The sequence below is a fragment of the Haloactinospora alba genome (genome assembly GCF_006717075.1).
Taxonomy (GTDB): Bacteria; Actinomycetota; Actinomycetes; order Streptosporangiales; family Streptosporangiaceae; genus Haloactinospora; species Haloactinospora alba.
Map to the genome: position 1 here is coordinate 1287501 of NZ_VFQC01000001.1, position 115343 is coordinate 1402843.

Below are 115343 nucleotides of genomic sequence, written 5' to 3' on the forward strand. Positions count from 1 at the left end.
CGCGTGTCAAGGCGGCAGCTGTTGCGTGTGTGGGGTTGTGGGATGTGCCTGTGGGAGTCTGCCGGCTTCCGCTGGGGCCAGTGTGGTGAGTCGAATCCGGTGGGATCCGGAACCAAAGAGGGTGAGAGTCCCGTAGGTGGAGTTGCGCTGGTTGCGGTGGGCATGGTCCCGAGTAGCGCGGAGCCCGTGAAATTCCGTGTGAATCTGGCAGGACCACCTGTCAAGCCTAAATACGTCCTGGTGACCGATAGTGGACGAGTACCGTGAGGGAAAGGTGAAAAGTGCCCCGGTGAGGGGTGGTGAAAGAGGTCTTGAAACCGTGTGCTGTCAAGCCGTCAGAGCTGCCTTGTTGGGGTGGTGATGGCGTGCCTATTGAAGAATGAGCCTGCGAGTTGTGGTGTGTGGCGAGGTTAACCCGTGTGGGGGAGCCGTAGCGAAAGCGAGTTCTAATGGGGCGTGAGTCGCATGCTGCAGACCCGAAGCGGAGTGAGCTACCCATGGCCAGGGTGAAGCGTCGGTAAGACGTCGTGGAGGCCCGCACCCACCAGGGTTGAAAACCTGGGGGATGAGCTGTGGGTAGGGGTGAAAGGCCAATCAAACTCTGTGATAGCTGGTTCTCCCCGAAATGCATTTAGGTGCAGCGTTGCATGGTGCGTGGCGGAGGTAGAGCGACTGGTTGGTCGATGGGCCGTATTGGTTACTGAGATCAGCTAAACTCCGAATGCCGTCACGTGGGAGTGCAGCAGTGAGACTGCGGGGGACAAGCTCCGTGGTCGAGAGGGAAACAGCCCAGATCGCCAGCTAAGGCCCCTAAGCGTGTGCTGAGTGGGAAAGGTTGTGTAGTTGCTGAGACAACCAGGAGGTTGGCTTAGAAGCAGCCATCCTTGAAAGAGTGCGTAATAGCTCACTGGTCAAGTGATTATGCGCCGATAATGTAGCGGGGCTGAAGCACACCGCCGAAGCTGTGGAGCCCCACCGTTGGTGGGGTTGGTAGGGGAGCGTCGCTGCCTGCGGTGAAGTCTTCGGGTGACCGGGGGTGGAGCGGTAGCGAGTGCGAATGCAGGCATGAGTAGCGAGACCAGGGTGAGAAACCCTGGCGCCGAGTGACTCAGGGTTCCTGGGGCAGGTTAATCCGCCCAGGGTGAGTCGGGACCTAAGGCGAGGCCGACAGGCGTAGTCGATGGATAACGGGTTGATATTCCCGTACCCGTGCGTATGCGTCCGGACCGGCATGTGGGTATGCTAACCACCACCATGATGCTGTCGCACCTGCGGGTGTGGTGGTGTTGTGGCGTGGGATCCGACCATGTGTGGGTCAGCGATGGGGTGACGCAGAGGGGGAGCTCTACCGGGCGGTGGTTGTCCCGGGATAAGCGTGTAGCCCGCAGTATAGGCAAATCCGTGCTGCAGTGGGGTGAGGCGTGATGTCGAGCCGGTGTGGCGAAGTGAGTGGCCCCGTGCTGTCGAGAAAAGCCTCTAGTGAGTGTGCGTGCGGCCCGTACCCGAAACCGACGCAGGTGGTCAGGTAGAGAATACCGAGGCGGTCGGGTGAACCATGGTTAAGGAACTCGGCAAATTGTCCCCGTAACTTTGGGAGAAGGGGAGCCCGGTGTGGTGAACACCCGTGCGGTGGGAGCTGCGCTGGGTCGCAGATACCAGGGGGAAGCGACTGTTTATTAAAAACACAGGTCCGTGCGAAGTCGTAAGACGCGGTATACGGACTGACGCCTGCCCGGTGCCGGAACGTTAAGAGGACTGGTGAGCCCTGCGGGGTGAGGCTGGGAATCTAAGCGCCGGTAAACGGCGGTGGTAACTATAACCATCCTAAGGTAGCGAAATTCCTTGTCGGGTAAGTTCCGACCTGCACGAATGGCGTAACGACTTCCCCGCTGTCTCAACCATGGGCCCGGTGAAATTGCACTACGAGTAAAGATGCTCGTTTCGCGCAGCAGGACGGAAAGACCCCGGGACCTTCACTACAGCTTGACATTGGTGTGTGGGATGGTTTGTGTAGGATAGGTGGGAGCCTGGGAAGCTGACACGCCAGTGTTGGTGGAGGCGTTGGTGAAATACCACTCTGATCATGTCGTACACCTCAACCCGCGCCCGTGATCCGGGTGGGGGACCGTGTCTGGTGGGTAGTTTAACTGGGGCGGTTGCCTCCTAAAAGGTAACGGAGGCGCCCAATGGTTCCCTCGGCCTGGTTGGTAATCAGGTGGTGAGTGTAAGTGCACAAGGGAGCTTGACTGCGAGACGGACGTGTCGAGCAGGTGCGAAAGCAGGGACTAGTGATCCGGCACCACCGTGTGGAAGGGGTGTCGCTCAACGGCTAAAAGGTACCCCGGGGATAACAGGCTCATCTTCCCCGAGAGTTCGTATCGACGGGATGGTTTGGCACCTCGATGTCGGCTCGTCGCATCCTGGGGCTGGAGTTGGTCCCAAGGGTTGGGCTGTTCGCCCATTAAAGCGGCACGCGAGCTGGGTTTAGAACGTCGTGAGACAGTTCGGTCCCTATCCGCTGCGCGCGTTGGAGACTTGGCAAGGGCTGTCCCTAGTACGAGAGGACCGGGACGGACGAACCTCTGGTGTGCCAGTTGTTCCGCCAGGAGCATGGCTGGTTGGCTACGTTCGGGAGAGATAACCGCTGAAAGCATCTAAGTGGGAAGCTTGCTTGGAGATGAGGTCTCCCGCCCCTGTGTGGGGGTAAGGCCGCCCAGAGATGATGGGGTTGATAGGCCGGAGGTGGAAGCTCTGTGAGGGGTGGAGCTGACCGGTACTAATGGGCCGAGGGCTTGTCCACCATGGATACATGGTTGTTCGCGCACACTATTTCACGGATTGCTGCTGCCTGTGGGTGGTGGTTGGTCCCTCATGAGTGTCCCCCCACGCGCGCGTGTGCGTGTGTGGGTGTGGGTTACGGCGGTGAGAGCGGAAGGGAAACACCCGGTGCCATTCCGAACCCGGTCGTTAAGCTTTCTTGCGCCGATGGTACTGCCCCTATGGTGCGGGGTGGGAGAGTAGGTCACCGCCGGACATTCGTTGTGGGGTGTGGGTGTGGGGTGGAGACCCGGGTGGGTTTCCCTCACATCCACACCCCACTTTTTATGCTGTCAAAGAGATTGTGTCGACAACAGGGCTGGTTCGTGAGGAACCAAACAGCCGTGTGCCCTCTCGCCAGGGAAGACATACAATCGTATTCGTAACGGATGTAACCGAGCCACCAGGGTACAGGCGCGCGTTTGAGCACAGCCTGACGCGCCCGTACCAGGAAACACCTCGTCCGGACCCTAGATGTTGGGTAGGAGAATGCTCTAACGTCGCGTTCCGCTCCTGGACGCTCCTGGCTCTCCGCGTGCCACGGAACCCTGTCGGATGGCTTGCTCCGCAAAGCTCCGGGCGGGAAGAGCGTCCCTCGCGTTGCCGGAAACGGGGCGGGTGTGTGTCCGCTTGTCGTGACATGTTGGTGAGCCGCCTATCTTCCCGGAAAGGAGGAGGGGCGTTCCATCCCTTTGGATGGCTCAGAGACGGAGGCCCGGAAAACGATGACTGATGAAAGCCGGCCGAAGGGACCACAGGGTTCTGGCAACCGTGGGCAAGGCGGCAGCGGTAAGAATGACCGTGCGAGGTCGGGCCAGAGCCGAGACGGGGGCAAACGCGGTGACCGAAAAAGTTCCGGTCAAAACGGACGCTCATCCGGCTCTGGCGACCGGCGTTCGGACAGCAAAGCCGGTGGCTCCGACAAGCGAAACCGTGATCCCCGCCAGGGGGACAAGGGGAAACCCGCCCAGCGGGGAGGGAAAACTGCTGGCAGCCGTCCCGCCGCACAGACGGGGGAGTCCGCCCCGAAACTGCCGGACAGGATCACCGCGGATCAGCTCGATCGTGAGGTGCGCCGAGAGCTGGAAACCCTGCCACGTTCGCTGGCCGAAACCGTCGCTCGCCATCTTGTGATGGCCGGTGAACTTCTCGATGAGGATCCCGAAACCGCCTACGAGCACGCTACTTACGCGCGCCGTAAAGCATCCCGGGTCAGTGCCGTACGGGAAGCCTCAGGAGTAGCCGCTTACCGGGCCGGAAAATGGCAGGAGGCTCTGTCGGACCTGCGTGCCGCGCGAAGGATGAGCGGCCAGAACAGTTTCCTGGCTCTTCTGGCTGACTGTGAACGCGGACTCGGGCGCCCGGAGCGTGCCCTCGAGTTCTGCGCCGACCCCCAGGCGCAACAGCTTGATGTAGCGGACAGGGTTGAGCTGCGGATCGTTGCTGCTGGAGCACGTACTGACCTCGGACAGTCGGAGGCAGCGCTCATAGAACTCCAGATCCCGGAACTCAAGGAGAGAAGAGCTCGCCCCTGGGTCGCGCGGTTGTTCTATGCTTACGCGGACGCTCTCCTGGCCGTCGGGCGGAATAAGGACGCTCGTGATTATTTCGCGCACGCTTCTGCTGTCGATCGTGAAGGCGTAACGGACGCCGACGAACGCTTGGCGGCGTTGGAAGGCCTCGAACTCGTTGACTCGGGAGACGGCTTGCTGTGGAGCGACGCGGAAGAGGACCCCGAAACCGGTGATTCGGATTCCGGGGAGGACGAAGCGTCGCCAGATGAGCGTTCCTGACGCTGCGCACGAAAAAAGGGGCGGCTTCCCGGTTCAAGGGGAAGCCGCCCCTTTCTATGTGTGTAACCTAGCTGTTTTCTGTCTCGTGTTCTGCCGTGGGCACACCGTGCCGCCGATAGTGTGCGCTTCGTTGCAGCAGGATGATGGTCGCCAGAATGGTTGCGGTGAACGACGCCAGAAGCACTCCGCCTTTCGCGTGCTCCAGCGTGGTGACCGCGTCACTGTAAGCCAACTCGGTGATCAGCAGAGATACGGTGAATCCGATTCCGGCGAGCATCGACATTCCACCGATGTCGACCCAACTGAGAGTCGGGTTGAGTTCCGCGCGGGTAAGTTTGGTGGTGAGCCACGCCCCGCCGAGGATTCCCACGAGTTTACCGACGACCAAGCCCACCATCACGCCCAGGGCGACGCTATCCGCGAACATCGAACCGATACCGGAGAACACGACACCGGCCGACATCAGGGCGAAGATCGGCAGAGCGAGCGCGGAGGACCAGGGGCGCAGCATGTGTTCCGCGTGGTGGAGGGGGGACTCGTACTCGCCCTCGTTGATGTTGCTTCGCATGAGCATGCCCATGGCAACCCCCGCGATGGTGGCGTGAACCCCGCTCTCGTGCACAAGGACCCAGATAGCAACCGCGAGCGGTACGTAAACGACCCAGTTGGGGAGGGGAGAACGGTCCAGCGCCGCAGCGATCCCTCGTCCCTGTTGCAGGTAACCGAACACTCCCAACAGAACCAGGGCGATGAACAGCGGAAGGAACGACAGGTCCGCGGTGTAGAAGACCGCGATCACCAGAATCGCACCGAGATCATCCACGATCGCCAGGGTCAGCAGGAAAGTGCGGAGGGCCGGCGGGAGGTGCCGGCCGACAAGAGCGAGAATGGCCAACGCGAAGGCGATGTCGGTGGCCATGGGAATGCCCCACCCGCTGAGTGCCTCGGGGCGGGCGGTGTTCAGACTGACGAAGAGTAGGGCAGGTACCACCATTCCACCGATCGCGGCGACGATCGGAAGCATGGCACGCCGGGGATTACGTAGTTCCCCGTGTACGAACTCCTGTTTGAGCTCCGCACCGATGATGAAGAAGAAAACGGCGAGAAGTCCGTCGGCGGCCCACGTTTCGAGCGAGAGATCGAGGTGGAGGGAGGAAGGACCCACGGTGAAGTCACGGAGACTCTCGTAGATTCCGGACAGTGGTGAGTTCGCCCAGAGGAGCGCGACAACGGCCGCCCCGATGAGGAGGAAACCGCTAACAGCGTCCTTGCGTAGCGTGTCGGCGATCGCATGCACACCAGTTTTTTTGACCATGCACCAGCTCCCGAGTCGTCCTTGGGGTTGTGTCACATCGCCGACCAGACTTCCCGGCACACCTAGCGGATTGTCGCAACACCGCCCCACCTACCCTGCCCGACACCACGCACACTGTCCAAATTGTTCCGGGCCGTCCGGTGTGGCGGAGCTCCGCCCAACAGCGGACTCCCTGATCGTAGGAGACGCTAATCACACCTCGGAGGGCAGGGGGTGGGGTTATCACCTGAGCGTTCGTGGCGATCCGGGGAAGGCCTTCCGGTGTGTCCCCGACGGGGTAGGTGCGGCACTCTGCCGGGTCCCTCGGGAGCGTCGGGGCACGAGGGGTCACCATCCTTGCCGGGGAACTCCCCGAAGCGAGCGGGCGGGGATAGTGGCGCGGCCTCTCACTATCCACCGAAGACAACCTTCCCCGGGGTGGTGGTAGCAGGTGACGAAACAGCTGCCGGAGAGCGAGGACCGGGGCCGTAGGGCCGAAAACAGGGTTTCTGTTTCCATTCCGTTCCCCCGGAAGTCCGGAGTTCCGCGTGTCAGTGTTTCTGGCTGCGGGAAACAGGTTGCTGCGATCTACGTTTCGCCCTGTTCTTTCCTCTGTTCCGCGGCCACCTGGTCCAGCCAGTGCCCGATTCCCGCCACATTGCTTTCCACCCCGCTGAGAACCTCCATGACCTCTGCTGCTTCGGTCGAAGCTTCTGGTGGGAGAGGACGGTAACGGGTGAGTACCTGGTCGCGGACCATTGCTATCGCATGGTCCAGGTCACCGGTGCTCGCGTGCGCGCTTTGTACTGTTTCAACCCAAAGGCGCAGTTCCTCTTCGGCGCGGTCAATGGTGTCATCCACAGTGGGAACAGCGCCGAAATGCGAGAACATGAGGCGTTGTGGTCCGATGTCGCGGAACAGTTGCAGGGAGGACAGAGCCGCGTCCAGATTGAAATCCGGGGGAGGGGTCGCGGGCCGGACGTCTTCCGTATGAGGGTTGTAGACACCCAGGGCATCACCCACATAGAGGTCGCCTGTACCGGAGTCCAGCAGTCCGACATGGTGTTTCGCGTGTCCCGGCGTGTAGTGGGACACGAGCTCGCGGCCGTTGCCCAGCTCGATCCGGCCCGTTTGGGAGACGGAACGGATCCGGGTGCTGTCGGTGGGCCGCATCTCACCGAACAGGACATCCAACCGGTCCCCCCAAACCTGGCGTGCACTGTGCATCAACCGTGTCGGATCGGCCAGGTGCCGGGCCCCGCGTTCGTGCACCACGACCTCGGCGTTGGGGAACATCCGCGCCACTTCTCCGACACCGCCAGCGTGGTCGAGATGAATGTGTGTGACGACGATGGTGGCGAGGTCACGCGCGTCCACGCCGAGAGCAGCCAGCCTGTCCCGGAGCACCGGTGCTGAACCCGCGGTGCCGACCTCGACCACGCAGGGGTGTTCGGTCCGGATCAGGTAGCTGGAAGTGATCCCGGGATAGCCGGCCATCCGGGTATCGATAGCGAAGACCTCGGCCCCCAACGGGACCACTCCTTCGGGGAACCCAGCCGAATCTGCCACGTCTTGCACGGTGTTCTCTCCTTTGCCTGCGGCTCCCGGCCGGTGCCAAATCTAGTGCACGGCGCTGGTTCCGGCCATGGGCCGGGCTGACGGCGTGCCCGAGAAGAACGAAAGGCCGCCTACGGGCCCCCGACGACTACGGTCAGTACCCCAGTCGGTGTAGCGCGGCGATAGTCTTGGGGCTGCCCACCCCTTCGCGCGCGGCCTCCCATACTGCCCCGCACAGAGCGCGGAGGGCATCCAGCCGTTCTCCGTTGCCGGTGAGTTCCACCTCGCCGCCCCGTACCGCGGCTGTCCAGCCACCACAGCGCATCCCGCCATCACCGTCGGGATACGTCGGGGGATGGGGCGTGTTGAGGCCGGTGAGGTCCGAAGCGAGGTAGGACGGCCGCGCGTGTTGTGGAGCATGGACCACGTCGGAGGGAGAGGTCACCCCGGAAAGCACGAGCAGACTCGCGGCTCCTCGCGCGTGTGCTCCCTCGATATCGGTGTCGAGGCGGTCTCCGACAACGATGGGGGAGACCGCTCCGGTCCGTTGCACCCCTTCCTCGTGGAGGGGAGGTTCCGGTTTTCCGGCGACGATGGGTTCCTTTCCCGTGGCGTGGGCGATGACTCGCGCCAATGAGCCGTTACCGGGCATGGCGCCCTCCGCGCCCGGAGCCGTCGCGTCGTTGTTGCTCGTCACGAAGAGAGCGCCGCGCGAGACGGCCCGCATCCCCTCACCGAGCAGGTCCGTACTCATGCGCGGGGAGTAGCCCTGTACGACTGCCACAGGGTGTTCGGCCGCGGCGGAGACCGGACGCAGCCCCTGGACGCGCAACGCGACCCGCACTCCGGTATCGCCGACGACCAGGACGGGAGAGCCGGCGGGGAACCGCTTGGCTACCAGCCGGGACGCGGCTTCGGCTGACGTCACCACCTCGTCGGCGACAGCTTCGATCCCCATGGCTGTGAGACGTTCGGCCGTCGCGGCGGGGGTCCGGGACGCGTTGTTCGTCACGAAAGCTATACGCATCCCGGCCCCACGCGCCGTGCGGACGGCTTCCGGCGCTTCGGGAACCGGCCGGGAACCGAGGTAAACCACCCCGTCGAGGTCGAGTAGAGCAGCGTCGTACGTGCTGTTGAGGGGGCGGTCGGAAGAGAGAAGAGCCATGACTGTTCAGTAACGGTAGGCGGGAGTGAGAGGGTCGGGACCGGAACGGCACCGGAGCGTGGCTGTGGGTGGCGGAAGCCGAGATCCGGGAGACGGGTGTCTCGTTCGGCAGTGGTCCCTCGGGTACTCGGCGGCTCGGTGTTCTCAGATTAGCTTGCGCATCCGCATCAGGTCGGTGAAGCTGGCGTCGAGTCTCACACGCCCGGTGAGGACCGCCTTACGCGGGTCCAGCCTCTCCTCGGAAAGAGCGACCAGATCGGTACTGGAGACAGTGATGCGGACCTGTGCGGGCGGGGAGGAAACCTCTGCGTCACGCGTGGTTGCCTCTGATATCCCTTGGCTGGTGAGCCGCATGTCGAAAACAACCTCCAGGTCGGGGACCGCGACGCTGATACTGCGTTCCACCAGATGTTTGCGGCGGCTGTGTTCGTCGAGTTCCGCCACTCTGCTGGAGAGGTTGCGGATCGCCGCCTCACACTCTTCGATGCTGGTCATAATGCCTATCATGCCTGATTCTGGTTCTCGTGGCAGGGCAAGGGCGACGTACCAGCCCGGTGGCTGACCGGTTTCCGCCGCAGGACCGTCCCGACACCGGTAGCGTTGGCACCGCTACCTGACTCGCAGTGACAGTGGTTGTTCGGCAAGGAGAATATAACGATGGTCGTTGACGCGGTGCGCGCCTATGTTGATGCTGCCAGTGGTCTCACGGAGCTGACCCGCAAGCGCGCTGTGGCGGCGGCCAAAACACTGTTGAAGGAGAGGGAGAGCCACGGCACCGGTGGGACGGACGCCGCTGCCTCCGAGGGGGAGCATCCGCCTTCTCCCCCCGGTGTGGGGCAGAGTATCCAGACCCTGGCCAACGATCTGCTCGAGACCAGCAAAGCCAACCGGGACGCCCTGCTCCGTGTGGTGGAAGCCGAGGTCAACCGGGCTCTGTCCCGGGCTGACCTTGTGCGTCGCAGCGATTACGACCGTTTGGCACGCAGGGTGGCCGAGCTGGAGCGTCGGATGGCTACCCAGCGGTTCCACCAACGGAGCGGTGAGGCTCCCGGAGCCGAACCCGGTGCTGACCCGAACACCGCCTCTGTCGAACAGCCGGAGCAGACGTCACCAGAAACACCCGTTCCCGAGCTGGGAAGCTCCTCGGAAACGGCCCGGCAAACCTCGGAGCCGCGGGAGGACGTTTCCGAAGAAGAAACGACGACAGAGCACGCACAGGGAACCCCCGAGGCAGGAACGGACGGAGAGCGCCGTGCGCCGGAGGAAACACTGGAGGAGAAACCCAGTGAGAACGGTGATCCGGCCTCCTCGGGGATAACGGACGCCGATACCGGGAAGAAGCCTTCCAACAGCCAAGCGGGAAACAAGGCCAAAACCGGCGGAGCCGCAGGGTCGCGGTCTGCGTCCAAAGCGGGAAACAAGCGGTCCGGAGGACGCGGAAAGAACGCTGGCTCGGTCTCGACCGCTGCCAACACCCCCGCGGGGAACGTCACGGAGCCGGAGACGGCGCGGGGCAATGGTGCGCGGAGCGAGGGAAGGTCCGGTACGAACAAGCGGAAGTAGGCACCGTCGTTCCGGAAAGGTGCGTGCAGAGGTGACGAACGCGGAAAACGGCGACGCGGATGCGCCCGGATTGGCCGAGCGGACGTTGCGCAGTGCGCGGGAACGGTTGGCGGCACTTGACGAGCTGCCGACAAGCGACCACGTTGCCGTATTCGACGAACTCCATCGTGAACTCTCCGGCGTTCTCGGGGTGCTGGACCGAGACGCCGACACCGGTACGGCACCTCCCGCTGGCTCCGGTGGTGTGAGCGGAAACGACAACGGCGGTTGAGAGCGCGTCCCGCACGAACCTCCGCTGCTGGGAGACGCGCCCGTCGTGGTGCGGGAAGGACCCCCGGAGGGAAGGGGAGCAGCCGGAAGGCCCCGGCAGTGTGACAAGGCGGGCCAGGAGTGTCTCCTCCGCGCGTTCACACCATCCGAACCACAGCCGACGCTGTGCACGCGTGCGCGCCGCGCTGTCGTGGCGATGGAACCGGACACGGCCCGGACAACACCCGATGGCCGGGGCCAACCGTACGGAGCTGGTACTCAGCGGGCAGAGGGACGAACCGGCTCCGTCATCCGTCGCTCCCTCCCCGAGGCAGGAACCGGGCGCGCTCCTTCCGGGGAGGGTTGCTGACGCCGTCGGGGCCACGAGGCCGTACCGTGGTCCAGGACGGATGGTGTCACGCACCCGGACGGGACCGTGCTAACCGGCCGTAGGGGGAACGCACCGTTCACGCCGAGGGTGCGGAAGAGCCGTGCTGACGGCCGGTGGTCCCAGTGGCTCGTTGGCGACTCCTGCGTCCGGTGGGCAGTACACCAGGGATCCAACCCCCTCAGAGCGAAGACCAACGTCAGATAGGCGCATTCAGTCGACCATGGCCAAACGAAGCCGGCTCGATGCCGAACTCGTCCGTCGGGGGTACGCCCGATCCCGCGCGCACGCCGCTGAACTGATCGACAGCGGTCAGGTTCAGGTGGGAGCGATGCTGGCGGTGAAACCTGCCACCCAGGTGGGCACCGACCAGCCGATCGTGGTGCGCGTTCCGGACGAGGAACCGCCCTACGTGTCGCGCGGTGCGCACAAACTCCTCGGAGCGCTCGGGGCTTTCGGGATCGACCCGGAGGGAAGGCCGTGCCTCGACGCGGGAGCCTCCACCGGCGGATTCACCGACGTCCTGCTTCGGAGAGGCGCGGCGCACGTCATCGCGGTCGACGTCGGTTACGGACAGCTGGCATGGCAGCTGCGCAATGATGACCGCGTTGCGGTGGTGGAACGGTGCAACATACGTGAACTCACCCCGGAACGGGTCGGGACCGTGGTCCCTGACCTGGTGGTGGCGGACCTGTCCTTCATCTCGTTGACCCTGGTGCTTCCGCCGCTGGTGGAGTGCGCCACCGCGGACGCCGATTTCGTGCTGATGGTGAAGCCGCAGTTCGAGGTAGGCAAGGACCGGGTCGGTGCCGGGGGTGTGGTCCGTAGTACGGAGCTTCGCGGTCAAGCTGTTCGTTCGGTCGCGGGGAAAGCAGGGACCCTGGGGCTGGGGGTGGCCGACGCTGCGGCCAGCCCGCTTCCGGGTCCGTCGGGCAACGTCGAGTACTTCCTGTGGCTGCGTCGCGGGGCCGGTCCACTGGACGAGTCGCGTCTGCGGTCCACTCTCGGCGAGGGGCCCCAGTGACACGGCGGCGGCCGGGGGCCGCCAGTTCCCGAAGAACCCCCCGGAAGCCCGGCACACTGTATGTGAACGAGGCGAGGGGCTTCGGGAGGGCGGCGGCGGCGATAACGTCGAAACGAGGCACCGTGTGCGCGGGTGGGTGGCCCGGACCGCAGAACAACGGTGCCTTCGGGACCGCCACGAGCGCGAGGAGTTTACTGCCATGACCAGCGCGGGTCGGGATGACGGAACAACCACGTTCAGCAGCCCCAGTGACAGGAGCGTGCTGTTGCTGGTGCACACCGGTCGGCCCGCGGCCATGCGCAGTGCTGAGCTGGTTCACCACAGTCTGACCGAGGCCGGGCTGGTGGTGCGGATGCTGGCCAGCGAGGCGGACGAGCTCAAACGTGCCGGGTGCGCGTTGGAGCCGGTGGAGCTGGTGCGGGACCACGAGGCCGCGGACGGCGCTGAGGTGGTCATGGTGTTGGGGGGCGACGGTACGCTGCTGCGGGCGGCGGAGATCGCTCGGCCCGCAGGCGCCCCGCTTCTGGGAGTCAACCTGGGGCACGTCGGTTTTCTCGCCGAAGCCGAACGCGAGGATCTTTCCGCGACCGTGCACAGTGTCGTCGCGCGCGAGTACGAGGTCGAGGAGCGGATGACACTGGATATCGCCGTCTACAACGGCGGGCGTGACAGTGGTGTCCCCCCAGTGCGGACCTGGGCTCTGAACGAGGCCACGCTGGAGAAGGCGAGCGCACGCCGCATGCTGGACGCGGTGCTGGAAATCGACGGGCGCCCCCTGTCCCGGTGGGGATGCGACGGAGTGGTGTGTGCCACCCCCACCGGTTCCACCGCGCACGCCTTCTCCGCTGGCGGCCCCATCGTGTGGCCGGAGGTGGAGGCGCTCATGGTCGTACCGATCAGTGCGCACTCGTTGTTCGCCAGGCCCATTGTCGTTTCTCCCGAGGCGAGTATCGCGCTTGAGGTGGTCCCGGAGACCACGGAGGGTGTGCTCTGGTGCGACGGGCGTCGTATGGTCGAGTTGCCCGCGGGAGCACGCGTCGAGGTGAAGCGCGCGGAGACACCGGTGCGTCTGGCTCGCCTGCAGCAGGCACCGTTCACTGACCGGCTTGTCGCCAAGTTCGGTCTTCCCGTTCTGGGATGGCGCGGACGCGCCGAACGTGACCAGGAGTGAGCCGGGACGGATTTCCGGTCCGCGGGCGGCCGGCCCCACGCGGGAGAGGCCGGTACCGGTGTGTGACACGCGCTGCGGAGAGGGAGGCGCTCCGTGGTGCGGCCGCGGTACGGCTCCCCTACCGGAGCGCCCGTGAGAGCCCTCCGGTGTTTCGGAGGGCATCGGATCCGGTTCGTGCGCGGCTGGCGACAAGGGTCCACGACGCTTCCTGGGAAACGTTCCGCCGGTTACTGTCGGAAAAGTGCGGTTGGTGGGGGCACGCCCCCGTGGCCACACGGCCCGTGGGTTCCACCAGCCAGAGGTGGCGCACGCGCGGCTACGGCGACGGGACCGCACCGTGGCCCGCAGGTACCTGGCGGTGCCCACGCGACGTGGCCCACGGCAGGGGTGCGAATGCCGCTGCTAATATCCTCGCCGCTGGGCGGGCGGAGAGGCGAAACGCTTGCGGATGCGGTGCGGGCCGCGGGGCGGCCGCCGCAGAAGCAGGAAGCAGCGGGAACCCGAAAGGAAGTACCGTCCTCCCGGCGGCAGGAACCGTGGGAAGGATCTTCGCCGTTCGCGGCGGAGAGCACGTCGACTGTAAGTGAACAGTGGCGTTCACTGCCGACAGGCACACGCCGAGGACGAAGCGGCAATCACCGGTGGAAGCGGGAGAGAGTTCGGTGCTCGAAGAAGTCCGTATCAAGGGTCTCGGGGTCATCGACGACGCCATGCTGGAGCTGTCGCCGGGGCTGACGGTTGTTACCGGTGAAACCGGTGCGGGGAAGACCATGGTGGTGACAGGGCTGGGACTGCTGTTCGGCGGCCGTGCTGATCCGCAACGAGTGCGCCCCGGTGCGGAACGCGCCCTCGTCGAGGGGCGTATCACACTCCCGGAGGAGAGCCGGGTCACGGAGCGCGTTTCCGAGGCCGGGGGGGAGCTCGACGAGGGAGCACTGATCCTCACCCGTTCGGTGTCGGCGGAGGGCCGTTCCCGGGCCTCCGCGGGCGGGCGCTCCGCCCCCGTGAGCCTGCTCGCCAGCCTCGCGGACGACCTCGTCGCCACACACGGCCAGTCCGACCAGCACCGTCTGCTGCGCACGGAGCGGCAGCGCGCTGCTCTCGACCGCTACGCCGGAGAGGCGCTCACCAGGACACTCAACTCCTACGCCGCTGCCTACCGTCGGCACCGTGAGGTCTCCGAGGAACTGGAGGAGCTGACCAGCCGCGCGCGCGACCGCGAGCAGGAGGCCGACATGCTGCGGTTCGGTGTCGAGGAGATCGCTGACGCCGAGATCACCCCGGGCGAGGACGCGGAGCTGCTCGCGGAGGAGAACAGGCTCGCCCATGCCGACTCCCTGCGTGTCGCCGCTACCACCGCCAACCGGGCACTCACCGGGGACCCGGACGCCGATATGCAGGCCGACGCTGTGGGGCTGCTCGCTTCGGCACGCCATGCGTTGGCGGCGGTACGGGACCATGACACGTCATTGGCATCGGTGACCGACCGGCTGGACGAGGCCAGCCACGTCCTCGGTGACATCGCCACCGAGCTGGCCTCCTACGCCGACTCGATCGAGGCCGACCCCGCTCGGTTGGCTGCCGTCCAGGAGCGCAGGGCCCACCTTGCCCAACTGTCCCGTAAATACGGGGAGAGCAGTGACGATGTCCTCGCCTGGGCCGAGGACGCCGCCAAACGGCTCGCGGAGCTCGAGGGGGACGACGAGCGCATCGACGAGCTGCGCGATGAAGAGGAGGAGCTGCGTTCCAAACTGCTCGAGTTGGCTGACGAGCTGACCCGGATCCGCACCGAGACCGCCGAGACGTTCTCCGCCGCTGTCACCGAGGAACTCACCGCGTTGGCCATGCCCCACGCCCAGGTCAGTGTTCGGGTGACAGCCGGGGATGATTTCGGTCCCCACGGCCGGGACGAGGTCGAGATCCTGCTTGTCGCCCATCCCGGAGCTCCGCCGCTCCCGTTGCACAAAGGGGCCTCGGGGGGCGAGCTTTCCCGGGTGATGCTCGCGATCGAGGTCGTGTTCGCCGGTGCCGACCCCGTGCCCACCTTCGTCTTCGATGAGGTGGATGCCGGAGTCGGGGGGAAGGCGGCGGTCGAGGTCGGTCGTAGGCTCGCCCGTCTCGCCAGAGCGGCACAGGTGGTGGTCGTGACCCACCTTCCCCAGGTGGCCGCGTTCGCCGACGCTCACCTGGTCGTGGAGAAATCCGGGGCGGGAACCGTGACGGAGAGCGGCGTCACGCGTCTGGACCGGGCCGGCCGTACTCGGGAACTGTCCCGGATGCTGGCCGGGTTGGAGGACTCGGAGCTCGGCCAGGCCCACGCTGAGGAACTCCTGACGATCGCCGACACCGCTCGGGCGTCCTGACGGCGGTCCCCGTCGGGACGTGTCTCGCATGTGTGGTTCCATGGCATGATAGAAGAGTGTCACGAAGCTGCGACTGCGTGGACGCTGCGTGGCTCGTGAACGCATGGTGAGGGGAGTATCCCTTACACGGCGGTGTCGTCATCACGGATCGCGATAAGGCGAACCCGGTGCCGCCGGTCCATGGACGGTGCCGTGGCTGAGCCGTGGTGCTTCCGGGACGGGAGAGACCTCCGGTGCGAGACATGTCCGTTTGCGCATTACGGGCACGGCAACCGGAGGAGTGTATCCATGAACGTCCCGATGTGGGTGTGGCTTGTCACGGTCGGCGGGATGCTCGCCGTACTGATCGCCGATCTCGCCATCGTCGACCATCCGTGGAGCAAGAAGAGCGGGCCGCGTGAGTTCGGCATGCGTCAGGCCGCATGGTGGGCGGCCTTCTACATGGGGATAGCCCTGCTCTTCGGAGTCGGCCTGTGGTACGTGGGCGGCGGGACAGTGGCAGGGGAGTACTTCGCCGGCTTCATCACGGAGAAGAGCCTCAGCGTCGACAACCTCTTCGTGTTCTACCTGATCATGGGTAGTTTCGCCGTCCCGAAGAAGTACCAGCACGAGGTGCTGCTGGTGGGGATCGTGATCGCCCTGGTCATGCGCGGTGCCTTCATCGCCGTGGGAGCGCAGGCGATCAACGCCTGGAGCGAGATCTTCTACCTGTTCGGCGCGTTCCTCATATACACGGCGGTCAAGATCGTCCGCGACCACGTCTCGCGTGACTCCGACGAGGACTACTCGGACAGCTTCGCCGTGCGCATGGTACGGAAGGTCTGGCCGGTCACCGAGGAGTACCACGGCCCGCGCCTCACGGTGCGCCAGGGGGGGCGGCGCTACGTGACCCCGATGCTCATGGTCATCGTGGCGATCGGTGTCACCGACCTCGTCTTCGCCATCGACTCCATCCCGGCCATCTTCGGACTGACGCAGAACGCCTACATCGTCTTCACCGCCAACGCGTTCGCCCTGCTGGGGCTGCGCCAGCTGTACTTCCTGCTGGCAGGGCTGATGGACCGGCTGGCCTACATCAGTTGGGGCCTGGCCGCCATCATGGTCTTCATCGGGATCAAGATGATCCTGCACGCCCTGCACGAGAACGGTGTCGAGGTCGTGGAGGTCACGACCTCCCTCTCCCTCTCGGTCATCATCGGCGTGATGACTGTCACCGTGGTGGCCAGTCTGCTGACCTCCCGTCCGACACCGCGCGCGGAAGCTGTTCCCCAGGAGCGGGAAGAGTCCGGAGAGTAGCCCGGTATCGAACGAGTGTTCGTATATAGTGGTGGCATCCGCGGGGGTCTCGCGGATGGGCGCGCGCTGGAAGATTCCGCGTCCGTGAGTGGTTATCGTCAGAGGGTTGACGCCGCGCGACGACCGGTGTCCGAACAGTGTTTCGATCCGCCCTGGGTGCGGCGGCCGTATTTCCGCGCGGCAAGCAGATAAGAGTCCTGGTGCGTCTGTTGCGCGCCGGTGCCGAAGGGGCTGATGGCACGTATGGCCGAGGAACTGGTGATCCGGGGGGCCCGGGAACACAACCTCAAGGACGTTTCGTTGGACCTGCCGCGCAACGCGATGATCGTGTTCACGGGGTTGTCCGGGTCGGGGAAGTCCTCCCTGGCGTTCGACACCATCTTCGCCGAGGGGCAGCGGCGTTATGTCGAGTCGCTCTCCGCCTACGCCCGACAGTTCCTCGGTCAGATGGACAAACCGGACGTGGACTTCATCGAAGGGCTGTCCCCCGCGGTCTCCATCGACCAGAAGTCGACCAGCCGCAACCCCCGGTCGACGGTCGGCACCATCACCGAGGTGTACGACTACCTGCGCCTGCTGTGGTCGCGTATCGGAGTGCCGCACTGCCCCGACTGCGGACGGGAGATCGCTCGACAGACACCCCAGCAGATCGTCGACCGTGTACTGGAGTTCGCCGAGGGGACCCGCTTCCAGGTGCTCGCCCCGGTCGTACGGGGGCGTAAGGGCGAGTACGCCGAACTGTTCAAGGACCTGCAGACCAAGGGCTACACCCGAGCCGTCGTTGACGGTTCCCAGGTGCGGTTGGAGGAGGCCCCCGTTCTCAGGAAGTACGAGAAGCACGACATCTCCGTGGTCGTGGACCGGCTCACGGTCAAGGAGTCGGCGCAGAAACGCCTCACCGACTCCGTGGAGACGGCACTGGGCCTGTCCTCCGGAACCATCGTGCTGGACTTCGTCGACCTTCCCGAGGAGGATCCGGGCAGGCAGAAGGTCTTCTCCGAACACCTGTACTGCCCCTACGACGACCTCTCCTTCGAGGAGCTCGAACCGCGGTCGTTCTCGTTCAACTCGCCCTACGGCGCCTGTCCCGACTGCGCCGGCCTGGGCACCCGGATGGAGGTCGACCCCGAACTCGTCGTTCCGGACCCGGAGAAGACGCTGGCGGACGGCGCGATCGCGCCGTGGTCCTCGGGGCACGGCAGGGAGTACTTCGGCCGGCTGATGCAGGCGGTCGGGGACGCCATCGGGTTCGACCTGGACACGCCGTGGGAGCGTCTCCCCAAAGCGGGACGGAAGGCGATCCTCGACGGTCACGACACGCAGGTGCACGTGCGCTACCGGAACCGTTTCGGGCGCACCCGCGCCTACTACACGAGCTTCGAAGGCGTGATCCCCTGGGTCAAACGGCGCTACGCCGAGAGTGAGAGCGACACCAGCAGGGAGCGGTTGGAAGGGTACATGCGTACCGTGCCGTGCCCCGGCTGCGCGGGACGCCGCCTCAAGCCGGTCGTGCTCGCCGTCACGGTGGGAGGCGCCTCGATCGCCGACGTCTGCTCGCTGCCGCTGGACGAGTGCGCCCAGTTCCTGCGCGACCTGCAACTCAGCGATCGGGACCGGATGATCGCCTCCCAGGTGCTCAAGGAGATCAACGCCCGTCTGGGATTCCTCCTGGACGTGGGGTTGCACTATCTCAACCTGGAGCGGCCGGCCGGGTCGCTCTCCGGCGGAGAGGCGCAACGTATCCGGTTGGCGACCCAGATCGGTTCGGGACTGGTCGGAGTCCTCTACGTGTTGGACGAACCGTCGATCGGACTGCACCAGCGGGACAACATCCGCCTGCTCGACACGCTGCGCCGGTTGCGTGACCTCGGGAACACGCTGATCGTGGTGGAACACGACGAGGAGACCATCCGGTCCTCCGACTGGGCGGTGGACATCGGTCCCGGAGCGGGGGAACACGGTGGAGACGTCGTCGTGTCCGGGCCGGTGGACGAGCTGCTCTCCGACAGCACCTCCCTCACCGGCCAGTACCTCACAGGCAAGCGGGAGATCGAGGTTCCCTCCTCCCGGCGTCCCACGGCCAAGGGCAAGGAACTCGTCGTGAAGGGCGCGCGGGAGAACAACCTGCACGACATCGACGTCGCGTTCCCCCTCGGAGTCCTGACCGCCATCACCGGTGTCTCCGGTTCCGGCAAGTCCACTCTCGTCAACGAGATCCTGTACAAGGCCCTCGCGAAGGAGCTACAGGGGGCGGGCTCGGTCCCGGGGCGGCACACCAGGGTGAACGGGGTGAACCAGATCGACAAGATCGTGCATGTCGACCAGAGCCCGATCGGCCGTACCCCGCGGTCCAACCCGGCCACGTACTGCGGTGTCTTCGACCACATCCGCAAGCTGTTCGCGCAGACCAACGAAGCGAAGGTACGCGGTTACCAGCCCGGCCGGTTCTCCTTCAACATCAAGGGAGGACGGTGCGAGGCGTGCGCGGGCGACGGCACGATCCGGATCGAGATGCAGTTCCTACCGGACGTCCACGTTCCCTGTGAGGTCTGCAACGGTGCCCGGTACAACCGAGAGACCCTCGACGTGCACTACAAGGGCAAGAACATCGCGGATGTGCTGAACATGCCCGTCGAGGAGGCACTGGAGTTCTTCGAGCCCATATCGGCGGTGCGTAGGCACCTGCAGACCCTCTATGACGTCGGTCTGGGATACGTACGGCTCGGCCAGCCGGCGACCACCCTCTCCGGCGGTGAGGCGCAGCGGGTGAAACTCGCCTCGGAGCTGCAGCGCCGCTCCACCGGACGTACCGTCTACGTGCTGGACGAACCGACCACGGGACTGCACTTCGAGGACATACGCAAGTTGCTCGGGGTGCTGGACCGGTTGGCGGACGGTGGCAACACAGTGATGGTCATCGAGCACAACCTCGACGTCATCAAGACCGCCGACCACATCATAGACATGGGACCCGAGGGCGGGAAGGCCGGCGGTTCCGTCGTGGCCTCCGGAACCCCGGAAGAGGTGGCCAGGGTCGCCGAGTCCTACACGGGGCAGTTCCTGGCCCCGATGCTGTGAGGCGGCTGCTGGTCCGCCGCGTGGCAGGGAGGGGAGCACCGTGGGGTCCCCGGCACGGGCGCCAGCGGGTACCCCACGGGAAACAGGACGGAATACCCTCGTGTCAGAACCGTCGCGGGATCGCGCGGGGTCCCCGGTTCCGACAACGGCGACGTCCCAAGGACGGGGTGGTATGAACGCAGCAGACCAGCGGGGTGGCAGTCCTCCGCAGCCGCAGACCGCTCTGCTCCGGCGCGTCCTGGCGCGTTTCGTCGATCTGGTGATCTTCGCCGGCCTGGCCGCGCTGGTCAACGCGGTCATCGCACGCACGGTCCCCGGCGGGGACAGCGTCGACGCGACGGGGATGATGGAGCTCCCGGCGAGCCTCGTCCAGTCGTTGGTGGTGTTCACGCTCTACGTGGCCTACGAGGCCCTGTTCACCAGCGTGTACGGTGCGACCGTGGGCAAGCTCCTGGCCGGGGTGCGCGTTGTCGGCGCCACTGGCGGCCACCCCTCCCCACCGCCCATGCTCTCCCTGGTGAAACGGTCAGCCGTGCTGTTCCTCTCGGTACTACTGAACTTTGTCAGTGTCCTCAGCCTCCTGGGAGCGGGAGTGTCGATCTACGCTGTGGTCTCCGCGCTCATAGACCAGCCGCGGCACCGGGGGTTGCACGACAAGCTCGCGGACACCGCTGTGATCCGTTGGGAGAGGAACGCGGTACCGTCGTAGCCCGCTTCGGCCCGTGACATCCGTACAGCACCGCCGAACGGGTCTTCCCACGAGTTTCCCGACGCGCCAGGAGCACAGGAACGTGTCCTTCGAGAACCCCGATCCCAGGTCCGGTACCGCGGAAGGAGCGGCCGCTTCCCCCGGGACCCCTCACACCGGCGCGGACGCCGCCTGGCAGCCCGCCGCCGGCGCTGAGCAGTGGCAGGCCTCCGGCCAGCGGCAGCGGTTGGCATCGTGGCCGCAACGGGTGGCGGCGCGGTTGATCGACGGCGTGGTATTGGCCCTGCCGACGGTCCTGGTGGTCCTGCTCACGATGTTCCTGGTCTCCACGGCGCGGTGGATCGCGGGAGACGGTTTCTCATCGGGCGAGGGAGCCTCGATCCTGACCGGTGTCGTACTCTTCCTCGTTCTGACCGTCTACGACACGGTGTGTGTCCGCAAGTGGCGCCGGACCCTGGGGAAGCACCTGCTGGGGATCGAGGTGGCGCCGCTCGCCGGGGCGGGATGGCAGGGGCCGATCCCGGTCGCGTCGATGCTGGCTCGGGCGGCGCTGCTGCACCTCTGGGCGCTGCTCTGCTACAGCCTTCCCTTCGCCCTCGCCGTCCTGGTCGCGGCCGCGGCTGCGGTGTTCCTCGCACTGTGGCCGACGTGGGACCGTCCCAACCGTCAGGGGTGGCACGACAAGCTCGGCGGCACTGTCGTCGTACGTACGAGCTGATCGTTCCCCGGCCCCGCGTGTCGGGGGCGGTGGAGCAGGGCCTGACACGCACCGCGGCGGGCGCCACCGCAGCGGCCCGACAGGGCGCCGCCCGCCCCCGGGCGGACTACAGGCGGACGGTGGTGCTTCGCACGATCTCGAAGACCGGGTGGGCCGCGGCCTCGTCCTCGAACCGGTCGACGGGTGCGTCCGGGGAGGCGGAGAAATAGGGGCCGACGACCGCGGACCGCGGATGGTCCAGGTATTCCCTGAGAACCGGGGCTGCCCGGCCCGGCCCCACCTCGACCACGCTGATCAGCTCGATCCAGCCACCGTGACGCAGCGTGGCGAATCCGTCCTGGCGTATGTTGTGTACCCAGCCCACCGGGCCGTAGGGAGCGACGAGGAAACGTCCCCGGTCGTTCTCGAGCAGACTGATCGGAGTTGTGTGGAGAAAACCCGACCTGCTGCCGCGCGTGGTGAGCAGCCGTAGGTCCGGGGTGCCGATGCCGTACTTGACGAACCCCGCAATGATGGCGTTCGTGGTACGCCAGAACTTCGTCGTGGGGAAACGCGACGTGTCGTTGGCCATCGGGTATCTCCTCAGGGTCGCCCCGCGGTCGCGGAGTTCTCAGGATCGAGCCTACCCACTCTGCCGGGAACGTGGAGCAGGCTGCGCACCGGGGACTCAGCGGAAGGCGGAGACGCCTGTCACAGCCTGTCCCAGGCTGAGCGCATGGATCTCCTCAGTGCCCTCGTACGTGGCGACCGTTTCCAGGTTCGCCATATGCCGCATGACCGGGTACTCCAGGGTGATGCCGTTCGCGCCGTGCACGGAGCGCGCGAGGCGCGCCACCCGCTGCGCCGCGGCGACACAGGAGAACTTGCCGAAGCTCACATGGTTGTGGTGGCACGCACCCTGGTCCTTGAGCCGCCCGATCTGCAGGGCGGTGAGTCCGGCCTGGTTGACGTCGACGAGCATGTCGGCGAGCTTGCGTTGGGTGAGCTGGAACCCGGCGATCGGCCCGCCGAACTGCTCCCGCGTCGTGGCGTAGTCCAGAGCGGCCCGGTAGCACGCACGCGCGGCGCCCGCGGCTCCCCACACGATCCCGTAGCGCGCCTCGTTGAGGCAGGAGAGCGGAGCCCCCAGCCCCGACGCCCCGGGCAGTAGCGCCTCCTCGGGCAGCCGCACGTCCTCCAGCACCAGTTCCGACGTGATCGACGCCCGCAGGGAGAGTTTCCGGTGCACCGTGTTGGCGGTGAAACCAGGAGTGTCGGTGGGAACGAGGAAACCACGTATGCCGTCCTCGGTGCCGGCCCACACGATGGCGACGTCGGCTATGGAGCCGTTCGTGATCCACATCTTCGTGCCGTTGAGCACCCAGCCGTCACCGTCGCGGCGGGCGCTGGTACGCATCGACCCCGGGTCACTGCCGGAATCCGGTTCGGTCAGGCCGAAGCAGCCGATCACGTCCCCCGCCGCCATACGCGGCAGCCACGTCTCCTTCTGCTCCTCCGAACCGAACTTGTGGATCGCTGTCATGGCCAGGGACCCCTGGACGGAGACGAAGCTCCGCAACCCGGAGTCGACCGCCTCCAGCTCACGGCACGCCAGCCCGTAGGCCACGGCACTCGCCCCCGCACAACCGTAACCGTGCAGGTGCATGCCGAAGACGCCGAGTTCTCCGAGCGATTTCGCTAGGGCGCGCGGTTCCGGGATGGTCCCGGCGTCGAACCACTGCGCGACGTGGGGAAGCAACTCCCGCGACCCGAACCCGCGGACGGTGTCGCGGATGTCGCGTTCCTCACCGGACAGCGACCCGTCGACCGCGAGGAAGTCGTCCGGGTCCGGCGGTGAGGCTTTGCGCTGGTCAGTCATGACAGTCCTATCTACTCGCCGTTACTCGCCACCCGTACCGCACCGCGTTCGATCATCTCCGAGATGCGGTCGGCGCTCAGCCCCACCTCGGTGAGGATCTGTCTGGAGTGCTGCCCGAGCAGGGGAGGCGGATCCGACCCTCCATCCCTCCTCCCCTCGGCGGTTCCCAACCGGAACCCCGCGCGCAGGAGCTCCAAGCTCCCCGCTGTGGGGTGGTGCACGGTGCGGGTCACGTCGTCGCCGGCCGCGTCGGCGGTACGGATCGCGTCCAGCACGCCGCGCACCTTGCCGACCGGCACCCCGGCCTCCAACAGCGACTCCGTCCACTCGTGCGCTGGCCGGGTGCGCAGCTCGGCCTGGATCTCCTCCACAAGCTCCGCGCGGTGAGCGACCCGGTCGGGATTGGTGGTGTATCGGGGGTCACTGCTGAGGTCGTCCCGCCCGAGTACGGCGCACAGCTTGCGGAAGAGCGCGTCGTTGCCGGCGGCGACCATGATGTCGGCGTCGGCGGTGCCGAACACCTGGTAGGGCACGATCGCCGGGTGGGCGTTCCCGTACCGCTGAGGCTCCGTTTCCGTAGCCAGCGCCCCCTGCGCGACGTTCACGAGGCCGGACAGCGCGGAGTTCACCAACGACGCCGAGATGTGCTCACCCTGACCCGTGACGCGCGCGCGCAACAGGGCCCCGAGGATGGCGACCGCGGCGTTGAGGCCGGTAAGCACATCGGTGATAGCCACTCCCACTTTGCTGGCCTGGTCACCAGCCCCGGTCACGGCCATGAGCCCGCTCTCGGCCTGCATGACGGCGTCGAAACCGGGACGGTCGGCGGGATCGTGCTCGGGGCCGAACCCGCTGATGGAGCAGTAGACCACAGCGGGGTTCCGTTCCCGGACCGAGGCGTAGTCGAGCCCGAGCCTGTCGATGACGCCGGGGCGGAAGTTCTGGATCAGCACGTCGCAACCGGCGCAGATCTCACGCACAGCGGCCGCCCCGTCCGGGTCCTTGAGGTCGACGGCCAGACTGCGCTTTCCCCGGTTCACGGAGAGGAAGTAAGCGGATTCGCCCGATTCCCACGGCGGCCCCCAGGCACGGGTGTCGTCGCCCTCGCCTGGGTGTTCGACCTTGACGACCTCGGCACCCATGTCCGAGAGGAGCATGGTCGCGTAGGGACCCGCAAGCACACGTGAGAGGTCAGCAACCCTGACACCCGCCAGGGGCTGGTCCGAACCGGAATCGCTGTTGGGCATGTACGCACCACTCCTCATCGTCCTCGATGGGCGCGCCCCGATGTCATCACCATGCCATGGCGCCGGGGCGTCGTCGTCGAGCGGGGGGCGATTGCGCACAATCCGCCATGGTGCGCTAAAGTTCCCAAACAGGTCATGAGTGCCAGTGTTAAGCCCCGGCTAACTGGCCGGCAACCCTCCTTCCGCGGTGGGGTGCCCCGGGTGAGGACCAGGTCGAGACACGACCGAACGCAACCGTGTCAGGCAAGCGCGGACCCCGCGGGAAGCAGGCGACGACGGCGCCGCCGCATCTCCAGGGGTCCCTAACGGCCCCGTGGAGGTGCCTTGATGACGACTGTCGCCACTGACCCGCTGTCCTCCTGTGCCGCAGGGAACGAACCCGCGGACACGAGCCTCGTCGGATCCGAGGTTCCCGTCCCGCTGGTGACGGGAGAACGGGTCGACTACGCCAACTTCGACTACGCCGCGAGCGCCCCGTGCCTCAGCACGGTGCAGGAGGCGTTGCACGCCGCACTGCCCTACTACGCGAGCGTGCACCGCGGCGCCGGTTTCCACTCCCAACTCAGTACCAGGGCCTACGAGCGTGCGCGGCTTTCGGCGGCGGAGTTCGTCGACGCGCGCGACAACGACACCGTGCTGTTCGTCCGGGGAACCACCGACGCGCTCAACCTGCTGGCCCGTGCCGTTCCCGACGGTTGTTCGGTGGTGGTCTTCTCCACGGAACACCACGCGAACCTGTTGCCGTGGCAACACCGCGGCAGCCGCGTCGGCCACCTGAGCCAGCTCCCGCTGCCCTCCGACCCCCAGGAGGCGGTGGCGGCGGCCCGGGCGGCGCTTCGCGCCGCTCCCGAGGGGCCGCGCCTGCTCTGTGTCACGGCCGCGTCCAACGTCACCGGGGAGGTGTGGCCGGTGGAGGAGCTGGCGGACGTGGCCCACGCGGAAGGCGCGCGTATCGTCGTCGACGCCGCCCAACTCGTCCCGCACTGCGCCTTCAGCCTGGCCGAGACCGGAGCCGACTACGTGGCCTTCTCCGGACACAAGCTCTACGCGCCCTTCGGCTCGGGTGTGCTGGCGGGCCGCACCGACTGGTTGCGGGCCGCGGACCCCTACCTTGCCGGCGGAGGCGCCACCCGTCTCGTGTCCGAGGACGGCGTACGGTGGAACGACCTGCCCGCCCGCCACGAGGCGGGCACCCCCAACCTGTTGGGCGCCGTGGCGCTCGGAACCGCCTGTGACACGCTCCGGGCCGCTGGTCAGGACCGGCTGCACGAACGGGAGCAGGAGTTGCTGACCCGGTTGCGGGAGGGGATAGCAACCGTCGGAAAGGTGCACGACCTCGGTCTGTGGCACAGGAACCATCCCCGTGTGGGAATCGTGTCGTTCGTGGTCGACGGTCTGCCCAGCGATCTGGTGGGAGCGGCCCTGGCAGCGGAGTACGGGATCGGAGTGCGGGACGGACTGTTCTGCGCCCACCCCCTCACCCGCGGGCTGCTTCCGGACGGTCACGGGCAGGCCGTACGCGCCAGTCTGGGCCTGGGAACGACCCCCGAGCACGTCGACAGGCTGGTCGCGGCGCTGTCCGAACTCGCCGACCACGGTCCGCGCTGGGAGTACCGGGACGACGGGGGGCACCTCGTGCCCGTGCCCGACCCGCGCTGGTGACAGCAACCTGTCGCACAGGAGTGTTGCGTATGGGTGAATAACGTCACCGGCACCGGGTAACATCGAACCCCAACGAAGGGGTGGGTGCGGCAGGCGGACACAATCCGTTCTGGTCCGGCCCCGGAACCGGCCGACGGCGCTGGGAGTGCGATCGTGACTGACGAGCGGCGGGCACTGCACACGGATCCGGAGAGGCCCGCCGCTGAGATTCCCAGCCCGCGCGTGATCGACATGGAGACCCACCGTCCCCGGCCCGGCGCCGGCGCGGAGCCGGTCGGGAACGCGGAAGAGAAGCGGGGTTTCCTCCGGCGGGTCGTGGCCTACCTCGCCGCTGACGCTGGGGTGCGGCAGTTCATCGACATGGGCTCGCGGCTTCCGGTCCGGGAGGTGGTCCAACAGGTCGCTGACGCCCACGTCGCGACGGCGCGGATCGTCTATGTGGATCCGGAGGGAACGGTCCCGCTGCGTGGCAGGGCGCACGCGCGCGGTGAGGCCGTGTCCGTGGTGGCTGCGGGGTCGGGCCCCCACGAGCTCGCCGAGCGGCTCCAACAACGGGGACTGGTGGACTTCCGGCTTCCGGCCGCGGCCCTGTTGGTGGACAGCGGGTGTTTCCCGGAGAGCGTGATGAGGGGTGGCGACCTGGTGCCGGCACTGTACGAGGTGATGCCCTCCGGCAGCTACCTGGCGATGGCACGGGAGCCGGACAGCGCTGACACGGCCCGGACCACTCTGACAGCCGCCGTGTTCTCCCCCTTCACACTGCTCGCCCCCGGCGTGGCCGACCTCGCGTGGTGGCCGTACCCGGACCATGAGGTGGCCAGCGCCGGAACGGGGATACCGGCGGGAGTGGGGCGCAAGGAGTGAACGGTCCCTTTCCGCTCCCATAGCCCTAGACGACTTCCAGCGGATCCATCCGTACACGCGCCAGATGCTCGTCCTTGCGGGCGCTACGGGCAGCCGTCGCCGTTTTGAGAGCCCTGGCCAGCTCCAGAACGTCCCCGCGTGGCACCCGCAACAGTGCGCGTTCGGTGCTGTCGCTGTCCTCGTTGGAAACAGGGACCGGTCCCAGTACCTCGGCGGACTCCGGGAGGGTGACGTCGGCGAGAAGTTCGCGCACGTGTTCCGGTTCTCCCGTTACCGACGCCATGGCCACCGCGGGCGGAAACCCGAGCTCCCGGCGTTCGGCGAGTTCCCGTTCGGCGAAGCCGGCCGGGTCCCACCGGACGAGCGCCTGGGTCGCGGACAGCCCGGCTTCGGCCACGACGGCGACCCGTCCACCGTCGTCGGCGGGGCGTACCAGGCTCGCAGCGTTGTACCACCGCCGAAGCGCCTCCTCCGCCGCTCGCAGGTCGGCACGGTCGAGCAGAGCCCACCCGTCCAGCAACAGCGCGGCCGTGTAACCGGACGGGGCGCTCGGTTCGGCCCCGGGGGTGGCCACCACGAGAGCGGGACGGTCCGACACGGCGGTGAGGACCTCGTCCCGTCCGGAGGTGTGCACGGGCAGGGAGGGAAACGCCCGTCCCAGCTCCTCGGCGGTCCTCCGCGTTCCCACGACGCCGGCGCGGAGGCGCGAACCGCCGCAGGTGGGACAGCTCCAGGCTCCGGCGAGGTGTCCGCACCACCGGCAGTAGGGCATGGCGTGAGCGCTGCGGACCGCCAACGGCCCCTGGCAGGAGGCGCACCGGGCTGATCCCCGGCACCCCTGGCACAGCAGGGACGCGAGGTAGCCCCGTCGCGGTACCTGGATGAGTACCGGGCCCGTCTGGGAGGACTCGCGTGCCATCCGCAGCGCCCGGAGCGGAAGGCGGGCGCTGCGCGCGGCGTCGTCGCGGGCGAGTTCGCTGTCGTCGCCGGAGGCGTGCACCCGTGGGGCATGGGAACGCAGGGTGGTGCGGTCGGCGGTCAACGGATGCGCCCACCCGGACTCGATGAGCTGCGCGGCGTCGGCGGTGCGCGCGAATCCCCCGACAAGCGCGGCGGTTCCCAGGTGGTGGGCGCGCATGGTCAGCACGGTACGCGCGTGGGGATAGGGGGCGTGCGGATCGCAGTGGACGTCGTCACCGTCGTCCCACAGGACCACCAACCCCAGCTCGTGGACGGGAGCGAACATGGCGGCACGCGTTCCCACGACCACGCGCACGTGTCCCCGCAGCACAGAGAGCCAGCGACGGTAGCGTTCGGCGGGACCGAGGTCGGCGGTGAGCGCCACGTGGCGCCCGCTTCCCAGCCGCTCGCGCATCGCGGTGTCGAGAGCCTCCACATCCCGACCGTCCGGGAGGACCGCGACCGTCCCCTGGCCGGACCAGAGCGCGGTGGCCGCCGCGATGGCGACCGTGTCGGCCCAGTCGGACCCGGGTAGCGCGTTCCAGACCGCGCGGGGGCAACGTTGCGAACGCAGCGCGGCCAGGAAGGACGGCCCGTGCGGGTAGTTCTCCCACGGTCCGTGGGGAGGAAGCTCCGCGGGAGCGGGTTGGGGCGGTTCCGGTTGTTCCCGCTCCACCCGCGCGTGTCGCGGCGGTATCGCCAGCCGCAGCACGTCACTGAGCGTTCCGGCGTAGCGGTCGGCGACGGCACGGGAGAGCCGGCGCACCTCCGGGGTGAGGACGGGTTCCGAGGAGACGACCTGGTGCAGGTAGGACAGCTGGCCGTCGAAGTCGGAGGAGGACGCCCGTTCAAGGAGGAACCCGCTGCGGACCTGGCCACCGAACCGCACCCGCACCCGGCACCCCGGTACGGCGGTGGTGTGCATGCTCTCGGGCACGCGGTAGTCGAACGGTCGGTCGAGGTGCGGGAGCGGAGTGTCCACCGCGACACGGGCGATCGGTTCCTCGGGGGCGGGAGCGCGCTTTTTCGGACCGGACGCCGCGGCGGTGGCGGCTCGTGGCGTGTCGAAGAGAGTCCCTTCCCCGGGGGTGGGCTGCGCAGTCATCGAGTTCCGGTTTACCAGAGCGCTACGACGTATTCCGGGAGCCGGTCGCGTTGGCGGCGGTTCCGGCATCCGGAGCGGTGCCGTGTCCGTTGTCCGCCGGCCGTCTCCCGCCACGGCGGGCTCGTGTGTCCGCTGACCGCTGGTTCCCCTGGTAAACAAGGACACGATCGCCCGACGGTGAGTGAGGAGAGACGCCTTGAAGCTGGTCTTCGCTGGAACGCCCCAGGTAGCGGTGCCGTCGTTGCACGCGCTGCTGTCGTCCGGGCACGAGGTGGCAGCGGTCGTCACCAGGCCGGACGCCGCCGCGGGGCGCGGCCGCAAGGTAACGGCCAGTCCGGTGGCCGAGACCGCCGTAGCCGCTGGTGTGGAAGTACTCAAACCGGAGAAGGCGGACGATCCGGATTTCCTGCAGCGGTTGCGGGAGATCGCGCCGGACTGCTGCCCCACCGTGGCCTACGGTGCGATGCTGCGTCGTGAGACGTTGGACGTCCCCGAGCACGGTTGGGTCAACCTGCACTTCTCGCTGTTGCCGGCGTGGCGCGGCGCCGCGCCCGTACAACACGCGGTGCTGCACGGGGACGACGTCACGGGAGCCGCCACCTTCCAGATCGAGCCCGACCTCGACTCCGGACCGGTCTACGGCGTGGTCACCGAACCGGTCGGTCCACGCGACACCAGCGGAGAGCTCCTCACACGCCTCGCGTACGCCGGCGCCGGCCTGTTGGTGCGAACGGTGGACGGCATCGAGTCGGGTGACGTCGTGGCCCGCCCGCAGGACGGCGACGCGTCCTACGCGCCGAAGCTCACCCCGGCCGACGCGGAGGTGGACTTCGGGACCCCCGCGATGCGGGTGGACCGCCTCGTGCGCGCCTGTACACCCGCGCCTGGGGCGTGGACCACGTTCCGCGGCAGTCGGTTGAAGCTCGGGCCGGTCCGTCCCCGCACCGACGCGGAACGGTTGGAAGCCGGACGTGTCTCGGCGGACAAGCACCGTGTGCTCGTGGGAACAGCCACTCACCCCGTTGAACTGGGCGACGTGCAACCCCAGGGGAAACGCTCCATGACAGCGGTGGACTGGGCACGGGGGGTGCGGCCCTCGGAGACGGAACGCCTCGGTGCCTCCCAGGACGGGTAAGGCGCCGTTCTCGGGTGGCGTACCCTCGGTTTGTGCCAACCGCGTTCCCGGTCGACACTGAGACGGATTCCAGAAGTGACACAGCGTTCCGGTTCCCCGAAGCGTTCCCCTCGTAGCGGGACCCACGGAGGTGCGTCCGGGGGTGCCGCACCCACCTCAGCCGGTGGTGGCGACCCCGCTCGTCGGGCCGCCTACGACGTCCTGTGCGCGGTGCTCCGACGGGACGCCTACGCGAACCTGCTGTTGCCCTCCGTGCTGCGTGACCGAGGCGTGTCGGGAAGGGACGCCGCTCTGGCGACCGAACTCACCTACGGTACGTTGCGCGGCCAGGGGAGCTATGACGCGGTGCTGGACGTGTGCATCGACCGCTCGTTGGCGTCGGTGGACGCCGAGGTCGTACCGCTGCTGCGACTGGGCGCCCACCAGCTGCTGGCGACGAAGATCCCGCCGCACGCTGCCGTGAGCGCGACGGTCCAACTGTCGCGGACCGTCGTGGGACGCCACCGCTCCCGGTTCGTCAACGCGGTGCTGCGCAAGGTCGCCGCCCGCGATCTGGAACAGTGGCTCGCGGTCGTTTCCCCACCGCGGTCGGAGGACCCGCTGGGCAGTCTCGCGGTGCGCCACAGCCACCCGCGTTGGATCGTCGCGGCCCTGGCCGAAGCGCTGGGAGAGGCGCCTGACGGCGAGCTGCGGGAGACCGAGCAGCTGCTGACGACACACAACGAACGCCCTCTGGTCCCTCTGGTGGCGAAGCCGGGGCGGGCCACGGTGGAAGAGCTGTCGCACAGTGGCGCGGTACCCGCGGCCTATTCCCCCTACGCCGCTTACCTGCCGGAGGGCGACCCGGCAGCGCTGCCCGAGGTTCACCAGCGTCGTGCCGCCGTGCAGGACGAGGCCAGCCAGTTGGCGGCGCTGGCCGTGCTCCGTACCCCGATCGAGGGAAGGGACGCCCACTGGCTGGACGCGTGCGCGGGACCGGGCGGGAAGGCCGGCCTGCTCGCCGGCATCGCTGGCGAGCGCGGGGCGCGGTTGCTCGCTGCCGAGATGCGTCCCGCCCGGGCGGGACTGCTCGCCGGCGCGGTCGAGGGTTCCGCCGGTGAGGCGCAGGTGGTCGTCGCCGATTCCACCCGTCCGGCGTGGCGGAACGACACGTTCGACCGGGTGCTCGTGGACGTTCCGTGCAGCGGGTTGGGCGCGTTGCGCAGACGCCCGGAGTCGCGGTGGCGGCGCACGGAGGCGACCGTGACCGAGCTGGTGCCGCTGCAGCGTGAGCTGCTCGAACGCGCGCTGGACGCGGTTCGCCCCGGCGGGGTGGTGGGGTACGCCACGTGCTCGCCGCATCTGGGGGAGACCCGGGGCGTCGTCGACGCGGTCCGCGGCGAACGCGACGACGTCACCGCCGTGCGCGCCGCTGACCAGCTCACCGGTGTCGCGGACGTGGCGGCGGGCGAGTACGCGCAGTTCTGGCCGCACCGGCACGGTACCGACGCGATCTTCGTGGCGCTGCTGCGCAAACACTGAGGTGGTGGTCCGGGAACGGAAGCGGCCGGTGCCGTTCCCGCCTCCCACGAGGGGACTCGTTAGACTGCCGGATGTGGCAATCCAGATCTCTCCCAGCATCCTGTCCGCTGACTTCACTCATCTCGCGGACGAGGCGGCGGCGGTGGCGAACTCGGCCGACTGGCTGCACGTCGACGTCATGGACAACCATTTCGTACCCAACCTGACGTTGGGGCTTCCCGTTGTGGAGTCGTTACACCGCGTGGCGGACCTTCCGCTGGACTGTCATCTGATGATCGAGGACCCGGACCGGTGGGCTCCGTCCTACGCCGAGGCCGGAGCCGGCGGGGTGACCATCCACGCCGAGGCCGCCAAGGCGCCCGTGCGGACCCTGCGCACCATCCGTGCTGAGCACGCGCGTGCGGGACTGGCGATCAACCCCGCCACACCGGTCGAGCACTACGCCGAGCTGTTGCCGGAACTGGACATGGTTCTGCTGATGACCGTTGAACCGGGGTTCGGCGGGCAGAGTTTCCTCGAGATGGTCGTACCGAAGATCCGGCGCGCCCGGGAACTGATCGACGGTGGTGGGGGAACGGTCCGACTCCAGGTCGACGGTGGCGTCAGCGCCGACACGATCGAGCAGGCCGCCGCGGCGGGAGCGGACGTCTTCGTGGCCGGATCGGCGGTGTACGGGAAGGAGGACCCCGCCGCCGCTGTTGACGCGCTACGTGCCCAGGCACAACGGGAAGCACACTAAAGGCTCTGGAGCGAAGGAGCCCCACCACCGAGGGAGAGGTGAGCTCGCGGCTCTGGGCTTGTACGGATTTCACCTTTACCATCCGGTAGCAATTGCTTGCTCCGGACGGGTGCGAGCGCTGGTCGAAACAGCGAGGTGTGTCCATTGAACGCGGTCTGGGACGTCGAGGTCAGCATCATCCGGGGCATCCAGGCTCTGGGGCGATGGCTGGAACAGCCGATGCTCGCGGTGAGCGCCCTCGGTTCGGAGATGCTGTTCCTCGCGCTGCTGCCGCTGCTGTTCTGGTGCGTGCACGCGGGCTTCGGCGCGCGGATCGGTGTAGCCCTGCTCGGAACATCGGTGATTAACGGGTTACTCAAGAGCCTCGCCTACGGTGCGCGACCGTACTGGTTCGACTCGTCCGTGACGCCGATGTCCACGGAGAACACGTTCGGCGTTCCCTCGGGCCACACACAGACGGCGACGGTCGGGTGGGGGTACGCGGCCGCCAGGATATCCTGGCGGTGGTCGTGGCCGGTGGCCGGAGCGGCGATCGGTCTGACCGCGTTCTCCCGTGTCTACCTCGGGGTGCACTTCCTGAGCGACGTACTGGTCGGCCTGGCGGTAGGGCTGGGACTGTTGTGGGGGATGCTGCGCTACGAGGGCACCGTGCTGCGTTGGTGGCGCCAGCGCAGCCTGACGGTCCAGCTCGGCATGGCAGGAGGCGTCTCGCTTCTCCCCCTGGCACTGGCGGCGTCGTGGCAGGCAGTCCGCGGCGGGTGGGAGCCCCCGGAGGGGTGGGGCGGATCGGTCCCGGGGACGGTGCCCGGTGCGTCCGTGGAACACCTGGTCACCACGGGTGGTGCGTTTTTCGGCGTGCTGGCGGGACTGTCCGTGCTCGCGGTGCGGGGCTGGTACAGCGCGTCGGGTCCGGTCGTTTCCCGCGTGACACGGTACGTGTTCGGTGTTACCGGGCTGGTCCTCATCATGGTGGTACTGCGCCTCGCGCTGCCTGGTGGGAACGGTGCTGTGGGAGCGGTGGGCGACTACGTCGGTTACGCGCTCATCGGGGCCTGGACCGCGCTGGGAGCCCCCGAACTGTTCGTGCGTATGGGGCTGGCGCAACGCCCCGGCACCCAGGAAGCCCAGGAAGCGGGAGTGTGAGAACAGGAACGCTGCGGGTTCCCCGCTCCCCAGGGAATGCTCCGTCATGGCACACTTGTTTCAACAAACGTAAATCCAACGCGTGCTCCGGGGTCGGTGAAAGTCCGAACCGGCGGTGACAGTCCGCGACCCGACCGACATGCTCGGCCGGTGGAACCGGTGGAATTCCGGTGCCGACGGTGAAAGTCCGGATGGGAGGAAGTACGCGTGCGTTCGGATGGCGCCGGTGATGTGTGCCGCCGTATCCGAACGTCGAGACGGTCGCCGCACCAGTCCATCCCCGGAGCCGAGCAGGTGAAGGGGATAATTCGGACGTGTTTACCGGAATCGTGGAGGAACTGGGTGAGGTTCGCTCCATTGCGCCTGTCAGCGACGCGCCGGGGGAGAACCACCGTCTGGAGCTATACGGGCCAACCGTCGTCTCGGACGCGCGGCCCGGTGACTCCATAGCCGTCAATGGCGTCTGCCTGACCGTGACCGAAGCGTCGACGGACAGCTTCACCGTCGACGTCATGCAGGAGACACTGCACAGCTCCGGCCTCGGCAACCTGTTCCCGGGGGCCCCGGTCAACCTGGAGCGCGCCGCAGCGGTCTCGGACCGGATCGGCGGACACATCGTCCAGGGCCATGTCGACGGGACCGGGGAGATCCTGGAACGCCGTGACGACGAACACGGCGAGACCGTCCGTGTCTCACTCCCGGAGGAACTCGCCCGATACACGGTGCGGAAGGGTTCCGTCACCGTGGACGGAGTCAGCCTCACCATCGCGTCGCTGACCGAGACCTCCTTCAGTGTCGCTCTGATCCCGACCACCCTCGCGTGGACCACTCTCGGCCACAAACAGGTCGGTGACCCGGTCAACCTGGAGGTCGACGTCCTCGCCAAGTACGTGGAACGCCTGCTCGGCGACCGGAGCGCGGCCGGATGAGAACGATCCGGGAACCGCGGCCGGTCCGGAACCGCGCCACCGTGTTCCGGTGCTCGGGTCCCGACCAGCGGATCCGGCTTCTCCATCCCCGGCTCCGGTACGCGGGGGGAGGGAGCACCCCACCGTGCCGTCGCCGTGGGAACCGGAAACAGGGGCCGACGGTTGCCCACGTACGCGAGACATGACCCCTACCGCAACGGGGAGGCGGTGAGCCGTGACAACCGGGCGCACCCACCTCTCCAGCAATGACCCACAGCAAGGAGCGAGGATGGCCAGTACCGTCAGCGAGACGCCCGAAACCCCGATCCACCTCGACGACATACCCGGTGCTCTCGCGGACCTTGCCGCGGGCCGTCCCGTGGTCGTGGTGGACGACGAGGACCGGGAGAACGAAGGTGACCTCATATTCGCTGCCGAGAAGGCCACCCCGGAGCTCCTGGCCTTCATGATCCGCTACACCTCGGGCGTCATCTGCGTACCGATGCTCGGGGACGACCTCGACCGGCTCGAGCTCCCCCTGATGACCACGGCCAACCAGGAGAGCATGCGTACCGCCTACACCGTCACGGTGGACGCGCGCTCGGGCATCACGACCGGAATCTCCGCCGCGGACCGTGCCCGTACGATCGGTTTGCTCGCCGACGGGGAAAGCACGGCGAAGGACTTCGTCCGCCCCGGCCACATCCTGCCGCTGCGGTACCGCTCCGGCGGCGTCCTCAACCGGCGTGGGCACACCGAGGCCTCGGTCGACCTGGCCCGTCTGGCGGGACTGCAGCCGGCGGGTGTGCTCGCCGAAGTGGTCAACGACGACGGGACGATGGCCCGGCTACCGCGGCTGCGCGAGTTCGCCGACGAACACGGCCTGCGTCTCGTCTCCATCGAACAACTCGTGCAGCACCTGGGAGCAGCGGAGACCACCCCCTCGGCCGTCCCCGCCCGGATCCGGCGCGTGGTCGAGACGCGGATACCCAACCGGCACGGGGAGTGGCGTGCCGTGGGTTACCGGGGATCGGCGGACGGGGCCGAGCACGTCGCTCTGATCCACGGTGACATCGGTAACGGCACCGATGTCCTCACCCGGCTCCACTCGGAGTGCCTCACCGGCGACGCCTTCGGTTCACGCCGCTGCGACTGCGGTACCCAGCTCGAGGTGGCCATGGCCAGCATCGCCGAACACGGGAGCGGGGTCATCGTGTACCTGCGCGGACACGAGGGGCGCGGCATCGGGCTGTTGCACAAACTCCGCGCGTACCACCTGCAGGACGACGGAGCGGACACCGTCGACGCCAACCTCGAACTGGGACTGCCCGCCGACGCGCGGGACTTCAGTGCCGGCGGCCGGATCCTCGACGATCTCGGTGTCCACTCGGTGCGTCTGCTCAGCAACAACCCCGGCAAGGTCGAAGGGCTGGCCCGGCACGGCATAGCCGTGACCGAACGGGTCACCATGCCCACCGCCGTCACGGACGACAACCTGCACTACCTGCGCACGAAACGGGACCGAATGGGCCACGACCTTCCGGACATCGCCGCCGCCACCTGACCGGAGCACGAGAGACCTCGTCCTGTCGGGCGGGAGAAAAGCAACCACCCCAGCCCCACCCACCACGAAACGAGGAAACCGACAATGACCGCTGCAGGACGTCCCCAGGACCTCGCCGTAGACGCCACCGGTCTGCGGTTGGGAATCGTCGCCACCCGGTGGAACACCGAGATCGTCGACACCATGCTGGACTGCGCGCTGGATGCCGCGCGCCGCTCCGGGGTGGAGGACCCCACTGTGCTGCGGGTTCCCGGCACCGTCGAGCTTCCGGTGGCGGCACAGGAACTCACCCGGGAGCACGACGCCGTCGTGGCTCTGGGGGTCGTCATACGGGGCGGAACCCCGCACTTCGACTATGTCTGCCAGTCGTTCACCCAGGGGATCACCGAGGTCGCGCTGCGGTCCGCAACCCCGGTCGCCCACGGGGTGCTGACCTGTGATAACCAGGAGCAGGCGTGGGATCGGGCCGGTTTCCTGGGAAGCCGTGAGGACAAGGGAACCGAGGCCGTGGTGGCAGCGCTGGACACCGCCCTGGTGCTACGCGGCGTACGCGCCGGGAGCCGAGCCGGTCAGTGAGACGGCGGGGCGGCAGCGCGCGAGATACGGAGGAAGAGGGCTTGTGCAGAAGGCGGCTGGGGACCCGATGGCGACGGTGACGTGGCGGCCACGCAACATTCGCCTCGTCGCCTACGGACTCGCTGCTCTCGTCCTGGCGACCATGGTGGTCCTCGCGCTGATCCTGCCGCCGGACTGGAGGCTGCAGGACCGCGCCGGCCTGGTCCTCTTCGGGGTGTTCGCGGTGTTCGCACTTCACCTGCTGGGGCGGCCACGGTTGGTGGCCGAACAGAACCAGGTCATCGTGGTGAACAGTATCCGGACCCACGTGCTGGAATGGGCGGAGATCATCGACATCCGGATGCCCACGGGTGAGCCGTGGCCGACGATCGACCTGGCCGACGGCTCGACCCTGGCCGTACTGGGTATCCAGAGCAGCGACGGTGAGACCGCCCGGAGGAACCTCTCCCGCTTCCGGAGCCTGCTGCACGACCGCGGCGAGGCACAGGAACCCTGAACACATCCCCACCCCGCGTCCGCCGCGGGGCGGCCAGCGGCTGCAGCCGCCGGTCCCTCCCGAAGGCTCGGAGGCTCCTCGGGAACGAGCGCGAAACCGTTCGGCGCTGCCGGGTGGGGGTGAGTGGCTCAGATCATCCGGAGGAGGGAACCGTGACGGTCTCCTCCCCGAGGAAACTGGGTTTGTGCACCTGGGCGGTGGTAACCAGGTGCTCGGCGAGCTCCTCGGCATCCAGCCGCTTCTCGATCCGGCGCAGGTCGCCGACGTTGGCCGCCGTCTCCGCCTGGCGGGGGGTGAGCAGGGTGCAGCAGTCCTCGTCAGGGAGCTCGGAGATGGACAACGTCCCGATCGCCCGTGCCTGGTCCATGATCTCGACCTTGTCCATACCGATGAGGGGGCGAAGGATCGGAAGATCCACCGAGTCGTCCAGCGCGGTGATGTTCGTCATCGTCTGACTGGAGACCTGCCCCAGCGCGTCACCGGTGATCAGGGTCTCGGCGCCGAGGTTGTCGGCCAGCGCCTCAGCGGTCTTGAGCATCAACCTCCGCTGGGCGAGGATCTGTAGCCGGTCGGTTCCCGACGTCGTGAGCTGCTGCTGAGCCTTGCCGAAAGGCACCACGAACAGCCGGGACCCCACCTGGAACCGGTCCAGCTGGCGCACCAGGCTGTAGGCCTTGTAGATCGAGTCCGGGCCGGTGAACGGCATACCGGAGAAGTGCAGGAAGTCGACCTTCAGACCTCGGCGCATCATCCGGTGCGCGGCGACGGGAGAGTCGATACCGCCGGACATCAGGGCGAGGCCACGCCCGCTCATCCCGACCGGGAGTCCTCCCTGGCCGGGGATGCCGTCGGTGAAGACGAACACCTCGTCCTTGTCGACCTCCAGGAAGACCGTGTTGTCCGGGTGTTTCAGGTTCACCGCGAGGCCGTGGTGCTCCTTGATCCGCGCTCCCACGTAGCCCGCGAGTTCGGAGGAGCTCATCGGGAACCGCTTGTTCCGCCGCCGGGCCCGCACCGCGAAGGTGCCGGTGCGGTCAGCCAGGGAACGCACGGCGACGTCGGTTACCGTGTCCACGTCCTTGGCGACGCGGCGCACCAGGTGTACCCACACGATCCCCATGACGTTGCGTACCCGCTCGGCGAGTTCGGCCACACGCTCGTCCGGGGCGTCCGGCAGCCGGATGATGATCACCCCCGAGCCGCGCTGCGAGAGCTTGATGTCGCCAAGCCCCCGTGCGGCCGAGCGGATGTTGCTGTGCAGCCTGCGCTCGAACAGCTTGCGGTTGCTGCCCTTGAGGACGATCTCGCCGAGTTTCATCAGCAGGCACAGCTCGCCAGCATCACGTCCGGCCGGGCCGGCAGCGTGTGCGGTCTGCGACCCTTCTGTGGTCTCGGACGTAGCGGTCACGTGCGTCTCCTATGCGTGCTCCGGAGGGTGCGGTGGGCGTAGCCCCGGCGTACGGGGCCCTACCTCCAGTATCGGCCATGCGGGCCACTGGTCGCACCGGTACAGAGACGCGCTCCGCCACAGCGGAGGCTGCGGCGGAGCGCGGAACGTGGCTGGGGAGGTCCGGGTCAGCCGAAGAACACCTCAGCCTCCTCGTACCGCTCCGAGGGAACGGTCTTGAGCTTGTCCGTCGCTGCGGAAAGCCCCACCCGGTTGATGTCGGTACCCTGCAGCGCCACCATCGTTCCGAACGCGCCGTCGTGCACCGACTCGATGGCGTTCACACCCAGGCGGGTCGCCAGCACCCGGTCGAACGCGGAGGGGGTGCCGCCGCGCTGCACGTGACCGAGCACGACCGAGCGGGCTTCCTTGCCGGTCCGGGACTCGATCTCCTCGGAGAGGCGCTGGCTGATTCCGCCCAGCCGGACATGGCCGAAGGCGTCCTTCTCCCCGGTCGCCAGCTCCATCTGGCCCTCCTGCGGGTGGGCCCCCTCCGCGACGACGATGATGGGAGCGTAGTTGGTCTTGAACCGGCTCTCCACGTGGGAGACGACCTCGTTGATGTCGAAGGGCTTCTCCGGGATCAGGATGACGTTCGCCCCCGCGGCCATACCGGAGTGCAGGGCGATCCACCCGGCATGCCGCCCCATGACCTCGACGACCAGAGCGCGGTGGTGGGACTCGGCGGTGGTGTGCAGCCGGTCGATGGCCTCGGTGGCAATGTTCACGGCCGTGTCGAAGCCGAACGTGTAGTCGGTCGCGTTGAGGTCGTTGTCGATGGTCTTGGGCACTCCGACGACCTTGACCCCGCTGTCGTGGAGCTGGGTCGCGACCCCGAGCGTGTCCTCGCCCCCGATGGCGACCAGGGCGTCGATACCGAGTCCGGCCATGTTGTCCTTGACCCGCTCGACCCCACCGTCGATCTTCAACAGATTGGTGCGTGAGGACCCGAGAATGGTGCCGCCACGCGGAAGGATTCCGCTGACCGCAGCGCGGTCCAACGGCATAGTGTCGCCCTCGAGGGGGCCGCGCCAACCATCGCGGAAACCTACGAACTCGTAGCCGTAGTCTTTGATGCCTTTGCGGACCACCGCGCGAATGACCGCGTTCAGTCCCGGGCAGTCGCCGCCACCGGTCAGCACCCCGACTCGCATGCGTGTACTCCTCGAACTCGTTGGAACATCTCGAATGCCATGCCGGGAGCAGAGCGCCCGCGCATGGACACTTGACCTCGCGGCCCGCCGCCGTCAGCCTAACGACAACGATGTGGCGGACGTCACGGTATCCGTCCTTCCTGTGTGACCAGCTGGTCCCTCCGCAACGATGCGCAGGACGACAGTCCACAGCGAGACGCGCGTGCCCGTCCGGTCCGCCCACATGGTCTAGACCATAGTCGTCCAACATGCTGGAGGCCAACCCGATGTCCGTGCTCACCATCGACGCCGGGACGACGGGCGTCACCGCGCTCATCGTCAGTGAGAACGGCACAGTTCTGGCCCGCGGTTACCACGAATTCGGTCAGCACTATCCGCAGACCGGCTGGGTGGAACACGTTCCCGAGGAGATCTGGCAGGCGACACTGGCAGCGTGCCAAGAGGCTCTGGACGCGACCGGAACCACCCCCACGTGCGTCGGCATCACCAACCAGCGTGAGACGGCCGTGCTGTGGAACCGCGCGCGCGGCAACTCGCCCCGCCGCGCGATCGTGTGGCAGGACCGACGCACCGCGGGGATCTGCACGGAACTGCGCGACGAGGGACACGAGAGCCGGGTGACGGACGTGACCGGGTTGCGGCTGGACCCGTACTTCACCGCCACCAAACTCACCTGGGTGAAACGCAACGACCGGCGCGCGTGGAGCGGTGTCGAGTCCGGCGACGTTGTCGTCGGAACCGTGGACTCCTACATCGTCTCCCGGCTGACCAACGGGGCCCGGCACGTCACCGACGCCAGCAACGCCTCACGGACCCTGCTCTACGACATCAGGACCCGACAGTGGTCCCCGGAGATGTGTGAGCTGTTCGGAGTGCCCGCGAGCGCCCTGCCGGAGGTGGTGCCCTCGTACGGCAGGGTGGGAGAGACCGACCCCGACGTGTTCCTGGGGCTGCGGATCCCGATCTCCGGGATCGCCGGAGACCAGCAGGCCGCGATGTTCGGCCAGACCTGCTACCAGCCGGGTTCGTCCAAGTGCACGTACGGAACGGGATCGTTCGTGCTGCTCAACACCGGCACGGAGGTGGTGGAGCCGAAGCACGGCCTGCTCAGTACGGTCCTGTGGCAGCATCCCGACGGTGCGACGGAGTACGCACTGGAAGGGTCGATCTTCGTCACGGGCGCGGCGGTGCAGTGGTTGCGCGACGGTCTGGGGCTGATCGACCGGGCTCCGCAGTCCGAGGCGCTGGCAGCCAGCGTGAGTGACTCCGCGGGGGTCGTGTTCGTTCCCGCACTGACCGGTCTGGGCGCCCCGGACTGGGATCCCCAGGCGCGTGGTGCGGTCTTCGGTATCACCCGCGGTACCGGCCGGGCGCACCTGGCACGCGCGACGCTGGAGGCGATCGCGTTCGAGGTGCGGGACGTCGCCGAAGCCATGGCGAACGCGTCGGGGAAACAGCTGCCCGAGCTACGGGTCGACGGCGGCGCGGCCGGTAACAACCTGCTGTGCCAGATCCAGTCCAACCAGCTCTCCGTGAGCGTCGCCCGTCCCGTGGTGCAGGAGACCACCGCTTTGGGAGCCGCCTTCCTCGCCGGCCTCGGCACGGGAGTCTGGGAGTCCACCGAGGAGCTGGCACGAACGTGGCAACTCGACCGGCGCTTCGAGCCCGGTCAGCGCGATGACACCGCGTACCGCCGGTGGCGCGCCGCTGTCGAACGTTCCAAGGGGTGGGCGGACCTGGGGTGAGTTCCCCTCCCCGCGTTCCTCACTCGTCCAAGCCTTGGTCGATGGCGTAGCGGGCCAGTTCCACGCGGTTGTGCAGCTGGAGTTTGCTCAGCGTGTTCTGCACGTGGTTCTGCACTGTGCGGTGGGAGACAGTGAGACGCTCGGCGATGCGTTTGTAGCTCAGCCCCTTGGCCACCAGGCGCAGAATCTCCGTCTCCCGAGGGGTCAGGTAAGGAGTGTCTCCCCGCTCGTTCTCACCCGTGGCTGCTGACTGCGGTCCGGAAGCCATCCTGCGGTACTCACCGAGGACGAGTCCGGCGAGACCGGGGGTGAAAACCGCTTCGCCCTCGTGGACGCTTCCCACCGCCGCGATGAGTTCCTCCCGGCTGGCTGACTTCACCACATAGCCAGTGGCTCCCGCTTTCACCGCGTCGAGCACGTCGGGTTGCTCACCGCTGGCCGAGAGCACCAGGACACGGGGTGGTTCGGCCATGGCGACGAGCCGCTGCGTCACCTCAACCCCGGAGATGTCGGGAAGCTGGAGGTCAACCACCGCGACGGTGGGTTGGGCGGCGGGCGCCACGCGGATCGCCTTGTCGCCCCTGCCGGCTGTCGCCACAACGTCCATCCCGGCTTCAGCGAGGTCACGCGCCACCGCGTCACACCACATCGGGTGGTCGTCGACCACCATGACCCGGACTCGGTTCGCATCGGCGGGTGTGTCCATGCCACGAGACCATAGCCTGTCCCCACCGCTGGCGACACACCTCTTGTCCCTCTCCGAGGCGCCCGGCGCCATCAACCCCGTTGCGGGGAACCTCGCCGGTTCCCGGAGCTACCCGTCATCGGGGCCGCCCCGTTGGGGCGGTGGGATGGGGGTGGTGAGCAGTTCCACGGTGTCGCCCTTCGTCACCGTTCCGGTGGGCGAGTAGTCATTGACCCGCTGGCCACCGCCGAGGATCTCGTTGACCTCCACGTTGAGACCGAGATCCTCCAACTCCTCGCGGGCGTCCTTGACCTTCCACCCCGTCACGTCGGGGACAGTGAACTCCTCCTCACCGGAGGAGACGGTGAGCGTGACCGTGTCGCCGGCGCTGACGTTGTCCCCCGAGGCCGGGTCCTGCTCCATGACCTCGCCCTCGGCGACGTCCTCGCTGGACTGTTCGGTGACCTCGACACCGAGTCCCTGGTCCTCCAGTTCCGAACGAGCCTCGTCCTCGTCCATGCCCGTGACCGAGGGAACCTCGACCCCGGAACTCACGGTCAGTGTCACGGACTCCTCCCGGTCGGCGTTGTCACCGGGAGCCGGGTCCGTTGCCAGAACCGTACCCACCGGCTGTTCCCGTGAGGCTTCGTCCTTCTCCTCGAACTCGGAGAAGCCGGCGTCCTCCAGCGTGGAACGGGCGTCCTCGGCCGAGGAGTTCGTGACGTCCGGCATATCCACGGTCCGCGGCCCCTTGGACACGACCACTGTCACGGCCTCGCCGGGAAGGACGCGGTCCCCGATGGCGGGCGCCGCGGAGGCGATCTCTCCTTCCCGCGCGTCGTCGCTGTAGACCGTGTTGTCGTCCACCTTGAGCCGCAGGCCGTCCTCGGCCAGCTGCTCCTCGGCGGCGGAGGGGGTAGCCCCGACGACGTCGGGGACCTGCTCGTAGCGGCCGAACAGGAACCACCACCCGAACGCGATCAGGACGAGAGCGAGCGCGCCGGCCACGACCAGCGCCGGCCACCGGGACCACCAGCGCCGGGAGCCGGGGCCGTCATCCTCGACGCTGTCCACGTCGACGACCAGGGTCTCGTTGCCTGACCCGGGGGTGGCTTTCCCCGCCGTGTGGGGCAGGGTGGGCTCCACCGGGGCGTTCGGCTGCGGGGAAGCGGCCTGTGCGGCTTCCAGTACTTCGGACAGGTACTGGTTCGCGTCCGCCGGGCGGTAGCGCGGGTCGCGCTCGGTCGCTTTGGTCACCAACCGGTCGACCCCGTCCGGAAGTCCGGGAACCGTGGCGGAGGGGCGGGGAACGTCGGCATTGACGTGCTGGTAGGCGACAGAGATCGCGTTCTCGCCGGTGTGCGGCTGCGCGCCGGTGAGGAGTTCGTACAGCATGATGCCAGCGGCGTAGACATCGCTGCGCGTGTCCGAACTGCCCTGTTCGATCTGTTCCGGGGCGAGGTAGGCGGCGGTACCCATCACCGTGCCGGTGCGGGTCATCTGCTGGTTGTTGGACTGCCCTGCCCGTGCCAGCCCGAAATCGGCCACCTTGACCCGGTTGTCCTCGGTGAGCAGAACGTTCTCGGGTTTCACGTCCCGGTGCACGATGCCGGCGTTGTGCGCGGCCCCCAGCGCCGCCAGCATCGATCCCATGATTCCCAGGGCCTCCGCGGCGGGGAGGTTCCCACGCTCGTCGAGGACCTCGCGCAGCGTACGACCGGGAACGTACTCCATGGCGAGGTAGACATGCCCCTGGTCGGTCCCCTGGTCGAACACCTGTACGACGTTGGGGTGGGAGAGTCTGGCCACCGAGTGCGCCTCGTTGATGAAACGGCGGACAGCCACCGGGTCCTGGGCGAGAGAGGCATGCATCACCTTGCACGCCAGCCGCCGGTCGAGGCGGGTGTCACGGGCCACGTAGACGGTGGCCATACCACCACCGGCGACGGTCGACTCTATGCGGTACCGGTGGTCGAGCGTCGAACCTATGAGGGGGTCCGCAGTTACCATCGAGATTTCCGGGGCGAAAGCCCTTGCCTACTCTCTGCTTCGGGGAAGTCTCCAGCCGCGTTCCTCGCGTCGCCGGACGGCCGGGCCCTGTTCGGTGGACGCCTGTCCCACCGTGCGGCGCTGGATGCGTCGCTCGTGACGAACGGCGTCCACCGAACACGGCCCCGGCACGAGGTCGCGCCACCCACGTGATTATAGGTGTGATCGCGCGTGCTCGATCTGGCCTGGACCAACCGCGACGCGTGCGCGGACCTCCGGGCGGCTCGTGCCGTCGGGGAGCCCACCCGTCCCGCGGGCTTTGCTTCCGCCCGTTCCTGTGACACATGCCGCCCCGGGGAGGAGGGGCCGCGTCCCGGCCGGGCACCGGGCGGAACAGCCCGGCCGCGCCACCCACGCGGAGGTGACCGCGCGCCTTCCCGGGACGTCTTGGCACGGCAACGGGATCGTGCCACTCGGACCTCAATCGGGGGCGGGGGAGGAGGCCTGGGCGTAACGGCGTACCGGTATCCGGCCGGCCTGGTAGGCACCCCGCCCCGCGCGGATCGCGTCCCGCATGGCCGCCGCCATCAGCGCGGGGTCGTGCGCACGGGTGATCGCGCTTGCCAACAGCACCGCGTCGCAGCCGAGCTCCATGGCCAGCGCCGCTTCGCTCGCGGTGCCGATTCCGGCGTCGACGATGACGGGCACCCCGGCCTGTTCCACGATGAGCTCGATGTTGTGCGGGTTACGGATGCCCATGCCCGAACCGATGGGGGCGCCCAGGGGCATGACCGCGGCGCAGCCGAGCTGCTCCAGCCGCCGGGCGAGAACGGGATCGTCGTTGGTGTAGGGCAGCACCGTGAACCCGTCGTCCACCAGCCTCTCCGCCGCCTCGAGGAGCTCTGCCGGATCCGGGAGCAGGGTTCGCTCGTCGGCCACCACCTCCAACTTGACCCAGTCCGTGCCCAGCGCCTCGCGGGAGAGGCGAGCGGTACGCAACGCGTCAGCGGCGGTGAAGCACCCCGCCGTGTTCGGCAACGGGCGTATCCCGTTGCGTTGCAGCACATCCCATACCGACCCCCGCGTCTCCGGGGAGACACGCCGCATCGCCACCGTGGTGAGTTCGGTCCCCGAAGCGCGGAGGGCCTCTTCCAGTACCTGTGGTGAGGGGGCGCCACCGGTTCCCGCGATGAGCCGGGAGGAAAAAGTGTGTCCGGCGAGAACGAGGGGGTCGCGGGGGAGTGCGGGGGCAGCCTGGCCGTTGTTCTCGGGCATGGTCAGCCTCCCTGCACGGGTGTCAGTACGTCCACGCGGTCGTTGTCGCTGAGTTCCGTGTGCTCCCACCGCGCTCGCGGGACCACCTCGTCGTTGACCGCCACAGCGACGCGGTGCGAAGTGTCGGTGACGGAGCGAACCGCCTCACCCACACTCGTGTGCGGTTGTACCTCGCGCTGCTCTCCGTTGATAACCACGTTCATCGTTCCTCCTCGCTCCCGGTGGGCAGACGGTCCGTGGCGAACGCGCGCGCATAATCGGGAAGTTCGCCACCGGCCAGGGCCTCGGCCATGGCATCCCCGGTAGCAGGAGTGAGGAGCACGCCGTGCCGATGGTGTCCGACTGCCAGATGCAGGCCGGGAGTGCGGGTCGGACCCAACAGGGGGGCATTGTCCGGGCTTCCCGGCCGCAAACCCACACATGTTTCGGTGATCTCCAGCTCACTGACGCCGGGGACGAGTTCGTGGGCATCCCGCAGGATCTCCCACACGCCGCCCACGGTCAGCCGGGTGTCATGGCCCATCTCCTCCTGGGTGGCGCCCAGCACGATCTCCCCGTTGGCGCGCGGAACGAGGTAGACGGGCGTTCCCTTGACGAGCCCTCGGACGGTACGGGTCACGACCGGTTCCTGGTCCTCGGGCGTCCGGAGCCGCAGAAGCTGGCCCTTGACCGGTCGCAGTTCCGGTAGGAGGCCGGGTGCCAGGCCGCTGATGGCGCCGGTCCACACACCGGCCGCCAGTACCACGTGGCGGCCGCGCACCTCGCCACCGGACTCCAGCCGCAGCCCCGCGGCCTGTCCCTGCGCGTACAGAACCTCGGTAACGCGGTCCCGCACGCCGACGGCACCATGCCGTTCCGCCGCTGTGCGCAGCGCTGCCATGAGCGCGCGTGGATCGACGGAATGGTCGTCCGGGGCGACGATCCCGCCCCGCACCGCCGGTGCCAGCATCGGCTCCAAGCGGCGGCACTCGCGAGCGGTGAGCCGTTCGGTCTTGATCCCCAGCCGGTTCTGCAACTCACCGAGGTCGGTGAGTTTTGCGAGGTCGTCAGTGTCGAATGCGACCTGCAGTGTGCCTTCGGTCCGGTACCCCGTCGGAGTGCCGCTCTCCTCCTCCAGCTCGGTGATGAACTCCGGGTAGCGGTTACGGGACAGGGTTCCGAAGCGCATCAGCGTTTCCTCGCCGAACGTGGCCTCTGACGCGGGAGTGAGCATTCCCGCCGCGACTGGGGAAGCGGCCTCGGAGATCTCAGGGGCGACGATGGTGACGTGCAAGCCGCGTTGTGCGGCCCGCCACGCGGTGACGAGGCCGATCACTCCCGCGCCGGCGATCACGACATCGGAGTCGTTCGTGTGCACAGCTGTTCCTCCCTCCCTTCGCCGGTATGACCCGGATCAGGTTTGCGGTCGGAGGCACGGCGCCTCCCTCTCAGCCGGTTCGGCTCCCGCGGGGTGTTCTCTCCCTGCGAGTCTAGGACCTCTGTCCGCAGCGCGGTGTTCCCCGCGGGAACCGGAGGTCGGGGCGGGGAACGGTTCGGACGCGTTACCCGGAGGTGTGTGCGATATTGGAGGGGTGACACGGAACGATCGCGATACGGACGCTCTTGTCGGGGAGTGGCTGCCCATCGGGGCGGCCGCGAAGAAGCTCAACGTCAGCCCCAACCGGATCAAGCAGTTCATCCGGGAGCACAAGCTTCTCGGGGTCCAGCGCGGAGGTGAGCTCGCGATCCCGGCGGCGTTCGTCGTGAACGGGAACATCCTCAAGGGGCTCCCCGGGACACTGACGCTCCTCTCCGACTGCGGCCTGACGACGGACGAGGCGCTGCGGTGGCTGTTCACCTCCGATGACTCGCTGCCCGGCTCTCCCATCGAGGCCCTCACCGAGGACCGCGGAACCGAGGTGCGCCGCCGGGCCCAGGCGCTGGTGTAAAGCCGGTCCGGATCCCGAACCCGGGGCCGCGCGGCCGTCGGCTCCGTCGACGTGGCGGGCGTGCGCCGGAAGTTATCCTGGCGGCGTGAATCACAGTCTTCTGAGACAGCGCCTGAACGACGCCCGACTTTACCTGTGCACCGACGCCAGAACGGAGCGGGGCGACCTCGCCGAGTTCCTCGACGCGGCGTTGTCCGGGGGCGTCGACATCGTCCAGTTGCGCGACAAGGGGCTGGAATCCCGTCAGGAACTGCGGTACCTGGAGACGGTGCGTGCCGCCTGCGAGCGCCACGGTGCTCTGATGGCCGTCAACGACCGCGCCGACATCGCCTGTGCCGCTGGAGCTGACGTCCTGCACCTGGGGCAGAACGACCTTCCGGTCCCCGAGGCCCGTTCGATCATAGGGGAGACTCCTCTGGTGGGCCGTTCCAACAATCGGGCCGACCTCGCCGCCGCCTCTGCCCAGCAGGAGGGCGTCGACTATTTCTGTGTCGGCCCCGCATGGGAGACGCCGACCAAGCCGGGCCGTCCCGCGGCTGGGCTGTCCCTCGTCGCCGAGGCCGCCGCTCTGGGAAGTTCCCGTCCGTGGTTCGCCATCGGTGGGATAGACCTGGAGAACCTCGGTGAGGTGCTGTCCGCCGGAGCCAACCGGGTGGTGGTCGTGCGTGCGATCACGAACGCCGAGGACCCGGCGGCGGCCGCTGCCGAGTTCCAACGGAGGCTGTCCCGGGACACGGCCCCATCAACAGCACCCGACAGCCGTTCCTAACACCGTTAGGTAACGATTGCCGGGAGGATTCTGTACGCGGCGCGCTTCCGCCTCTAGCGTCGGGTGATAGATGTCACGGACAACCCACGAGGGGCGAGGCTCATGCGTAGCACAATGCAGGATGCACCGTTGTTCATCGCTGATCTGGTTGATTACGGAACCACCGTGCACAGCGACGCTCAGGTCACGACATGGACCGGTGACGGGCCACGCCGGAGCAGCCTGGGCGAGGTGGGCCGCCGTACAGCCCAGCTCGCCCACGCGCTGCGCGGGCTGGGGGTCACGGGCGACCAGCGTGTGGCCACGTTCCAGTGGAACAACCAGGAACACCTGGAGGCCTACCTCGCCGTCCCCGCGATGGGCGCGGTGCTGCACACCCTGAACATCAGGCTGCACGGCGAGCAGATCACCTACATCGCGGACCACGCCGAGGACCACGTGGTCATCGTCGACGCCGCGCTGCTTCCGCTGTTCGCGCCGATCCTGCCGCGTATGGCCACGGTCCGGCACGTCATCGTTGCCGGGGGAGATCCCGGTGAACTCAACGTCGAGGGCGTGCAGGTACACCGTTACGAGGACCTGCTGGAAGGCCAGCCCGAAAGTTTCTCGTGGCCCGCCGTCGACGAACGCGACGCCGCTGCCATGTGCTATACATCCGGCACGACCGGTGCTCCCAAGGGTGTGGCGTACAGTCACCGTTCGATCTGGCTGCACTCGATGCAGGTCTGCATGACCGATGGGAAGGGGCTGAAGCAGTCGGACAACGCACTGGCCGTGGTCCCCATGTTCCACGCCATGTCCTGGGGGCTGCCCTACGCCGCGCTGATGGTGGGCGCCTCACTGCTGCTTCCGGACCGTTTCATGCAGCCGGCGACGCTGGTCGACATGATCGACGCGGAGCGTCCCACGATCGCGGCCGCGGTCCCCACGATCTGGCAGGGCGTGGCCCAGGAGCTGGAAGCCATGCCCCGCGACGTCTCCTCGTTGGAGAGCGTCCTGGTGGGCGGTTCCGCATGCCCACCCGCCCTGATGGAGATGTTCGAGGAACGCTACGGGATACCCATCCTGCACGCGTGGGGCATGACAGAGACCTCACCCCTGGGAAGCGTCGCCCATCCTCCGGCGGGGACCGCGGGCGAGCAGCGGTGGGGATACCGGCTCAGCCAGGGGCGCCTTCCGGCATCGGTCCGGGGCCGGCTCATCGACTCCGACGGGTCCCCCGTCCCACACGACGGGGAGAGCGTCGGCGAGCTCGAGGTGCGTGGTCCCTGGATCGCTGGCTCGTACTACGGGGACGAGGACCCGGACAAGTTCCACGACGGCTGGCTACGCACCGGTGACGTGGGAACCCTCACGCCGGACGGCTTCCTTTACCTCACCGACCGGTCCAAGGATGTCATCAAGTCCGGAGGCGAGTGGATCTCCTCGGTCGAGCTGGAGAACAAGGTGATGGCGCATCCGGCCGTGGCCGAGGCGGCGGTGATAGCCGTTCCCGACCCCAAGTGGGACGAGCGCCCACTGGTAGCGGTGGTGCTGAGGGAGGAGAACGACGCCACGGCAGAGGAGCTCCGCAACTTCCTGTCCGACCGGGTGGCACGCTGGCAGCTTCCCGAAAACTGGGTGTTCGTGGCCGAGGTGCCCAAGACCAGTGTCGGCAAGTTCGACAAGAAAGCGTTGCGGAGCCAGCACTCCTCCGGTGAGCTGACGGTGCTCGAGACACGAGGGTGAGCGCACCCGCCCGATGTCCGGAGGGCTGTTCCCGACGGGTGCCGGGGCCAGTGTCGGGACGCTCTCCCCGCGAGCGCACGGGTACGCGGCAGTGTGGGCTTGTCCCGCTGCGGGCGTTCCCGTGCGCCGGACACCCGCCCAGTCGGGTTCCGCGCGGGCGGGGTTCCGCGGTCAGCCGTGCACGTGCGCCAGAGCGCTGGGGTGTTTACGTAGGTACCCCTCGATGGACTGGGCCGGGTGGCCCGCTACGTCCGGCACGGTGGAGGAGACGGTACTGAGCTCGCCGGAGGCGATCGCCGCGTACGAACTGGCCCACCCCTCGACGGCCCACTCCGGAGCGCCCGAGGACCGGCGTGAGGCCAGGGCCTCCTGCCACGTCTCGGGAACGTAGCGCACCGCGCGGCCGGTGAGGGCGGAGAGTTTCTCCGTTGTCTGGCCCAGGGTTACGGCCTCCGGCCCAGTGACGTCGTAAACGCGCCCGTCGTGTGCCGGAGCCTCAGCGAGTACGGCGGCCGCCACGTCTGCGATGTCGTCCCGGGAGACCCAGGCGATACTCCCCTGGCCCGCTGGCCCACGGATCACTCCCCGCTCATCGGCCCAGTGCGGAACCAGGTCCAGATACAGGCTGGGGCGTAGGAACGTGTATGCCACACCGGTGGAACGGATGTGGGCCTCGGTGTAGAAGTGGTCCCGGGCGAAGGTGAACGTCGCCGCCGGTCCAGCGGCGAGGAAGGAGAGGTAGACGATCCTGGTCACTCCGGCGGCGACCGCGGCGTCCACCGCTCCGATGTGCTGGCGCACCCGTTCCGGGGATTCGGCGGCCGACACGAGGAACAGTGTGTCGGTTCCCTTCACCGCTCGGGTGAACGTGTCCGTGTCCTCGTAAGCGGCCATGGCCGCGGCAGCGCCGGGAAGCTCCGGTGCCCGGTTGATGTCACGAACGATGAGCCGCTGCGTGGCACCGCTGCGCGCCAGGCGCGCGGCCACGCGTCCGCCGAGAGCGCCAGTGGCACCGGTGACCCCGACAGTGTGCGATATTGCCTGATCCTCACCCATGTTTTCCTATTGTCCCGATGGAAGGCCGCGGGCGCACTTGTCCATGGCGACTGCGCGGGAATTCAGGGTGGGAACAGTCGCCACCCCCGCCACTTCCGGCGGGAGCATGGGGGGTGGAACCGCCCTGTGACCGGGGATGAGAAACGGACACGGGGCGGTTCGCGTTCCGACTCCGGTGGCGGCGGTCGCCTGCACCTCCCGGTCGTCAGGCAACCGCCCTCAGGGTGGAAAGAGGCACACTCGGGCCCGTGCCCGGCCGAGAGGGGCCACGCGACGTGGAGCCAGCGGACCCACAGCACGGGCCCCTGCCGGAAACACCACGCACAACGCGCTGGGACAGGGCTCCTGCCCGTGGGACCGTGCTGGAACCCGTGGACACCCCCGTCTCCGGCTCATCCGTCCGGCGGGTGAGCGACGGACACAGCACCACGGCCCGCGGGACACGTGGTGGCGGGGCGTACACACCTCCTCTACCCCGACCGGAGCCGCGAGCGGGCGGGCGCTAGTGTTTCCGTGCGGTAGCGGCCACGATCAGGTCCGAGAGTGCCCGACGGGCGTCATCGGTGATCCGGCTCCGGTCCAGCGCCCGGTTCGCGTTCTCCACGTACTCCTCGATGCGCCGCTCGCACGCTGCCAGCGCTCCGCTGCTTTCCACCAGGTCCCGCATCCACTCCACCGCGGGATCCGACAGTTCGGGTTCTCCCAGGAGCTGCTGGAACCGGTCCGAGGTCGTCGTGTCGACACGCTGCAGCGTCTCGGCGACGAGCAGGGTGCGTTTACCCTCCCGCAGGTCGTCCCCCGCCGGCTTCCCGGTCTGCTCGGGATCGCCGAACACGCCGAGGATGTCGTCACGCAGTTGGAAGGCCGTACCCAACGGGATCCCGTAGGAGCTGTACACGGGGGCGAGTTCCTCGTAGCGCCCCGCCAGTGCCGCACCGAGCTGGAGCGGGCGTTCCACCGTGTACTTGGCCGACTTGTAGTGCATTACCCGCTGGGGGGCCTCCGTGGAGCTGGTTTCGCGTACCTGTTCCACCATGTCCAGGAACTGTCCCGCCATAACCTCGGTGCGCATGTCCGCGAAGGGTTTGCGTCCCGCACGCAGCGCTTCGGCGGGAAGGGCGCTGCCCGCGTACATGTCCTCACACCAGCTCAGACACAGGTCGCCGAGGAGTACGGCCGCCCCCCGCCCGAACTCGGCGGCGTCACCGCGCCACCCGGCTTTCTCGTGGAGCTCCGCGAGTCGCCGGTGGGTTGAGGGAAGCCCCCGGCGCGTGTCGCTGTTGTCGATCACATCGTCGTGAATGAGGGCACACGCTTGCAGGAACTCCAGCGACGCCGCGGCGGTGTAGACGGCCGGGTCTTCCGTGCCGCCGGCTCCCCGCCATCCCCAGTAACAGAACGCCGGACGCATCCGTTTGCCGCCGGAGAGCAGGGCGTCCAAGGCCTGCAGGACCGGAGCGAGTTCGGTTCCGATCCGGTGTACCTCGGAGCTTCGCTGTTCTAGGAAGGCCGTCAGCTCGGCGTCCACGGCCGGACGGACCGAGGCGATGGGGGAGGAGTACGAGGAGTCCATGGCCGCAGATTATCCCTTGTCGGAAGGGGGAAACGCCGCTTAGGAGGGGGTGGGTTATCAGGTGGCGTAGGTGCGTGGCCTAGGGTATTAACCATGTTTGGCTCACCGACATCCAATGAGACAGGGCGCCCGGCCGAGACCCGGCCGCGTCACATTCCTGATCTGCTCTCCGCCGGCGAACCGACATTCTCCTTCGAATTCTTCCCGCCGAAGACTCCGGAAGGCGAGCAGAAGCTTTGGCGGTCCATCCGCGACATCGAGGCTCTGCAGCCCTCGTGGGTGTCCGTCACGTACGGGGCCGGTGGCGGAACCCGAGACCGGACAGTGGAGATGACCGAGCAGCTGGCGACGGACACGACGCTGCTCCCGCTCGCGCACATGACCGCTGTCAACCATTCGGTGAGCGAGCTGCGCCACCTTATCGGCAGGTTCGCCAGTGCGGGTGTGAACAACATGCTCGCGCTGCGCGGGGATCCGCCAGGAGACCCGCTGGGCGAATGGGTGAAGCATCCCGAGGGACTGGAGTACGCCTCGGAGCTGGTCCGGTTGGTCAAGGAGAGCGGCGACTTCAGCGTCGGTGTGGCGGCCTTCCCGTTCAAGCACCCGCGCTCGGCCAGTGTCGACGAGGACACGGACTTCCTCGTACGCAAGTTCCAGGCCGGAGCCGACTACGCGGTCACGCAGATGTTCTTCGATGCCGAGGACTATCTGCGGTTGCGGGACCGGGTCGCTGCTAAGGGGGGAGGCGACACCCCGATCATTCCCGAGATCATGCCGGTGCTGCAGCACTCCACGATCGAGAAGTCCGAGCAGCTGTCCGGCGCTCCGTTCCCCAAACACCTGGCCGAAGAGTTCGAGAGAGTGTCGGACGACCCGAAGGCAGTGCGTGAGCTGGGAATCGACCAGGCAACCCGGATGTGCGAGCGTCTCCTGGACGAAGGCGCACCCGGGATCCACTTCATCACGTTCAACCAGTCCACAGCCACCCGTGAGATCTATGAGCGGCTTTCCGGGAGCCGCGTTCCCGCAGCGGCAGGCGCGCGGACATGACGGTGAACGGTTGGTGCGGATTCCCGGGGAAGTAGAACTCCCGGAGCACGTCAGTGAACCCGCACGAACGGTACAGCCGGTGCGCAGCGGTTGCTCCGCTGTGTGTCGACAGGGCGGCGGTGCGCTCGGAGCGCACCGCCGCCAGCCGTTCCAACAGGGACCGTCCGACACCGTGTCCCTGCCAGGAGGGGTGGACGTGTAGCTCGGCGAGTTCGAACGGGTTACTGAACCACTGGTGCTCCTCGGATGGAGCGCGGGTCAGGAGTTCCTGAAGGACGCTGTCGTGCCACCACTGGCCGCGTTGGCCGCGGAAACCGTAGGCGAACCCGGCAGCTGTCCCGTTGCCGGTGGAGACGGCGACAACCGCGTGGAAACGCGGGTACTGCGCGTGGTGCTCCATGATGGCCCGACGCCCGGCGGCGTGGTCCGCGGGAGGTGCCATCGCGTTCATGTAGATATCCACGAGCGCGGGCAACGCGCGGAGGAATGCCGGGGCGGCCAGGTAGCGTAGTTCCACGCCGGTGCTCACACTGTCCAGAGTATCCGCAGCATCCGCCTCGGTGGCAGGGACGGGGCTCCACCGTGCCCGAACGCGTGCTCGACGCACGGGGAGCGGCGGCAACCGGGTGCCGCCTGGACGGGCTGGGCTCGTGAGCGCGGAAGCGGGTGAGGGTCCCGTACTCCGTTACTGACGGGACCGCCGGTCTTCTCTGCGGTACGGAGGACGGCGGCCCCGCACGCCGCTATTGCGCGGGGGCGCCGTCAGGGCCTCGTCAGAAGGCCTCCACTGCGCGGCGCGCTTCGGGGTCCAGAACGCCCCAGTTGATCAGCTCCTCGGTGAGCTCCCCTGGCGACCGGTCGTAGATCACGGCCAGCGACCTGAGGTCCTCCTGCCGGATGGAGAGCACCCGGCCGTTGTAGTCGCCGCGTTGGCTCTGGATCGTTGCCACGTAGCGAGCGAGAGGACCTGCTTTGTCCTGCGGAAGCTGCTGCATACGTTCCAGATCGATGACGAGCTTAGGGGTGGGGCCCAAGGGAGCGGGTGCGGAACCGCCCGGCAGCAGCTCGGACATGGGCACACCGTAAAAGTCGGCCAACTCGGAGAGTTTCTGTACGGTGACCGCCCGGTCGCCCCGTTCGTAGGAGCCGACGACGACGGCTTTCCAGCGCCCGTGGGACTTCTCCTCCACTCCATGCAGGGAGAGCCCCTGCTGAGTGCGGATGGCGCGCAGCCGCGCACCTAGGGACTTGGCGTATTCCGTTGGCATCTTCTTGTCGCTCCCCGGCCGTGAGGTGGTTTGGTGTGGGCTTGTTCATCCGGGTGGTGCGGTTGTGCCGTTATCCCGGGAATCAGCAGAGCGCGGTTACGCAGTGGTGCTCACCGAACTCCCTCCACCCAGACTAGTTACGGACAGTGACCATAAGACTGTCTGGGGGCCAGGTCAAGCTGTTGGGCGGAAACGGGTTCATTGTGTAACCAAACCGTGCGTAAGTGAAACTCCGCTGAAAATGGGGGTTATCCGGGCGATGTAGGAATCCCTTGCTACCCACAAGCCCGTATTCGTCGGGCTTGTGGCATTTCGAGGCCCGTGTTCGGAGGAAGGGCGTCGCTCTCCCCACTTGCTTAGTGTCGGTTATGTCAACGCATTTTACCGTGACGATGGTCACATTTTTTGTATGTTTCGTGCCGCTGTCTGGTGGGGTCCGTGGGCGGAAGTGCTGCCGAGGCGCTGGTAGCGTGATCAGTAATCGACGTCCTTTAACGGCCTGTTCAGCGAGACAGGGAAGGAGGTCATCACTGTGTGTGCGCAAAAACGCGCTGAGAGTGATGCTCACACGAATGCCGACGGGAGCCGGAACCAGGACAGGAGTCACGACGCACGTGCCGTCCTGGAAGGCCCCGAGATCCACCGTGCCCTGACACGGATAGCGCACGAGATCCTGGAGCGGACCAAGGGCGGCGGCGACATCACGCTGCTCGGAATCCCGACCCGGGGCGTTCCGCTCGCGAAGCGGCTGGCCGAACGCATCCACCGGGTGGAGGAGCGCTCCGTTCCCTGGGGAGCGCTGGACATCACCATGTACCGCGACGATCTGCACCTGGCGCCGGCGCGTGCCGTGGGTCGCACCGAGATCCCCAGTGACGGAATCGACGGCAGTATCGTCGTCCTCGTCGACGACGTACTGTTCTCCGGCCGCAGCGTACGGGCAGCCCTGGACGCGCTGAACGACCTGGGGCGCCCCCGCGCGGTACAGCTGGCCACCCTCGTCGACCGCGGCCACCGCCAGCTGCCGATCCGGGCCGACTACGTCGGGAAGAACCTGCCCACCTCGCTGCGCGAGACGGTGACGGTCACACTCGAGGAGACCGACGGCGAGGACGCGGTCCTTCTCGGTCCCACCAGATCCCGTTCCAGCCAGGGAGAGGACCAGTAATGCGGCACCTGCTCTCCGCCGGAGACCTCTCCCGGGACGAGGCCAACCACGTTCTGGACACCGCGCAGGAACTCGCCCGGATCAGCGGGCGCTCAGTGAAGAAGTTCCCCACCCTGCGGGGGCGAACCGTAGTCAACCTCTTCTACGAGGACTCCACCCGTACCCGGACCTCCTTCGAGCTCGCGGCGAAACGCATGTCCGCGGACGTGATCAACTTCTCCGCCAAAGGCTCCAGCGTCGCGAAGGGCGAGAGCCTCAAGGACACCGCGCTCACCCTGCAGGCGATGGGGGCGGACGGCATCGCGATCCGGCACGGTGCTTCCGGCGCGGCACACCGCCTGTCCACGTGGGTCGACGGTGCCGTGCTCAACGCGGGGGACGGTACGCACGAGCACCCCACCCAGGCGCTGCTGGACGTTTTCACCATGCGGGAACGGATGGGAAGCCTGGAAGGGCTGCGCGTCACCATCGTCGGCGACGTGCTGCACAGCCGGGTGGCGCGTTCCAACGTGCTGCTGTTGCACACGCTCGGTGCCGAGGTGACGCTTGTCGCCCCGCCGACGCTGCTTCCCGTTTCGGTGGGTACATGGCCGTGCTCCGTCTCCTACGAGCTGGACGGGGTCCTGCCACACAGCGACGTGGTGATCATGCTTCGCGTCCAGGCCGAACGCATGCAGGACGCCTTCTTCCCGAGCGCACGGGAGTACATCCGCCGCTACGGCATGGACGGGGAGCGCGTCGCCAAACTCCACGACGACGCCATAGTGATGCACCCCGGTCCCATGGTGCGCGGGATGGAGGTAACGGCCGAGGTCGCCGACTCCCCCCGCTCAACCGTTACCGAGCAGGTCACCAACGGCGTCAGCGTACGGATGGCCGTTCTGTACCTCCTGCTCGGCGGCTCAGAGTCGGCTATCGGAAACTAGCAGGGAAACATCCGTTGTCTGAGACATACCTGATCCGCGGCGTCCGGCCCGCCGGCGCCGCACCAACCGATGTCCTCGTGTCCGAGGGCACTGTCGTCGCGACGGGAACCGACCTCGAGTCCGCCGGAGCCACGGTTGTGGAGGCGGACGGCCTCATCGCCCTGCCCGGTCTCGTCGATCTGCACACCCATCTCCGCGAACCCGGACGCGAGGACGCGGAGACAGTGGCGAGCGGTTCCCGGGCCGCGGCCAAGGGCGGCTACGCGGCGGTTCACGCGATGGCCAACACGAACCCCGTGGCCGACACGGCCGGTGTCGTCGAACAGGTGTGGCGCCTCGGCCGGGACGCCGGCTACTGCGACGTCCAACCGGTCGGTGCTGTCACCCACGGCCTGGGGGGTAGCCACCTGGCCGAGCTGGGCGCGATGGCCGACTCCATGGCCACCGTCCGGATGTTCTCCGACGACGGGGTCTGCGTCTCCGACGCGTTGCTGATGCGCCGCGCGCTGGAGTACGTCAAGGCCTTCGACGGAGTGGTGGCACAACACGCCCAGGAACCCCGGCTGACCGAGAACGCGCAGATGAACGAGGGCGTCGTCTCCGACCAGCTCGGTCTGGCCGGGTGGCCGGCTGTGGCGGAGGAGGCCATCATCGCCCGCGACTGTCTGCTCACCGAGCACGTGGACTCACGGCTGCACGTGTGCCACGTTTCCACCAAGGGAGCGGTGCAGATCATCCGCTGGGCCAAGAGCCGCGGGTGCAACGTGACGGCGGAGGTGACACCGCACCACCTCCTCCTCACCGACGAGCTCGCCCACAGTTACGATCCCAGTTACAAGGTGAACCCGCCGCTGCGCACCGAAGACGACGTGCGGGCGCTGCGCGAGGGGCTGGCTGACGGGACGATCGACTGCGTGGCCACCGACCACGCCCCGCACCCCACGGAAGCGAAGGAAACCGAGTGGGCCACTGCCGCGATGGGAATGCTCGGTTTGGAGACGGCGCTGCCGGTGGTGCAACGCACCATGGTCGACACCGGCCTCCTCGACTGGGCCGGGGTGGCGGAACGGATGTCGAGGATTCCGGCCCGTATCGGCCGACTCGCCGGACACGGCCGTCCGATCGCCGCCGGGGAACCCGCCACCTTCACGCTGTACGACCCACAGGCGGGCGGGGAGGTAAGCCCCGACGCCCTGGTTTCCAAAAGCCGTAACACCCCCTACCGGGGTATGCGCATGTCCGGACGGGTGGTCGCCACGTTCCTGCGTGGCGTTCCCACGGTCCTCGAGGGAGAGATCCAGTGAGTCCACACACATCCGATTCCAGCGTCCCCGCTGTTCTCGTGCTGGAGGACGGCCGCGCGTTCCACGGGACCTCGTTCGGCGCCCGGGGTGAGACGTTCGGCGAGATCGTGTTCAACACCGGGATGACCGGGTACCAGGAAACGCTCACGGACCCCTCGTACCATCGCCAGATCGTCACGATGACCGCCCCGCACATCGGAAACACGGGGGTCAACGACGACGATCCGGAATCCGGTCGGATCTGGGTGTCCGGGTACGTCGTCCGCGAACCCTCGCGCACCTCCTCCAACTGGCGCGCCGAGCGCACCCTGGAGGCGGAACTGCAGCGTCAGGGGGTTGTCGGCATCGCGATTCCGGGGACCCGAGCGCTGACCCGGCACATACGCGACCACGGCGCCATGCGTGCCGCCATCAGCACCACCGAGACCGACACCAGCGTCCTGCACGAACGCGTGCTCGCCAGTCCGGAGATGTCGGGAGCGGAGCTCGCCAACGAGGTGAGTACGGAGAGTCCCTACACTGTTCATCCGCCCTCCGGCGTGGCCACCCGCTTCCGGGTCGCCGCTGTTGACCTGGGTATCAAGGCGATGACGCCGCAGCGGCTGGCGGAGCGGGGGTGTGAGGTGACCGTACTGCCGGCCAGCTCCACCGCCGAGGACATCCTCGCGGTCAACGCGGACGGGGTGTTCTTCAGCAACGGGCCGGGAGACCCCGCTACCGCTGACAGGGACGTCGCCGCGATGCGCGCCGTCCTGGACGCCGGGACGCCGATGTTCGGCATCTGCTTCGGCAACCAGATCCTGGGCCGCGCCCTCGGTCTGGGAACCTACAAGCTCCGGTTCGGCCACCGCGGCGTGAACCAACCGGTCCGTGAGGTGCACAGCGGTCGGGTCCACATCACGAGCCACAACCACGGCTTCGCTGTCGACGCCCCGGTCGACGGCCCCTTCGACACGCCCTACGGGCGTGCCGAGGTCAGCCACATCGACCTCAACGACAATGTCGTCGAAGGGCTCCGACTCCTGGACCGCCCCGCTTTCAGCGTCCAGTACCACCCTGAGGCCGCGGCCGGACCGCACGATGCCGCCGCCCTGTTCGACGCGTTCTGCGACCTGATGGCCGAGCACGCCGCATCCCCAGCACCGCCTGCCTGAACGTCCTGCTGAAACGTAGAGGAAGAAATGCCACGCCGTAGCGACCTTTCGTCTGTCCTCGTGATCGGCTCCGGGCCGATCGTCATCGGTCAGGCGTGCGAGTTCGACTATTCGGGAACGCAAGCCTGCCGGGTCCTCAAGTCCGAGGGGCTGCGCGTCATCCTGGTCAACTCCAACCCGGCCACGATCATGACCGATCCGGAGTTCGCCGACGCCACCTACGTCGAGCCGATCACCCCGGAGATGGTCGAGAGGATCATCGCCAAGGAGCGCCCGGACGCGCTGCTGCCCACCCTGGGCGGCCAGACGGCGCTGAACACCGCCGTCTCGCTGCACGACACCGGGGTGCTGTCGAAGTACGACGTCGAACTGATCGGCGCCAACATCGACGCGATCCAGTCCGGGGAGGACCGGGAGACGTTCAAGACCATCGTGGAGCGCATCGGCGGTGAGTCCGCCCGGTCGCGTATCTCCCACACCCTGGAGGAATGCCTGGAGGCCGCTGACGACCTGGGTTACCCGGTCGTCGTGCGGCCCTCGTTCACCATGGGCGGTGCCGGTTCCGGCCTCGCCCACAACGAGGACGAACTGCGCCGCATCGCCGGCCAGGGGCTCGAGCTCTCCCCGACCACCGAAGTGCTCATGGAAGAGTCCATCCTCGGGTGGAAAGAGTACGAGCTGGAGCTCATGCGCGACGCGAACGACAACGTCGTGGTCGTCTGCTCCATCGAGAACGTCGACCCGATCGGCGTGCACACCGGTGACTCCATCACGGTCGCGCCGTCCATGACCCTGACCGACCGTGAGTACCAGCGGATGCGCGACATCGGTATCGCGGTGATCCGCGAGGTGGGAGTGGACACCGGGGGCTGTAACATTCAGTTCTCCGTGCACCCCCGCACCGGTCGGATCGTCGTCATCGAGATGAACCCCCGGGTGTCGCGCTCCTCGGCCCTCGCGTCCAAAGCCACCGGTTTCCCGATCGCCAAGATCGCGGCGAAGCTCGCGGTCGGCTACACGCTGGACGAGATTCCCAACGACATCACCGCCGAGACCCCGGCCAGCTTCGAGCCGAGCCTGGACTACGTCGTGGTCAAGGTGCCGCGCTTCGCCTTCGAGAAGTTCCCCGGTGCCGATCCGAAGCTCACCACGACGATGAAGTCGGTGGGTGAGGCGATGGCGATCGGGCGGTCCTTCCCCGAGGCGCTGCAGAAGGCGATGCGTTCCGTGGAGAAGCCCGGGATCGGGCTGACCTGGGAAGGACCCGCTGGGGGAGAGTCCGAGAAGCGGGAGCTGCTGGAAGCCGTACGCACCCCGACCGAGCACCGGCCGCGCCAGCTCCAGCAGGCGCTGAGAGCCGGAGCGACAGTGGAGGAGCTGTACGAGTCCACCGGAATCGACCCCTGGTTCCTGGACCAGATGGCGCTGCTGGAGGAGCAGGCCCGGGAGATCGCGGCCGCTGGCAGGCTGGAGAGCGGACCGCTGTGCTCGGCCAAACGGCTGGGGTTCAGCGACGCGCAGCTCGGCGAGATCACCGGCAAGTCCGAGGAGGTGGTCCGGGAGCTCCGCTACGCGTTGGGGATCCACCCGGTCTACCTCACCGTCGACACGTGCGCCGCGGAGTTCGCGGCGCGTACCCCCTACCTGTACTCCAGTTACGACGAGGAGACCGAGGTCCCGGCAAGTAGCCGCCCCAAGGTGGTGATCCTGGGCTCCGGACCCAACCGGATCGGGCAGGGCGTGGAGTTCGACTACAGCTGTGTACACGCCTCCTTCGCCCTCTCACAGGCCGGGTACGAGACCGTCATGGTCAACTGCAACCCGGAGACGGTCTCCACCGACTACGACACCAGCGACCGGCTGTACTTCGAACCGCTCACCCTGGAGGACGTCCTGGAGGTGGTGCGCGCCGAGCGTGCCACCGGCGAGGTCGTGGGCGTGATCGTGCAGCTCGGCGGGCAGACGCCATTGGGCTTGGCCCGTGAGCTGACAGCCGCCGGTGTTCCCATCGTCGGTACCACTCCCGAGGCGATCGACCTCGCCGAGGACCGCGGGGAGTTCGGCAAGGTGCTGGCCGACGCCGGCCTTCCCGCTCCCAGGTACGGCACCGCCCACTCGTTCGAGGGGGCAAAGCAGGTCGCTGGGGACATCGGTTACCCCGTCATGGTCCGTCCCTCCTACGTACTGGGCGGACGCGGTATGGAGATCGTGTACAACGAGAACATGCTGCGTGACTACATCGGCCGTAACGCCGAGGTCAGTCCCGAGTACCCGGTGTTCATCGACCGGTTCCTGGACGACGCGGTCGAGATCGACGTCGACGCGCTCTACGACGGCCACGAGCTGTACCTCGGGGGCATCATGGAGCACATCGAGGAGGCGGGCATCCACTCCGGCGACTCCGGGTGCGCGCTGCCGGCCGTGACCCTGGGGAACGAGGACTACGAACGGATCCGCTACTCCACGGAGGCCATCGCGCGCGGTACGGGGGTGCGTGGTCTCCTCAACGTGCAGTACGCGTTGGCGTCCGGTGTGCTGTACGTGCTGGAGGCCAACCCGCGTGCCTCCCGTACCGTCCCGTTCGTGTCGAAGGCGACGGCGGCCTCCCTGTCGAAGGCGGCAGCCCGGATCATGCTCGGCTCCACCATCGCGGAGGTGCGCTCCGAGGGGATCCTGCCGGCGGAGGGCGACGGGGGAACGCTGCCGATGGACGCCCCGGTCGCGGTCAAGGAAGCGGTGCTGCCGTTCAACCGGTTCATGAACAAGCAGGGCGAGAGCGTGGACACCGTGCTCAGCCCGGAGATGCGTTCCACCGGTGAGGTGATGGGGCTGGACGCCAACTTCGGTCCGGCCTACGCCAAGTCCCAGTTGGCGGCCTCCGGTCCGCTGCCGACATCCGGATCGGTGTTTGTCTCGGTGGCGAACCGGGACAAACGCAGCATGATCTTTCCCCTCAAGCGTCTCGCCGACCTCGGGTTCGAGATCCTGGCGACGGAGGGGACCGCATGGGTGCTCCGGCGGAACGGGGTGAACGCCCGGGTGGTGCGCAAGCACAGTGCGGGCACCGGTCCGGATGGCGAACCGACTATCGTGCAACGTATCCACGATGGTGGGGTGGACCTCATCGTCAACACTCCGTTCGGCAGCGCTGGACAGTCCGGGCCGCGGTTGGATGGCTACGAGATCCGTACCGCCGCGATCATGCGCGGAGTGCCGAGCGTAACCACTGTCCAGGGACTGGCGGCAGCGGTGCAGGGGATCGAGGCACTGGTACGCGACGAGCTCGGTGTGCGTTCCCTCCAGCAGCACGCTGACGCGTTGCGCGCACGGTGAGAAGGCACGAACCCGTGGTCGTGGGAGGGCGGTGACCCGTGAGCGAGATGGGGCCGGTGCAGATGCGCAGCCCGGTGCTGAACGTGCGTCGGGTGGAGGCGTACCACTCCATCACGATCGTGGCTCCGGGTATCGCCGACCGGTTCCGCCCCGGGCAGTTCATCGCTGTCGCCGTGGGTGGGGAGCAGTCGAGCATGCTGCTTCGCCGACCGTTCGCGATCCATGACGTCAAACCCGACTACGGAGGGACCGTGGAGTTCCTCTTCCAGGCGCGCGGTCCCGGAACGGCGTGGTTGGCCGAACGCCGTTCCCGGGACCTGGTTGACGTGGTGGGGCCGCTGGGCCGCCCGTTCCCGCTGCCCCGGGACCCGGTGAACTGCACACTCGTCGGGGGCGGTTCCGGAGCGGCCCCCCTGTTCCCGCTGGCCCAGGCCCTGCGTCGCAGGGGATGTCGAGTGGACTTCGTGTTCGGTGCCGACTCGTCCGACCACCTCTTCGGCATCATCACCGCACGCCGGGCAGCGGCGACCGTTACCTGTACCACCGAGGACGGGACGTTCGGCGAGCACGGACGGGTCACCGACGTGTTCGAACGCGTGCTGCACGAGACCAGCGCCGATGCCGTGTACGCGTGCGGCCCCATGCCGATGCTGCGTGAGGTCAGTGCGAGTGCTGCCAGGCACGCGCTCCCGGTACAGGTGTCAGTGGAAGAGTCCATGGCCTGTGGCACCGGTATGTGTATGAGTTGTGTGATTCCGGTGGTGGGGGAGGACGGCATCACCCGGATGGTGCGCTCATGCGTCGACGGGCCGGTGTTCCGCGGGGAACAGGTGCGTTTCGACGATGCCGGAACGATACCGTTCGACGCCCTGGGCGCACCCGGGTGGAAATCCCCCGACGAGGAGACGGGCTACGGCGGCAGCACCCGCGAAGCCGGCTGAGTGGTTCTCGGGCGCGGCCTCCTGGCAGGAGGCGAGGAGTAGGGCAGCCAAGTAACGGGTTCCCCCGCCTGAAGGCGGGGGCTTTCACCCCGCGAGTGAAGGTCCGCCGTTACCAGCACTAGCCAACATGAAGGGAGGTGACCCCGTTGGCTACGTTCCACACAGGACCACAGACCCACCAGGCCGTGCCTCCTCAGCGGCCTGCTCTGGAACCCGACCCAGCAGACACCCCCGGGAACAGGGACGAAACGGGGGTCGGGCGCCACGACGCACCCGGTGTGGAACATGTGCGAGAGGAGACCCCCGGTGCTGCACCTGGCGCCGGGGGCGCCACCCCCGCCCCCTCCGGGGTCGGGGAGCAGCCGCGTGAGCGGCACCCCTGCGTCATGGTGCTCGACGCCCACCACCGGCCGTTGCAACCGTGCCACCCTGCTCGGGCGCGCACGCTGTTGGCCAAGGGCCGCGCGGTGGTGCACCGCCGTGTTCCGTTCACGATCCGGCTGAAGGACCGCACCGTCGCCGAATCCGACGTCGATGGGGTCGAGGTCGGCGTGGACCCGGGATCGAAGCACACCGGGCTGGCCGTGTTCACCGCCCAGGGTGGCCAGCGCCGCGGCCGGTTCGCCCTCCGGCTGGACCACCGGGGCGCACAGATCCGAAAGAAGATGGGGCAGCGCTCCGCCTACCGGAGTCGCCGCCGGACGGCCAATGTGCGCTACCGCGCCCCTCGGTTCAACAACCGAGCCCGAGCCGAGGAGTGGTTGCCCCCGTCGCTGCGTCATCGGGTTGATACGACCGTGTCGTGGGTGGTCCGGTTGTCCCGGTGGGCGCCGGTGCGGCAGGTACACGTGGAACGCGTCGCGTTCGACACCCACGCCCTGTCCGCCGGACACCCGTTGGAAGGCAGGGAGTACCAGCGCGGCACCCTGCACGGTTACGAGGTCCGCGAATACCTCCTGGCTAAGTTCGGCCGGGCCTGTGTCTACTGCTGGGCGGTGCACACCCCGCTGAACGTGGACCACGTCCACCCCAAATCGCGGGGTGGGTCCGACCGGGTGTCCAACCTGGTGCTGGCCTGCATCCGCTGCAACCAGACCAAGGGCGAGAAGCCGGTGGAAGAGTTCGCCCCCGCAGCCGCACCACACATCCTGGCCCGGGCCAAGACGCCCTTGCGCGACGCCGCCGCCGTGCAGTCCAGCCGGTGGGCGCTGTGGCGCGCCCTCGATGCCCGCCTGCCCGTGCGCACAGGTTCGGGGGGTCGCACCAAGTACAACCGCACCCGCAACCACCTGCCCAAGACCCACACCCTGGACGCGTTGTGCGTGGGTGAAACCGGCGCTGTTGCTGAGGTTGTGAACCGGATGTTGGTGGCCGCCTGCACCGGGCGCGGCACCCACGCCCGCACCCGGTGCGACAAGCACGGGTTCCCCCGGTTGCGCCTACCGCGCACCAAGACCTTCTTCGGATACCAGACCGGTGACCTTGTCCGTGCGGTTGTGCCCGCCGGGAAGAAGGCCGGAACCCACAGCGGCCGCGTTGCGGTGCGTGCCAAAGGGGTCTTCAACATCACCACCGTCCACGGAACCGCTAAAGACATCCACCACCGCTACGTCCGCCTGTTGCAACGGGCAGACGGATACGCCTACACCATGAGAAAGGAGGAAGCGGCTTCCTCCCCGGCCTGAAGGCCGGGGTACCCGCCGCAAAAATTTGATGGCAACCGGACCGTTCAGGGCGGAGCGGTAGTGAGTACTGATCTGCGAACACGGTTGGGGCGGCTGGAACTGGCCAACCCGATCATGACGGCGGCGGGGTGCGCCGGTACCGGAAGGGAACTGGCGCGGTTCGTCGACGTCGCCCAACTCGGAGCGGTCGTCACCAAGTCAGTGACGCTGGAACCCCGAGCCGGGCACCCCGCCCCCCGTATGGCGGAGACACCCAGTGGCATGCTCAGCGTCACCGGAATGCAGGGTCCCGGTATCGACGTGCTGCTCGAACGGGACGTGCCGTGGCTGCGGTCCCAGGGGAGCCGTGCGGCGGTCTCCATCGGAGGCGGAAGCGCCGCGGAGTACGCCGAACTGGCCAGACGGATCTCCGGCGCCTCCGGCGTGAGCATGATCGAGGTGAACCTGTCGTTCCCCAACCCCACCGGGCGGGGACAGGACTTCGCCGATGACCCCGAGGAAGCCGCGCGTGTCGTACACGGGGTGCGTTCGCACGCGCGTTCCGACATTCCGGTGTTCGCGAAACTGGCACCGGACGTTCGGAATGTGGTCGAGCTCGCTCGGGCGTGCGTGGACGCGCGTGCGGACGGATTCTCCCTGGTCAACACCGTGCGCGGTATGGTCATCGACCCGGGAAAACTGCGTCCTGCCGTCTCCGGTGGCGGCGGTGTCTCCGGTCCCGCCATCCGGCCGTTGGCGGTCGCGTGCGTCTACAACGTCCATGCCGCGCTGCCCCGGGTTCCGATCATCGGTATGGGGGGAGTACGTACCGGTTCGGATGTGGTGGAGTTCCTCGCGGCGGGAGCGTCAGCGGTCGCGGTGGGAACGGTGAACTTCGCCGACCCCTCCGCCTGTGCCCGGATCCTGCGTGAGCTGACCGAGGCTCTTGACGAACACGGAGTGTCGTCCCCAGCGTCACTGGTGGGGGCGGCGCACCGCTCGGCGCGAGTGGACGCCGAACAGTGACCGGGAGTGGGCCGGCACCGGATCCGCTCGCGGGGCGGAGCGTGGGCCGCTCGGACGGGAGACGCCGGTGGGCGGTGCCGTGGTCGCGCCGTACGAGGGGAGGCGCGGAAGAGGGCGGATGTGGTGCGGTCGCCTGTTGTGTCGCGCCCCGGAGCGCCGGGGTCCCCCGCCGCGATGGCGCCCGCCCTTTCCCCGCCGCTTCCCGCGCCCTCACGTGCGCGGGTGTTGCGCCCGGCACGGCGCGTGGGGGGACCGTGTCCGTGTTTCCGGTCGTACGTGGCCGGTTTCCCCACCTGCGCGATCGGGGCCCCGCTGACTCGCGCAAGCACGCGCCCCCGCGGCCGGGCGCCCTACTGCGGTTGCTGGCGGACGAGCGCCGTCCGCTGGTCCGGGTGTCCGGTGGCCTCCCGGCGCGGGGCCCGTTTCCGGCGCCCCGCTCCTCCGGAGGGGAGGGGCGCCGGACGCGTGTGCGCGGCGGTCCCGCTCGTGGGGAACGGCGCCCGTCCGGGACGCGAGCGCCGCCCGGGAGACTCCCCGTCGAACGGGTGCGGAGGCCCGACGCCGGGAGCGGCCCGGGCGCGGCTGTCCGCCCGCCTGTGGTCGGGACGCGGGGCGGCGCGCAGAGCCCCCGGCGGAACGGCTGCCGCGGGGGCGGAGAGCAGCGGGAGCCGCGGGGGAGTGCCGCTGGGCCACGGACCCGAGCCATGGAGAGACCCCTGCCGAGCGCGGCGAAGGCACGCCACGTGGTTTCTTCCGCCGCTGGGATGCATGAACGGGGCGAACGCGGGAATCGCACGGTGCAGTGCTGTCTCCGCGCCTCGCCGGGCCTCGGCGGGGTGGTTCTCGTCGCGTCGGCCCCAGAACCAATTCCGTACGCTTCAGTCACACGAAGGAGAAGGATCGTGACCGCGCCCATCGCCGTCGCCATTGACGCTCCCGAGATCGAGACCGCAGCCCGGTGGGCATCAGCGGTGGCTCCACACGTGAGCACGGTCAAGGTCGGTTTGGAGCTGTACCTGCGTTACGGCCCGGAAGTGGTGACCACTGTGCGTGGGGCCAACAAGGTTTCGGTTTTCCTGGATCTCAAGTTGCACGACATCCCGGCGACAGTAGCCGGAGCCGTTCGCAACGTGGCACGGCTGAAACCGTCCATACTGACGGTGCACGCTTCCGGAGGCCGGGAGATGATCCGGGCCGCGGCCGAGGCGGCGCCGGACACCGAGATCGCTGCTGTGACCGTGCTGACCTCCCTGGATGATGAGGAACTGGAGCGGGTGGGCGTGCGGGGGCCAGCCCTGGACGCGACGAGGCGATTGGCAACGCTGGCTGTGGAGTCGGGAGCCCGGGCTCTGGTGTGCTCTCCCCAGGAGGTCGCCTCGTTGCGACGCGAGGTCGGACCGGACGTGACGTTGATCACTCCCGGTGTGCGTCCCGGCGGCGCCGACCAGGGGGATCAGGCACGGACGGCGACGCCGCAGGAGGCCCTGGCAGCCGGAGCTGACCTGCTGGTAATGGGGCGCCCGATCACGAGGGCCGCGGATCCGGGGGCCGCCGCGGCGTCGGCTGCTTCCGCCATCCGGCGCTCGGAGGGAACGTCATCCTGAGCGTGCCGAGCACGGCCATCGCATTCCGCATCCCCTGGTTCCGGTCGAACTAAGTGACAGAAAGTGTGTGACCAAAATTGGTGACGCCGTTACGGAATGACCTGCGTCACTCTTCTGAGGAACGCCAGGACAGGGGAGTGGACGGGTGTGTGGCACGCTCCGAAACCCGTTATTTTATAGGCGCTGCGCAATCACCTTGTGACTCTGGGTGATTAGTGGAAGGAAATGCCCTCTGAAAGGCCACTTTGCGTTGCCGAAGTGGGTGGAAACCTACTAACTTGCGCAAGCGTCCGCCCTCTACAAACGAGAGAAAACCGAGGTGACCCGGCGTGGCCCTTCCTCCCCTTACACCAGAACAGCGCTCCGCGGCATTGGAGAAGGCCGCGAAGGCGAGAAAAGAGCGCGCGGAAGTCAAGAACCGACTGAAACACGGCGGCGTGTCGCTGTCCGAGGTTCTCACGGATGGGCAGACCGACGACGTCATCGGCAAGATGAAGGTCTCCGCTCTGCTGGAATCGCTTCCTGGCGTCGGCAAGGTCCGCGCCAAACAGATCATGGAGCGGTTGAACATCGCCGAATCCCGGCGTGTCCGTGGTCTCGGAGCCAACCAGCGCTCGGCGCTGGAGCGTGAGTTCGGCGGCGAATAGGTGAAGGCCGCCGTACGGTTTCCCCCCACAGGAACCGTGCGTAACCGGTCGGCCGTCCCCGACGGCTGACCCTCCTCGCGGACGTAGGCGTGCCGCGGTGCGACGACTTTCCGGGACGCTGGAAGGCGAAGCGGACGGTAGCACCGCGGCACGATGGTATAAAAGAGCAAACATCATCGAGCCGACCAGCGGCAGGACCGTCGCGGTGCCACATCCTGCCGCCCCACATCGGACTCGTCCGCAGAACCGCCCACGCGGGCCCGTTGCGAGAGTTTGATCTTTTCGTGCCTATCCAGTCCGGAACCGAGAACAGGTCTGCCGACACCTCGAAGCGACTCACCGTGCTTTCCGGCCCCTCCGGGGTGGGGAAAAGCACGATCGTTCAGGAGATCCGCCAGCACCATCCCGAGGTGTGGCTGTCCGTGTCGATGACGACCCGAGCGCCGCGGCCTTCCGAGACGGACGGTGTCGAGTACCATTTCACCACCGAGGACGACTTCGACCGCATGATCGCCGACGGTGAGCTCCTGGAGTGGGCCGGTTTCTCCGGCAACCGGTACGGCACTCCGCGCCGGCCCGTTGTGGAACGACTGACCGCCGGGATCCCGGTACTCCTCGAGATCGACCTGCAAGGGGCCCGGCAGGTCCGGAAGACCATGCCGGGAGCCTTCCACGTGTTCCTGGCCCCTCCCTCGTGGGAGGAACTGGAACGCAGGCTGACCGGACGTGGGACAGAGCCGGCGGAGGTCGTTCAGCGTCGCCTGGCGACAGCGCGGGAGGAACTCGCCGCGGAGAAGGAGTTCGATGCCACGTTGGTCAACACATCCGTACAGGATGTCCGCGATGAACTGCTAACGTTGATCCTGGCATCCAGAGTGTGATAGCGGGCTTTTCCGGCCCGTCGAGACTAGCCAACCCAGTGCCCTGTACCAGGGCCGCTGCGACCGTCCAGGGGGAAAGACCGTGGCAGGCACCGAGCCCGTTGCCGAAGGCATCACGAACCCGCCGATCGACGATCTTCTCGAGTGCGTCGACAGTAAGTACAGCCTGGTCACCATGGCGTCCAAACGCGCCCGGCAGATCAACGCCTACTACGCCCAGCTGGGCGAGGGGCTGTTGGAGTACGTCGGTCCGCTGGTCGAGACCCAGGTCCAGGAGAAGGCGCTGTCCATCGCGCTGCGTGAGGTCAAGAGCGGCATGCTGACGTCGGAGAACTACGAGGGAGCCTGACAGGCGGCTCGCCCGGGCACGACGATCGGGCTAGGCTTCTGGCGTGAGTACCGCATACGAGGCCGCCTCGGCCACACACGCACCTGAGGTTGTTCTCGGAGTCGGTGCGGGTATCGCCGCTTACAAGTCGTGCGAACTGCTCCGGCTCCTCACCGAGTCCGGTTACGGGGTCCGGGTGGTCCCGACTCCCGACGCGCTGCGGTTCGTGGGAGAGGCCACCTGGGCCGCTCTCTCCGGGCGCCCCGCTGCGCAGGAGGTATGGGACACGGTCCATCAGGTCGAACACGTTCGTGTCGGACAGAACGCGGACCTGATCGTCGTGGCGCCCGCTACCGCCGATCTGCTCGCCAGGGCCGCGCACGGTCGCGCTGATGACCTCCTCACCAACACTCTGCTGACCGCCCGGTGTCCGGTCCTCTTCGCACCGGCGATGCACACCGAGATGTGGGAGCATCCCGCAACACAAGCTAACGTGGCAACTCTGCGTGAGCGCGGTGCGGTGGTGCTGGATCCCGCCTCAGGGCGTCTGACAGGGACCGACACGGGACGTGGCCGCCTCCCGGAGCCGGAGGAGATCCACGCCGTATCCCAACGGTTGCTGAACCGGGGAAACCTGCCTGCGGACCTGAGAGGGTGCCGAGTGCTGATCACGGCCGGTGGGACCCGGGAGCCCATCGACCCGGTCCGCTATCTCGGGAACCATTCCTCGGGCCGGCAGGGGTACGCGTTCGCGGAGACCGCGTTGGCACGGGGAGCCGAGGTCACCGTGGTCTCGGCGAACGTCACACTCCCCGACCCCGCTGGCGCCACCGTCCGCCGGGTCGGATCCGCCGCAGAGCTACGGGAAGCCGTACTGCAGGAGCGGTCCGGAGCCGACGTGATCGTGATGGCCGCGGCGGTGGCGGACTTTCGCCCGGTGAACAGCGCTGAGGGCAAGCTCAAGAAGGACGGTGCGCAACCGCAACCGGTCGCGCTGGCCCAGAACCCGGACATCCTCGCCGAGATCTCCCAGGATCGTACGCACAGTAGTCAGGTCGTGGTGGGTTTCGCTGCGGAGACGGAGGACGTGCTTGGAAACGGCAGGTCCAAGCTCGCGGCGAAGGGCTGTGACCTGCTGGTTGTGAACCGTGTGGGGGAGGGCCGCGCTTTCGGGACCACGGACAACCAGGTGGCGGTCCTCAGCGCTGACGGTTCCGTCGCCGACATTCCGCTCTCCGAAAAAGCGGACATCGCAGACCGGGTGTGGGACTCCGTCGTCGAGCGTGTCACGAACGACGCGTCCTGACCTCCCCCGACCGGAAACTGTTGCGTGTTTGGCGACCCCGTTCCGCTGTGCGCTACGGAAAATCCCAGCACAGAACCTTTGTCAGGTTCCGTCTGGATTTTTTGCTGTGTTCTGCGTCACACTATGGTAAATGGGCTCTGAAGAGGGATTCCGTCGCCGAACATGATTCGGTTTGTCTTGTTGGGGCGGCCGAAAACGGCCGATTAACCCCCCCTGGGTCCAACGTGGACAGAGACCTCCCACTACAGTGGTCCGAGGTAATAACCCGCCGGCTCGGCGTTGGTCGAGGTGATACCGCCGTCAGACCAGCACCGAACCGGTGAGACAACTGTCAGCCAGCAGCCGCTGCAAGGAGTCACTTAACGTGTCCCGTCGTCTTTTCACCTCCGAGTCGGTCACTGAAGGCCACCCCGACAAGATGGCCGACCAGATCAGTGACGCGATCCTCGACGAGATGCTCAAGGAAGACCCCAAGAGTCGGGTCGCCGTCGAGACGATGATCACCACCGGCCAGGTACACATCGCCGGTGAGGTCACCACCCAGACCTACGTCGACATTCCCGCCGTCGTCCGGCAGAAGATCCTGGACATCGGCTACGACTCGTCGGCGAAGGGCTTCGACGGCAACTCGTGCGGCGTGTCGGTTTCCATCGATGCCCAGTCGCCCGACATCGCCCAGGGCGTGAACACCGCCCACGAAACCCGTGTCGAGCAGCACACGGACGAGCTGGACAAGCAGGGTGCCGGCGACCAGGGGCTGATGTTCGGCTACGCCTCCAATGAGACTCCCGAGCTCATGCCGCTGCCGATCAAGCTCGCCCACGCGCTCTCGGAGCAGCTCTCCGCCGTGCGCCGCAACGGCACCATCCCCTACCTCCGTCCCGACGGCAAGACCCAGGTCACCGTCGAGTACGAGGGCAACAAGCCGGTCCGTCTGGACACCGTGGTGCTGTCCACGCAGCACGCCCCCGACATCGACCTCGACGAACTGCTCCAGCCCGACATCAAGGAGCACGTCATCGAGCCGATCGTGTCGCAGTACGGGCTCGAGTCCGACAACTACCAGCTGCTCGTGAACCCCACCGGCCGGTTCGAGGTCGGGGGCCCGATGGGTGACTGCGGCCTGACCGGCCGCAAGATCATCGTCGACACCTACGGCGGTTACGCCCGCCACGGTGGTGGCGCGTTCTCCGGCAAGGACCCGTCCAAGGTCGACCGGTCCGCTGCCTACGCCACCCGCTGGGTCGCCAAGAACGTCGTCGCCGCCGGTCTCGCCGACCGCTGCGAGGTCCAGACGGCCTACGCGATCGGCAAGGCCGCCCCGGTCGGTGTCTTCATCGAGACCTTCGGCACCGAGAAGGTCGCCCCCGAGGTCATCGAGAAGGCCGTCAACGAGGTCTTCGACCTGCGTGCCGGCGCGATCGCCCGCGACCTCAACCTGTTGAAGTCGATCTACTCCAAGACCGCCTCCTACGGCCACTTCGGCCGTCAGGAAGCGGAGTTCAGCTGGGAGAAGACGGACCGCGCGGAGGCCCTGAAGGCCGCCGTGGGCGCCTAACTCCGGAGTTTTTCCGCCATACGCGGGTGGGCGTGCCTCTACCAGCACGGGGGTGCGCCCACCCGCGTTTGTGTCCGCTGTCGCCTGCGCTTCCCACGTGGATGGGCAGCACCACACACCCTCCTCGGCAGAGGAGGGAGACGAACAGTGCGGAAAAGCCGTTTCTGTCACAAGTCTCGCCGTACGTGGAGATCTGGATACGCTCGGTTAGCCCCAGAGTGGCACCGAACGCGCTCGGAACGGTGGTAACGCTGCACTTGGGGATCCCCTGCAGTCCGTTCACCCCGCTGACAGAGGGTCAGGGCAAGCCAACGGGGCGCGTCATAACTGGACAGAGGCGGAAAGCAAAGTAATACGGCCTTCCGGCGCCGGGCACCGTGAACCGCTACCCACAACACTATCGAAATAATCGGGTTGGAGCATCCAGATTCATTGGGATGCATCACCAATGAGGCGCTTCGTGGTAGCGATACCCGGTTCTCGTCACGTGCGGATGGACGACATTACGCACGACCGGAAGGCGGTGTGGCTGTCGACCAGGGCGTGCACCCGTCGTCGCGGCCGGTGTTGTGGCGTTGGTCACCTCCGGGGTGTTGGCGGGATCGGGGGTCGCCCGCAGGGTCGGTTTCGCTTCGGCTCACAAGAGTACTACAGTTCGTAGTAATCTATGGTGCACAGCCGAAGGGAGCGGTGTGATGGATCCGGAGAAGCCCCGGCCCTGCGGGATGACCCGGCGGCGGATGCTGGGGGCCACCGGAGCTGCCGGGGCTGTTGCGGCTGGCGCGGGTGCCTGCTCCTCGACGAACGAGCCGCAGCCACAGGATTCCCTGCGCGGGACGGTAGTCGCCCAGACATCGGACGTTCCTCAGGGGAGCGGGACGGTCCTGGTCGACGACAAGCTGGTGCTAACCCAACCGGAGCAGGGGGAGTTCCAGGCCTACAGCGCGGTGTGCACACACGCTGGATGCACGATCCAGGAGGTGACGGAGCGCATCCGCTGTCTCTGCCACGGCAGCGAGTTCGACATAGCCACCGGTGAGGTGGTGGCGGGCCCCGCCAACGACCCCCTGGAGAAGTTCACCGTCTCCGTGGACGGCACTGACATCACCCTGGAAGATTGACTCCCCGGCTGGTCGGCGATGACGGCTCAGGCGCCGTCCCCGTCACCGCTGTCCAGCGCTTCGGCTCCGCCCGTGCCATCATCGGACACTCCGTTCGTTCGGCTGGGCCGGCCTGTGGTGCGGAAGGCCGAGGCCGGCCACATCGCGGCGTAGGAGGAGCCCTCGCTGCTCTCGGTCAGCTCGGTGCGCATGCGTGGAAGCGACTCGGGGAAGGCCGTCTGCAGGAAACCGATCAGATGCTCTCGCAGGTCGCAGCACAGGTCCCAGCGTGCGTCCGAGTCGGCGGTTGTCACGACTATGCGCAGCTGGACCAGGCCGTTCTCCAGGATCTCGGTTGCTTGCATCGACCAACGGCGACCGTCCCACAGCGGATGCTGCGAGATGTAGGAACCGGCTTCCTCCCGTACCCGGTCGATCGGGGTCTTCCAGTCCACACGCAGCATCACGGTTCCCGTTATCGCTGTGCCCTCCTTGGTCCAGTTCTCGAAGGGCTTGGTGGTGAAGTCCGACACGGGGACCACGAGCCTGCGCTCGTCCCAGATCCGTAGCGTCACCGTGGTGAGGGTCAGCTGTTCGACCCTGGCCCATTCCCCCTCGAACACGATGACGTCGTTGATGCGCAGCGTGTCGTTGAACGCGAGCTGTAGTCCGGAGAAGAGGTTGCCGAGGGTGGACTGCGCGGCGATACCCACGACGACGCTGAGCAGGCCAGCGGAGGCCAACAGTCCCGCGCCCAGTGCCCGTACACCCTCGAAGGTGAACAGTACCGCCGTGACGGCCAGGAACCCGATGAGCGTAGCCACGACCCGGCGCAGCAGACGGACCTGGGTCTGCAACCGCCGCGCTTTGCGGTCGGCGTCCCCGTTGCGGTAGGAGAGCCTGCTCAGAACGGTGTCGGTGACGCCGTAGGCCGCGGTGAGGGCGAGCCAGGTCAGCGCGCCGATCATCGCGATCTCCATGCCGTGCTGGATCGGACCGTAGAGTGACGCGTCCTCCATCTCGGCGCGTGCGGGCAGGGCGAGATTGATCCCGATGACCACCGCCGCCGCGTACGCGGAGTACCGGCACCGGTGGACGAGCGGGCCGGCCAAGGGCTGGATCTTGGCCAACTGACGGCTGAGCACCCAGTGCGCCACAGTGACCAGGAGGACTGAGGCCGCCACTGAGACGCCGAGCCCGACCCAGTGCGTGATATTCACGGAAATCCCCTCGGGTAGGGACGAAAAGACCAGTAACACGTCTAAGGTAGACCATCACGATGCAAAATCGTGACGTCCGGTGCGTGACGACAAGCATGCCCACCGTCTGCCCGTTGCCCGTGTTCCTGCTGTGGGGAAGCGGTCGACCGGCTGCCCCGCGCCGGAAACGTGGTCTCCTGGGACTGTGTGGCCCAGGAACGGTTCCTGCGACCACAATGGGAGTATGAACCCCGACCTTCGGCCCACTCCCGGTTCGATACCGACCTCGCCCGGTGTCTACCGCTTCCGTGACGAACACCACCGGGTCATCTACGTCGGCAAGGCCAAGAACCTGCGCGCGCGGCTGTCCTCGTACTTCCAGGACCCCGCTGGGCTGCACCCGCGGACCCAGGCCATGGTCTCCGCCGCGGCCGACGTCGACTGGACACTGGTCGGGACCGAGGTGGAGGCACTGCAGCTGGAGTACTCCTGGATCAAGGAGTACGACCCACGGTTCAACGTGCGCTACCGCGACGACAAGAGCTATCCCTACCTCGCTGTGACCCTGGACGAGGAGGTGCCCCGTGTCCAGGTCATGCGCGGGGCGAAACGCAGCGGGACCCGCTATTTCGGACCGTACGGCCACGCGTGGGCCATCCGGGAAACCGTGGACCTGCTGCTGCGGGTCTTCCCGGTACGCACCTGTTCGGCGGGAGTCTACCGTAGCGCCCGCAGCAGCGGACGGCCCTGTCTCCTCGGTTACATCGGCAAGTGTTCGGCCCCGTGCGTCGGTCGGATCGACACCAGTGAGCACCGGGCGTTGGCGGAGGACTTCTGCTCCTTCATGGCCGGCGACGCGAACCGGTTCATCCGTCGCCTGGAGAAGGAGATGCGCGAGGCCGCGCAGGAGCAGGATTACGAGCGGGCCGCACGCCTCCGGGACGACATCCAGGCGCTGCGCACCGCTCTGGAGAAACAGGCCGTTGTACTCGGGGAGTCCACGGACTGCGACGTGATAGCGCTTTCCCAGGACGAGCTGCAGGCCGCCGCCCAGGTCTTCTACGTCCGTGGAGGGCGGATCCGAGGGCAGCGGGGATGGGTCGTGGACAAGGTCGAGGACGTCGACACCGGCCAGTTGGTCGAACGTTTCCTGGCCCAGACGTACGGCGGGGGTGAGAGTTCCGACAGTTCCCGAGACGTCCCGCGTGAGGTCCTCGTCTCCGACGCGCCCTCCGACCACGGGGCCGTCGCCGCCTGGCTCGGTGAGCTGCGGGGCGCGGCCGTCGAGGTTCGGGTGCCACAGCGCGGCGACAAGAAGACCCTGATGGAAACCGTCCACAAGAACGCCGAACAGACCCTTACCCGGCACAAGACACAGCGCGCCGGCGATCTGACGACCCGGAGCCGCGCCCTCGAGGAGATCCAGGAAGCGCTCGGCCTGGACGAAGCGCCGCTGCGGATCGAGTGCTACGACATCTCCAACCTGATGGGGGAACACGTCGTGGCGTCCATGGTGGTGTTCGAGGACGGCCTGGCGCGCAAGTCGGAGTACCGCCGGTTCAACGTGCGCGGTTCCGCGGGCGCGGATGACACGGGGTCGATGTACGAGGTCCTCACCCGCAGGTTCAGCCGTTACCTGGACAGCGCGAAGAAAGCGGGGGAGGCAGGCGGCGCCGTCAGTACCGGGGACGGTCCAGAAACCGTGAAGCCCTCCTCCGAAACCGGGGGCGGGACCGAGGGGGCGTTTGCCTATCCCCCTAACCTGGTGGTGGTGGACGGCGGACGTCCGCAGGTACAGGCGGCGCGACGCGCCCTGGACGAGCTCGGCATCTCCGATATCGCGGTGTGCGGTCTGGCCAAACGCTTGGAGGAGGTGTGGCTTCCGGAGGAAGAGGACCCCGTCATCCTGCCGCGAGCGGGGGAGGGGCTGTACCTGTTGCAGCGGGTGCGTGACGAGGCGCACCGGTTCGCTGTTACCTACCACCGGCAGAAACGCGCGAAGGCTCTGACGGGAAGCGCTCTGGACGATGTTCCCGGGTTGGGGCCCGCGCGGCGTAATGCTCTGTTGAAACACTTCGGATCGGTGAAGAAGCTGGCGGCGGCCAGTCAGGAGGAGATCGCGCAGGTCCAGGGGATCGGACCGGCTATCGCCGCGGCTATCCACGCGAAGCTAACCGGCGACACGGAGGACGATTCCTCCCGTTCGGCCGGCAAGAGGGAGTCAGAAAATGGGGGGTAACGACACGGTGCGCGGTCTCAGCGGGGCGCTCCCGCCGGAGATCGTCATCGTCACGGGGATGTCCGGAGCTGGCCGGAGCACGGCCGCGCGGGCTCTGGAGGATCTGGACTGGTTCGTTGTGGACAATCTCCCGCCAGGATTGCTGCCCACCATGATCGATCTGGCGGGACGTACCCAGGGAGCCGTTCCACGCGTCGCAGCGGTCGTCGACGTGCGGAGCATGGCGTTCAGCGAGGATCTGCTGTCCATAGTCGAGGAACTGCGCGGCCGGGGGATCGCAGCGCGTTCCGTGTTCCTCGAAGCCAGCGACGAGGCGCTGGTGCGCCGTTTCGAGAGTGTCCGGCGGCCACACCCGTTACAGGGTGACAACCGGCTGACCGACGGGATCTCCCGTGAGAGGGAAACGCTGCGGGCGATCCGCGGCGAGGCGGACCTGGTGATCGACACCTCACAGCTCAACGTCCACCAGCTCAAGGCCAAAGTGATCGCGTTCTTCGGTGAGGCCCAGGAAGAGCGGCCGCACGCCAACGTTGTCTCGTTCGGTTACAAGAACGGGCTCCCGGTGGACGCGGACCTCGTGGTGGACTGCCGTTTCCTGCCCAACCCCCACTGGGTTCCGGAACTGCGTCAGTTCAACGGGTGCGACGCTCCGGTGCGCGAGTACGTCCTGGCGCAGAACGGTGCCAAGGAGATGCTGGACGCCTATACGGAGGTGCTGCGTGTCCTCGTCCCCGGATACCAACGGGAGGGCAAGCACTACATGACCCTGGCCGTGGGGTGCACCGGCGGGCAGCACCGCAGCGTGGCCATGGCGGAGCAGTTCGGAGAACGGCTGCGTGAGCAGGGGGTGGACGTGAACGTTTCCCATCGCGACGTGGGTCAGGAATGACACGTGGCTCCGCGGTCTCCGCACCGGATAGCCCAGCAGCCCCAGCATCTCTAGGATTGTTCCATCTGCCGGTCGGCACGTCCGGTGCCGTGATCGGCTTCGGCGCACGTAGGTGAGGTTAGGCAGGCGCGGATGCCAGGGACGACGCACCAGCTGGACGGGGAAGACACAAGCGCCGGCTCGGACGGGACGGCCTCCCCGCGAGTGGTAGCGCTGGGTGGTGGACATGGGCTGCATGCCTCCTTATCGGCGCTGCGTCGGGTCACCGCGGATGTCACCGCTGTGGTGACCGTCGCCGACGACGGCGGCTCGAGTGGCCGGCTCCGCCGGGAGCTCGGCGTGCTGCCGCCCGGGGACCTGCGCATGGCACTGTCAGCGTTGTGCGGCGACGACGAGTGGGGGCACACGTGGAGCGAGGTCATCCAGCACCGCTTCCGTTCCACGGGTGAGCTGCACGGCCACACGGTCGGCAACCTGCTCATCGTGGCCCTGTGGGAACTCCTCGGCGACTCCGTCGCCGGACTGGACTGGGTGGGCCAGCTCCTGGGCGCCCACGGCCGTGTGCTCCCGATGTCCTCCATCCCCCTGGAGATCGCCGCCGAGGTTGAGGGGGAGGACCCGAAACGCCCGTTCGACGTGACGACGGTACGCGGTCAGGTTGCTTGCGCCAGCACCCGAGGGCGGGTGCGCTCGGTGTCCCTGGTTCCGGAGAAGCCCCCGGCCTCGCCCCAGGCGGTCAAAGCGATCAGGGAGGCGGACTGGATCGTCTTCGGTCCCGGTTCGTGGTTCACGAGCGTCCTGCCGCACCTGCTGGTGCCGGAGTTGGCCGAGGCGCTGGTGACGTCCCCCGCACGGCGTGCTGTGACGTTGAACCTGTCGCCGCAACAGGGGGAGACCGACGGTTTCCGCCCCGAGACGCACCTTGAGGTTCTGGCTGCCCACGCCCCCGGCCTGAACGTGGACGTGGTGCTGGCTGACACGGGAACGGTGCAGGAGGTCGAACCGCTGCGCGACGCGGTGGCGGATCTCGGCGGGCGTCTGGTGCTCGCCGATGTCAGCGCGCAGGACGGGGCACCGCATCACGACTCGGAAGCGCTGGCCACGGTGTTCCGGAAGGTCTTCGCCTGCTGAGGGAACGCCGCGTTTCCCGGTTCAGTTTCCGCTGGGAACTGTGGGAAGTATGAGGGTATGTACGGTATTGCCCTGTGCCGAGTGCAGGACGCCCGTGGTGTGCCACGCCGGCACGACCACGGCAGCGTGTTTCTCGTTGACCGGCTCTGGCCGCGTGGCGTCGCCAAGTCCGAGTTGGGTTTCGACGCGTGGCTCAAGGAGGTCGCGCCGAGTTCGGAGCTACGGTCGTGGTTCGGCCACGATCCCCGGCGCTGGGAGGAGTTCGTGGTCCGTTACCGGGCCGAGCTGGACACGCGTCCCGAGGCGTTGCGCCCCATCGTCGATGCTCTGGGTCGGGGGCCGGTTACTTTGTTATACGCGGCTAAGGACACGGAACACAACCACGCGGTGGTACTGCGCGACTATCTGTGTGAGATTGTGAAAGAGGCCGGGTGAGAGGCCGGTACCGTCACCGCGTGTCCTTCGGGCCCACCGGACGGGTGGGCTCCGGGAACGGCGTGTGTGTACGGTTGGTGATGTCGCGTGATGAACCATCGGGAACGTGGAGTACACGGCATTCCGGCCAAGCTAGTACGAACCCGGAAACCACAGCCCGCGTTCGCGCTCGATTGGCGTAGACACGCCATCAGGGTCGTGGTCAATTGGCGTAGGGCCAGTAGTCTGCGGCCTAAGGGGCGTGCGGTCAGCACGCTTCGCGGCAGTCAGTTCCAGGGGGAGGACCGCACCAATGGCGATGACCGGCGTGGTGAAGGACGAGTTGAGCCGGCTGTCCGTTCTCAAGCCATGCTGCCGGAAAGCCGAGGTCTCGACGATCCTGCGCTTCACCGGTGGCCTGCACCTCGTGGGCGGACGCATCGTGATCGAGGCCGAACTCGACACGGGCGCGGCAGCGCGACGGCTGCGCAAGGACATCTTCGAGGTCTTCGGTCACGACTCGGAGGTGGTTGTTCTCTCCCCCAGTGGGCTGCGTAAGGGAAACCGCTACGTCGTGCGCGTGATCAAGGACGGCGAGAGTCTCGCCCGCCAGACCGGCCTGATCGACAACAACGGCCGGCCCGTGCGCGGGTTGCCGCGGCATGTCGTCGTGGGCGGGACCTGTGACGCCAAGGCGGCGTGGCGCGGTGCCTTCATCTCGCACGGATCGCTGACCGAGCCCGGACGCTCCATGTCGCTGGAGGTGACGTGTCCCGGTCCGGAAGCTGCGCTTGCCCTGGTGGGGGCGGCACGCAGGATCAAGGTGCACGCCAAGGCCCGTGAGGTGCGTGGTGTTGACCGTGTGGTCGTGCGCGACGGCGACTCCATCGGAGCGATGCTCACCATGCTCGGTGCCCACCAGAGCGTTCTGACCTGGGAGGAACGCAGGATGCGCCGGGAGGTCCGGGCTACCGCCAACCGGCTGGCGAACTTCGACGACGCCAACCTGCGGCGCAGCGCGCGGGCTGCGGTCGCCGCCGGGGCCAGGGTGGAACGCGCACTGGAGATCCTGGGGGACGAGGCACCGGAGCACCTGGTTGCGGCTGGCAGGTTGCGGCTGGCGAACAAGCAGGCGTCGCTGGAGGAGCTCGGTCAGCTTTCGACCCCGCCGTTGACGAAGGACGCCATCGCGGGCCGGATACGGCGGTTGTTGGCCATGGCTGACAAGCGTGCCGGTGACCTGGGGATCGACGGCACCGACGCCAACCTGACGCCGGACATGATGGTCCCCTGACACCCCCGCGGACGGTGTGGTCCGGAAACGGGGGACCGTTCGACGGGCCCCTCCCACAGCCACGGCACCACCAGGGCGGATGTTGGGTTTTGTGACCCGCGGAGGAACGCGGATAACTTCCTCGAATGGTATAGACCTTTGACGGTGCATGCTGCCACGATGGGCGGGTTCCCGGGGTGCGATCCGCGCAACCAGGGTGGATACGGTTCGTCTCTCGTACTCGGATAGGCTCGGCACCGCACCCCCGGGCGCGCATTCCTGCGGATCCGGCGCGCGCAGCGCTGGGGAAGCGTGAACGAACACATGCGACACGTGAGGAGATAGGTTCCCGTGACCATCCGTGTAGGCGTCAACGGCTTCGGCCGGATCGGCCGTAACTTCTGGCGTGCGGCTCAGACCGCCGGCAGCGAGATCGAGGTCGTCGCGGTCAACGACCTAACCGATAACGCCACTCTCGCCCACCTGCTCAAGTACGACTCCGTGCTTGGCACGTTGGACGGCGACGTGGAGGTCGGCACCGACAACATCCGGGTCGGGAACACGACGATCAAGACCCTGGAGGAGCGCGACCCCGCCCAGCTCCCGTGGGGGGACCTCGGCGTGGACGTCGTCGTCGAGTCCACCGGCCGTTTCACCCAGGCCCAGGACGCCAAGAAGCACATCGACGCCGGCGCCAAGAAGGTCATCATCTCCGCTCCGGCCAAGGGCGAAGACCTGACCGTCGTGATGGGCGTCAACGACGACAAGTACGACCCCGCCCAGCACCACGTGCTGTCCAACGCCTCCTGCACCACCAATTGCGTGGCGCCCATGGCCAAGACGCTGCTGGACAACTTCGGCATCGTCAAGGGCATGATGACCACCACCCACGCCTACACCAACGACCAGGTCATCCTGGACCTCCCGCACAAGGACCTCCGCAGGGCCCGCGCGGCGGCGCAGAACATCATTCCGACCACCACGGGTGCCGCAAAGGCCACCTCGCTGGTGCTGCCGGAGCTGGAGGGCAAGCTGGACGGTATCGCGATGCGCGTTCCGGTCCCGGACGGCTCCGTCACCGACCTTGTCGTCGAGCTGGAGCGCGAGGTCAGCAAGGAGGAGGTGAACGCCGCATTCAAGGCCGCCGCCGAGGGGCCGCTGAAGAGCGTCATGCGTTACACCGAGGACCCCATCGTCTCCTCCGACATCGTGGGAACCGCCCCCTCGTGCACCTTCGACGCGGGGCTCACCATGTCCTTCGGTTCCACGGTCAAGATCATCGGTTGGTACGACAACGAGTGGGGCTACTCCAGCCGCATTGTCGACGTGGTCAAGATGGTCGGCTCCAAGCTGTGATCCGGCTTTCCCCACCGGGACTCGGGAGGCGGTAGAGCAGCGCGCGCCGAACCGCCTCCCGGCCCCTAGCCACCTGATCGACTCTCGCCAAAGGAGAACAGTATGCTCACGATCGAGGACTTCGATGTCGCGGGCAAACGCGTTTTCGTACGGGCCGACCTGAACGTCCCGCTCGACGGTGAGCGCATCACCGACGACGGGCGGATTCAGGCCGCCCTGCCAACCATCACGGAGCTCTGCCAGCGGGGGGCCCGTGTCATCGTGGCCGCCCACCTCGGACGCCCGAAGGGGGAGCCGACCCCCGAGTACTCGCTGCGGCCCGTGGCGACCCGTTTGGGTGAGCTTCTCGGCGCCGAGGTAGCGCTTGCCGAGGACACCGCCGGAGAGTCCGCTCGGGCCGTGAGCAGTGAGCTCACCGACGGCAGTGTGGCGATGCTGGAGAACCTCCGCTTCGAACCCGGGGAAACCAGCAAGGACAGCGCCGAACGGGGCGAGTTCGCCGACCGGCTGGCCCAGCTTGCCGACCTCTACGTTGGGGACGGCTTCGGCGCGGTGCACCGCAAACACGCCAGCGTCTACGATCTTCCCAACCGCCTGCCGCACGCTGCCGGAGCCCTGGTGCTGACCGAGATCGGGGTCCTCCGCGAACTGACGACCGACCCCGAGCGTCCCTACGCCGTGGTTCTGGGCGGTTCCAAGGTCTCCGACAAGCTCGGCGTCATCGACAACCTGCTCGGTACGGCGGACCGCCTGCTCATCGGCGGTGGAATGGCCTACACCTTCCTCAAGGCCAAGGGCTACGACATCGGCAGCAGCCTGTTGGAAGAGGACCAGCTCGAAACGGTGGCCGGTTACCTGAAGCGCGCCGAGGAGCAGGGCGTGCGGATCGTGCTTCCGGTGGACGTCATCGCTGCGGACTCCCTCTCCGCGGACGCCGACAACGCTCCGGCCGATGTCGGGTCCATCCCGGAAGCCCGCATGGGGTTGGACATCGGTCCCAAGAGCCGGGAGCTGTTCGCCTCGGAGCTCGCCGACACGAGCACGGTCTTCTGGAACGGCCCCATGGGCGTGTTCGAGATGGAGCCCTTCGCGGAGGGGACCCGCGCTCTGGCGCAGGCCATCCTCGACTCCGAGGCGTTCAGTGTCGTCGGCGGAGGCGATTCGGCGGCGGCCGTGCGTGCGCTCGGATTCGACGAGGACGCCTTCGGCCATATCTCCACGGGCGGCGGCGCGAGTCTGGAATACCTGGAGGGCGCGAGCCTTCCCGGTATCGAGGCGTTGGAGAGCTGAGGCCGCGCCGGTGACCCGCATCACCCGACGTGGCCAGAACTTCCGGAACAATCGGCGTTGAGGACGAACGACACCAATGGCATCCACCAACCGCACACCGCTCATCGCGGGCAACTGGAAACTGAATAACAACCACCTCGAAGCCATCGCGCTGGTGCAGAAGCTGGCATTCGCGCTCACCGACGCCGACTACGACGCGGCCGAGGTCGTCGTGCTCCCTCCCTTCACCAGCCTGCGCAGCGTGCAGACTCTGGTCGACGGGGACAAGCTCAGGCTCGGCTACGGTGCCCAGGACATATCCGAGCACGAGCACGGTGCCTACACCGGCGAGGTGTCCGGTTCCATGCTGGCCAAGCTCGGCTGCAGTTACGCGCTGGCCGGCCATTCCGAACGGCGCCAGTACCACGGTGAGAGCGACGCCGTCGTCAACGGAAAGGTGAAGGCGGCCTTCGCCAACGAACTCACCCCGATCCTGTGCCTGGGTGAGGGCCAGGAGGTGCGCAAAGCCGGTAACCAGGTGGCCCATACCGTCGCCCAGCTCGAGGCTGCTCTCGCCGAGGTCTCCTCGGAGCAGGCGGCCCGGTTGGTGGTTGCCTACGAGCCGGTCTGGGCGATCGGCACCGGAGAGGTCGCGACCCCCGAGGACGCCCAGGAAGTGTGCGCCGCCCTGCGGCAGCGCCTCAGCGAGGTTTACTCCGCTGAGGTGTCCCAGCAGGTCCGGATTCTGTACGGCGGTTCGGTGAAAGCCGACAACATTGCCGGGATAATGGAACAGGACGATGTTGACGGGGCTCTCGTCGGCGGTGCGAGTATCAAACCCGACGAGTTCGTCGCACTGGCTCGTCTCGGCCGGGAAGGCTGACATCACCGGACGGTTCCCGGACCGCACCGGGTCTTCGTTCGACTGGCGACAGGGTGGGCGCGGTGCTCGGCGCCCACCCTGCGCGTGTGTGGGAACCCGTGGGTCGTTTCCGCGGTGGGCACGGGCTGGATGGGGCAGCGCGCCGGCAGGGATAGAATGCGTGGACGGTTTCCCGTGCGGCGGGTGCCGCGGTTCGCGCGCGTGGGTTCCGGTGCGGTGGTCCGAGAGGTGGGAGACGGGGGCGTCCCCGTGGCCGTCCCGTTCTTTCCCGCCCGGACGGTCCGAGCGCGAGGGAAGGTGCCCGAGCGTGTGGCTTTCTTCCGGGGCGCGGAGGAAGCCAACGCGGTGAATGTGTGCCACCATGGCACGCGTTAGAATCGGGAACTGTCCCTGGGTCCCGTCGCCGTTGAGTTTGAGGAACGCATGGTCTCGGCTCCGGCAGCGGATCTGGTATCGAGGTTGTCAATGCCCCTTGTCGGGGTGAGTTACGGGTGAGCGTGTGATCCTCGGTCTTTCCATTTTCGTGATGGTCTGCAGTGTGCTGCTGATCCTGATGGTGCTTCTGCACAAGGGCAAGGGCGGCGGCCTTTCCGACCTGTTCGGTGGCGGTGTGACCTCGTCGCTGGGTGGTTCCTCAGTGGTGGAACGCAACCTCGACCGTCTTACGGTCGCTACCGCGATCGTGTGGATCGTGTGCGTGGTCGCGCTCGGACTGCTGATCAACCAGGGAGCCTAGCTCCGGTTTCCCTCCTGTCGGCCGGACTCCGGGTGCGAGACCGGAGTCGTGGCCGTGTGTCGCGTCCAGTGCGTGTTGGGTGTTCCCCATACAGGGGCCTGTCCGTACAGAGGAGTTTGTCGTGGGTAGTGGTAGTTCGATTCGAGGCAGCCGTATCGGTGCGGGGCCGATGGGTGAGGTCGAACGAGGTGAGGCCGCGCCACGGATCAGGGTCCCGTTCTACTGCGCCAACAAACACGAGGTCGTGCCCAGTTTCGCGGACGAGGCCGCTGTCCCCGAGGAGTGGGACTGTCCACGCTGCGGTTTCCCCGCGGGCAAGGACCCGCAGAACCCTCCGGAAGCTCCCCGCACCGAGCCGTACAAGACCCACCTGGCCTACGTGAAGGAGCGCCGCAGCGAGGAGGAGGGCCAGCGCATTCTCGACGAGGCACTGGAGAAGCTGCGGGCGACCCGTGCCGAGGTGGAAGCGCACATGGAAGCCAACGGCTCGGAGTAGGAAACGGTGTCCCGTTTCTCCGGACACGCAGCCGTTGTTCCCGTTGCTCCTCCTGCGTTCACACGGCGTGTAGCGCGCGGTTGACGGCTGCTGTATAAGCGTAAAATTCTGCCGTGCGGTTTTCCGGGCTCTCGATCGTGCTGCGTTCCAGATTCGCGCCAGCGAAGAACCGCCTGCGCTGACCTTCGGTGATCTCCAGCTGTACTCCGCGGCCGCGCCGGTTCCGGTTGGCGATGTTGCGTGGGTTCGTCCCGGCCAGGTGCCGGGGGACGTGGGTGGCCACGGCGAATCCGGCGGAGCGGAGTTCGTGGGCGATCCTGTCCGCCAGGACCGTGTCGCGGCCGCCGACGAAGGTTCGGACACCGGGCTCGATCGTTCCGTGCCAGGCGACGATCCGTTCCACACTGGCGGCCAGTTCACTCCCCTGCGGTTCGTCGAACCGGACAGAGGTGATGTGCATGTCCTCGTTGCCTCCGGGTTTGATCGCCTCGAAGGCGTAGTAGGCCCACTCGCCCGTCGCGGCCGCGTGGTCGGCGAGCTGGCTTGTCGGTGGTTCGAACATTCCACCGTGGATCGCGATGTGTGCCGCTGTGGTGCGCTGCGGAACACGCCGGAGCCGACGGTAGTCCACGCCTTCCGTCTCGTGCGTGGCGAGTTCCGCGTAGTCGCGGTACCTGTCCACCACCCGACGGGTGTGGACACGGGACGGTGCGGCTACGTCCGAGGACGGGGCCGGTTCGTACATGGGAACTCCCGGAAGGGATCGCTGGTCCTCCGTGCGCCGGCGACACCGTACGGAGTCGTCGCTCCTTCGAGTCTTTCCAGGACACGGCTTCGTCATTCAGGGAGAACAGCCAAGGTCCCTCCCGGGAGCACCGGATCACGCCCCGCACGCGCCGCTCCTCGCGCGGAGGGTGCGGGCAGGACGGGTCCCGCTTGCCGCGCCCGTTCGCGCGAACGTTTCGCGCCACTGGTCAGGACGGGCGCCTCCCTCCCAACCTGCGGGTGAGTTCGGCCGCGGTGTCGCGTGCGCGCGCGGCGAGCGCTCTCGGGGTCACCGGCCGTGCGCTGGGAACCGTCACGCTGATGGCGGCCACCGGAGCACCGTTGTGGTCGAACGCCGCCGCAGCCACCGACGCGAACCCCTCGGTTACGTGGCTGTCCTCGTAGGAGAACCCCTGGTGCCGTTCGTCACTGAGCAGACTGCGCAACTCGGACGGTGTGGCCGGTCCGCGACCGGTGCGGTTGGCGAAACTGTCCGCGTCGGGATAGAGGGCCCGGACCTGGGCCCGGGGAAGATGGGACAGCAACGCCCGTCCGGAGGCGGTGAGATGGGCGGGCAGCCTCACCCCGACCCCGGTGACGAGCGGAGGAGTGTAGCGGGGCTGTTCCTTGAGCAGGTACAGGGTGTCCGAGGCGTGCAGCACTCCCAGGTGCGCTGTCGCGCCGGTCTGCTCGCTCAACCGTTCCAGCAGTGGGCGGGCGAGGCGTTCCAGCGGTTCGTGCCGCAGGTAGGCGGAACCGATCTCGAAAGCCGCCACGCCGAGCCCCCAACGGCGCTCCTCGGGAAGGTGCGTCACGAACCCTTCCTCCGCCATGACCTCCAGTAACTGGTACACGCTGGAGCGGGGAAGGCCCAACTCCGCGGCGATGACGGCTGCGGAGACGGGTCCCGGACGTGTCGCGAGGAACCGCAACACCCGCAGCGTTCGGCCGGCCGCCGGAACCCGGGTCATACGGCCCCCGGAGCCGACGACACGATTCCTGTCGACCCGTGCGGTGCCGTGACCGCACCTCGCGTTGCGGGAACCCGCATGACAACCGCCCCACCAGTCCGGTCCCGGGTAACCGGACGTTCGTCGTACACCACGCGCGGTGCTGTGGGACAACACCGTCTCCGCGGGGAGCGGGACATCTCCGCTTCCGTTCCGGGAGGCAGTGTATGAGAACTCAGACAGAATGTGCCCGTCAGAGGTCGCGTGCCGGGAGGAAACGGCGTGCAATGGGAACATGACCATCCCGCGCGACGTTCTGCTCGGCAACGGGCAGCTGACCCCTGACGACGTGATCGCTGTGGCGCGACACGGCGCGCACGTGCGCCTGACCGAGAGCACCCGGGCTGCGGTACGCAGCGGACGTAACCGCGTCGAGGAGCTGGCAGCCACCGAGGACCCCACCTACGGGGTCAGCACCGGTTTCGGTGCGCTCGCCACGCGCCACATCGAACCCGACCTGCGTGCCCAGCTGCAACGTTCCCTCGTTCGTTCACACGCAGCCGGAACCGGAACCGAGGTCGACCGGGAGACGGTACGGGCCCTGATGTTCCTGCGGCTGCGCACCCTGGCCTCCGGAAACACCGGTTCCCGCCCCGAGACCGTCGACGCGCTCGCCGGGATGCTCAACGCGGGGATCACACCGGTTGTCTACGAACACGGCAGCCTCGGGTGTTCGGGAGACCTGGCGCCGCTCGCGCACATAGCCCTCGCGCTGACAGGGGAGGGGGAGGCCCGTGACGCGCACGGAGCGAGGGTCGACCCGGCCAGCGCCCTTCGGGAAGCCGGGCTGGGCCCCGTCGAACTGGGGGCCAAGGAGGGACTCGCCCTGATCAACGGGACGGACGGGATGCTCGGCATGCTGCTGCTGGCCTGTCGGGACCTCACCCGTCTGTTGCGTACCGCGGACATAACGGCCGCCATGAGCGTCGAGGCGTTGTTGGGGACGGACCGCGTGTTCGCCGCCGACCTCCACGAGCTGCGTCCGCACCCGGGGCAGGCGGCAGCGGCGGCCAACATGCGCCGTGTTCTCGCCGGGTCGGGAATCATGGCGTCCCACCGCGGGCCGGAGTGCTCCCGGGTCCAGGACGCCTATTCCCTGCGCTGCGCCCCTCAGGTCGCCGGGGCCGCGCGGGACACGCTGAACCATGCCGAGACCGTCGCGGCCCGGGAGCTCGCGTCGGTCATCGACAACCCGGTGATACTCGACGACGGAAGCGTGGAGTCCAACGGCAACTTCCACGGCGCTCCGCTCGGCTACGTCCTGGACTTCCTGGCGGTGGCGGTCGCGGACGTCGCCGCGGTCGCGGAACGACGCACCGACCGGATGCTGGACGTGGCACGTTCCCACGGCCTTCCCGCCTTCCTCGCCGACGACCCCGGTGTCGACTCCGGGCACATGATCGCCCAGTACACCCAGGCCGGTGTCGTCACCGACCTCAAACGCCTGGCCGTCCCGGCCAGCGCCGACTCCATACCGAGCTCGGCACTGCAGGAGGACCACGTGTCCATGGGATGGTCCGCGGCCCGCAAGCTGCGCCGCGCCCTCGACGGTCTGAACAGCGTGCTCGCCGTCGAGCTCATCACCGCGGCCCGGGCCCTGGACCTGCGTTCCCCGCTCGAACCAGCTCCCGCGACCGCTGCGGTCCGGGACGCGGTGCGCGAACGCGTCGCAGGCCCCGGCCCCGACCGCTATCTCGCCCCGGAAATATCCGCAGGGGCCGACCTGGTCGCTGACGGTTCCGTCGTATCCGCCGCCGAGAGCGTGACCAAGCTTGACTGAGTGGGGAGGCACCAGCCGATGACGGACAGATACCCGCGAGACGGGCGAAGTGCGGTACGGGCGCCGCGGGGGAGCCTGCTGTCCGCCCGGGGGTGGCAACAGGAGGCCGCGCTGCGGATGCTGCACAACAACCTGGACCCGGAGGTCGCCGAACGCCCGGAGGAACTCGTCGTCTACGGCGGAACCGGCAAGGCCGCGCGGAACTGGGCCAGCTTCGACCGGATCACCGCGTCGCTGCGGGACCTCGACGGCGACGAGACGCTGCTCGTCCAGTCGGGCAAACCCGTGGGGATCCTCCGCACCCACGAGTGGGCGCCGCGCGTCCTGCTCGCCAATGCCAACCTCGTGGGCGACTGGGCCACGTGGCCCGAGTTCCGTCGGCTGGACGAGCTGGGGCTCACCATGTACGGCCAGATGACCGCCGGGTCCTGGATCTACATCGGAACCCAGGGCATCCTGCAGGGAACGTACGAGACCTTCGCCGCGGTGGCCGCCCGCTACCCGTCCGGTGACCTCGCCGGAACGGTCACGCTCACCGCAGGGCTGGGAGGTATGGGAGGTGCCCAACCGCTCGCTGTCACGATGAACGGCGGAGTGGCCGTCGTCGTGGAATGCGACCCGGGGCGCATCGAACGGCGCGTGAACCACGGGTACCTCGACACATGGACCGACAGCCTGGACGAGGCGCTGCGGCGCGCGGAACGGGCGCGTCAGGAACGCGAACCGCTGTCCGTCGGTCTGCTGGGCAACATGGCCGAGGTGCTGCCGCGGCTGCTGCGTCGCGGAGCCCCGGTCGACATCGTCACGGACCAGACGTCCGCGCACGACCCGCTGTCCTATCTCCCCTCCGGGGTGGCCTTCGACGAATGGCGCACCTACGCCGCCGAACGGCCCGACGAGTTCGCGCACCGGGCGCGGGAGTCCATGGCCGCGCACGTGGCCGCCATGGTCGGTTTCCGCGACTCCGGCGCCGAGGTGTTCGACTACGGGAACTCGATCCGCAGCGAGGCCCACGACGCCGGATGCGCGCGGGCTTTCGACATCCCCGGTTTCGTCCCCGCCTACATCCGTCCGATGTTCTGCGCTGGGAAGGGGCCGTTCCGCTGGACAGCGATGTCGGGGGACCCCGCCGACATCGCCCGGACCGACCAGGCCGTGCTGGACCTGTTCCCGGACAACGAGCGGCTGGCCCGCTGGATCCGGATGGCGGGCGAGCGGGTCGCTTTCCAGGGGCTGCCGTCCCGGATCTGCTGGCTTGGCCAGGGAGAGCGCTCGGCAGCGGGCCAGCGGTTCAACGAGATGGTGGCCTCCGGTGAGCTCAGCGCTCCCATAGTCATCGGCCGCGACCATCTCGACACCGGATCGGTGGCCTCTCCCTACCGCGAGACCGAGGCCATGCGCGACGGTTCCGACGCCATCGCCGACTGGCCGCTACTGAACGCCCTGCTCAACACCGCCTCCGGCGCGTCGTGGGTGTCCCTCCACCACGGGGGCGGAGTCGGTATGGGGCGCTCCATCCACGCTGGCCAGGTCACCGTCGCTGACGGCACTGACCTGGCCGGGGAGAAACTGGCGCGCGTGCTGGACAACGACCCGGCGAGTGGAGTGCTTCGCCATGTGGACGCCGGCTACCCCGAGGCGGAACGGACCGCACGGCGACACGGGCTGCGCGTTCCCATGGACGAGGGTCTGACGGACACGCCCTGAGAAGACGCGGGGAAACCCGCGGCAGCGTCTATCGTCGCGCACGAACGCCCGGACACGGTAGACAACGGACCCACGACAGCGAGTGAGGGCGAAATGAGCGACAGCTTCGACCGGATGTGGGCCGAGCTGGCTCCGATCGGGAGGAACCGGACCACGGGAGGGTACCGGCGCTACTCCTGGGAGGAAGCCGACGCCGAGATGCGGTCCTGGTTCGTCAACTCCGCAACCGCCCGCGGGATGGAGACCGCAACCGACCGCAACGGAAACATCTGGGCGTGGTGGGGGACTCCCGGTCCCGGAGCGGTCGTCACCGGCTCGCACCTGGACTCGGTCCCGGACGGCGGCGCCTACGACGGTCCGCTCGGTATCGTGAGCGCGTTCGCGGCGGTGGACGAGCTGCAGCGATGCGGCCTGTCCTCCGGAACCCCACTGGCCGTCGTCGCCTTCGTCGAGGAGGAGGGAGCCCGGTTCGGAGTGCCCTGCCTGGGGACCAGGCTTCTCACCGGAGCGATCACCCCTGACCGGGCAGCCGGCCTCACCGACGCCGACGGAATCACCTGGGCGCGGGCGATGGAGAACGCCGGGCTCGACTCCACCCGTATCGGAGCCGAACCCGAGCTTCTCACGAACATCGCCGCGTTCGTGGAGCTGCACATCGAACAGGGAAGGGGGCTCCTCGACGCTCCCGTCGGAGTCGCCAGCGCGGTGTGGCCGCACGGGCGGTGGCGCATGGACTTCTCCGGACGGGCCGACCACGCCGGAACGACCCGCATCACCGACCGCAGCGACCCCATGGTTCCGTTCGCCCGCTGCGTGCTGGCCGCCCGGGATGCGGCCGAGTCCACCGGGGCCGTAGCGACCGTCGGAAAAGCCCGTGTATGGCCGAACGGCACCAACGCGATCCCCTCCCGGGTGCGTGCCTGGTTGGACGCGCGCGCACCGGACGAGGCGACGCTGCGCGAGCTCACGGACGCCGTCGACTCCGCGGCGCAACGGAGTTCCACGGAGGAGGGGGTCTTCCACGCCAGCTACCTCGAGTCCTACACCCCCGTGGTGGAGTTCGCGAGCGGACTGCGCGACCGGGTCGCCCGCCTCGTCGGCGGTGCCGAAACCCCGGTTCCCGTCCTCCCCACCGGCGCGGGACACGACGCCGGGGTGCTCGCCGCCAGCGTTCCCACGGCGATGCTTTTCGTGCGTAACCCCACCGGTGTGTCACACGCCCCCGCGGAGTCAGCCGATCCGGCCGACTGCCACGCGGGGGTGGCGGCGCTCACCGAGGTCCTGGCTGACCTGCTGACGGACGGGGTGTGAGACGGAACCGAGTCCGGCCACCGGGCGGACGACCGAACGAAACGAGGAAGGACCACGTGTGGCACAGCAACGCCCCGTAGCCCGTTACTGGTGCGAGTGGGCGTGGACCGGTGAGAGCGCCTCCGCCGTTCCGGGGGTCGCGCTCGGTGTCAGCGGCGACGGCACGTTCACCGAGGTCACCCCGAACGTCGCTGCCCCGGCAGACGCCGAACGGCTACCCGGGCTCACCCTTCCAGGGCTGGCCAACACCCACTCGCACGCCTTCCACCGCACGTTGCGCGCACGAGCCCACACCGGCGGCTCCTTCTGGGCGTGGCGCGACCAGATGTACGGCGTGCTCGGTCGCCTGACACCGGACTCCTACCACCGCCTCGCCCGTGCCGTGTACGCGGAGATGGCGTGCGCCGGCGTCACCTGCGTCGGCGAGTTCCACTACCTGCACCACACGGCGGAGGGCAGGAGCTACGACAACCCGAACGCCATGGGGGAGGCGCTGGTCGCGGCAGCGGATGAGGCCGGGATCAGAATCACGCTGCTGGACACGTGCTACCTGGCCGGAGGTCTCTCCCCCGCGGGCCGTCATCTTCCATTGGAGGGGCCCCAACTGCGGTTCGGGGACGCTGACGCTGAGACCTGGGCCGCGCGCGTCGACGCGTTTCGCCCCGACTCCGGCCACGCGAGGGTGGGAGCGGCGGCGCACTCGGTCCGCGCCGTTCCCGCCCCCGAACTGGCGCGTGTCGCCTCGTGGGCGTCGCGGCACCGTATGCCGCTGCATGTCCACGTCTCCGAACAGCCCGCCGAGAACGACGCCGCTGTGTCCGCTTACGGCCGTACACCAGCGGGGGTGCTGGCCGATGCGGGAGCGTTGACCCCCCGTACCGAGCTGGTCCACTCCACCCACCTCAGTGACGGCGACGTTCGCGCCCTTCGGGAAGCCCAGGCCGGAGTGTGCCTGTGTCCGACCACGGAGCGCGACCTCGCTGACGGTCTTCCCCGCACCGGCGACCTGGCGGCCGCACCGACGGAAACCGGAGGTCCGGTTCGGCTCAGTGTGGGTACCGACCAGCACGTCCACAGCGACATGTTCGGCGAGATGCGCGGTGTCGAGCTGCACGAGCGGCTCCGCACGGGAACCCGGGGAACGCTGGAGCCCGCTCAGCTCCTCACGGCCGGAACCCGGAACGGACACACGTCACTGGGATGGAACCCGGCGGGAACCGAGGCCGGTGTGCTGCGTGCCGGCGCACGAGCTGACCTCGTCACCGTCGGCCTGGACAGTGTCCGGCTCGCCGGGACCGACACCGAGGACGTGGTGGCCGCCGTCGTCTACGCCGCCACCGCGGCCGACGTTCGCAACGTCATGGTCGACGGTCGTTGGACCGTACGGGAGGGGACACACGCCACCCTCCCCGACACCGCTGTCGAACTGGACACCGCGATCAGGGAGTTGTACCCATGAGCACTGTCCCGCAGTCCGTCCTCGTCGACGGAATCGGAACCCTCGTCACCAACGATCCCGAGCTGGGGGAGGGGCCGCTTGGCGAGATCCACGACGCCGCTCTCGCCATCGACACCGGACACGTGGCCTGGTGCGGCCCCCGAGGCGCCGCACCCGGGACGGACGCGCGTGTGGACGCTGCGGGGCGGTGCGTCATACCGGGGTTCGTCGACAGCCACTCCCACGTCGTGTTCGCCGGGGACCGCAGCAACGAGTTCGGCGCGCGTATGAGCGGCCGGCCGTACGAGGCGGGCGGCATCCGTACCACCGTGGCCGCCACACGCGCCGCCACCGACACTGAACTGTCCGACACCGCCGCCTCGCTCGTCCGCGAGGCCCACGCCCAGGGAACCACCACTCTGGAGATCAAATCCGGCTACGGGCTGACTGTGGCTGACGAGGAGCGGCTGCTGCGCACCGCGGCTAGGTTCACCGAGGAGGTCACTTTTCTCGGGGCGCACATCGTCGCCCCGGAGTACGCCGGGGATCCCCAGGGCTACGCGGACCTGGTCACTGGCGCCATGTTGGACGCCTGCGCGCCACACGCTCGCTGGATCGACGTGTTCTGCGAGGACGGTGCCTTCGACGCGGAAACGGCGCGCCGGGTATTGCAGGCCGGACAGCGCCGGGGACTCGCGCCCCGGGTGCACGGTAACCAGCTCGGGCCGGGGCCGGGCGTGCGGGTGGCGGTCGAGTGCGGAGCTGCTTCGGTGGACCACTGCACGTACCTCAGTGATGCCGACGTCTCCGCGCTCGCCGAGTCCGCCGCGGAGGGGCCGGGGACGGTCGCCACCCTGCTTCCCGGGGTGGACTTCTCCACCCGCCAGCCCTATCCCGACGCCCGGGCGCTGCTGGACGCCGGAGCGTGCGTCGCCCTGGCCAGCGACTGCAACCCGGGCTCCTGTTTCACCTCCAGTGTCGCTTTCTGTATAGCCATGGCCGTCCGTGAGATGCGGATGAGTCCCGAGGAGGCATTGTGGGCGGCGACGGCCGGTGGCGCCCGCGCCCTACGCCGCTCCGATGTCGGACACCTGGCGCCGGGGGCTCGGGCCGACCTCACGCTCCTGGCCGCTCCCAACCCGATCTATCTGGCCTACCGGCCGGGTGTCCCGCAGGTCGCGGCGGTGTGGAAGGACGGGGAGCTGGTGAGCGGGAACCCGTGAACAGCCGCGCCGCACCGGGAGCCCTGCCGGTGACCGAGCTCAGGTGCCCGATGCGTCCCCGGAGCCCTCGTCGGGGGCGGGAGACGGTGTGGAGAGCTGGGTGCCCAGTCGGCTGTGACGTCTTCCGTAGAGGACGTAGATGGCGATACCGACAGCCATCCAACCGAGGAACCGCGCCCACGTCTCGAGGTTGAGGTTGACCATGAGCCACAGGCACGCTGCCGTCGCGAGCGGGGCGACCACCCACACCCCGGGAATGCGGAACCCCCGGCTCAGGTCGGGGCGTTTCACCCGCAGGAGCAGGACGCCGACCGCGACCACGACGAAGGCGAACAGGGTACCGATGTTCACCATCTCGGCCAGCGTGGCGATGGGGACGAAGCCCGACAGCAGGGCGACCACCACGGTGGTGATGACGGTCAGCCGGTAGGGCGTGCCGAACCGGGGGTGGGTTGCGGACAGCCCTCGTGGCAGTAGCCCGTCGCGCGACATGGCGAACACCACCCGGGACTGCCCCATGATCAGCACCAGGATGACCGTGGTCATACCGATGACGGCTCCCAGGGCGATGGCCGTTCCCGCCCAGGAAGCCCCGACCGCCTCGAACGCTGCGGCCAGCGGGGCGTCGTCGTCCAGTTCGGGGTAGGGGCGCATTCCGGTGACGACGGCGGAGACCGCCATGTACAGGATGGTCACGATGAGAAGGGAACCGAAGATCCCGAGCGGAACGTCGCGCCTGGGCTTCTTGGTCTCCTCGGCGGTGGTGGCGAGAACGTCGAACCCGAGGTAGGAGAAGAAAACGACCGAGGCAGCGGCGATCACACCCCAGACGCCGAACTGGCTCGGCTCCAGTCCGAGAACGAGCTGGGTGAGCGGGGCCTGCCACACGGAGGTTTCCGACTGCGGGACGGGAGTGGCCTCGGGAAGGAACGGTTGCCAGTTCGACGCCCGTACGTAGAACGCCCCCACGACCACGATCAGCACCACGATGCTGACCTTCACAGCGACGACCACGGTGGAGAACCGGCCGGAGGCCTTGGTTCCGACCGTTGCGATGACGCCGAGTACCCCGGTGACGAGTATCGCGCCCACGTTCACGGGCCAACCGCTGATCTCGAGCGTGAGTGGCACTCCGAGGAAGTGGGCGGCGTAGTCGGACCAGCCGGAGGCGACGACGGAAGCCGCCAACGTGAACTCCAGCACCAGGTCCCAGCCGATGATCCAGGCGGGGAGCTCACCCAGGCTGGCGTAGCTGAAGGTGTAGGCGCTGCCGGCGACCGGAACGGTGGAGGCGAACTCGGCGTAGCACATCCCGGCCAGGGCGCACACCAGTCCGGCGATGAGGAAGGCGAGCACCACGCTCGGCCCCGCGTTCTCCGCGGCCTGGTTGCCCGTGACGACGAAGATCCCGGCACCGATGATGACCCCGACGCCGAAGATCATGAGGTCGAAGGCGTTGAGATCCTTCCGGAGGCGGTGACCCGGCTCGTCGGTGTCCCGGATCGACTGTTCGATGCTTTTCGTGCGCCAGATACTCAATGACGGGTCGCCTTGTCTGGGGTAGTGGTGCGTGAACCTACACCGCCGTGCGGAGTACGTGCCGGAGGCAGCATACGTGCGGTGCCGGACCCACGCTGTGGACCCGGCACCGCACGTGCCCCGCGGCTACCCTACTCGGAGCCCTCGGGCTCGGGTTGTTCCGGGTGTCGACGCAACTGGATGATGGCCGCGGCCAGACCGCCCCACACGATGCCGATGGCGACGATCATCATCACGATGGCGCTTGTGCTCATCAGGATTTCCCTTCCTCTCCGGCGCCGGACTCGTCCTGGTCGGCGGAGGCGGTACCGGTCGGTGCGTTCTTCCAGGGAAGCAGCGAGAGAACGATGGCGAGGACGACCGCGCCGATGGCCACACCCCAGCCCATGGAGTTAACGAACGCTTCGGGATACCCTCCGTACGTTTCGGCGAGGTCGGTCTGCAGGTTCTGCCACAGCATCACACCCAGGATCACGGGGGTGACCAGGCCGAGGCACACCTTCCACCAGCCGGCGAGGCTGATGGAGGAGTACCGCTGCGCGTGGGCCTGCAGCATGGGCAGGCGGCGCAGCAGCCAGGAGACCACGACGACCAGCACCAGCGACGCCAACGCGATGCCGTAGTTGTTGATGAAGTTGTCCGCGGTGTCCAGGATGTTGAGCCCCTGGTCGGTGGGGAACAGGCCGATGGACACTACCGCGGCGAGGCCGCCGCCCGTGAGTACCGCGGGGACCCGTCCCATGCCGGTGCGGTCCTGCACCGCCGACACGACCACCTGCACGATGCTGATCAGCGAGGACAGCCCGGCGATCACCAGGGACACGAAGAACAGCAGTCCGAAGACGTCCGCGCCGAACGGCATGTTGGAGATGATCTCCGGGAAGGCCATGAAGGCGAGGCCGACCCCGCCCTCACCGATCAGGTCGAGGATGCCCGCCTCGCTGGTGGTGGCCATGAAGCCCAGGGTCGCGAACACACCGATGCCCGCCAGCAGCTCGAACGAGCTGTTGGCGAGGCCGGCCACCAGAGCGGATCCCGGCAGGTCGGAGCGGCGGCGCAGGTACGAGGCGTAGGTGACCATGATGCCGAAGCCGATGGACAGGGAGAAGAAGATCTGGCCGTAGGCGGCGACCCAGACTCCGCTGTTCGTGATCTCCGACCACTGCGGCTGGAAGAGGGCGTTGAGCCCCTCGGCCGCTCCGTCGAGGAACAGCGCCCGCACGACGAGGACACCGAAGAGCACGACGAGCAGCGGGATGAAGATCTTGTTCGCCCACTCGATACCGCGCCGGATACCGAAGCAGAGCACGAGGAGCACGAGCACCCACACCGCGACCAGCGGCACGGTGATGCCCGGTATGTAGGAGGAGATACCTCCCGGGTCGGAGGTCTGCAGGAAGTCCTGCACCATGAAGGCCTCGGTGTCATCCCCCCACTGCTGGCCCAGGGAGAACCCGGCGTAGCGCACCGCCCAGGCGATGATGACCGCGTAGTAGACGGCGATCACGAAGGAGATGAGGACCTGCCACCACCCGATCGCCTCGGCTGGCCGGGAGAGCTGGCGGAACGCCGCCGGCGGGGACGCGCGGAACCGGTGGCCGATCGCGTAGGAGAGGATGAGCAGGGGGATGCCGGCAGTGAGCAGGGCGATCAGGTAGGGCACGATGAAAGCGCCGCCGCCATTGTCGTATGCAATGTAGGGGAACCGCCAGATGTTGCCCAGGCCGATGGCCGATCCGATCGCCGCGAGCAGGAACCCTGCCCGGGTCCCCCACTGCTCGCGGGGTTGTTGTGCCATATCCGGGACTCCTTGATCGTTCGAGGTGATGCGCGGTGATACCGGCAGCGGGGTGTGTCAGCAGTAGGACGTCGTTCCCCGCTTCTGGTGACGGGAACGTGTCAGGTCTCCGTCCGCGATGTGTACGGGCGGACGCTGGCACTGCGCGGCCGGACGCCGTGCGGCCGCCCCGGTGATGCGGCCTTCCTGACCGGGGTTCCGGTTGCGGAACGCAGACGGGGGATGCGGGCGGTGGGAAGCCGGTGGCGTGTTTCGCGACGGATACCACCGCGGTGGAAGAACGCGGTGCGCGCGGACACGGAGGAGCGAGCAACCCCGCTGTGTGGGGGGATCCTCTGCTGGAACGTACTCAATGGCGGCTCCACGCCCGTTTTTGCCCCTGATGGGGCGGCTGGGGTTAATGTCGTCGCGAGATCTTACCGAGGTTCTTAGTGTTACTAAAACCAGGGATTAAGCTCGGCGCGTTCCGGACGAACCACCCAGGTCGTGTGGCGGCGGTGTACGCCACGGAAGGGTGGGCGCTCCAGTACCGCTGACCCCACGAAAACACGAGCGGCGGCGCCCGTCCGGACGCCGCCGCTCATACGCGGGGTGGCACTCAGCTGTCGGCGGTCTCCTCCGCCTGCCCGTCCGTGGTGTTCTGCTCTCCTGCCGACTCGGCCTTCTGGTCGCTCTTCTTCGTGGCGCGACGTTTCTTCACCGGGCGGGAGTAATCGACCAGCGGCTCATAACGGGCATCGTGCTCCTGCTTGCACTCGCTGCAGGTGTCGACCTCGCGGATCGCGCCTTCCCAGGCGAACTGGATGACGTCGGTCGCCTCGACCTTCTCGTCGCGGATGGCGTGCGGGTCGCAGTATTTGCGCGTGAAGACCTCGGTGACCACGGCGATGGCATCCCTTCGCTCGTCGATATGGGTACGTACAGGAGAATCATACACGCGTTCGAAGGCGAAAGGCCGCTGTGCAGGACGTATCCCGTGAAGCGGTGCCGTGTCCCATTCGGGATCCTAGCGAAGTTTCGCGCATGCCGCGTGGGGCCACCGGCGCTCGGGCGGTGTGACGTCCGTTCCGGATTCCGTGCGCCACCGGGGTTACACGCACCCAACCTGTTTTCCAACGAAGAATTCGTCTGTTTGGCTGGAATCCCATGCCGTAACTAGCCGCCGCCCCGCAACGCGATCGGCGCTGCAGACGAGACAGTGAGAGAGACAATGCCAGGTTCGACGCAACCCACGAAGAGCTGGCTCGCCGACACGGTGACGCTCATCGCCCGGATCGTCATCGGGATCATCCTCATCGTCCACGGGTGGGAGAAGATCGACATGGGCGTCGACGCCACCGCAACCCAGGTGATGGCGCCCATGGACGTTCCCTACCCGACCGTGGCCGCGGTCGTGGCCATGGTCATCGAGTTCGGAGGCGGGATCACACTGCTCCTGGGTGCGGTGCTGCCCGTGACCGGGGTTCTCCTGGCCGTGCACATGGCCCTCGCCTCCTACTTCGGCCACTTCGCCATGGGCGCCCCCCTGACCGGAGAGGGCGGAGCGGAGCTGCCACTGTCGCTGGGGGCTGGTGCCCTGGCGCTTGGATTCACCGGCGGCGGTTTCGCTCTCGACCGGTTCACTCCGTGGGGTAGGCGGCGGCGTGCCGCCCGGCGCGACGCGGGCGGTGCCGGCTCGGTCCCGGAGTGATACCCCGGGGATGAGTCCCCTGCGGCCGGTCGGCCCGTCGGCGCTGGACAAGATGCTGACCCAAGCTCGCGCGACGATGCCGTGGCTGCGCGATGGTAGCTCAGTGCCGCAGCAGCAGATCATCCGCGACTTCGGCCGGTCCAAAGCCAAAGCAGTAAAGGACCGAGCCGAGCGGGTGCCGCAGCCTCGCCGGGCCGGGATGCCGAAGTTCAAGAAGAAGCAGCAGGCCGGGCCGTCGTTGAACTACACCCAGCGCGGGTTCTCCCTGCGCGGGCGGCGACTTCGGCTGGCTGGCGGCATCGAGGTGCGCCCGGTGTGGTCGCGGGACCTGCCCGCCACCCCGTCGAGCGTGCGCGTGTACCGTGACACGCTGGGCCACTGGTACGCCTCGTTCGTCGTGCACGCGGACACAAAACCGTTGCCGGATACCGGCCAGGCACTCGGTGTGGGCTGGGGTGTGACCGAAACCGCCACCACCACCAGCGACGCGCACGACTTGCCGCACGCGCAGCACGGCAAAGCCGCGCAGGCGAAACTCACCCGGTACCAGCGGATGATGGCCCGGCGGCGCCGTCCGAAAGGGAAACCGCAGACGCGTGGCTACCGCAAGGCTCAACAGGCGGCGGCGAAACAACACCGCAAAGCCGCCCGGAAACGCCAAGACGACGGGCGCAAGTGGGCCAAGCACGTGGTGCGCGACCATGACCGGGTGGCGGTGGAGGACTTCAAACCGACGTTTCTCGCCAAGACCACCATGGCGCGCAAGGCCGCCGATGCGGCGATCGGCGCGACCAAGCACGAACTCGTGGCGTTGGGCCGGAAACACGGCCGGGATGTGCGGCTGGTCGACCCGGCGCACACGACGATGGATTGCGGACAGTGCGGGGCAAGAACCACGCACCGGCTGCCGCTGTCCGAACGCACCTACACCTGCACCGCGTGCGGAGTGTCCCGGCCCCGGGACAAGAACTCCGCACGCGTGATGCTGGACCGGGCAGGTTTCGTCCCGGCTGGTGACGATGGCGTGAGCCCTGGGCGTCCGATGGACGGCCAGGCAGCCTGAGCCAGGAATCTCCCGCCTTCAGGCGGGAGAGGATTCAATCGAAGATCTCGTCGAGGAAGTCCTTCTCCACCTTGCGGCGCTCTCCCTGGTACTCGCTGGGCTCGTAGGAGTCGGGGCCATCGTCGCGACGGCGCCGTCCCCTGGTGTCCTCGGGGTCCTGCCCCTGACTCCACTTGTGCTCGGCCTCGATGAGCTCCTCCAGCTCGCCGCGGTCGAGGAATATGCCCCTGCACTCCCCGCACTGGTCGATCGTGACCCCGACGAGGGTCTGGGTGGAAAGGCTACCGGGACACTTCGGACAGGTAAGTTCGCTCATGCCCTGTTGGATACCGCGCGGGAGCGTACGGTTCCATCCCAACGCGCTGCGATCCGATCCTTTCCGGGGCTCGGGTGGCCCTGCGCCAGCCGGGTCGGGCAACGGGCGGCTTCCGGCGCCCGGGTGCGGGGTCACCCGCGGGCTTCCGTGGCTCCGTACCGCCAGCGCGCTCCGGTGAGGAACACCCACCGAACAGGACCTAAGCTACGCTCGGCGCGGTGAACGCGGGGGGAAGCTTGCGCGCGGCGGGACGGTCGACCAGGAGCAGGGTGCGCTCGCTCCCGCGCGCGCCCGCGGCAGGGACGTGCGCCCCGCCCGCGGTGCTGTCGAGGGACCGTGCCACGGCGTCGGCCTTCTCCCCGCCGGAGGCCACCAGCCATACCTCGCGCGCACCGCGGAGCACCGGGAACGTCAACGTCACCCGCTGCGGTGGAGGCTTCGGTGCGTCCCGGAGCGCCACCGCAAGCTGATCCTCCTCCCGCGACGCGGAATGGTCGGGGAACAACGAGGCGACGTGGGCGTCCGGTCCGACGCCGAGGAGGCAGACGTCGAACCGCGGGAAACCAGCGCTCTCCCCGGCCGCCTCGCGGAGAGCGGAAGCGTAACGTTGCGCGCCGCCAGCCGGATCGTCCCCGTACGAGCCGCCCGGTGCCGGCATGGGGTGGACGCGTTCCGGATCCACGTTGACATGGTCCAGCAGGGCGGAGCGAGCGGCCGTCTCGTTGCGTTCCGCGTCCCCCGTGGGAAGGAAACGCTCGTCGCTCCACCACACGTCCAGTCGACGCCAGTCCACGGCGTCCCGGGCCGGAGCGGTGGCGACCTCCCGCAGTACGGCGGTGCCGATCCCCCCACCCGTGAGTGCGACACACGCCGAGCCCCGCTCCGCCTGGGCGTCCACCAGACGTGTGATGAGGCGCGCCGCCACGCTCTTCGCGAGCAGCTCGGCATCGGCGTGTACCCGCACGCTGGCGTCGGATGGTGTCACGCGTTGGCCTCCGTTCGGTTGGCCAGCCGGCCGACGTGTTTGGCCGTGCTTTCGTAGATCTCGTCGGCGTCGAGGCGGCGCAGTTCCTCCGCTAGCGCTTCGGAGGCGCGCCGCCGGGAGAGCGCGACGGTCTGGTCGGGCTGGTTGGGCCAGGAGAGCACGGCGACCCGTCCGTCACGCCGGTTGATGGAGATGTCCCCGCAGTCGGTCGTGAGAGTGGCGCTGGTGATGCCGGGGCCGTCGGACTCCTCGCGTTGTACGTCCACATCGAGTTGTTCGGACAGCCAGGCGGCGAGCAGGTCAGTACTGGGGTAGTACGGTTCCCCGACCACCGTGGCGCCGGTGACCCAGCCGCACGGCTGGTCCATGGTGCTGGCCAGCAGGGAGCGCCAGGGTGTGAGCCGGGTCCAGGTGAGGTCGGTGTCCCCCGGCTGGTAGTGCTGGATACGGGTAACCAGGTCCCCGAGCGGGTCAGGCGCGCGAAGCGCGTCGGTGATGCGCCGGTTGGCGAGCCTTCCCACCGGGTCGGCTGCGGGCTCCACCGGCCCCTGGCCCGGCCACCAGGCCACCACGGGAGTGTCCGGGACGAGGAGCGGGGTCACCACGGAGTCGGGATGCTCGCCCAACGGTCCGTACAGCCGGAGCAGCAGCGCCTCCCCGGGGCCGGAGGTTCCGGGACGGCGGATCTCGGCGTCGATCGCGGGTTCCGCCTCCGGATCGCGACGGATGAGAGCCAGGATGCGGGAGGGGTGCTCCCGCCCGACCTCCGTCGCGGCGCGCACCGCGTCGTAGTGGTCGGCCTCGTCAGTGACGATGACCAGGGTCAGGACGATGTTCATCGCGCCACCGCCCACGCTGTGCCGCTCCGCCGTGAGGGCTTCGGTGATCTGCGACGTGGTGGTGCGCGGAAGGTACAGGGTCATGTGCTCCCCCTGGCAACAGGGTCGTGGCCATCCGGCCGCAGCAGGTCTCCCGCCGGGCTCCGGCGGGGTGGGGCAGGAGCCGCGCTCCTCACGGGCGTCTCCACTGGCGTCCGTCCCGGTTGAGCAGCGCGTGCGCCGAGGGCGGCCCCCACGTTCCCGCCCCGTACTGCTCCGGGGCGGAACCCTTGGCCCAGAACTCCTCGACAGGGTCGAGGATCTTCCAGGACAGTTCCACTTCCTCCTGGCGGGGGAACAGCGGCGGGTCCCCGATGAGAACGTCCAGGATCAGCCGTTCGTAGGCCTCCGGACTCGACTCGGTGAAGGAGTGGCCGTAGGCGAAGTCCATGGTCACGTCGCGGACCTCCATGGCCGATCCGGGGACCTTGGAACCGAACCGCAGGGTGACGCCCTCATCCGGCTGGATACGCAGCACGAGCGCGTTCTGGCCGAGTTCCTCGACGGCGTTCTGGCTGAACACCTGGTGCGGGGCCCGCTGGAAGACCAGGGCCACTTCGGTCACCCTGCGCCCCAGGCGTTTGCCGGTGCGGAGGTAGAACGGCACCCCGGCCCATCTGCGGCTGTTGACGCCGAGCTTCATCGCGGCGTAGGTCTCGGTGGTGGAGTCCGGCGGGATACCCTCCTCCTCCAGGTAGCTGCTCACTCGCACACCCCCCTGCCACCCGCCGGCGTACTGGCCGCGTGCGGTGCCCGTGGCGAGGTCGGGTGGCAGCGTGACCGCCGAGAGGACCTTCTCCTTCTCCGCTCGGATCGCGTCAGGGGCGAAGGAGACCGGTTCCTCCATCGCGACGAGGGCCAGGAGCTGCAGAAGGTGGTTCTGTATGACGTCGCGCGCCGCACCGATCCCGTCGTAGTACCCGGCCCGGCCTCCGACACCGATGTCCTCCGCCATGGTGATCTGCACGTGGTCCACGTAGTTGCGGTTCCACAGCGGCTCGAACAGGGTGTTCGCGAACCGCAGCGCCATGATGTTCTGGACTGTTTCCTTGCCCAGGTAGTGGTCGATCCGGAACACGGAATGCGGTGGGAACACGTCGTCGACAACGGCGTTGAGCTCCCGAGCGCTCTCCAGGTCGTGACCGAACGGCTTCTCGATGACGAGCCTCCGCCAGGCGCCCTCGCGGGACTCGGCGAGACCGGAGCGCTTCAGCTGCCGCGTCACAGTGGAGAACAGCTTGGGCGGAAGCGACAGGTAGAAGGCGTAGTTACCTCCCGTGCCGCGGCTCTCGTCCAGTTCCCGTACGGTGCGGGCGAGCTCGTCGAACGCCTCGTCGTCGGTGAGCTCCCCGGAGACGAAACGGATACCCTCGCTCAGCTGCTGCCACACGTCCTCCTGGAAAGAGGTGCGGGCGTGGGCCCGGACGGCCTCCTTCGCCTGTTCGGCGAATCCCTCGTGGCTCCATTCCCGGCGCGCGAAACCCACCAGTCCGAAGCCGGGCGGCAGCAGACCGCGGTTGGTCAGGTCGTATATGGCCGGCAGCAGCTTCTTCTGCGCGAGGTCGCCCGTGGCTCCGAACAGTACGAACACGCTCGGCCCGGCGACGCGTGGCAGCCGCCGGTCCGATTCGTTGCGCAACGGGTTCGGAACCGCGCCTGGCATCACCGGCTCTTTCACTTGACGTCCTCCCTCGTCCGTAAAGGGTGGGGTGCGCGTCCGACCGCCGTTCAGGGGCGGACGCGGTCCGCGGCCGCGCGTATCTGGGCTATGCCAGCGCCGCGCTCGCGCAGGTGCAGCCGTACGGCGGGTCGTTCCCGGGAGCCCAGGGCGCCGAAGTCCCCGAGCGCCTGGGCCAATTGCAGCTGACCGAAGGTGTGGGAGACTCCCGGTATACGCAGGTCCTCCTCGCTTTCCCCGGTGATCTGCAGGAACGCGCCGTTCTGCGGGCCGCCCTTGTGGTACTGGCCGGTCGAGTGGAGGAAGCGCGGCCCCCATCCGAACGTCACGGGACTCGGTGTCAGAGCGGCGAGGTCCTCCCGCAGCCGGACGGCCCGGGAATCCCCCTCCCGGTCCAGGTAGGCGAGAACGGCGAGGTAGCCGCCCTCCGGAACCGCCTGGAGGAGCTTGCGCAGCACCACGGCCAGGTCGTCCTCGGCGGACAGCAGCGCGGGGTTCGTGTCGGTGGTGTACACGTCGACCGCGCCTTCCGCCAGCAGTGGTTCGCCGGTCGGCAGCGGATCCGCGGACGACAGCAGCCGTTTCGTGTTGTCCTTGGACTCCTGGACGTTGGGTTGGTCGAACGGGTCGATCCCCAACAGCCGTCCAGCGACAGCGGTCGCGTACTCCCACGCCAGGAACTGGGCGCCAAGCGGGCCGGTCACCGTCGTGTCGGCCAGCTCCGAGACCTCCTGGTGCGATTCCGAGAACGCCACGAGGTGGGAGTCGGACGCCGGAGCGAACCCGGGAGAGTGGGGACTTCCCACCACGACGGGGAGAAGGCCGGTTCCCTCCTTGCCCGTGGACTCGGCCAGCAGTTGTTCGATCCACTCCCCGAACCCGGTGGGGGAGGGGCCTGTCAGCACCACCTTGTCGTGTCCGGTGAACCCGCCCAGAGCCGCGCCGAGCCACAGGGCCGGGTTCCCCGTCTCCGCGGCCAGCGACGGAACCAGTTCCTGGGCCTCGTCCAGGAGGGCGGCGACATCCACTCCCACCAGGGCCGAGGGCACCAGACCGAACGCGCTCAACGCGCTGTAGCGGCCGCCCACGTTGGGGTCGGCGAGGAACGTGCGGTACCCGCGCTCGGTTGCCAACTCCGCCAGTGGCGACCCCGGGTCGGTGACCACCACGACGCGTTCGGCGGGGTCGATCCCCGCCTCGGAACACGCCTGTTCGAAAGCGCGCCGGTGGCTGTCCGTCTCCACGGTGCCCCCGCTCTTGGAGGACACCACCATGACGGTGCGGTCGATCCCGTGGTTCAGTACCCCGCGCACCTGGTCCGGGTCGGTGGTGTCCAGGGTCACGAGTTCACGGCCGCGGTTGGCGGCGATAACCTCGGGGGCGAGCGACGAGCCGCCCATGCCGGCCAGTACCACCCGGTCCAGCCCGCTGGAGCGCAACTGCTGGGCCAGCTCCTCCAGCTCCGGAAGGAAGGCGCGCGAGCTCTGGGGGAGATCGAGCCAGCCGAGGCGCACCGCCGCCTCCTCCGCCGCTCGGGGCCCCCACAACTCCGCGTCCTTGGCGGCTAACCGCTGGGGCACCCCGTCCGCGACGAGCGTCTTCGCCGCCTCCTCGGCGGCGTCACGCGCGGCATCGCGCACATGGACGGTGAGGTTCGTGGCGTTGACCTGCTCAGTGCCCACAGTGACCGGCCCTTCCCAGTGAGTTCGCACAGTATCCAACGTAGTGAAATTGTCCGGCACGCGCCGGGAGGATCCCGGCGCGTGTCCGTGTCGCGCGGCGGTACCCGGTTTCCGCCCGGTTCCTCCTACCCGGCGGAAACCCCGTCACTCGGTGCTGCCGATCCGCTGCGCGACACCGTCCAGGAACCCTTCCCAGGACGTCTCGAACTTCTTGACGCCTTCGTCCTCCAGTACCTTGACCACGTCATCCAGATCCACGCCGGCCTCGGCGATGGCTTGCATGTCGGCCCGGGCCTGAGCATAGCCGTCCCGAACGGTGTCACCGGTGATATCGCCGTGTTCGGCGACCGCCTCCAGCGTCGCCTCCGGCATGGTGTTCACGGTTCCGGGAGCGACCAGCCCCACGACGTAGCGGGTGTCGTCGTAGTTCGGGTCCTTGACGCCGGTTGAGGCCCACAGGGGCCGTTGCGGTGCCGCCCCGGAAGCGGAGAGAGCCGCCCACCGTTGTGAGGCGAGCGCCTCCTCGTGGGCTTCGTAAGCCAGACGGGCGTTCGCGATAGCGGCCCGTCCCTGCAGCTCGGCCGCCTCCTGCGTTCCGATGTCGGCCAGCCTCCTGTCGACTTCGGTGTCCACCCGGCTCACGAAGAACGAGGCGACCGACTGGATCGCGGAAAGGTCGTGGCCGTTGCGGCCCGCCTGCTCCATTCCGGCCATGAACGCCTCGATGACGCTACGGTAGCGGTCCAACGAGAAGATCAGCGTGACGTTGACACTGATCCCCTCGGAGAGTGCCTGGGTGATGGCGGGAAGTCCCTCCACGGTGGCGGGAATCTTGATGAACACGTTGGGGCGGTCCACCGCCCACCACAGTGCTCGGGCCTCGGCCACCGTGCGTTCGGTGTGGTAGGCCAGCCGGGGGTCCACCTCCAGTGAGACCCGGCCGTCGACACCGCCGGTGGCCTCGTAGACGGGACGCAGTACATCCGCGGCCCACCGGATGTCGTAGGTGGTGATGGCCCGGGCCGCCTCGCCGACCGAGACACCGCGCAGTGCGAGGTCGTGGAGCTGGTCGTCGTAAGCTGTTCCCTCCTTGAGGGCCTTCTCGAATATCGTCGGGTTGGAGGTGACACCGACCAGGGAACGGGACGAGACCAGTTCTGCGAGGTTGCCGGAGTGCAGTCGCTCTCTGCTGATGTCGTCCATCCAGACTGCGACTCCCTGATCGGACAGTTCCCGAAGCGGATTCACCATGGCCTCTAACCTCGCTCTTGCGTATCGGCTGCTGCAGCGGAACCAGTGGCCGCCGACCGGTTCCCGAACAGCGGTGTGTTGTGCTGTCTCGCCCGTCCCCTACCCGTCGTTGCGGCCGGAGCGACGTAGGGTCTGTGCGCTCAGTCTCCGGTTCCCGCGCCGCTGTCGTTGTTGACGTTGGCGAGGCTCGTGCGCACCGCAGCGGCGACGTGTTCCGGGGTGAGACCGAACTGTTGGTACAGCGTCTGGTACGGAGCGGAGGCGCCGAAGTGGTCCAGCTCCACTGCCACGCCGGCCTCGCCGAGGAACTCGCGCCATCCCAGACCGGTCCCGGCCTCCACCGACACGCGCGCGCGTACCGAGGGGGGAAGTACCTGTCTCCGGTAGGACTCGTCCTGAGCGCGGAACCATTCCACGCTCGGCATGGAGATCACCCGGGTGGGTGTTCCGCCGGCCTCCAGCTCACGTCGGGCCCGCAGGGCGATGTCGACCTCGCTGCCCGTCGCGATGATGAGAGCCGAGGGGGAGCCGTTTCCGGCCTCGGCGAGCACGTATCCGCCGTTGGCCGCCCCCTCGGCGTCCGCCAGCTCCTGCCGGTCGAGCGTGGGGACGTTCTGCCGGGTCAGCGCGAGCGCAGCCGGACGTTGCCCGTTCTGCAGGATGGTGCGCCACGCCACCACGGTCTCGTTGGCGTCGGCCGGACGGACGACGTCCAGGCCGGGGATGGCCCGCAGGGCCCACAGCTGTTCGACGGGCTGGTGGGTCGGTCCGTCCTCGCCCAACCCGATCGAGTCGTGCGTCCACACGTAGGTGACGGGCAGCTTCATCAGTGCCGCCAGCCGGACCGCCGGGCGCATGTAGTCACTGAACACCAGGAACGTGCCGCCGTACGGCCGGGTGGGTCCGTGCAGCGCCATACCGTTGAGCACGGCTCCCATACCGTGTTCGCGCACGCCGAAGTGCAGGACCCGACCGAACCGGTCCCCGGAGAACATCTTGGTGGAGTACTCCTCCGGCAGGAACGAGGGCTCGTCCTTGGGAGTGGTGTTGTTGGAGCCGGCCAGGTCCGCCGATCCTCCCCACAGTTCGGGCAGGACCGGAGCGACGGAACTCAGGACCTCTCCGCTGGCTTTCCGGGTGGCCACGCCTTTCTCGCTGGTGTCGAAGACCGGGAGGTTCTTCTCCCAGCCCTCCGGAAGCTCGCCCTTCTGCAGCCGGTCGAACAGTTCGGCGCGCGATCCCCCGTCGGCCCGCCAGCTTTCCAGCTCCACGTCCCAGGCGGAGTGCATCTCCCTGCCGCGCTCGATGGCGACACGGGTGTGGTTGAGCACGTCCTCGGGAACGTCGAACCGCGCCTGGGGGTCCAGTCCCAGGACGCGTTTGGTGGCGGCCACCTCCTCGGCGCCCAACGCGGCACCGTGCGCGGCGCCGGTGTTCTGCTTGTTGGGAGCGGGCCACCCGATGATGGTCCGCAGCCGGATGAACGAGGGGCGTTCCGTCTCGGCCTGGGCCGCCAGTACCGCACTGTGGAGGGCGGCGACGTCCTCGTGGTAGGAACCGTTCGCGGTCCAGTCGATCTCCTGGACGTGCCAGCCGTAGGCGGTGTACCGAGCCGCCACGTCCTCGGAGTGGGCGACCTGGGTGTCGTCCTCGATCGAGATGTGGTTGTCGTCGTAGACCACGATGAGATTGCCCAGCTTCTGCGTGCCCGCCAGGGCGCTGGCCTCGTGGCTCACGCCTTCCTGGACGTCCCCGTCGGAGCAGAACGCGTAGACGAAGTGGTCGAAGGGACTCTCCCCGGGGGCCGCCTCCGGGTGGAACAGGCCGAGCTCGCGGCGGGCCGCCATGGCCATGCCGACAGCGTTGCCGAGGCCCTGCCCCAACGGTCCGGTCGTGGTCTCCACGCCGGGGGTGTGACCGTGCTCGGGATGCCCCGGGGTGAGGCTGTCCCACTGGCGCAGGCCTTTGAGGTCCTCGAGCCTGAGTCCGTAACCGGAGAGGTAGAGCTGGATGTAGAGGGTGAGGCTGGAGTGGCCGCACGACAGGACGAACCGGTCCCGGCCCAGCCAGGAGGGGTCGTTGGGGTCATGCCGCATGAGCTTCTGGAACAGGAGGTAAGCGGCGGGGGCCAGGCTCATGGCAGCACCGGGGTGTCCGGAGCCGGCCTCCTCCACCGCGTCCATCGCCAGGGCACGGGCCACGTCGACGGCGCGCTGGTCGGTGTCCGACCATTCGAGGGAGGTTGTCGGGGCGTTGGTGTTCACGCGGGATCAGGGCTCCTTTCGCGCATCCGGTTCAGGTCCGGGCGCCACCCGGCCGGGGATCGTGAATGTGAGGTTGTCCACGGTCGTAACGCCCTGCCGTGCGAGCCGTGTGGAGGGAAATGACACGGCCTCCGGTTCGCCCGCTGCACGGGACCCTTCCTGGCAACACGACAGTGCGGACCACAAGAAGCCTATCGTTGAATGCCGTCGGCGGGCGTGTTCGTCACGTCATAACGCGCTGTGAGCTCCGGTGCCGGTGCGGCGCGTGGTTGTGGGGAGCGTGCCAGGTTATGTGTCCGAGATCAGGATGTGGGAGCCTGCAACGCGGTTCGCCGGCACGGGCGGCAGCACCCGTGTTGTTGCGAGTGCGTTGTTCGTGCAGCGCATGACGGGTTTTGTGCGGTCGCGCCGCCCCGGGGGCGCGCGGCTGACCAAAAGTACTACAGTATGTCGTTGACAGGGATTGTGGAACTCTGGCGTGACGTCGGGAACGACCGCGATCCGCTGTGGCGAACTAGTGACAATTCCTATCCCGGTTTGAGGTTCGGCGTGGCTGTGTCCGTAATACGGATGACTGGTGAGACGGCAGTCCTGGAGTGTGCCCGGAAGGGCAGCGCCCGACCCTTGACCCGGCGGCGGTGATCCCGATGAGCCCGGTGAGTCAGTCCGTGCAGGAAACGCCACAGACCCGGGACGGCGCCAGGGAACGTCCCGAGGCGCGTACCCGTGTCGCGGCGCTGGGAGACTACGCTCGGGCCTACGTGGCCCTGTCCAAGCCCCGCGTTATCGAGTTGCTGCTCATCACCACGATCCCGGTGATGTTCGTCGCCGCCGACGGGGTTCCTCCCCTCGGGGTGGCCGTGATGACGCTCGTCTTCGGGAGCATGTCGGCGGCGAGTGCCAACGCCATCAACTGCTATCTCGACCGCGACATCGACCAGGAGATGCGGCGCACACGGCGACGTCCCGTGGCGATGCACCAGGTAACGCCGCGTGGTGCGCTGGTGTACGGTCTCGTGCTGGCTGTCGCGTCGACAGCGGGGTTCGCGCTGTTCGTGAACTGGCTGTCGGCCGCGCTCTCCCTCGCCGCCATCCTGTTCTACGTCTTCGTCTACACGATGCTGCTCAAACGGCGCACCACGCAGAACGTGGTGTGGGGCGGCATCGCGGGCTGCATGCCGGTACTGATCGGATGGGCCGCGATCACAGAACGGCTCGACTGGGCACCCCTCGTCCTGTTCCTCGTCGTGTTCTTCTGGACGCCACCGCACACGTGGGCGCTGGCGATGCGCTACCGCGAGGACTACGCCGCCGCCAACGTCCCCATGCTGCCCGTGGTCGCAGGAGAGCACCGGGTCCTGCTGGAGTGCGTCCTCTACAGCTGGGCGACGGTCGCATTGTCCCTGCTGCTCTGGCCGGTCGCGCAGACGACGCTGTTCTACCCGCTCGTGGCCACCGTGCTCGGCGCGCTGCTACTGGTGCAGGCGCACCGCCTGTTGGGGCGGGTCCGGGCCGGGGTCACCGGCCACCACCTCAAGACGATGGGGTTCTTCCACCTTTCCAACGCCTACCTGGCCCTGCTCTTCTCGGCGGTCACCATCGATCCCCTGCTGGCGGGGGTGCTGGGCTAGGACCTGTCCGGGCACCACGGGCACCGACTGCCATTCCCACCGGACACGGGAACGCCGGTGGGGCGCGATGCTCCCTGAGCAGTACACGGGTTACGATCTGAGCCTATGCCCGCACTCGATCCGAAAGCCATCCTGGAGGGGCGCAGGCCAGGGCGGTACTCCATATCGATCACGATCGGCATCGTCGTCAGCGTCCTGTGCGCCCTGGGGATGCTTGGGTACCTGCTCTGGGCGGGCCTGGCCAGCGGCGGGGTCACCGGCGTCATCGGGTTCCTCATCAGCGTGGTCGCGGCGGTGATACCGGTCGCGATCCTGGTGCCGCTGATCCTGCTGCTCGACCGGTTGGAACCCGAACCACCGTCGATGATGATCTTCTCCTTCCTGTGGGGGGCGGGGGTCGCGGTGGTGGTCTCCTACCTGTTGAACACGGTCGGTCTGGAACTGTGGATGGTCCCCATGTTCGGTGCCGACCTGGGAACCTTCGTCAACACCGCGGTCGGAGCCCCCGTCGTGGAGGAGAGCGCCAAGGGGATGGTGCTGCTCTTCCTGCTGTGGCGACGCCGCTGGGAGATCGACTCCTTCACCGACGGGGTCATCTACGCGGGCATGGTGGCCACTGGTTTCGCCTTCACCGAGAACGTGCTGTACTTCCTGCAGTCCTTCTTCGAGGAAGGACTGTTCGGGCTGGTGTTCTCGTTCGTGCTGCGCGGGTTGGTGTCACCGTTCGGCCACCCCCTCTACACGGCGATGATCGGGATCGGCATCGCCCACGCGGCCATGAGCCGGGGAACACTGCGCTTCGCCGCTCCCGTCGTCGGCTGGTTCGCGGCCGTGCTGCTGCACGGGATGTGGAACGGCGCCTCGCAGTTCGGCTGGGGCGGTTTCGGGGTGGCCTACGTCCTGCTGTTCTTCGTCCTGCTGTCGATCGTCGTGATAGCGATCCAGGACCGGCACCAGCAGGTAGCGGCCATCGCGCACTACCTACCGCCCTACATCAGTACGGGGCTGGTGGAACCGCCCGACATCCGGATGCTCAGTTCGATCAAGGGCAGGCGCGGAGCGCGCAGGTGGGCGCAGCGCAACGCCGGACAGCGCGGCCGTTCGGCGATGAAGGACTACCAGCTCGCCGCGACCGAACTGGCGCTGTTGCACCAGCGGCTGGAACGGGGCGTGGCGCGCAGCAACTGGGAGTACCACCGCGACTCGTTCCTCGCGCTCATGCACGTCGCCCGGGACGCGTTCGCCGGACGCACGCAGCAGCCGGTCGCCCCGGAGTGGGCGCACAAGACGACCGACTCCGGCTTCCTGCAACGTGCGGACTTCGCCCGCGTCATCGCTGCGGCTCAGGCGCAGCGGCAGGCCCGGGCCTCCGAGGGGCAGCCGGACGCTTCCGAGGGGCAGCCGGACGACAAGCAGCCCGGCGATGGGGAGCAACCGTCCCGGTAACCGGAGGTCCGGCTACGAACGGAGCCGGTGGCCGCTGCCGTGTTCCTGCGGTGGGCGGTACCCGCCGCCGGAGGACCGCTCGGTCCGGCGCGCGGTGGCGAAGTACACCCGCAGTACCGCGACCCACACCAGAGCCGATCCCAGCACGTGCAACACGACCAGGCCCTGCGGAAGGGCGAGCGCGTACTGCGTGTACCCGAGCGCCCCCTGCGCCAGCACGGCGGCAGCCAACAGCCGGGAAGCGACACGGGCCTCGCGCGGCGCTTCGGTGCGGGACAGGAGGAGGACGAGGGCGAGGGCGCCCAGCAGCACCGCCCATGCCAGACCGGAGTGGACCCGGGTGGCGATCAGGGGATCGAACCCCCAGCGCGGGGCTTCGGCGTCCCCTCCGTGGGGACCGGTTCCCGTGACGACGGTTCCCGCGGCGAGCAGGAGGAACCCCAGCGGCACCATGACGGTGGCGATGCTCCGGGTCACGGGCGGGACGGTGCGCTGCAGCCGGCCACGTGGCTCCCGGCACCGTACGTAGTAAGCGACCGTGAGGACGACGACCAGGCTGGACAGGAGGAAGTGCGCGGCGACCGACGCCGGGTGAAGCCCCGTCAGGACGGTGACACCCCCGAGGACGCCCTGACCGAGGACTCCGAGCGGGATGATGCCGGCCAGCCGGCGTAGGTCCGGGCGCCGGGGCCGTAGACGCATGCTCGCCACGAACACGATGACGCCGACGGCCAGCACGAGGAACGTCAGTGTGCGGTTGCCGAACTCGATGGCCGCGTTCAGGGTGGCGTGGTCGGTGCCGACGGGAACGAAACTGTCCTCGGTGCAGCGCGGCCATTCGGGGCAGCCCAAGCCCGAGGACGTCACCCGAACGGTGGCTCCGGAGACGGCGATGCCCGCGTTGACGACGATGTTGCCCAGTCCCCACCACCGCAGGGATCGCGTCGTCGGCTCCCAGATCGTGCGGGAGAGGAGGGTCAGAACGCCGATCCCGGCGACGGCGAGCACGATCTGCCAGGCCCAGAACGGAAGGGAGAGGAACGTTCCTTCCCCCGATGCGGCCAGAGGTACCAGGAGAGCCGGGTGAGCGTTCATACGACGAACTGTAGTATCCGGTTGTGCGGTGTGGCGAACCGGTCGGCCCGACGTCGGTACAGCGCGAACGCGCGGCCAGGGAGGCGTGCGGGTGTCCCCTGATCACCCACGTTGTGAGCGTGTGGCTCCGACGCTGGCCACGACGACGCATCCCACGGCGGCCCACTGCCACACCGACAGGAACTCCCCGAGGACGACCAGACCGATGAGCGCCGCAGCCGCCGGTTCCAGACTCATCAGGATGCCGAAGACACGGGGAGGCATCCGGCGCAGCGCCTGCATCTCCAGGGTGTAGGGAACGACGGAGGAGAGCAGCCCCACGGCCAGTCCGATGGCCAGCAACCGGGGGTCGAGCAGCGCTGTTTGGGCTTCCGCTATCCCCACGGGAGCGACGGCCACGACCCCCACCAGACTGGCGATGGCGAGCCCCGAGGTTCCGGAGAACCGTTTCCCCGTGGCGGCGCTGAGCAGGATGTAGCCGGCCCAGGCGACGGCGGCCAACAGCGCGAACGCCACGCCCGCGAGAGTGACGTCACCGTCGCTGCGTCCGAGGAGCAGCACGCCCGCGCCGGCCAGGGCGACCCACGCGAGGTCGGTGATCCGCCGGGAGCCGGCGATCGCGACACCGAGCGGCCCGAGGAACTCGATCGTGACGGCTATGCCGAGCGGGATGTGGGAGATCGCCTGGTAGATGGCGAAGTTCATGGTCGCCAGGGAAAGGCCGAAACCGACCACTACCAACCAGTCGGCCCGGCTCCGCCCCCGAAGCGCGGGGCGGGTGAGTACCAGCAGCAGTACGGCCGACGTCAGTAACCGCAGCCAGACCACGGCACTGGGCGGCAGTTCCGCGAACAGGGTCTTCGCGATCCCCGCGCCGAGCTGTACTGACAGGATTCCGACCAGCACCATCCACGTGGGCGGGATACTGTCCCCAGCCGAACGCAGCAGGGACGCGCTGTGGACAGTGCGGTGCCACAAGGGCCGTTTGTTCGGGGATCCTGTCGTCTGCACACTCACATTCCATCATCCTATGAATTTCTTCGGCAGCGTGCCGGGGAGGTGTTCTGCCTCACGCGGCCGTTCGCCCGGGGCGCCTATTCCCAGCGGAAGAAGCGGCTGGCGAGGAGGGAACCGAGGAGCCCCCACGCTCCGAGTACTCCGAGCGAGGTGAGGAAGGAGGTGCCGCCGTTCCCCAGAGCGGCTCGCAGACCTTCGGTCAGGGCGGTTATGGGCAGCAGCTCCAGCAGGGGTTGCGCGCTCGCGGGAAAACGGTGCACGGGAAGGATCACACCGCCCAGTCCCAACAGGAGAACGTAGACGAGGTTGGCTGCTGCGAGG

95 protein-coding genes, 2 rRNA genes and 3 riboswitches (2 of these 100 cut by a window edge) are annotated in these 115343 nt (G+C 67.9%); of the genes, 61 read left to right on the forward strand and 36 right to left on the reverse strand.

Going from position 1 to position 115343, the window contains the following annotated elements; translation table 11 throughout:
- From FHX37_RS05875 to FHX37_RS05885, 3 genes are all read left to right on the forward strand, one after another.
- Positions 1–2801: ribosomal RNA gene (locus FHX37_RS05875) — 23S ribosomal RNA — on the forward strand; it begins 280 nt to the left of the window's first position.
- 114 nt (positions 2802–2915) lie between these two features.
- A 5S ribosomal RNA gene (gene rrf / locus FHX37_RS05880) occupies positions 2916–3034 on the forward strand.
- 916 nt (positions 3035–3950) lie between these two features.
- Positions 3951–4610: a tetratricopeptide repeat protein gene (locus FHX37_RS05885; protein WP_246062115.1), complete on the forward strand. Its 660-nt coding sequence runs from the start codon at positions 3951–3953 to the stop codon at positions 4608–4610.
- Between the two features lie 67 nt (positions 4611–4677).
- Here the strand turns inward: FHX37_RS05885 and nhaA are convergent, their stop codons facing one another.
- The 4 genes from nhaA to FHX37_RS05905 form a co-directional block, all read right to left on the reverse strand.
- Complete coding sequence (gene nhaA / locus FHX37_RS05890; protein WP_141922536.1) at positions 4678–5925, reverse strand: Na+/H+ antiporter NhaA; 1248 nt, start codon at positions 5923–5925, stop codon at positions 4678–4680.
- A gap of 567 nt (positions 5926–6492) precedes the next feature.
- Positions 6493–7401, reverse strand: a complete 909-nt coding sequence (locus tag FHX37_RS05895; protein ID WP_141925046.1) for an MBL fold metallo-hydrolase — start codon at positions 7399–7401, stop codon at positions 6493–6495.
- 214 nt (positions 7402–7615) lie between these two features.
- Complete coding sequence (locus FHX37_RS05900; RefSeq protein ID WP_141922538.1) at positions 7616–8626, reverse strand: HAD-IIA family hydrolase; 1011 nt, start codon at positions 8624–8626, stop codon at positions 7616–7618.
- Positions 8627–8770: 144 nt separating this feature from the next.
- Positions 8771–9121: an SCP2 sterol-binding domain-containing protein gene (locus tag FHX37_RS05905; RefSeq protein WP_141922540.1), complete on the reverse strand. Its 351-nt coding sequence runs from the start codon at positions 9119–9121 to the stop codon at positions 8771–8773.
- 162 nt (positions 9122–9283) lie between these two features.
- On the opposite strand from FHX37_RS05905, the gene FHX37_RS05910 reads away from it, so the two are divergent.
- The 9 genes from FHX37_RS05910 to FHX37_RS05955 all read left to right on the forward strand — a co-directional run bounded on the left by FHX37_RS05910 (position 9284) and on the right by FHX37_RS05955 (position 21185).
- Positions 9284–10189, forward strand: a complete 906-nt coding sequence (locus FHX37_RS05910) for a membrane fusogenic activity family protein (RefSeq protein WP_141922542.1) — start codon at positions 9284–9286, stop codon at positions 10187–10189.
- 31 nt (positions 10190–10220) lie between these two features.
- Positions 10221–10460, forward strand: coding sequence for a hypothetical protein (locus FHX37_RS05915; RefSeq protein ID WP_141922544.1), 240 nt, complete (start codon positions 10221–10223; stop codon positions 10458–10460).
- A 589-nt stretch (positions 10461–11049) separates the two neighbouring features.
- Positions 11050–11850 carry a TlyA family RNA methyltransferase gene (locus tag FHX37_RS05920; protein WP_141922546.1) on the forward strand — a complete coding sequence of 267 codons (801 nt, stop codon included), beginning with the start codon at positions 11050–11052 and terminating at the stop codon, positions 11848–11850.
- Between the two features lie 199 nt (positions 11851–12049).
- The gene (locus FHX37_RS05925; RefSeq protein ID WP_141922548.1) at positions 12050–13021 is read left to right on the forward strand and encodes an NAD kinase; all 972 of its coding nucleotides are present in this window, start codon (positions 12050–12052) and stop codon (positions 13019–13021) included.
- Between the two features lie 662 nt (positions 13022–13683).
- Positions 13684–15384: a DNA repair protein RecN gene (recN, locus tag FHX37_RS05935; RefSeq protein WP_141922552.1), complete on the forward strand. Its 1701-nt coding sequence runs from the start codon at positions 13684–13686 to the stop codon at positions 15382–15384.
- Between the two features lie 288 nt (positions 15385–15672).
- Positions 15673–16680 carry a TerC family protein gene (locus FHX37_RS05940; RefSeq protein ID WP_141922554.1) on the forward strand — a complete coding sequence of 336 codons (1008 nt, stop codon included), beginning with the start codon at positions 15673–15675 and terminating at the stop codon, positions 16678–16680.
- Positions 16681–16923: 243 nt separating this feature from the next.
- Positions 16924–19758, forward strand: a complete 2835-nt coding sequence (uvrA, locus tag FHX37_RS05945) for an excinuclease ABC subunit UvrA (RefSeq protein WP_141925047.1) — start codon at positions 16924–16926, stop codon at positions 19756–19758.
- A 172-nt stretch (positions 19759–19930) separates the two neighbouring features.
- Positions 19931–20467, forward strand: a complete 537-nt coding sequence (locus tag FHX37_RS05950) for an RDD family protein (protein WP_141922556.1) — start codon at positions 19931–19933, stop codon at positions 20465–20467.
- Between the two features lie 82 nt (positions 20468–20549).
- Complete coding sequence (locus tag FHX37_RS05955) at positions 20550–21185, forward strand: RDD family protein (protein WP_170181510.1); 636 nt, start codon at positions 20550–20552, stop codon at positions 21183–21185.
- 106 nt (positions 21186–21291) lie between these two features.
- Here the strand turns inward: FHX37_RS05955 and FHX37_RS05960 are convergent, their stop codons facing one another.
- The 3 genes from FHX37_RS05960 to FHX37_RS05970 form a co-directional block, all read right to left on the reverse strand.
- Positions 21292–21756, reverse strand: a complete 465-nt coding sequence (locus tag FHX37_RS05960; protein WP_141922560.1) for a nitroreductase/quinone reductase family protein — start codon at positions 21754–21756, stop codon at positions 21292–21294.
- 96 nt (positions 21757–21852) lie between these two features.
- Positions 21853–23043 (reverse strand): acyl-CoA dehydrogenase family protein, encoded by a 1191-nt coding sequence (locus FHX37_RS05965; RefSeq protein ID WP_141922562.1) that lies wholly within the window; start codon positions 23041–23043, stop codon positions 21853–21855.
- Between the two features lie 11 nt (positions 23044–23054).
- Positions 23055–24290, reverse strand: a complete 1236-nt coding sequence (locus tag FHX37_RS05970) for a CaiB/BaiF CoA transferase family protein (RefSeq protein WP_141922565.1) — start codon at positions 24288–24290, stop codon at positions 23055–23057.
- A 131-nt stretch (positions 24291–24421) separates the two neighbouring features.
- Positions 24422–24546, forward strand: a riboswitch (SAM riboswitch).
- A gap of 71 nt (positions 24547–24617) precedes the next feature.
- Between FHX37_RS05970 and FHX37_RS05975 the strand changes: the two genes are divergently transcribed.
- Positions 24618–25952: an aminotransferase class V-fold PLP-dependent enzyme gene (locus tag FHX37_RS05975; protein ID WP_141922566.1), complete on the forward strand. Its 1335-nt coding sequence runs from the start codon at positions 24618–24620 to the stop codon at positions 25950–25952.
- Between the two features lie 153 nt (positions 25953–26105).
- On the forward strand, positions 26106–26816 hold the full coding sequence (locus FHX37_RS05980; RefSeq protein WP_141922568.1) for an SAM-dependent methyltransferase: 711 nt from the start codon (positions 26106–26108) through the stop codon (positions 26814–26816).
- A gap of 25 nt (positions 26817–26841) precedes the next feature.
- Here FHX37_RS05980 and FHX37_RS05985 read toward each other — a convergent pair whose 3' ends face one another.
- Positions 26842–28881: a primosomal protein N' gene (locus FHX37_RS05985; RefSeq protein WP_141922570.1), complete on the reverse strand. Its 2040-nt coding sequence runs from the start codon at positions 28879–28881 to the stop codon at positions 26842–26844.
- A gap of 196 nt (positions 28882–29077) precedes the next feature.
- Here FHX37_RS05985 and fmt point away from each other — a divergent pair, with 196 nt between their 5' ends.
- The 8 genes from fmt (at position 29078) to FHX37_RS06025 (ending at position 36963) form a co-directional block, all read left to right on the forward strand.
- A complete protein-coding gene (fmt, locus tag FHX37_RS05990) occupies positions 29078–30016 on the forward strand; it encodes a methionyl-tRNA formyltransferase (RefSeq protein WP_141922572.1) in 939 nt (312 codons plus the stop codon).
- Between the two features lie 75 nt (positions 30017–30091).
- Positions 30092–31537, forward strand: coding sequence for an RsmB/NOP family class I SAM-dependent RNA methyltransferase (locus FHX37_RS05995; protein WP_141922574.1), 1446 nt, complete (start codon positions 30092–30094; stop codon positions 31535–31537).
- A gap of 73 nt (positions 31538–31610) precedes the next feature.
- Complete coding sequence (gene rpe, locus FHX37_RS06000) at positions 31611–32276, forward strand: ribulose-phosphate 3-epimerase (RefSeq protein WP_141922576.1); 666 nt, start codon at positions 31611–31613, stop codon at positions 32274–32276.
- 144 nt (positions 32277–32420) lie between these two features.
- Positions 32421–33419: a phosphatase PAP2 family protein gene (locus FHX37_RS06005; protein WP_246062119.1), complete on the forward strand. Its 999-nt coding sequence runs from the start codon at positions 32421–32423 to the stop codon at positions 33417–33419.
- Positions 33420–33497: 78 nt separating this feature from the next.
- Positions 33498–33628: riboswitch (FMN riboswitch) on the forward strand.
- A gap of 105 nt (positions 33629–33733) precedes the next feature.
- Positions 33734–34348, forward strand: coding sequence for a riboflavin synthase (locus FHX37_RS06010; RefSeq protein ID WP_141922578.1), 615 nt, complete (start codon positions 33734–33736; stop codon positions 34346–34348).
- 268 nt (positions 34349–34616) lie between these two features.
- Positions 34617–35891: a bifunctional 3,4-dihydroxy-2-butanone-4-phosphate synthase/GTP cyclohydrolase II gene (locus FHX37_RS06015; RefSeq protein WP_141922581.1), complete on the forward strand. Its 1275-nt coding sequence runs from the start codon at positions 34617–34619 to the stop codon at positions 35889–35891.
- A gap of 84 nt (positions 35892–35975) precedes the next feature.
- Complete coding sequence (gene ribH, locus FHX37_RS06020) at positions 35976–36467, forward strand: 6,7-dimethyl-8-ribityllumazine synthase (protein WP_141922583.1); 492 nt, start codon at positions 35976–35978, stop codon at positions 36465–36467.
- A gap of 67 nt (positions 36468–36534) precedes the next feature.
- A complete protein-coding gene (locus FHX37_RS06025; RefSeq protein WP_141925049.1) occupies positions 36535–36963 on the forward strand; it encodes a PH domain-containing protein in 429 nt (142 codons plus the stop codon).
- Between the two features lie 133 nt (positions 36964–37096).
- Here FHX37_RS06025 and thiI read toward each other — a convergent pair whose 3' ends face one another.
- Both thiI and FHX37_RS06035 read right to left on the reverse strand, forming a co-directional pair.
- On the reverse strand, positions 37097–38371 hold the full coding sequence (thiI, locus tag FHX37_RS06030; protein ID WP_246062121.1) for a tRNA uracil 4-sulfurtransferase ThiI: 1275 nt from the start codon (positions 38369–38371) through the stop codon (positions 37097–37099).
- A 167-nt stretch (positions 38372–38538) separates the two neighbouring features.
- Positions 38539–39564: a 6-phosphofructokinase gene (locus tag FHX37_RS06035; RefSeq protein WP_141922585.1), complete on the reverse strand. Its 1026-nt coding sequence runs from the start codon at positions 39562–39564 to the stop codon at positions 38539–38541.
- A gap of 248 nt (positions 39565–39812) precedes the next feature.
- Here FHX37_RS06035 and glpK point away from each other — a divergent pair, with 248 nt between their 5' ends.
- Positions 39813–41309, forward strand: coding sequence for a glycerol kinase GlpK (gene glpK, locus FHX37_RS06040; protein ID WP_246062123.1), 1497 nt, complete (start codon positions 39813–39815; stop codon positions 41307–41309).
- A 19-nt stretch (positions 41310–41328) separates the two neighbouring features.
- Here the strand turns inward: glpK and FHX37_RS06045 are convergent, their stop codons facing one another.
- The 5 genes from FHX37_RS06045 to thiO form a co-directional block, all read right to left on the reverse strand.
- Entirely contained in the window at positions 41329–42015 is a 687-nt protein-coding gene (locus FHX37_RS06045) for a response regulator (protein WP_141922587.1), read from the reverse strand.
- A gap of 108 nt (positions 42016–42123) precedes the next feature.
- Positions 42124–44010, reverse strand: a complete 1887-nt coding sequence (pknB, locus tag FHX37_RS06050; RefSeq protein WP_141922589.1) for a Stk1 family PASTA domain-containing Ser/Thr kinase — start codon at positions 44008–44010, stop codon at positions 42124–42126.
- A gap of 453 nt (positions 44011–44463) precedes the next feature.
- Positions 44464–45258: a thiazole synthase gene (locus FHX37_RS06055; protein WP_141922591.1), complete on the reverse strand. Its 795-nt coding sequence runs from the start codon at positions 45256–45258 to the stop codon at positions 44464–44466.
- A gap of 2 nt (positions 45259–45260) precedes the next feature.
- Positions 45261–45461 (reverse strand): sulfur carrier protein ThiS, encoded by a 201-nt coding sequence (gene thiS, locus FHX37_RS06060; protein ID WP_141922593.1) that lies wholly within the window; start codon positions 45459–45461, stop codon positions 45261–45263.
- Complete coding sequence (thiO, locus tag FHX37_RS06065; RefSeq protein WP_141922595.1) at positions 45458–46615, reverse strand: glycine oxidase ThiO; 1158 nt, start codon at positions 46613–46615, stop codon at positions 45458–45460. Before thiO ends, thiS begins: the two co-directional genes overlap by 4 nt.
- Positions 46612–46715, reverse strand: a riboswitch (TPP riboswitch). (Overlaps the previous gene by 4 nt.)
- 114 nt (positions 46716–46829) lie before the next feature.
- Between thiO and FHX37_RS06070 the strand changes: the two genes are divergently transcribed.
- The 3 genes from FHX37_RS06070 (at position 46830) to FHX37_RS06080 (ending at position 49683) form a co-directional block, all read left to right on the forward strand.
- Positions 46830–47186: an Rv2175c family DNA-binding protein gene (locus tag FHX37_RS06070; RefSeq protein WP_141922597.1), complete on the forward strand. Its 357-nt coding sequence runs from the start codon at positions 46830–46832 to the stop codon at positions 47184–47186.
- A 100-nt stretch (positions 47187–47286) separates the two neighbouring features.
- Complete coding sequence (thiE, locus tag FHX37_RS06075; RefSeq protein WP_394344511.1) at positions 47287–47955, forward strand: thiamine phosphate synthase; 669 nt, start codon at positions 47287–47289, stop codon at positions 47953–47955.
- A 102-nt stretch (positions 47956–48057) separates the two neighbouring features.
- Positions 48058–49683, forward strand: a complete 1626-nt coding sequence (locus FHX37_RS06080; protein ID WP_141922602.1) for a long-chain fatty acid--CoA ligase — start codon at positions 48058–48060, stop codon at positions 49681–49683.
- 171 nt (positions 49684–49854) lie between these two features.
- Here the strand turns inward: FHX37_RS06080 and FHX37_RS06085 are convergent, their stop codons facing one another.
- A complete protein-coding gene (locus FHX37_RS06085) occupies positions 49855–50739 on the reverse strand; it encodes an SDR family oxidoreductase (protein WP_141922604.1) in 885 nt (294 codons plus the stop codon).
- A gap of 502 nt (positions 50740–51241) precedes the next feature.
- Positions 51242–52312, reverse strand: a complete 1071-nt coding sequence (locus FHX37_RS06090; RefSeq protein ID WP_141922606.1) for a polyprenyl synthetase family protein — start codon at positions 52310–52312, stop codon at positions 51242–51244.
- 93 nt (positions 52313–52405) lie between these two features.
- Here FHX37_RS06090 and metF point away from each other — a divergent pair, with 93 nt between their 5' ends.
- Positions 52406–53362 (forward strand): methylenetetrahydrofolate reductase [NAD(P)H], encoded by a 957-nt coding sequence (metF, locus tag FHX37_RS06095; RefSeq protein ID WP_141922608.1) that lies wholly within the window; start codon positions 52406–52408, stop codon positions 53360–53362.
- Here metF and FHX37_RS06100 read toward each other — a convergent pair.
- Positions 53280–53891, reverse strand: a complete 612-nt coding sequence (locus tag FHX37_RS06100; RefSeq protein ID WP_246062129.1) for a GNAT family N-acetyltransferase — start codon at positions 53889–53891, stop codon at positions 53280–53282. The two genes, metF and FHX37_RS06100, sit on opposite strands and share 83 nt — an antisense overlap.
- Positions 53892–54135: 244 nt before the next feature.
- Positions 54136–54630: a transcriptional regulator BldD gene (gene bldD, locus FHX37_RS06105; protein ID WP_141922610.1), complete on the reverse strand. Its 495-nt coding sequence runs from the start codon at positions 54628–54630 to the stop codon at positions 54136–54138.
- A 532-nt stretch (positions 54631–55162) separates the two neighbouring features.
- Here bldD and pyrR point away from each other — a divergent pair.
- The 15 genes from pyrR to FHX37_RS06180 all read left to right on the forward strand — a co-directional run bounded on the left by pyrR (position 55163) and on the right by FHX37_RS06180 (position 73591).
- Entirely contained in the window at positions 55163–55798 is a 636-nt protein-coding gene (pyrR, locus tag FHX37_RS06110) for a bifunctional pyr operon transcriptional regulator/uracil phosphoribosyltransferase PyrR (RefSeq protein WP_141922612.1), read from the forward strand.
- A complete protein-coding gene (locus FHX37_RS06115) occupies positions 55798–56724 on the forward strand; it encodes an aspartate carbamoyltransferase catalytic subunit (protein WP_141922614.1) in 927 nt (308 codons plus the stop codon). Before pyrR ends, FHX37_RS06115 begins: the two co-directional genes overlap by 1 nt.
- Positions 56725–56738: 14 nt before the next feature.
- Positions 56739–58028: a dihydroorotase gene (locus FHX37_RS06120; RefSeq protein ID WP_141922616.1), complete on the forward strand. Its 1290-nt coding sequence runs from the start codon at positions 56739–56741 to the stop codon at positions 58026–58028.
- Complete coding sequence (gene carA / locus FHX37_RS06125; RefSeq protein ID WP_141922619.1) at positions 58025–59182, forward strand: glutamine-hydrolyzing carbamoyl-phosphate synthase small subunit; 1158 nt, start codon at positions 58025–58027, stop codon at positions 59180–59182. The genes FHX37_RS06120 and carA overlap by 4 nt, the downstream gene beginning before the upstream one ends.
- A 27-nt stretch (positions 59183–59209) precedes the next feature.
- On the forward strand, positions 59210–62515 hold the full coding sequence (gene carB / locus FHX37_RS06130; RefSeq protein WP_141922621.1) for a carbamoyl-phosphate synthase large subunit: 3306 nt from the start codon (positions 59210–59212) through the stop codon (positions 62513–62515).
- 38 nt (positions 62516–62553) lie between these two features.
- Positions 62554–63456, forward strand: a complete 903-nt coding sequence (locus FHX37_RS06135; RefSeq protein WP_141922623.1) for a dihydroorotate dehydrogenase electron transfer subunit — start codon at positions 62554–62556, stop codon at positions 63454–63456.
- A gap of 278 nt (positions 63457–63734) precedes the next feature.
- Positions 63735–65141, forward strand: coding sequence for an RNA-guided endonuclease IscB (gene iscB, locus FHX37_RS06140; protein ID WP_246062130.1), 1407 nt, complete (start codon positions 63735–63737; stop codon positions 65139–65141).
- A 60-nt stretch (positions 65142–65201) separates the two neighbouring features.
- Positions 65202–66146, forward strand: coding sequence for a dihydroorotate dehydrogenase (locus FHX37_RS06145; protein ID WP_141922625.1), 945 nt, complete (start codon positions 65202–65204; stop codon positions 66144–66146).
- A 902-nt stretch (positions 66147–67048) separates the two neighbouring features.
- Entirely contained in the window at positions 67049–67750 is a 702-nt protein-coding gene (pyrF, locus tag FHX37_RS06150) for an orotidine-5'-phosphate decarboxylase (RefSeq protein ID WP_246062135.1), read from the forward strand.
- Positions 67751–68079: 329 nt separating this feature from the next.
- Positions 68080–68397 carry an integration host factor, actinobacterial type gene (gene mihF / locus FHX37_RS06155; protein WP_141922629.1) on the forward strand — a complete coding sequence of 106 codons (318 nt, stop codon included), beginning with the start codon at positions 68080–68082 and terminating at the stop codon, positions 68395–68397.
- A gap of 284 nt (positions 68398–68681) precedes the next feature.
- On the forward strand, positions 68682–69278 hold the full coding sequence (gene gmk, locus FHX37_RS06160) for a guanylate kinase (RefSeq protein WP_141922631.1): 597 nt from the start codon (positions 68682–68684) through the stop codon (positions 69276–69278).
- Positions 69279–69360: 82 nt separating this feature from the next.
- Positions 69361–69627 (forward strand): DNA-directed RNA polymerase subunit omega, encoded by a 267-nt coding sequence (gene rpoZ, locus FHX37_RS06165; RefSeq protein WP_141922633.1) that lies wholly within the window; start codon positions 69361–69363, stop codon positions 69625–69627.
- Positions 69628–69670: 43 nt separating this feature from the next.
- Positions 69671–70912: a bifunctional phosphopantothenoylcysteine decarboxylase/phosphopantothenate--cysteine ligase CoaBC gene (gene coaBC, locus FHX37_RS06170; RefSeq protein WP_141922635.1), complete on the forward strand. Its 1242-nt coding sequence runs from the start codon at positions 69671–69673 to the stop codon at positions 70910–70912.
- 364 nt (positions 70913–71276) lie between these two features.
- Positions 71277–72470 carry a methionine adenosyltransferase gene (metK, locus tag FHX37_RS06175; RefSeq protein WP_141922637.1) on the forward strand — a complete coding sequence of 398 codons (1194 nt, stop codon included), beginning with the start codon at positions 71277–71279 and terminating at the stop codon, positions 72468–72470.
- A gap of 725 nt (positions 72471–73195) precedes the next feature.
- A complete protein-coding gene (locus FHX37_RS06180) occupies positions 73196–73591 on the forward strand; it encodes a Rieske (2Fe-2S) protein (RefSeq protein WP_141925054.1) in 396 nt (131 codons plus the stop codon).
- Positions 73592–73617: 26 nt separating this feature from the next.
- Here FHX37_RS06180 and FHX37_RS06185 read toward each other — a convergent pair whose 3' ends face one another.
- Positions 73618–74790 carry a mechanosensitive ion channel family protein gene (locus FHX37_RS06185; RefSeq protein ID WP_141922639.1) on the reverse strand — a complete coding sequence of 391 codons (1173 nt, stop codon included), beginning with the start codon at positions 74788–74790 and terminating at the stop codon, positions 73618–73620.
- Between the two features lie 223 nt (positions 74791–75013).
- Here FHX37_RS06185 and uvrC point away from each other — a divergent pair, with 223 nt between their 5' ends.
- From uvrC to FHX37_RS06235, 10 genes are all read left to right on the forward strand, one after another.
- Entirely contained in the window at positions 75014–77008 is a 1995-nt protein-coding gene (gene uvrC / locus FHX37_RS06190) for an excinuclease ABC subunit UvrC (RefSeq protein WP_141922642.1), read from the forward strand.
- Positions 76998–77897 (forward strand): RNase adapter RapZ, encoded by a 900-nt coding sequence (gene rapZ / locus FHX37_RS06195; protein WP_141922644.1) that lies wholly within the window; start codon positions 76998–77000, stop codon positions 77895–77897. The genes uvrC and rapZ overlap by 11 nt, the downstream gene beginning before the upstream one ends.
- A gap of 132 nt (positions 77898–78029) precedes the next feature.
- On the forward strand, positions 78030–79028 hold the full coding sequence (locus FHX37_RS06200) for a gluconeogenesis factor YvcK family protein (RefSeq protein WP_170181511.1): 999 nt from the start codon (positions 78030–78032) through the stop codon (positions 79026–79028).
- Positions 79029–79085: 57 nt separating this feature from the next.
- The gene (locus FHX37_RS06205) at positions 79086–79463 is read left to right on the forward strand and encodes a DUF488 domain-containing protein (RefSeq protein ID WP_141922646.1); all 378 of its coding nucleotides are present in this window, start codon (positions 79086–79088) and stop codon (positions 79461–79463) included.
- A gap of 292 nt (positions 79464–79755) precedes the next feature.
- A complete protein-coding gene (gene whiA, locus FHX37_RS06210; RefSeq protein WP_141922648.1) occupies positions 79756–80736 on the forward strand; it encodes a DNA-binding protein WhiA in 981 nt (326 codons plus the stop codon).
- Positions 80737–81066: 330 nt separating this feature from the next.
- A complete protein-coding gene (gene gap / locus FHX37_RS06215; protein ID WP_141922650.1) occupies positions 81067–82071 on the forward strand; it encodes a type I glyceraldehyde-3-phosphate dehydrogenase in 1005 nt (334 codons plus the stop codon).
- 102 nt (positions 82072–82173) lie between these two features.
- Entirely contained in the window at positions 82174–83361 is a 1188-nt protein-coding gene (locus FHX37_RS06220) for a phosphoglycerate kinase (RefSeq protein WP_141922652.1), read from the forward strand.
- Positions 83362–83437: 76 nt separating this feature from the next.
- Positions 83438–84223: a triose-phosphate isomerase gene (gene tpiA, locus FHX37_RS06225; protein WP_141922655.1), complete on the forward strand. Its 786-nt coding sequence runs from the start codon at positions 83438–83440 to the stop codon at positions 84221–84223.
- A 499-nt stretch (positions 84224–84722) separates the two neighbouring features.
- Positions 84723–84959, forward strand: coding sequence for a preprotein translocase subunit SecG (secG, locus tag FHX37_RS06230; protein ID WP_141922657.1), 237 nt, complete (start codon positions 84723–84725; stop codon positions 84957–84959).
- A gap of 121 nt (positions 84960–85080) precedes the next feature.
- Positions 85081–85455, forward strand: a complete 375-nt coding sequence (locus FHX37_RS06235; RefSeq protein ID WP_141922659.1) for an RNA polymerase-binding protein RbpA — start codon at positions 85081–85083, stop codon at positions 85453–85455.
- A 58-nt stretch (positions 85456–85513) separates the two neighbouring features.
- Here the strand turns inward: FHX37_RS06235 and FHX37_RS06240 are convergent, their stop codons facing one another.
- On the reverse strand, positions 85514–86200 hold the full coding sequence (locus FHX37_RS06240; protein WP_170181512.1) for a poly-gamma-glutamate hydrolase family protein: 687 nt from the start codon (positions 86198–86200) through the stop codon (positions 85514–85516).
- Between the two features lie 229 nt (positions 86201–86429).
- Positions 86430–87191: an IclR family transcriptional regulator gene (locus FHX37_RS06245; RefSeq protein WP_141922663.1), complete on the reverse strand. Its 762-nt coding sequence runs from the start codon at positions 87189–87191 to the stop codon at positions 86430–86432.
- 274 nt (positions 87192–87465) lie between these two features.
- Between FHX37_RS06245 and hutH the strand changes: the two genes are divergently transcribed.
- The 5 genes from hutH to hutI all read left to right on the forward strand — a co-directional run bounded on the left by hutH (position 87466) and on the right by hutI (position 94689).
- Positions 87466–89010, forward strand: a complete 1545-nt coding sequence (gene hutH / locus FHX37_RS06250) for a histidine ammonia-lyase (RefSeq protein WP_141922666.1) — start codon at positions 87466–87468, stop codon at positions 89008–89010.
- Between the two features lie 18 nt (positions 89011–89028).
- Positions 89029–90717, forward strand: coding sequence for a urocanate hydratase (gene hutU / locus FHX37_RS06255; protein WP_141922668.1), 1689 nt, complete (start codon positions 89029–89031; stop codon positions 90715–90717).
- Between the two features lie 93 nt (positions 90718–90810).
- Positions 90811–92028: an allantoate amidohydrolase gene (locus FHX37_RS06260; protein WP_141922670.1), complete on the forward strand. Its 1218-nt coding sequence runs from the start codon at positions 90811–90813 to the stop codon at positions 92026–92028.
- A gap of 58 nt (positions 92029–92086) precedes the next feature.
- On the forward strand, positions 92087–93487 hold the full coding sequence (locus FHX37_RS06265; protein ID WP_141922672.1) for a formimidoylglutamate deiminase: 1401 nt from the start codon (positions 92087–92089) through the stop codon (positions 93485–93487).
- Complete coding sequence (gene hutI / locus FHX37_RS06270) at positions 93484–94689, forward strand: imidazolonepropionase (RefSeq protein WP_141922674.1); 1206 nt, start codon at positions 93484–93486, stop codon at positions 94687–94689. The genes FHX37_RS06265 and hutI overlap by 4 nt, the downstream gene beginning before the upstream one ends.
- A gap of 39 nt (positions 94690–94728) precedes the next feature.
- On the opposite strand, the gene FHX37_RS06275 is transcribed toward hutI, so the two are convergent.
- The 4 genes from FHX37_RS06275 to FHX37_RS06290 form a co-directional block, all read right to left on the reverse strand.
- Positions 94729–96228: an amino acid permease gene (locus FHX37_RS06275; RefSeq protein ID WP_141922676.1), complete on the reverse strand. Its 1500-nt coding sequence runs from the start codon at positions 96226–96228 to the stop codon at positions 94729–94731.
- Positions 96229–96359: 131 nt separating this feature from the next.
- The gene (locus FHX37_RS06280; RefSeq protein WP_141922678.1) at positions 96360–96482 is read right to left on the reverse strand and encodes a methionine/alanine import family NSS transporter small subunit; all 123 of its coding nucleotides are present in this window, start codon (positions 96480–96482) and stop codon (positions 96360–96362) included.
- Positions 96482–98026: a sodium-dependent transporter gene (locus tag FHX37_RS06285; RefSeq protein WP_141922680.1), complete on the reverse strand. Its 1545-nt coding sequence runs from the start codon at positions 98024–98026 to the stop codon at positions 96482–96484. The genes FHX37_RS06280 and FHX37_RS06285 overlap by 1 nt, the downstream gene beginning before the upstream one ends.
- A 598-nt stretch (positions 98027–98624) precedes the next feature.
- Positions 98625–98909 carry a hypothetical protein gene (locus FHX37_RS06290; protein WP_141925056.1) on the reverse strand — a complete coding sequence of 95 codons (285 nt, stop codon included), beginning with the start codon at positions 98907–98909 and terminating at the stop codon, positions 98625–98627.
- A 327-nt stretch (positions 98910–99236) separates the two neighbouring features.
- On the opposite strand from FHX37_RS06290, the gene FHX37_RS06295 reads away from it, so the two are divergent.
- Positions 99237–99716: a DoxX family protein gene (locus FHX37_RS06295; RefSeq protein WP_141922682.1), complete on the forward strand. Its 480-nt coding sequence runs from the start codon at positions 99237–99239 to the stop codon at positions 99714–99716.
- A 10-nt stretch (positions 99717–99726) separates the two neighbouring features.
- Entirely contained in the window at positions 99727–100779 is a 1053-nt protein-coding gene (locus FHX37_RS06300) for an RNA-guided endonuclease InsQ/TnpB family protein (RefSeq protein WP_141922685.1), read from the forward strand.
- 34 nt (positions 100780–100813) lie between these two features.
- Here FHX37_RS06300 and FHX37_RS06305 read toward each other — a convergent pair whose 3' ends face one another.
- From FHX37_RS06305 to tkt, 7 genes are all read right to left on the reverse strand, one after another.
- Positions 100814–101095: a TFIIB-type zinc ribbon-containing protein gene (locus FHX37_RS06305; RefSeq protein WP_141922687.1), complete on the reverse strand. Its 282-nt coding sequence runs from the start codon at positions 101093–101095 to the stop codon at positions 100814–100816.
- A 199-nt stretch (positions 101096–101294) separates the two neighbouring features.
- Positions 101295–102080: a 6-phosphogluconolactonase gene (pgl, locus tag FHX37_RS06310; RefSeq protein ID WP_141922690.1), complete on the reverse strand. Its 786-nt coding sequence runs from the start codon at positions 102078–102080 to the stop codon at positions 101295–101297.
- The gene (locus FHX37_RS06315; protein ID WP_141922693.1) at positions 102077–103003 is read right to left on the reverse strand and encodes a glucose-6-phosphate dehydrogenase assembly protein OpcA; all 927 of its coding nucleotides are present in this window, start codon (positions 103001–103003) and stop codon (positions 102077–102079) included. Before FHX37_RS06315 ends, pgl begins: the two co-directional genes overlap by 4 nt.
- 88 nt (positions 103004–103091) lie before the next feature.
- Positions 103092–104621 carry a glucose-6-phosphate dehydrogenase gene (gene zwf / locus FHX37_RS06320; RefSeq protein ID WP_141922695.1) on the reverse strand — a complete coding sequence of 510 codons (1530 nt, stop codon included), beginning with the start codon at positions 104619–104621 and terminating at the stop codon, positions 103092–103094.
- Between the two features lie 65 nt (positions 104622–104686).
- Positions 104687–106348, reverse strand: coding sequence for a glucose-6-phosphate isomerase (locus FHX37_RS06325; RefSeq protein ID WP_246062143.1), 1662 nt, complete (start codon positions 106346–106348; stop codon positions 104687–104689).
- Positions 106349–106462: 114 nt separating this feature from the next.
- A complete protein-coding gene (gene tal, locus FHX37_RS06330) occupies positions 106463–107569 on the reverse strand; it encodes a transaldolase (RefSeq protein WP_141922698.1) in 1107 nt (368 codons plus the stop codon).
- A gap of 140 nt (positions 107570–107709) precedes the next feature.
- Positions 107710–109752, reverse strand: a complete 2043-nt coding sequence (gene tkt / locus FHX37_RS06335; protein WP_394344512.1) for a transketolase — start codon at positions 109750–109752, stop codon at positions 107710–107712.
- Positions 109753–110480: 728 nt separating this feature from the next.
- On the opposite strand from tkt, the gene FHX37_RS06340 reads away from it, so the two are divergent.
- Both FHX37_RS06340 and FHX37_RS06345 read left to right on the forward strand, forming a co-directional pair.
- Positions 110481–111464 carry a heme o synthase gene (locus tag FHX37_RS06340; protein WP_141922703.1) on the forward strand — a complete coding sequence of 328 codons (984 nt, stop codon included), beginning with the start codon at positions 110481–110483 and terminating at the stop codon, positions 111462–111464.
- Positions 111465–111569: 105 nt separating this feature from the next.
- Entirely contained in the window at positions 111570–112910 is a 1341-nt protein-coding gene (locus tag FHX37_RS06345) for a PrsW family intramembrane metalloprotease (protein WP_141922705.1), read from the forward strand.
- A 12-nt stretch (positions 112911–112922) separates the two neighbouring features.
- On the opposite strand, the gene FHX37_RS06350 is transcribed toward FHX37_RS06345, so the two are convergent.
- The 3 genes from FHX37_RS06350 to FHX37_RS06360 form a co-directional block, all read right to left on the reverse strand.
- Entirely contained in the window at positions 112923–114005 is a 1083-nt protein-coding gene (locus FHX37_RS06350; RefSeq protein WP_141922707.1) for a COX15/CtaA family protein, read from the reverse strand.
- A gap of 102 nt (positions 114006–114107) precedes the next feature.
- A complete protein-coding gene (locus FHX37_RS06355) occupies positions 114108–114914 on the reverse strand; it encodes an EamA family transporter (protein WP_141925058.1) in 807 nt (268 codons plus the stop codon).
- A gap of 185 nt (positions 114915–115099) precedes the next feature.
- Positions 115100–115343 carry the 3' end of an ABC transporter permease gene (locus FHX37_RS06360; RefSeq protein WP_141922709.1) on the reverse strand. It continues 554 nt past the right edge of the window, so the window shows 244 of its 798 coding nt (coding positions 555–798); the start codon falls outside the window, past its right edge; it ends in the stop codon at positions 115100–115102.

Bases quoted from the DNA above. Each gene is read 5' to 3' on its own strand.
- FHX37_RS05885 (WP_246062115.1), top strand. From the start codon at position 3,951: ATGGCCGGTGAACTTCTCGATGAGGATCCCGAAACCGCCTACGAGCAC.
- nhaA (WP_141922536.1), bottom strand. From the start codon at position 5,925: ATGGTCAAAAAAACTGGTGTGCATGCGATCGCCGACACGCTACGCAAG.
- FHX37_RS05895 (WP_141925046.1), bottom strand. From the start codon at position 7,401: ATGGCCGGCTATCCCGGGATCACTTCCAGCTACCTGATCCGGACCGAA.
- FHX37_RS05900 (WP_141922538.1), bottom strand. From the start codon at position 8,626: ATGGCTCTTCTCTCTTCCGACCGCCCCCTCAACAGCACGTACGACGCT.
- FHX37_RS05905 (WP_141922540.1), bottom strand. From the start codon at position 9,121: ATGACCAGCATCGAAGAGTGTGAGGCGGCGATCCGCAACCTCTCCAGC.
- FHX37_RS05910 (WP_141922542.1), top strand. From the start codon at position 9,284: ATGGTCGTTGACGCGGTGCGCGCCTATGTTGATGCTGCCAGTGGTCTC.
- FHX37_RS05920 (WP_141922546.1), top strand. From the start codon at position 11,050: ATGGCCAAACGAAGCCGGCTCGATGCCGAACTCGTCCGTCGGGGGTAC.
- FHX37_RS05925 (WP_141922548.1), top strand. From the start codon at position 12,050: ATGACCAGCGCGGGTCGGGATGACGGAACAACCACGTTCAGCAGCCCC.
- FHX37_RS05940 (WP_141922554.1), top strand. From the start codon at position 15,673: ATGAACGTCCCGATGTGGGTGTGGCTTGTCACGGTCGGCGGGATGCTC.
- uvrA (WP_141925047.1), top strand. From the start codon at position 16,924: ATGGCCGAGGAACTGGTGATCCGGGGGGCCCGGGAACACAACCTCAAG.
- FHX37_RS05950 (WP_141922556.1), top strand. From the start codon at position 19,931: ATGAACGCAGCAGACCAGCGGGGTGGCAGTCCTCCGCAGCCGCAGACC.
- FHX37_RS05960 (WP_141922560.1), bottom strand. From the start codon at position 21,756: ATGGCCAACGACACGTCGCGTTTCCCCACGACGAAGTTCTGGCGTACC.
- FHX37_RS05965 (WP_141922562.1), bottom strand. From the start codon at position 23,043: ATGACTGACCAGCGCAAAGCCTCACCGCCGGACCCGGACGACTTCCTC.
- FHX37_RS05970 (WP_141922565.1), bottom strand. From the start codon at position 24,290: ATGCCCAACAGCGATTCCGGTTCGGACCAGCCCCTGGCGGGTGTCAGG.
- FHX37_RS05975 (WP_141922566.1), top strand. From the start codon at position 24,618: ATGACGACTGTCGCCACTGACCCGCTGTCCTCCTGTGCCGCAGGGAAC.
- FHX37_RS05985 (WP_141922570.1), bottom strand. From the start codon at position 28,881: ATGACTGCGCAGCCCACCCCCGGGGAAGGGACTCTCTTCGACACGCCA.
- FHX37_RS06015 (WP_141922581.1), top strand. From the start codon at position 34,617: ATGGCCAGTACCGTCAGCGAGACGCCCGAAACCCCGATCCACCTCGAC.
- ribH (WP_141922583.1), top strand. From the start codon at position 35,976: ATGACCGCTGCAGGACGTCCCCAGGACCTCGCCGTAGACGCCACCGGT.
- FHX37_RS06025 (WP_141925049.1), top strand. From the start codon at position 36,535: ATGGCGACGGTGACGTGGCGGCCACGCAACATTCGCCTCGTCGCCTAC.
- FHX37_RS06035 (WP_141922585.1), bottom strand. From the start codon at position 39,564: ATGCGAGTCGGGGTGCTGACCGGTGGCGGCGACTGCCCGGGACTGAAC.
- glpK (WP_246062123.1), top strand. From the start codon at position 39,813: ATGCTGGAGGCCAACCCGATGTCCGTGCTCACCATCGACGCCGGGACG.
- FHX37_RS06045 (WP_141922587.1), bottom strand. From the start codon at position 42,015: ATGGACACACCCGCCGATGCGAACCGAGTCCGGGTCATGGTGGTCGAC.
- FHX37_RS06055 (WP_141922591.1), bottom strand. From the start codon at position 45,258: ATGCCCGAGAACAACGGCCAGGCTGCCCCCGCACTCCCCCGCGACCCC.
- thiS (WP_141922593.1), bottom strand. From the start codon at position 45,461: ATGAACGTGGTTATCAACGGAGAGCAGCGCGAGGTACAACCGCACACG.
- FHX37_RS06080 (WP_141922602.1), top strand. From the start codon at position 48,058: ATGCGTAGCACAATGCAGGATGCACCGTTGTTCATCGCTGATCTGGTT.
- FHX37_RS06085 (WP_141922604.1), bottom strand. From the start codon at position 50,739: ATGGGTGAGGATCAGGCAATATCGCACACTGTCGGGGTCACCGGTGCC.
- FHX37_RS06090 (WP_141922606.1), bottom strand. From the start codon at position 52,312: ATGGACTCCTCGTACTCCTCCCCCATCGCCTCGGTCCGTCCGGCCGTG.
- metF (WP_141922608.1), top strand. From the start codon at position 52,406: ATGTTTGGCTCACCGACATCCAATGAGACAGGGCGCCCGGCCGAGACC.
- bldD (WP_141922610.1), bottom strand. From the start codon at position 54,630: ATGCCAACGGAATACGCCAAGTCCCTAGGTGCGCGGCTGCGCGCCATC.
- FHX37_RS06115 (WP_141922614.1), top strand. From the start codon at position 55,798: ATGCGGCACCTGCTCTCCGCCGGAGACCTCTCCCGGGACGAGGCCAAC.
- carB (WP_141922621.1), top strand. From the start codon at position 59,210: ATGCCACGCCGTAGCGACCTTTCGTCTGTCCTCGTGATCGGCTCCGGG.
- FHX37_RS06180 (WP_141925054.1), top strand. From the start codon at position 73,196: ATGACCCGGCGGCGGATGCTGGGGGCCACCGGAGCTGCCGGGGCTGTT.
- uvrC (WP_141922642.1), top strand. From the start codon at position 75,014: ATGAACCCCGACCTTCGGCCCACTCCCGGTTCGATACCGACCTCGCCC.
- rapZ (WP_141922644.1), top strand. From the start codon at position 76,998: ATGGGGGGTAACGACACGGTGCGCGGTCTCAGCGGGGCGCTCCCGCCG.
- FHX37_RS06200 (WP_170181511.1), top strand. From the start codon at position 78,030: ATGCCAGGGACGACGCACCAGCTGGACGGGGAAGACACAAGCGCCGGC.
- FHX37_RS06205 (WP_141922646.1), top strand. From the start codon at position 79,086: ATGTACGGTATTGCCCTGTGCCGAGTGCAGGACGCCCGTGGTGTGCCA.
- whiA (WP_141922648.1), top strand. From the start codon at position 79,756: ATGGCGATGACCGGCGTGGTGAAGGACGAGTTGAGCCGGCTGTCCGTT.
- FHX37_RS06220 (WP_141922652.1), top strand. From the start codon at position 82,174: ATGCTCACGATCGAGGACTTCGATGTCGCGGGCAAACGCGTTTTCGTA.
- tpiA (WP_141922655.1), top strand. From the start codon at position 83,438: ATGGCATCCACCAACCGCACACCGCTCATCGCGGGCAACTGGAAACTG.
- FHX37_RS06240 (WP_170181512.1), bottom strand. From the start codon at position 86,200: ATGTACGAACCGGCCCCGTCCTCGGACGTAGCCGCACCGTCCCGTGTC.
- FHX37_RS06245 (WP_141922663.1), bottom strand. From the start codon at position 87,191: ATGACCCGGGTTCCGGCGGCCGGCCGAACGCTGCGGGTGTTGCGGTTC.
- hutH (WP_141922666.1), top strand. From the start codon at position 87,466: ATGACCATCCCGCGCGACGTTCTGCTCGGCAACGGGCAGCTGACCCCT.
- hutU (WP_141922668.1), top strand. From the start codon at position 89,029: ATGACGGACAGATACCCGCGAGACGGGCGAAGTGCGGTACGGGCGCCG.
- FHX37_RS06260 (WP_141922670.1), top strand. From the start codon at position 90,811: ATGAGCGACAGCTTCGACCGGATGTGGGCCGAGCTGGCTCCGATCGGG.
- hutI (WP_141922674.1), top strand. From the start codon at position 93,484: ATGAGCACTGTCCCGCAGTCCGTCCTCGTCGACGGAATCGGAACCCTC.
- FHX37_RS06280 (WP_141922678.1), bottom strand. From the start codon at position 96,482: ATGAGCACAAGCGCCATCGTGATGATGATCGTCGCCATCGGCATCGTG.
- FHX37_RS06285 (WP_141922680.1), bottom strand. From the start codon at position 98,026: ATGGCACAACAACCCCGCGAGCAGTGGGGGACCCGGGCAGGGTTCCTG.
- FHX37_RS06295 (WP_141922682.1), top strand. From the start codon at position 99,237: ATGCCAGGTTCGACGCAACCCACGAAGAGCTGGCTCGCCGACACGGTG.
- FHX37_RS06300 (WP_141922685.1), top strand. From the start codon at position 99,727: ATGAGTCCCCTGCGGCCGGTCGGCCCGTCGGCGCTGGACAAGATGCTG.
- FHX37_RS06305 (WP_141922687.1), bottom strand. From the start codon at position 101,095: ATGAGCGAACTTACCTGTCCGAAGTGTCCCGGTAGCCTTTCCACCCAG.
- FHX37_RS06315 (WP_141922693.1), bottom strand. From the start codon at position 103,003: ATGACCCTGTACCTTCCGCGCACCACCACGTCGCAGATCACCGAAGCC.
- zwf (WP_141922695.1), bottom strand. From the start codon at position 104,621: ATGCCAGGCGCGGTTCCGAACCCGTTGCGCAACGAATCGGACCGGCGG.
- tal (WP_141922698.1), bottom strand. From the start codon at position 107,569: ATGGTGAATCCGCTTCGGGAACTGTCCGATCAGGGAGTCGCAGTCTGG.
- tkt (WP_394344512.1), bottom strand. From the start codon at position 109,752: ATGGACGCGGTGGAGGAGGCCGGCTCCGGACACCCCGGTGCTGCCATG.
- FHX37_RS06340 (WP_141922703.1), top strand. From the start codon at position 110,481: ATGAGCCCGGTGAGTCAGTCCGTGCAGGAAACGCCACAGACCCGGGAC.
- FHX37_RS06345 (WP_141922705.1), top strand. From the start codon at position 111,570: ATGCCCGCACTCGATCCGAAAGCCATCCTGGAGGGGCGCAGGCCAGGG.
- FHX37_RS06350 (WP_141922707.1), bottom strand. From the start codon at position 114,005: ATGAACGCTCACCCGGCTCTCCTGGTACCTCTGGCCGCATCGGGGGAA.
- FHX37_RS06355 (WP_141925058.1), bottom strand. From the start codon at position 114,914: ATGGTGCTGGTCGGAATCCTGTCAGTACAGCTCGGCGCGGGGATCGCG.